Origin of the sequence: Flavobacterium crocinum (genome assembly GCF_003122385.1) — a bacterium.
In the GTDB taxonomy this organism is placed as follows: Bacteria; Bacteroidota; Bacteroidia; order Flavobacteriales; family Flavobacteriaceae; genus Flavobacterium; species Flavobacterium crocinum.
The window spans coordinates 2,364,533-2,479,875 of the sequence record NZ_CP029255.1; the positions used below are offsets into that span (position 1 = coordinate 2,364,533).

At 34.7% G+C, this 115,343-nt stretch carries 73 protein-coding genes and 1 tRNA gene (2 of these 74 running past the window's edge); 33 read left to right on the forward strand and 41 right to left on the reverse strand.

Annotated elements, in window-relative coordinates; translation table 11 throughout:
- From uxuA to HYN56_RS10870, 16 genes are all read left to right on the forward strand, one after another.
- Positions 1 to 818 carry the 3' portion of a mannonate dehydratase gene (gene uxuA / locus HYN56_RS10795; protein WP_109192166.1) on the forward strand. It extends 346 nt beyond the left edge of the window, so 818 of the gene's 1,164 nt are visible here — the last part of the coding sequence; its start codon lies off the left edge, out of view; it ends in the stop codon at positions 816 to 818.
- A 195-nt stretch (positions 819 to 1,013) separates the two neighbouring features.
- Positions 1,014 to 3,884, forward strand: coding sequence for a glycosyl hydrolase 115 family protein (locus HYN56_RS10800; protein ID WP_109192167.1), 2,871 nt, complete (start codon positions 1,014 to 1,016; stop codon positions 3,882 to 3,884).
- 229 nt (positions 3,885 to 4,113) lie between these two features.
- Complete coding sequence (locus HYN56_RS10805; RefSeq protein WP_109192168.1) at positions 4,114 to 5,223, forward strand: endo-1,4-beta-xylanase; 1,110 nt, start codon at positions 4,114 to 4,116, stop codon at positions 5,221 to 5,223.
- 262 nt (positions 5,224 to 5,485) lie between these two features.
- Positions 5,486 to 6,919, forward strand: a complete 1,434-nt coding sequence (locus HYN56_RS10810) for an MFS transporter (RefSeq protein WP_109192169.1) — start codon at positions 5,486 to 5,488, stop codon at positions 6,917 to 6,919.
- A gap of 23 nt (positions 6,920 to 6,942) precedes the next feature.
- Entirely contained in the window at positions 6,943 to 7,977 is a 1,035-nt protein-coding gene (locus tag HYN56_RS10815; protein ID WP_109192170.1) for a glycoside hydrolase family 43 protein, read from the forward strand.
- Between the two features lie 21 nt (positions 7,978 to 7,998).
- Positions 7,999 to 9,741: a glycoside hydrolase family 43 protein gene (locus tag HYN56_RS10820; protein ID WP_109192171.1), complete on the forward strand. Its 1,743-nt coding sequence runs from the start codon at positions 7,999 to 8,001 to the stop codon at positions 9,739 to 9,741.
- A gap of 461 nt (positions 9,742 to 10,202) precedes the next feature.
- The gene (locus HYN56_RS10825) at positions 10,203 to 11,210 is read left to right on the forward strand and encodes a GntR family transcriptional regulator (protein ID WP_109192172.1); all 1,008 of its coding nucleotides are present in this window, start codon (positions 10,203 to 10,205) and stop codon (positions 11,208 to 11,210) included.
- A 2-nt stretch (positions 11,211 to 11,212) separates the two neighbouring features.
- Positions 11,213 to 12,694, forward strand: coding sequence for a xylulokinase (locus HYN56_RS10830; RefSeq protein WP_109192173.1), 1,482 nt, complete (start codon positions 11,213 to 11,215; stop codon positions 12,692 to 12,694).
- Positions 12,695 to 12,703: 9 nt separating this feature from the next.
- On the forward strand, positions 12,704 to 14,029 hold the full coding sequence (gene xylA / locus HYN56_RS10835) for a xylose isomerase (RefSeq protein WP_109192174.1): 1,326 nt from the start codon (positions 12,704 to 12,706) through the stop codon (positions 14,027 to 14,029).
- A gap of 436 nt (positions 14,030 to 14,465) precedes the next feature.
- On the forward strand, positions 14,466 to 15,122 hold the full coding sequence (fsa, locus tag HYN56_RS10840; RefSeq protein ID WP_109192175.1) for a fructose-6-phosphate aldolase: 657 nt from the start codon (positions 14,466 to 14,468) through the stop codon (positions 15,120 to 15,122).
- A gap of 576 nt (positions 15,123 to 15,698) precedes the next feature.
- Positions 15,699 to 18,869, forward strand: a complete 3,171-nt coding sequence (locus HYN56_RS10845; RefSeq protein ID WP_109192176.1) for a SusC/RagA family TonB-linked outer membrane protein — start codon at positions 15,699 to 15,701, stop codon at positions 18,867 to 18,869.
- A 13-nt stretch (positions 18,870 to 18,882) separates the two neighbouring features.
- Complete coding sequence (locus HYN56_RS10850; protein ID WP_109192177.1) at positions 18,883 to 20,514, forward strand: RagB/SusD family nutrient uptake outer membrane protein; 1,632 nt, start codon at positions 18,883 to 18,885, stop codon at positions 20,512 to 20,514.
- A 31-nt stretch (positions 20,515 to 20,545) separates the two neighbouring features.
- Positions 20,546 to 21,910, forward strand: coding sequence for a glycan-binding surface protein (locus HYN56_RS10855; RefSeq protein ID WP_109192178.1), 1,365 nt, complete (start codon positions 20,546 to 20,548; stop codon positions 21,908 to 21,910).
- A 13-nt stretch (positions 21,911 to 21,923) separates the two neighbouring features.
- Positions 21,924 to 24,131 carry an endo-1,4-beta-xylanase gene (locus tag HYN56_RS10860; RefSeq protein WP_109194778.1) on the forward strand — a complete coding sequence of 736 codons (2,208 nt, stop codon included), beginning with the start codon at positions 21,924 to 21,926 and terminating at the stop codon, positions 24,129 to 24,131.
- Between the two features lie 87 nt (positions 24,132 to 24,218).
- The gene (locus HYN56_RS10865) at positions 24,219 to 25,844 is read left to right on the forward strand and encodes a GH35 family beta-galactosidase (protein WP_109192179.1); all 1,626 of its coding nucleotides are present in this window, start codon (positions 24,219 to 24,221) and stop codon (positions 25,842 to 25,844) included.
- A 174-nt stretch (positions 25,845 to 26,018) separates the two neighbouring features.
- The gene (locus HYN56_RS10870) at positions 26,019 to 27,929 is read left to right on the forward strand and encodes a sialate O-acetylesterase (protein ID WP_109192180.1); all 1,911 of its coding nucleotides are present in this window, start codon (positions 26,019 to 26,021) and stop codon (positions 27,927 to 27,929) included.
- A gap of 186 nt (positions 27,930 to 28,115) precedes the next feature.
- On the opposite strand, the gene HYN56_RS10875 is transcribed toward HYN56_RS10870, so the two are convergent.
- Positions 28,116 to 28,991, reverse strand: coding sequence for a LysR substrate-binding domain-containing protein (locus HYN56_RS10875; protein WP_109192181.1), 876 nt, complete (start codon positions 28,989 to 28,991; stop codon positions 28,116 to 28,118).
- A 102-nt stretch (positions 28,992 to 29,093) separates the two neighbouring features.
- On the opposite strand from HYN56_RS10875, the gene HYN56_RS10880 reads away from it, so the two are divergent.
- Together HYN56_RS10880 and HYN56_RS10885 are read left to right on the forward strand one after the other, a co-directional pair.
- Entirely contained in the window at positions 29,094 to 29,849 is a 756-nt protein-coding gene (locus HYN56_RS10880; protein ID WP_109192182.1) for an MBL fold metallo-hydrolase, read from the forward strand.
- Positions 29,850 to 29,856: 7 nt separating this feature from the next.
- The gene (locus HYN56_RS10885) at positions 29,857 to 30,207 is read left to right on the forward strand and encodes a gamma-glutamylcyclotransferase family protein (RefSeq protein ID WP_109192183.1); all 351 of its coding nucleotides are present in this window, start codon (positions 29,857 to 29,859) and stop codon (positions 30,205 to 30,207) included.
- A 10-nt stretch (positions 30,208 to 30,217) separates the two neighbouring features.
- Here HYN56_RS10885 and HYN56_RS10890 read toward each other — a convergent pair whose 3' ends face one another.
- Positions 30,218 to 30,829, reverse strand: coding sequence for an RNA polymerase sigma factor (locus HYN56_RS10890; protein ID WP_109192184.1), 612 nt, complete (start codon positions 30,827 to 30,829; stop codon positions 30,218 to 30,220).
- 279 nt (positions 30,830 to 31,108) lie between these two features.
- Here HYN56_RS10890 and HYN56_RS10895 point away from each other — a divergent pair, with 279 nt between their 5' ends.
- The 8 genes from HYN56_RS10895 to HYN56_RS10935 all read left to right on the forward strand — a co-directional run bounded on the left by HYN56_RS10895 (position 31,109) and on the right by HYN56_RS10935 (position 46,680).
- On the forward strand, positions 31,109 to 32,263 hold the full coding sequence (locus HYN56_RS10895; protein ID WP_109192185.1) for a FecR family protein: 1,155 nt from the start codon (positions 31,109 to 31,111) through the stop codon (positions 32,261 to 32,263).
- Positions 32,264 to 32,505: 242 nt separating this feature from the next.
- Positions 32,506 to 36,066 carry a SusC/RagA family TonB-linked outer membrane protein gene (locus tag HYN56_RS10905; RefSeq protein WP_109192186.1) on the forward strand — a complete coding sequence of 1,187 codons (3,561 nt, stop codon included), beginning with the start codon at positions 32,506 to 32,508 and terminating at the stop codon, positions 36,064 to 36,066.
- 17 nt (positions 36,067 to 36,083) lie between these two features.
- Positions 36,084 to 37,490, forward strand: a complete 1,407-nt coding sequence (locus tag HYN56_RS10910; protein WP_109192187.1) for a RagB/SusD family nutrient uptake outer membrane protein — start codon at positions 36,084 to 36,086, stop codon at positions 37,488 to 37,490.
- A gap of 64 nt (positions 37,491 to 37,554) precedes the next feature.
- Positions 37,555 to 38,757 (forward strand): TlpA disulfide reductase family protein, encoded by a 1,203-nt coding sequence (locus tag HYN56_RS10915; RefSeq protein WP_109192188.1) that lies wholly within the window; start codon positions 37,555 to 37,557, stop codon positions 38,755 to 38,757.
- Between the two features lie 94 nt (positions 38,758 to 38,851).
- On the forward strand, positions 38,852 to 39,991 hold the full coding sequence (locus HYN56_RS10920) for a TlpA disulfide reductase family protein (protein WP_109192189.1): 1,140 nt from the start codon (positions 38,852 to 38,854) through the stop codon (positions 39,989 to 39,991).
- Between the two features lie 126 nt (positions 39,992 to 40,117).
- Positions 40,118 to 42,910 (forward strand): M16 family metallopeptidase, encoded by a 2,793-nt coding sequence (locus tag HYN56_RS10925; RefSeq protein WP_109192190.1) that lies wholly within the window; start codon positions 40,118 to 40,120, stop codon positions 42,908 to 42,910.
- Between the two features lie 232 nt (positions 42,911 to 43,142).
- Positions 43,143 to 45,158, forward strand: a complete 2,016-nt coding sequence (locus HYN56_RS10930) for a protein-disulfide reductase DsbD family protein (protein WP_109192191.1) — start codon at positions 43,143 to 43,145, stop codon at positions 45,156 to 45,158.
- A gap of 13 nt (positions 45,159 to 45,171) precedes the next feature.
- A complete protein-coding gene (locus tag HYN56_RS10935) occupies positions 45,172 to 46,680 on the forward strand; it encodes an aminotransferase class V-fold PLP-dependent enzyme (RefSeq protein WP_109192192.1) in 1,509 nt (502 codons plus the stop codon).
- Positions 46,681 to 46,732: 52 nt separating this feature from the next.
- Here the strand turns inward: HYN56_RS10935 and HYN56_RS10940 are convergent, their stop codons facing one another.
- On the reverse strand, positions 46,733 to 47,650 hold the full coding sequence (locus tag HYN56_RS10940) for a bifunctional helix-turn-helix transcriptional regulator/GNAT family N-acetyltransferase (protein WP_109192193.1): 918 nt from the start codon (positions 47,648 to 47,650) through the stop codon (positions 46,733 to 46,735).
- A gap of 348 nt (positions 47,651 to 47,998) precedes the next feature.
- On the opposite strand from HYN56_RS10940, the gene ribB reads away from it, so the two are divergent.
- The 4 genes from ribB to HYN56_RS10960 all read left to right on the forward strand — a co-directional run bounded on the left by ribB (position 47,999) and on the right by HYN56_RS10960 (position 55,881).
- Complete coding sequence (gene ribB / locus HYN56_RS10945) at positions 47,999 to 49,132, forward strand: 3,4-dihydroxy-2-butanone-4-phosphate synthase (RefSeq protein WP_109192194.1); 1,134 nt, start codon at positions 47,999 to 48,001, stop codon at positions 49,130 to 49,132.
- A gap of 959 nt (positions 49,133 to 50,091) precedes the next feature.
- Entirely contained in the window at positions 50,092 to 53,247 is a 3,156-nt protein-coding gene (locus tag HYN56_RS10950; protein ID WP_109192195.1) for a SusC/RagA family TonB-linked outer membrane protein, read from the forward strand.
- 33 nt (positions 53,248 to 53,280) lie between these two features.
- Entirely contained in the window at positions 53,281 to 54,687 is a 1,407-nt protein-coding gene (locus tag HYN56_RS10955; RefSeq protein ID WP_109192196.1) for a RagB/SusD family nutrient uptake outer membrane protein, read from the forward strand.
- Positions 54,688 to 55,014: 327 nt separating this feature from the next.
- A complete protein-coding gene (locus HYN56_RS10960; RefSeq protein WP_205727653.1) occupies positions 55,015 to 55,881 on the forward strand; it encodes a hypothetical protein in 867 nt (288 codons plus the stop codon).
- Between the two features lie 78 nt (positions 55,882 to 55,959).
- Here HYN56_RS10960 and HYN56_RS10965 read toward each other — a convergent pair whose 3' ends face one another.
- The 36 genes from HYN56_RS10965 to HYN56_RS25240 all read right to left on the reverse strand — a co-directional run bounded on the left by HYN56_RS10965 (position 55,960) and on the right by HYN56_RS25240 (position 108,586).
- Complete coding sequence (locus HYN56_RS10965; RefSeq protein ID WP_109192198.1) at positions 55,960 to 57,465, reverse strand: FGGY family carbohydrate kinase; 1,506 nt, start codon at positions 57,463 to 57,465, stop codon at positions 55,960 to 55,962.
- Between the two features lie 68 nt (positions 57,466 to 57,533).
- Complete coding sequence (locus tag HYN56_RS10970) at positions 57,534 to 58,823, reverse strand: nucleoside hydrolase-like domain-containing protein (protein ID WP_109192199.1); 1,290 nt, start codon at positions 58,821 to 58,823, stop codon at positions 57,534 to 57,536.
- A gap of 27 nt (positions 58,824 to 58,850) precedes the next feature.
- Positions 58,851 to 59,726, reverse strand: a complete 876-nt coding sequence (locus tag HYN56_RS10975; protein ID WP_240622690.1) for an ABC transporter permease — start codon at positions 59,724 to 59,726, stop codon at positions 58,851 to 58,853.
- Positions 59,727 to 59,839: 113 nt separating this feature from the next.
- Positions 59,840 to 61,330: a sugar ABC transporter ATP-binding protein gene (locus HYN56_RS10980; RefSeq protein WP_109192201.1), complete on the reverse strand. Its 1,491-nt coding sequence runs from the start codon at positions 61,328 to 61,330 to the stop codon at positions 59,840 to 59,842.
- Between the two features lies 1 nt (position 61,331).
- Complete coding sequence (locus tag HYN56_RS10985; RefSeq protein WP_109192202.1) at positions 61,332 to 61,946, reverse strand: DUF2291 domain-containing protein; 615 nt, start codon at positions 61,944 to 61,946, stop codon at positions 61,332 to 61,334.
- A gap of 2 nt (positions 61,947 to 61,948) precedes the next feature.
- Complete coding sequence (locus HYN56_RS10990; RefSeq protein WP_109192203.1) at positions 61,949 to 62,869, reverse strand: D-ribose ABC transporter substrate-binding protein; 921 nt, start codon at positions 62,867 to 62,869, stop codon at positions 61,949 to 61,951.
- A complete protein-coding gene (locus HYN56_RS10995; protein ID WP_109192204.1) occupies positions 62,866 to 63,822 on the reverse strand; it encodes a transketolase family protein in 957 nt (318 codons plus the stop codon). The genes HYN56_RS10990 and HYN56_RS10995 overlap by 4 nt, the downstream gene beginning before the upstream one ends.
- 4 nt (positions 63,823 to 63,826) lie before the next feature.
- Entirely contained in the window at positions 63,827 to 64,660 is an 834-nt protein-coding gene (locus tag HYN56_RS11000) for a transketolase (RefSeq protein WP_109192205.1), read from the reverse strand.
- Between the two features lie 11 nt (positions 64,661 to 64,671).
- Positions 64,672 to 66,075 (reverse strand): L-fucose/L-arabinose isomerase family protein, encoded by a 1,404-nt coding sequence (locus HYN56_RS11005; protein WP_109192206.1) that lies wholly within the window; start codon positions 66,073 to 66,075, stop codon positions 64,672 to 64,674.
- Positions 66,076 to 66,102: 27 nt separating this feature from the next.
- Positions 66,103 to 66,864, reverse strand: coding sequence for a DeoR/GlpR family DNA-binding transcription regulator (locus HYN56_RS11010; RefSeq protein ID WP_109192207.1), 762 nt, complete (start codon positions 66,862 to 66,864; stop codon positions 66,103 to 66,105).
- Between the two features lie 471 nt (positions 66,865 to 67,335).
- Positions 67,336 to 67,677 (reverse strand): SET domain-containing protein-lysine N-methyltransferase, encoded by a 342-nt coding sequence (locus HYN56_RS11015; RefSeq protein WP_109192208.1) that lies wholly within the window; start codon positions 67,675 to 67,677, stop codon positions 67,336 to 67,338.
- Positions 67,678 to 67,680: 3 nt separating this feature from the next.
- Positions 67,681 to 68,916: a hypothetical protein gene (locus HYN56_RS11020; protein WP_109192209.1), complete on the reverse strand. Its 1,236-nt coding sequence runs from the start codon at positions 68,914 to 68,916 to the stop codon at positions 67,681 to 67,683.
- Positions 68,916 to 72,077: a tail fiber domain-containing protein gene (locus tag HYN56_RS11025; RefSeq protein ID WP_109192210.1), complete on the reverse strand. Its 3,162-nt coding sequence runs from the start codon at positions 72,075 to 72,077 to the stop codon at positions 68,916 to 68,918. The genes HYN56_RS11020 and HYN56_RS11025 overlap by 1 nt, the downstream gene beginning before the upstream one ends.
- A gap of 402 nt (positions 72,078 to 72,479) precedes the next feature.
- Positions 72,480 to 73,937, reverse strand: a complete 1,458-nt coding sequence (locus tag HYN56_RS11030; protein ID WP_109192211.1) for a hypothetical protein — start codon at positions 73,935 to 73,937, stop codon at positions 72,480 to 72,482.
- A gap of 190 nt (positions 73,938 to 74,127) precedes the next feature.
- Complete coding sequence (locus tag HYN56_RS11035; RefSeq protein ID WP_109192212.1) at positions 74,128 to 75,009, reverse strand: DUF5977 domain-containing protein; 882 nt, start codon at positions 75,007 to 75,009, stop codon at positions 74,128 to 74,130.
- Between the two features lie 11 nt (positions 75,010 to 75,020).
- Complete coding sequence (locus HYN56_RS11040) at positions 75,021 to 75,818, reverse strand: DUF5977 domain-containing protein (RefSeq protein ID WP_146194586.1); 798 nt, start codon at positions 75,816 to 75,818, stop codon at positions 75,021 to 75,023.
- 429 nt (positions 75,819 to 76,247) lie between these two features.
- A complete protein-coding gene (locus tag HYN56_RS11045; protein WP_109192214.1) occupies positions 76,248 to 76,520 on the reverse strand; it encodes a hypothetical protein in 273 nt (90 codons plus the stop codon).
- A 61-nt stretch (positions 76,521 to 76,581) separates the two neighbouring features.
- Positions 76,582 to 78,543, reverse strand: a complete 1,962-nt coding sequence (locus HYN56_RS11050; protein ID WP_109192215.1) for a BspA family leucine-rich repeat surface protein — start codon at positions 78,541 to 78,543, stop codon at positions 76,582 to 76,584.
- 2 nt (positions 78,544 to 78,545) lie between these two features.
- Positions 78,546 to 80,999 (reverse strand): hypothetical protein, encoded by a 2,454-nt coding sequence (locus HYN56_RS11055; protein WP_109192216.1) that lies wholly within the window; start codon positions 80,997 to 80,999, stop codon positions 78,546 to 78,548.
- Positions 81,000 to 81,093: 94 nt separating this feature from the next.
- On the reverse strand, positions 81,094 to 86,877 hold the full coding sequence (locus HYN56_RS11060) for a VWA domain-containing protein (RefSeq protein WP_109192217.1): 5,784 nt from the start codon (positions 86,875 to 86,877) through the stop codon (positions 81,094 to 81,096).
- Between the two features lie 13 nt (positions 86,878 to 86,890).
- Positions 86,891 to 94,195, reverse strand: coding sequence for a hypothetical protein (locus HYN56_RS11065; protein ID WP_146194587.1), 7,305 nt, complete (start codon positions 94,193 to 94,195; stop codon positions 86,891 to 86,893).
- Between the two features lie 590 nt (positions 94,196 to 94,785).
- Positions 94,786 to 95,463 (reverse strand): hypothetical protein, encoded by a 678-nt coding sequence (locus HYN56_RS11070; protein ID WP_109192219.1) that lies wholly within the window; start codon positions 95,461 to 95,463, stop codon positions 94,786 to 94,788.
- Between the two features lie 9 nt (positions 95,464 to 95,472).
- Positions 95,473 to 99,021 carry a zinc metalloprotease gene (locus HYN56_RS11075; RefSeq protein WP_109192220.1) on the reverse strand — a complete coding sequence of 1,183 codons (3,549 nt, stop codon included), beginning with the start codon at positions 99,019 to 99,021 and terminating at the stop codon, positions 95,473 to 95,475.
- A 2-nt stretch (positions 99,022 to 99,023) separates the two neighbouring features.
- A complete protein-coding gene (locus tag HYN56_RS11080; protein ID WP_109192221.1) occupies positions 99,024 to 102,032 on the reverse strand; it encodes a S8 family serine peptidase in 3,009 nt (1,002 codons plus the stop codon).
- Between the two features lie 10 nt (positions 102,033 to 102,042).
- The gene (locus tag HYN56_RS11085) at positions 102,043 to 103,260 is read right to left on the reverse strand and encodes a hypothetical protein (protein ID WP_109192222.1); all 1,218 of its coding nucleotides are present in this window, start codon (positions 103,258 to 103,260) and stop codon (positions 102,043 to 102,045) included.
- Between the two features lie 133 nt (positions 103,261 to 103,393).
- Positions 103,394 to 103,885 carry a hypothetical protein gene (locus HYN56_RS11090; RefSeq protein WP_109192223.1) on the reverse strand — a complete coding sequence of 164 codons (492 nt, stop codon included), beginning with the start codon at positions 103,883 to 103,885 and terminating at the stop codon, positions 103,394 to 103,396.
- Between the two features lie 27 nt (positions 103,886 to 103,912).
- Positions 103,913 to 104,365 (reverse strand): CHAP domain-containing protein, encoded by a 453-nt coding sequence (locus HYN56_RS11095; protein ID WP_109192224.1) that lies wholly within the window; start codon positions 104,363 to 104,365, stop codon positions 103,913 to 103,915.
- Positions 104,362 to 104,649 carry a methyl-accepting chemotaxis protein gene (locus HYN56_RS11100; protein WP_109192225.1) on the reverse strand — a complete coding sequence of 96 codons (288 nt, stop codon included), beginning with the start codon at positions 104,647 to 104,649 and terminating at the stop codon, positions 104,362 to 104,364. Before HYN56_RS11100 ends, HYN56_RS11095 begins: the two co-directional genes overlap by 4 nt.
- Before the next feature lie 309 nt (positions 104,650 to 104,958).
- On the reverse strand, positions 104,959 to 105,204 hold the full coding sequence (locus HYN56_RS11105) for a hypothetical protein (protein ID WP_109192226.1): 246 nt from the start codon (positions 105,202 to 105,204) through the stop codon (positions 104,959 to 104,961).
- A 790-nt stretch (positions 105,205 to 105,994) separates the two neighbouring features.
- Entirely contained in the window at positions 105,995 to 106,303 is a 309-nt protein-coding gene (locus HYN56_RS11110; protein ID WP_109192227.1) for a hypothetical protein, read from the reverse strand.
- Positions 106,296 to 106,436 (reverse strand): hypothetical protein, encoded by a 141-nt coding sequence (locus tag HYN56_RS25040; RefSeq protein WP_167398301.1) that lies wholly within the window; start codon positions 106,434 to 106,436, stop codon positions 106,296 to 106,298. The genes HYN56_RS11110 and HYN56_RS25040 overlap by 8 nt, the downstream gene beginning before the upstream one ends.
- Before the next feature lie 519 nt (positions 106,437 to 106,955).
- Positions 106,956 to 107,195, reverse strand: coding sequence for a hypothetical protein (locus HYN56_RS11115; RefSeq protein WP_109192228.1), 240 nt, complete (start codon positions 107,193 to 107,195; stop codon positions 106,956 to 106,958).
- Positions 107,196 to 107,273: 78 nt separating this feature from the next.
- Complete coding sequence (locus tag HYN56_RS25045; RefSeq protein WP_167398302.1) at positions 107,274 to 107,441, reverse strand: hypothetical protein; 168 nt, start codon at positions 107,439 to 107,441, stop codon at positions 107,274 to 107,276.
- Entirely contained in the window at positions 107,431 to 108,147 is a 717-nt protein-coding gene (locus HYN56_RS11120; protein ID WP_109192229.1) for a DUF3164 family protein, read from the reverse strand. The genes HYN56_RS25045 and HYN56_RS11120 overlap by 11 nt, the downstream gene beginning before the upstream one ends.
- A 29-nt stretch (positions 108,148 to 108,176) precedes the next feature.
- Positions 108,177 to 108,455, reverse strand: coding sequence for a hypothetical protein (locus HYN56_RS11125; protein WP_109192230.1), 279 nt, complete (start codon positions 108,453 to 108,455; stop codon positions 108,177 to 108,179).
- On the reverse strand, positions 108,452 to 108,586 hold the full coding sequence (locus HYN56_RS25240; RefSeq protein ID WP_262510130.1) for a hypothetical protein: 135 nt from the start codon (positions 108,584 to 108,586) through the stop codon (positions 108,452 to 108,454). The genes HYN56_RS11125 and HYN56_RS25240 overlap by 4 nt, the downstream gene beginning before the upstream one ends.
- 412 nt (positions 108,587 to 108,998) lie before the next feature.
- Between HYN56_RS25240 and HYN56_RS11130 the strand changes: the two genes are divergently transcribed.
- On the forward strand, positions 108,999 to 109,571 hold the full coding sequence (locus HYN56_RS11130) for a S24 family peptidase (RefSeq protein ID WP_240622691.1): 573 nt from the start codon (positions 108,999 to 109,001) through the stop codon (positions 109,569 to 109,571).
- Positions 109,572 to 110,197: 626 nt separating this feature from the next.
- Here the strand turns inward: HYN56_RS11130 and HYN56_RS11135 are convergent.
- Positions 110,198 to 110,282: transfer RNA gene (locus HYN56_RS11135), tRNA-Ser, on the reverse strand.
- 720 nt (positions 110,283 to 111,002) lie between these two features.
- On the opposite strand from HYN56_RS11135, the gene HYN56_RS11140 reads away from it, so the two are divergent.
- Together HYN56_RS11140 and HYN56_RS11145 are read left to right on the forward strand one after the other, a co-directional pair.
- Positions 111,003 to 113,735, forward strand: coding sequence for a hypothetical protein (locus HYN56_RS11140; RefSeq protein ID WP_146194588.1), 2,733 nt, complete (start codon positions 111,003 to 111,005; stop codon positions 113,733 to 113,735).
- Complete coding sequence (locus HYN56_RS11145) at positions 113,732 to 114,847, forward strand: trypsin-like serine peptidase (protein ID WP_109192232.1); 1,116 nt, start codon at positions 113,732 to 113,734, stop codon at positions 114,845 to 114,847. The genes HYN56_RS11140 and HYN56_RS11145 overlap by 4 nt, the downstream gene beginning before the upstream one ends.
- 472 nt (positions 114,848 to 115,319) lie before the next feature.
- Here the strand turns inward: HYN56_RS11145 and HYN56_RS11150 are convergent, their stop codons facing one another.
- Positions 115,320 to 115,343 carry the end of an NADP-dependent oxidoreductase gene (locus tag HYN56_RS11150; RefSeq protein ID WP_109192233.1) on the reverse strand. The gene runs 978 nt beyond the window's last position, so 24 of the gene's 1,002 nt are visible here — the last part of the coding sequence; its start codon lies beyond the right edge, outside the window — the gene reads right to left on this strand; its stop codon occupies positions 115,320 to 115,322.

Here is a 115,343-nt window from a genome sequence, read left to right on the forward strand (position 1 = left end):
ATTTTATAAACGAAGACGGAAGCAAAGCTTTGCTGTACAATCAGGATGCCTTTACGTTTTTTGATGTTTTTCTTCTGAAAAGGCCGAATTCAGAAAACGATTATTCTGATGCTGAAAAAGAAAAAGCGTTACAGTTTGGAAATCAATTATCAGGAGATGAAAAAGCATTATTGTTTAAAAATGTTTTGTTGGGATTACCGGGAAGTAAAATCAATTTTACGGCAGAACAGATTTTGTCTCTTTTAGAAAATTATGCTGAAATCAACAATCAAAAACTAAGAGAAAACCTGATTTATTTTTTATCAGAAGTAACTCCGATTGCGGAGAAAAACCAACAAAAATTAGCGATTCATCCCGATGATCCGCCGTTTTCGGTTTTAGGACTTCCAAGAATTGTTTCAACAGAAGCTGATCTGAGAGCGATTTTTAGCGCCGTTCCATCAACAGCAAACGGATTGTGTTATTGTACAGGTTCATTAAGCGCCGATCCAAAGAACAATCTGGAAAAAATAATAGACGATTTCGGAGACCGAATTCACTTTTTACATCTGAGAAATACCATCCGCGAAAGCGAAACTATTTTTAGGGAATCAGAGCATTTAAACGGTGATGTCAAAATGGAAGTCATTGTTGAGAAATTATTGTTATTAATGCATAAAACCAAAACAAGCCTACCAATGCGCCCAGATCATGGTTTTCTGCATAGAGTTGATGAAGAAACCGAAACATATCCTGGTTATTCGTTGAATGGAAGATTAAAAGGTTTGGCAGAGTTACGAGGTTTGGAAATGGGAATTGGGTATAAATTGAATTTGTAATAAAAGTTATTTTCAAGTATCCTAACAGGTTTCCAAAACCTGTTAGGTATCATAAGAGGTAAAGTACTATGCACCAGTTTAAACCCGACAGGTTTTTAAAACCTGTCGGGTTTACCGATGAGAACAGGAAAAATTTTAAATAATACCTAACAGGTTTTGGAAACCTGTTAGGATGCGTATCAAATCTATGATCCTATGTGTTCAAAAATTAAAACTTCATACCTAATCCTATTGCTTTTCCTAATCGGATTAAGTACAAGTTCGTATGCTATAAATCCGGAGAAATACTTGGTGAATGAGGTTGCTAATGAAAATTTCCCTTTAGTAAGTAATGGAAAAATAACTTCGATTTTGGTTAACGATAAAGATTATTCGGGAGTTTTAAAAGTAACAGGACATTTAGAAAATGATCTTTTTAACGTTTCCGATTTACATTCGAAGAGAATAAAAAAGATTTCAGAAGCAGAAGATTTTGTTGTCATTATAGGAACACTCGGAAAAAATGAAATCATCGATCAATTAGCCAAAGAAGGAAAAATTGATGCCAATCAGCTTAAGGGAAAATGGGAAAAATTTACCACGCAGATAGTTGAAAATCCGTTTAAAGGAATCAAAAAAGCCTTGGTAATTGCAGGTTCAGATAAACGCGGAACGATTTACGGAATCTACGATTTATCGAATCAAATTGGAGTTTCGCCTTGGTATTATTGGGCAGATGTTCCAGTTAAAAAACAATCAGAATTGCATGTTTTACCTGGAATTCATTCGCAGGGAGAGCCAAAAGTAAAATACAGAGGGATTTTTATAAATGATGAAGCTCCATCATTAACAGGCTGGGCATTTGAGAAATTTGGCGGTTTCAATTCACAATTCTATGATAAAGTTTTTGAATTGATTCTGCGAATGAAAGGCAACTATTTATGGCCGGCCATGTGGGGCAGAATGTTTTATGTTGAAGATCCGAAGAACGCAGTTTTGGCCGATGAATACGGAATCGTAATGGGAACTTCGCATCACGAACCGTTGACAAGAGCACACGCTGAATGGGGAAAAGAAAAAGGGAAATGGGATTTTAACACCAATTCTGAAGCTTTGATTCAATTCTGGAAAGACGGAATTAAAAGAATGGGAAACAAAGAAACCATTGTTACTGTTGGAATGCGTGGTGACGGTGACGAACCCATGACAGAAGGAACGGCAATTGAATTATTAGAAAATATTGTAAAAACGCAAAGAAATATTATTGCAGAAGTGACCCAAAAACCAGCAGAAGAAACTCCGCAAATGTGGGCACTTTATAAAGAAGTTCAGGATTATTATGACAAAGGCATGACGGTCCCTGATGATATTACGCTTTTGTTGTGTGATGACAACTGGGGAAATATCCGCAAACTTCCGGAATTAGATTCGAAACCTAGAAAAGGCGGTTACGGTATTTATTATCATTACGATTATGTGGGCGGACCAAGAAATTACAAATGGATTAACACCAATCAAATTGAAAGAGTTTGGGAACAAATGGATTTGGCTTATCAATACGGTGTCGATAAAATCTGGATTGTAAATGTGGGCGACATCAAACCAATGGAATTTCCAATAGAGTTTTTCCTGGACATGGCTTGGAATCCTGAAAAGTTCAATGCAGGAAATTTAGAACAGTATTATTCAGATTGGGCTAAAGAGAATTTTGACAACCAGTTTACAGGAGAAATTGCTCAGATTTTAAAATTATATACGAAATACAATTCCCGAAGAAAACCTGAATTATTGGATCGTAAAACCTACAGTGTCACTAATTATAATGAAGCTGACAAAGTTATAGCTGATTATCAAAAATTGGTCAAATTGGCTGCAATTATAAATGAGAAATTGAAGCCAGAATACAAAGATGCTTTTTATCAGTTGGTTTTGTTTCCTGTTTTGGCAAGCGCCAATTTAAACGAATTGTATGTGGCACAGGCTAAAAATTATTTATACTCAGAACAGTGGAGACTTTCTGCAAATGAATATAAAGAAAAAGTAAAAGAGTTATTTGAAAAAGATTCCGAACTCACGAATTATTATCATACGCAATTAGCCAATGGTAAATGGAATCATATGATGGCGCAGACGCATATTGGTTATGATAATTGGCAACAGCCGGATAAAAATGTGATTCCAGGCACGAGATATCTTTTTCATAGTACAGCAGTAAATCAGAGAATTGCTGTTGAAGGAAAAGAAGAATCTTTTGATGGAGTTCTTAAAAATAAAATAGATTTGGTGGATTTTTCATCATTAGAAAATAATACATCATACATCGATTTATTAAATTCTGGAATAAAAAAATATACATTTAAAATTTTTTGCGATCATAATTGGATTCAGTTTTCTCAATCTGAGGGTATAGTTGATACGGAACAAAGAATTTTAGTAAATATTGATTGGAAAAAAGCCCCAAAAGGAATAACTAAGAGTCAATTTATAGTTGTTGCTAATTATCAAAAATTTATTATTCAATTAAAAACTAATAATATTAAAGCTGATAAAGTTCATGGCTTTGCTGAAAACAACGGTTATATTTCGATAGAAGCTCAGAATTATTCAAAAGCAATAAATTCTGATTCAATAAAATGGACAACAATTCCAAATCTTGGAAAAACAGCATCCGGAGTAACTTTAAAACCTTCGCATATTCATCCGATAGAAATCTCACAACAATCTCCAAGATTAGAATACAACGTTCATTTTTTTAGCAAAGGAAAGATGAAAGTAAACGCTTATTTTTCGCCAACAATCAATTTTAAAAAGGGCGACGGATTAAAATACGGAATTGCCTTTGATAATGAGAAACCGCAAATCATGAACCTCAACGCAGATGCTTCAGAAAAAGCCTGGACAGAATCTGTTGCGAATAATATTAAAATCATAACATCGACACATAACATTGAAAAAGCAGGAAATCATGTTTTAAAAATTTATGGAATTGATCCAGCGCTTGTGCTTCAGAAAATTGTAATTGAAACCGAAGAAGGAAAGGTTTTGGAGTCGTATTTGGGCCCGCCGGAGAGTTTTAGGAAGGAATGATATTTTTATAATACTACGTTCTGTTTGTCATTTCGACGAAGGAGAAATCTTCACAAGTGGCTCCACAACGAAAATCGCCAATCTTTGTAGAGTTTCTTACGAAGATTTCTCCTTCGTCGAAATGACAAGATTGTGGGTAAATATTACAATTTTAGACCTGACAGGTTTTAAAAACCTGCCAGGTCTCCGTTGAGAAAGAAAAACGATTAACTATTTAAACCAAAAAGATATGAAATGCATTAAACCTTATTTATTTGCCGTCACGGCTTTGCTGACTATAAGCTGTACGTCGCAAAAAGAAACTGCTTCGTTAAAAGATGCTTACAAAGATGATTTTTACATCGGAACTGCTTTAAGCGCTGATCAAATTGAAGAAAAAGACAAAAAAGTAGATTCTTTGATTCGAAAAGAATTTAATGCGATTACGGCCGAGAATATTATGAAATCCATGTATACGCATCCGCAGAAGGACAAATATGATTTTGTTTTGTCTGATAAATTTGTAGCCTATGGTGAGAAGAATAAAATGTTTGTTCATGGGCATACTTTAATTTGGCATAGTCAGCTGGCGCCTTGGATGGAAAAAATTGCCGACAGTACAGAAATGAAAGCGTTTATGAAAGATCATATTACAACCATCGTTTCTAAATACAAAGGTAGGATCAATTCGTGGGATGTGGTCAACGAAGCTTTAAATGACGATGGAACTTTGAGAAAATCAGTTTTTTTGAATACACTTGGTGAGAAATATTTGGTCGATGCTTTCAAACTGGCAGAAAAAGCCGATCCAAAAGCGCAGTTATATTACAATGATTATAATATCGAAGAACCAGCAAAAAGAGCAGGAGCTATTGCTTTAATCAAAAAAATAAAAGCTGAAGGCGGGAAAGTGGACGGAGTTGGCATTCAGGGACACTGGCGATTACAGAGTCCGTCATTAGAGGAAATTGAAAAAAGCATTTTAGAGTATTCTGCTTTAGGAATCAAAGTGGCTTTTACAGAATTGGACATCACGGTTTTGCCGAATCCATGGGATTTAAAAGGAGCAGATGTAAATCAGAAATTTGAAGGAAACCCTAAAATGAATCCGTATCCGGAAAAATTACCTGATTCCGTTCAGACACAATTAGCAGAACGTTATGCATCGATTTTTAAATTATTTTTAAAGCATAAAGACAAAATTAGCAGAGTTACGTTTTGGGGCGTTCATGACGGTCAATCCTGGCTAAACGATTGGCCGATAAAAGGAAGAACCAATTACCCGCTTCCGTTTGACAAGGAATTAAAACATAAACCAGCTTACGACAGCATCTTAAAGTTGAAAGAAACTAAAGAATAAGCAGTCGAAATAGCTTAAGCTTGATGAATTAATCAACAATCGGTTGTGAAATGAAAAATAACTTAAATAAAGTAAACTAAATTTGCATAATATGTTTTTTTGTCTAATTTTACACAACCGATTGTTTTAGTTGTAATTCGCTTTCCTGCAAGGTTTTCAAAACCTTGTAGGTATGGATTTTAAAATTGTATGAAAAACAACTGAAACCTCAAAGGTTTTGAAAACCTTGCAGGATCGGGACTAACTAACCACAAAACCACCAATGAGTAACATTTCACAAAAATTATCCATCAAAGAAAAAATTGGATACAGCTTAGGAGATTTAGCTGCCAATTTAGTTTTTCAGACTTTGATGACCTATCTGGCGTATTTCTACACCGATATTTACGGATTATCACCAACAGATTCTTCCATCATCATGCTGATTGTAGGATTGGTTGCAGCTTTTATTTTCAATCCGATTATTGGGGTCTTGGCAGACAGAACCAGTACGAGATGGGGAAAATTCAGACCTTGGATTTTATTGACCGCAATTCCGCTTGGAGTAGTAGCCTTATTAGCCTTTTCAACTCCTGATTTCTCTTATAAAGGAAAAGTGATTTATGCTGTTGTAACGTATACTTTACTTCTTCTTTTTTATGCCGGAAACAATCTGCCGTATTCTGCCTTAAGCGGAGTAATTACGGGCGATATGAAAGAACGAAACAGTATGTCATCGTATCGGTTTGTTGCGGTAATGTTTGCACAGTTTTTCGTTCAGGTTTTTATGCTTGGCATTATCAAAAGTGCCGGAAACGGAGATAAAGCAATCGGGATTGAAAAAGTAATGACCGCTTTGGCGATTATTGGAACGATCATGCTTTTAATTACGTTTTTAACGACGAAAGAAAGAATTATTCCAAAACCAGAACAAAAATCAAGCGTAAAAGAAGATTTGAGTGATTTGATTAAAAACAGACCATGGGTAATTATGCTTTCGCTGACGACTTTGGTTTTTGTGACTTTGGCTATGAAAGGCGGTTCGTATGTATATTATTTTGAGAATTATGTAGATAAAGAAAAATTAGCCGTTTTTATTCAGCCTATTTTAGATTTTCTAACGAATATCGGATTGAATCATTTTGGGAATGATCCTGTCTCAGCAGGTTTCGGACTCTTTAATGCAGGCGGAATTATCTTTATGATTGTCGGAATTACGTTGTCTAAAAACTTGGCTGATAAATATGGAAAACGAAACATATTCGGATTGTTTTTATTCATTTCGACACTGTTTATAATCGCTTTTTATTTCTATCCGCCAACATCAATCGGATTGATATTTTTCTCTCAAATCCTGCACGGATTTTTCTACGGAATCACAATCCCAATTTTATGGGCAATGATTGCCGATGTTGCCGATTATTCGGAATGGCTTAATAATCGAAGAGCGACAGCAATTATTTTTTCAGCAATGATGGTAGGTTTGAAAAGCGGATTAAGCATTGGAGGTGCTTTAACGACATTATTCCTGGGCCATTTTCATTATGTCCCAAATACACCTCAGCAGTCGGAGACAGCTATAAATGGAATTAAATTATTAGTTAGTATTTTTCCTGCAATCCCTTTTTTGATTGGAGTCGGATTGCTGTTTTTCTATAAAATCGACAAAGCGATGGAAGTGCAAATTGAAACAGAACTTAAACAAAGAAGAACTTAATTATTTAAAACAAAGATACCACTATGCCTGAAGATAGCATTGAACACATTAATTTTGAGGAAATTAATGATTTGGCGATTTCAAAGCCATTAGTATCTCATATGTATACAGCCGATCCTTCGGCGCATGTATTCAATGGGAAGATTTATATTTATCCGTCGCATGATATAGATGCCGGAATTCCGTTTAACGATAACGGCGACCATTTCGGGATGGAAGATTATCACGTTTTTTCGATGGACACGATATCATCAGAAGTTGTGGATAACGGAGTAGCGCTTCATGTTGATGATGTGGCTTGGGCCGAAAAACAAATGTGGGCACCCGATGCAGGACATAAAAACGGAAAGTACTATTTGTATTTTCCAGCCAAACGTGCCAATGGAATTTTCCAGATTGGAGTGGCGATAGGCGACGCACCAGAAGGGCCGTTTATACCTCAACCTGACGCTATAAAAGGAAGTTACAGTATTGACCCGGCCGTTTTTGAAGATGGAGACGGAAAACATTATATCTATTTTGGAGGTATTTGGGGTGGACAGCTTCAGAAATACCGAAATAATGTATACGATTCCAATAACGAAGAACCTTTTGGAAATGAACCTGCTTTAGGGCCAATCGTAGCTATGCTTCGCGATGATATGCTGGAATTTGCCGAAGAACCAAAAGAAATCCAGATTCTGGATGAAAACGGAAAAGTGATTTTGGCAAGCGATAACGACCGTCGTTTTTTTGAAGCTTCTTGGGTTCACAAATACAACGGAAAATACTATTTCTCCTATTCGACAGGCGATACACATTTTATCTGTTACGCTATTGGTGACAATCCGTATGGACCGTTTACGTATCAGGGAAGAATTTTGAATCCCGTTGTAGGCTGGACTTCGCATCATTCTATTTGTGAAGTTGAGGGAGAATGGTATTTGTTTTACCACGATTCGAGTTTGTCAAAAGGCGTAACACATTTAAGAAGCATGAAAGTAACCAAAATCGATTATCTCGAAGACGGTTCAATCGTAACAATTGATCCATACGGAATTAGAAGATTGTTTGATTAAGATTTTAGAAATAAAAAAAACATGTTTAAAAGAAGCAGATTAGGTAGTGCATTGGTCAGCGCAGTCATTTTAATGAGTGCTTCTTCATCGTGTAAAAAAATTTCGCAAAAATCACAATCGGTTGTGTATTCCGATTATGCTGTTTTTGACTGGTTTGATTACCAAGGAAATGACAATGCGTATCAAAATTCGACGAAATCTGAAAACGAATATCTGAATCCGATTTTGGCGGGATTTTATCCAGATCCAACTATTTGTAGTGCAGAGGGAAAATTTTATTTAGTAAACTCTTCTTTTTGCTATTTTCCAGGGCTTCCTATTTTTGAAAGTACAGATTTAGTAAACTGGAAACAGATTGGAAATATTATAAACCGTCGTGAACAAGTCGATTTTGGTAATTCTCGTTTGTCAGGCGGAATGTACGCGCCAACAATTCGATACAATAAAGGCATTTTTTATGTGATTTGTACCAATGTCAGCGGAGTGGGTAATTTTATTGTTACGGCTAAAAATCCGTCTGGACCTTGGTCAAATCCGATTACGCTTCCAGAAGTTAACGGAATTGATCCGGATATTTTCTTCGATGAAGACGGAAAAGTGTATATCACACATAACGGGCCTCCGCCTAATAATGTTTCGGTTCATGATGGTCATCGTGCCATTTATATGCTGGAATACGATTTGGAAAAACAAAAAACCACAACAGCTCCCAAATTGGTTATTAACGGCGGAACCGATATGGCGATAAAACCAGTCTGGATTGAAGGTCCGCATGTGATTAAAAAAAACGGATTTTATTATCTGATTTGTGCTCAGGGCGGAACAGGTTTTAATCATTCAGAAGTGGTTTTTAGGAGTAAAAATGTTTACGGCCCTTATGAAAGTTATGCCCATAATCCGATTTTGACACAGAGACATTTAGACCCAAATCGTAAAAATTTAGTTTCGACAACAGGTCATGCTGATTTTGTTGAATTACCAAATGGTGATTGGTGGTCAGTATTTTTAGGCTGTCGTCCTTACGAAGGCGATTTGTACAATACAGGCAGAGAAACCTTTATGATGCCTGTAGAATGGAAAAACGGCTGGCCGGAAATTATTGGCGGTAATGAAGCCATTCCGATGAAAAATAAGCGTCCGAATCTGACTCTTTCAAAAGAAAAAACAGAACCTAATAATGGTAATTTTGTTTGGAAAGATGATTTTGATTCGAATGAATTGAACTTGAAATGGAATTTCATCAGAACACCTTCTGAAAATTGGTACGAACTGACTAACGGAAAACTTTTAATCCAACCAAGAAAAGAATCGATTCATACTGAAACTAATTTTTCTTTTATAGGAAGAAGACAACAGCATTTAAAATTTGAAGCTTCAGTGAAGTTTGAGTTTACGCCAAAAGATAATTTACAAGTTGCAGGTTTGACTGCTTTTCAAAATGAAAAACATTATTTTTTGGTTGGAAAGCGATTGAATTCAGATGGAAAACAAGAAGTTTTTGTAGAAAGAACTGCTAACAAAATCAATAATGGAAAGTCTGAGATTATTGCTAAAAAAGAGCTTTTGGATGTTGATAAAGCATTGTTTGCAAAGATTGAAGGAAACGGAAGAAAGTATAGTTTTTATTATAAAACGAATCAGAATGCAGATTGGGTTTTATTGATTAAAGATGTAGACGGTTCTATTTTGAGTACAAAAGAAGCGGGCGGTTTTGTGGGGACATATTTGGCGATGTATGCATCGAGCGAGCATTTTGCTAGATAAAGTTTTAAGTGAAGTGGTTTCGTTTAGTTTGTCATCCTGACGAAGGAAGGATCACACTAGAAACTCCGCACAGAATGTCGCCAATCTTTGTCGATTCCCGAGTGTGATCCTTCCTTCGTCAGGATGACAAAACTGAGAGTGAACTCTTAGCGTTCTTTGCGTAAACCTTTGCGAACTTTGCGGTTAAATCACTTTATGTAGCTACTATTGTGATTTTTCCTTTTAAATGGAAATGACAAGACTGTGTCTTTTGAAACCGTTTTGCGTGAGGGATAGTAGTGGAAAGCCCACAGCCGTGAGGAACGAACAGGCGAGGACTTGCAACGGATAGCCCGACCCGGAGGGACACGCCCAAATTATTAAAAAATAGAATTTTAAAAACTTAACATAATTAATACAAAAAACAATTTTTTATAAAAGAATTTTATCTACTTTAGCATAACAGAACGGAACAGAACGGTATGCCAAAAGAAGAAGAAAAATTTGAGTTTATAATGAATCACGAAAGTGATATTCCGAAGTATCAGCAGTTGGTTGACGGAATCACAAATTCGATTGCAGAGAATATTTTGCAAAAGGGAGATTTGCTTCCGTCTGTGAATGTGATCTGCAAGACGTATCAGCTTTCGAGAGATACGGTTTTTAAGGCGTATTCGATTTTAAAAGAGCAGAAAGTGATTGATTCTGTGCCGAATAAAGGCTATTATGTAGCGGGCGAAACCAGAAAAGTACTTTTAGTTTTAGATACGTTTAAGGCTTATAAAGAGGTTTTGTACCATTCGGTTGTGAATAATCTGCCCGATAATGTGATTATTGACGTACAGTTTCACCATTATAATATTGATGTTTTTAAAACGATTATCAATAACGGAATTGGGAAGTACTATAAATATGTGGTGATGAATTTTGATCACCGGGATATTGCTCCGGCATTGTCGGCAATTGCCAGCGACAAATTGCTTTTGATTGACTGGAATATTCAGGCAGATAAAGCCAATAATTATGTGTTTCAGGATTTTGGGAAGGCGTTTTATGAGTCTTTGACAGAAGCGGTGGATTTGTTTAAAAAGTATAAAAAGATACAACTTATATATCCTGATTTTACTAATCATCCGTGGGAAACAGTGGATTTTTTCAAGAAATTTTGTGCCGATTTTGGTTTTGAATACGAAGTGATTACAGATCCAAAGAAGTTCAATATCGAAAAAGGAATTGCCTATATAAGTGTAAGCGACAGGATTTTAGGTCACTTTTTGGAGCAGTGCAAAGAGAAAGATTACGAACCGGGAAAAGATGTTGGATTTTTATCATATAACGAAACCCCGATGAAGAAATTTATATACAAAGGAATTTCGGTTGTTTCAACTGATTTTAAAGAAATAGGAACCAAAGCGGCGGCATTTATCACACATGACGAAGAAACGAAGTGTTATGTGCCGACAAAATTAATAATAAGAGAATCATTGTAAGTATGTATTATATCGGATATGATATTGGAAGTTCTTCTGTGAAAGCAGCAATTGTTGAAGCAGAAACGGGTAAAAAAGTGATCGTTTTGAATGAACCTCAGAACGAGATGGAAATCCTTTCGATTCACCCAGACTGGGCGGAACAAGATCCCGAAATGTGGTGGCAGTACATTTGTACAGCAACGAAAAGAGCCATTAAAGAAGCGAATATTGATGCGTCTAAAATTCAGGGAATTGGTATTTCGTACCAAATGCATGGATTAGTAATTGTTGACAAAGATAACGCTCCGTTACGAAATTCTATTATTTGGTGTGACAGCCGTGCGGTTGAAATTGGGAATACCGCTTTCGCTGAAATTGGAGAACAAAAATGTATGGAGCATTTATTGAATTCTCCAGGAAATTTCACGGCTTCAAAACTGAAATGGGTAAAAGAAAATGAACCAGCAGTTTACAATAAAACTGCTAAATACATGCTTCCGGGAGATTATATCGCTTTGAAATTGACAGGCGAAGTAACGACTACCAAAAATGGCTTGTCTGAAGGAATGCTTTGGGATTATAAAGAAAATAAAGTAGCCGACTGGCTTTTGGAATATTACGGAATTGATACCGCATTGACTCCAAAAATTGTGGAAAACTTTACAAACCAAGGAGTTGTAACTGAAAAAGCTTCACAAGAATCAGGTCTTCCAGCTGGAATTCCGATTGTGTACAGAGCAGGAGATCAGCCTAATAATGCTTTGTCGTTGAATGTACTTCGTTCGGGAGAAGTTGCAGCAACGGGCGGTACATCTGGTGTTTTCTATGCTGTTACAGAAACAAACTCAGGAAAAAGTACTCGTGTAAACAACTTCGTTCATGTAAATTATACAGAATCAAATCCGAGAGTTGGAAAATTACTGAATATAAACGGTGCGGGAATTCAATACCGATGGATGCGAAACAATATCGGAAATGAGTCGTATGAAGAAATGAATGAAAAAGCATCTCAGATCAATGTAGGCTCACAAGGTTTGGTTGTCATTCCGTTTGGAAATGGCGCTGAAAGAATGTTCAATAATAAAAATATTGGATCTCATATTTTAAACCTGAATTTTAATATTCATACCAACGCGCATTTGTTTAGAGCATCTTTGGAAGCAATTGCATTTTCTTTTGTGTACGGAATGGAATGTCTGAAAGATGATCATGCAACGATTAATGTAATCAGAGCTGGAAATGATAATTTATTCCGTTCTGAAATTTTCTCTAATACAGTGGCAACATTAATAGGGCATGAAATCGAAATTTACAATACAACCGGAGCAGTAGGAGCAGCAAGAGCGGTAGGCTTGACAGATGGTGACTTTGAAAAATTTGGTTCAGGAATTACAACAAACGATCACGTAATGACCTTTTTACCTCTAAAAAATAAAGAGGAATACGAGACGGCTTATCAAAAATGGAAAAAAGAATTAGAATTAATATTAACAAATAAATAAAAAGATAAAATGATAGTTTTAGGAGATAAAGAATACTACAAAGGTATTGGCCAAATTAAGTTTGAAGGAAAAGAGTCTGACAATCCTTTGGCGTTTAAATATTACAATCCGGACCAAGTTGTAGCAGGAAAAACAATGCGTGAGCACTTTAAATTTGCTATTGCTTACTGGCATACTTTCTGCGGACAAGGAAGCGATCCATTCGGACCAGGAACACAGCAGTTTGCTTGGGATGCTTCATCAGATCCGTATCAGGCAGCAAAAGATAAGGCAGATGCTGCTTTTGAATTCATCAGCAAAATGGGATTCGATTATTTCTGTTTCCACGATTACGATTTGATCGCCGAAGGAGCAACTTTTGCAGAATCAGAAAAACGTTTGGCTTTTATTACAGATTATTTAAAACAGAAAAAAGCAGACTCTGGAATTAAATTACTTTGGGGAACTTCAAACTGTTTCTCGAACCCAAGATTCATGAACGGAGCCGCTACAAATCCTGATTTTAATGTAGTAGCAAGAGCGGGTGGACAAGTAAAATTAGCACTTGACGCAACAATCGCTTTAGGTGGAGAAAACTACGTATTCTGGGGTGGTAGAGAAGGTTATATGTCTTTACTAAACACTGATATGGGAAGAGAATTAGACCACATGGCGCAATTCTTAGCAATGTCTAGAGACTATGCAAGAGCTCAAGGTTTTAAAGGAACTTTCTTCATCGAGCCAAAACCAATGGAGCCATCAAAACACCAATACGATTTTGACTCGGCTACAGCGATCGGATTCTTGAAAAATTATGGTTTAGACAAAGATTTCAAAATCAATATTGAGGTTAACCACGCTACATTGGCACAACACACTTTCCAACACGAATTAGAAGTGGCTGCAAAAGCTGGAATGCTAGGAAGTATCGATGCTAACAGAGGAGATTACCAAAACGGATGGGATACAGACCAGTTCCCAAATAACATTCAGGAAACTACTGAAGCGATGTTGGTTTTCTTAAAAGCTGGCGGATTGCAAGGCGGAGGAGTTAACTTTGATGCTAAAATCAGAAGAAACTCAACAGACTTAGAAGATGTTTTCTTAGCACATATTGGCGGAGCTGATACTTTTGCAAGAGCTTTATTGACTGCAGATAAAATCATCACTTCTTCTCCTTATGAGAAATTAAGAAAAGAAAGATACAGCTCTTTCGATTCTGGAAAAGGAAAAGATTTTGCTGATGGAAAATTAAACTTGAAAGATCTTTATACTATCGCTCACGAAAATGGAGAATTAAATCTTCAAAGCGGTAAACAAGAATTGTTTGAAAATATCATCAACCAATATATTTAATTGGTAAAATTACATAATTAAACCTAACAGGTTTTCAAAACCTGTTAGGTTTGTTTCTACAAAATATTTAGTGAGAGAAAAAAATCTAAAAGAGATTAAAATTTTAAATATGATAGCTATAAAACGTTAATATGTTTAAAGAATAATTTTTAGATAAAAAGCTTTGAAAATGTGTATTAAGATTATGGCTTTTTGCTTTGAGATTTAAGAAAAACAGATTGAAGGTTTAGTTACTGTTTTTTGAAAATCAAAACGAATAAAAAGTCAGTTTGATAAAATAATAAGTGAGTATTTTTTATTGAAGGTTTTTTGAAGAGCAGAATCAATCGAAATGCACATTTTTCACTCGCTAGAACACACTGAGAACTTTGTCAATGTTTTAAACTTTGACAAAGTTTTTTTTACGCAAAAATACTTTTAACTTAAACCAAAACTTATGAAATTTTTTATTGACACTGCCAATCTTCAGGACATTGAAGAAGCGCAGGCTTTAGGCGTTTTAGACGGCGTAACCACCAATCCGTCTTTGATGGCAAAAGAAGGCATTACAGGAAAACAAAACATCCTAAATCATTATTTAGCTATTTGTAATATCGTTGAAGGCGATGTTTCGGCTGAGGTAATCTCGACTGACTTTGAAGGAATGGTTAGAGAAGGAGAAGAGCTGGCAGCTTTACATCCTCAAATTGTAGTGAAACTGCCCATGATTGGCGACGGTGTAAAAGCCTGTAAATATTTTTCTTCAAAAGGAATCCGTACCAATGTAACTTTAGTGTTTTCTGCGGGACAAGCTTTACTTGCTGCCAAAGCTGGAGCGACTTATGTTTCGCCATTTTTAGGAAGATTAGACGACGTTTCTACAGACGGAATGCACTTAATTTCTGAAATCAGAGAAATCTATGATAATTATGGTTATCAGACACAAATTCTTTCAGCATCAGTAAGACATACGATGCATATTATTAACTGTGCCAAAATTGGTTCAGATATTATGACTGGACCTTTATCGGCAATCAAAGGTTTGTTGAAACATCCGTTGACCGATATTGGTTTGAAACAATTTGTTGAAGATGCTAAAAAGATGAATTTATAAATTTCTTTGATTCATTTTCTACTATTTTTTGAATCCCCTCCAACTGAATTTGGAGGGGATTTTTTTTGAAATAAAAGCAACCGATTGTTTGTTTTATGCTTTTGTAAGAAATATATTGTTTAGTTGTCAATTGTTTGATTAGTAGTTGATAAGCGAATAAAAGCCTTGTTTTATAAGGGCTGGATAAGGATTTAGTCTCAAACTCATTTTTACAAGTTTACTACAACGTTTTAGTGATTTTTGGTAAAATATTAAAATTTAACTTTTTATGTTTTTTTTAAGATTTAGAACTAAATCATTTATTATCTCTAACGTTTTCGTTGTATTAATTATGGTTTTTAATAATTATTCAATGTTTTAATAGTATATGCAAAAAATATGTTTTTTTAAAGAGGTATTTTTTTTAAAATGACAAAAAAAATTAACGCAACCGATTGTGTGTTGTTGTTTTTTGCATATATTTGTTTTGACTATAAGTTGTTTTTGTTTGATCTTTTAATATAAAAAAACAAATTATAGGTCAATTAAAATTAAACTAACTAAACCATACTTATTAACTCATTAAACCAATTATTTATGACTAACTTTTTAATTACTAAAAGCAGATCTAAATACTTTAAGAATTTGGGATTCTTAATCCTGATGCTGGTATTTTCTGCCGCGGTAAATGCGCAAACTACTGTTTCGGGTACTGTATCTGATGGTAGTGGACCAATACCAGGTGTGAATATTATTGTAAAAGGAACCAAAACGACTACTGTGTCTAATTTTGATGGAACTTACTCCATAACCGGAGTTCCGGCTAATGCTACTTTATCTTTCAGTTTTATAGGTTATAAAACCAAAGAGATCGCTGTTGCTAATAAAAATAAAATTGATATTACACTGGAAGAAGATTTGAACAGCTTACAAGAAGTTGTGGTTATCGGTTATGGTACAGCAAAAAGAGGCGATTTAACAGGTGCAATTTCTTCTGTAAATAGCGTTGCAATAGCACAATCTGTACCAACTACTCTTGATCAGGTATTACAAGGTCGTGTTGCAGGGGTTAATATTCAGGCAAATAATGGAGCTCCGGGTTCCAGTTCGTCTGTTCGTATTCGTGGTATCAGTTCTATCTCGGGAGGTAATGAGCCAATTTATGTAATTGATGGAGTAGTAATTGATGGAAATACAGGTTCAAATAATACTAACCCATTAGCAGGTATTAATCCTGCAGATGTCGCATCGGTAGATATTCTGAAAGATGCCTCAGCTACAGCTATTTACGGTTCCAGAGCGGGTAGTGGTGTTATTATTATTACCACAAAGGCGGGTAGAAAAGGGGAACTTACTATGAATTTTGATAGTTATGTAGGATGGCAGGAAATACCAAAACAGCTTCAGGTACTAAATTTAAGAGAATACGGAACGTTGAAAAACACCCGTTCAGATTTAGGAATTGTACAAAGAGATCCTTATTTTATTCGTCCTGATTTATTAGGAGAAGGAACAAACTGGCAGGATGAGTTGTTTACAACTGCCATGATGCAGAGTTATAATTTATCAGGATCAGGAGGTTCTGATACAACTACATATGCATTTGGTATGGGATATCTGGATCAGGAAGGGGTAGCGATTGGATCAGGATTTAATCGTGTAAATCTTAGAGGAGTAATTGATTCGCAGGTAAAAAGCTTTTTAAAAGTTGGAGTAAATCTTGCTGTCTACAAAACCAATCAGACCAATACTTTTTCTGATGGAGCTTTAATACTAACAGCTTTAAAACAAACACCTAATGTAGCAGCACGTAATGCAGACGGAACTTTTGATGGCCCTGATACTACAGAATTTGTACAGAATAACCCATTAGGTCTTGCTTTAATGAGAGACAACTACAATAAAAATTATGGTATAAGAGGAAATGTTTATGCTGAAATCTCTTTCTCTAAGGATTTAAAGCTTAAAACAAACTATTCAATAGACTATAATTTTGGAAATAACTATACTTTTAATCCATCTTATACTTTTGGAGCACTTGTAAACGAAGTAAGAGAAGGAAGCAGAACAAAATCACTTAGTGACAACTGGATCTGGACTAATACATTAACTTATAATAAAACTTTTGGAAAACACGCTGTTACTGCTTTGGCAGCTCAGGAATATGTAGAAAAAAACAACGATAACTTGTACGGATATCGTTCTGGTTACATTACAAATGGAGCTACAGATTTAAATGCCGGGGATTCTACTACGGCCAGAAATTCAAATGGAAGTTTTACCGGAGCTCTTAGTTCGTACTTTGGAAGAGTATTTTATTCTTTTGATGATAAGTATTTGTTGACCGGGACTTTAAGATATGATGGTTCTTCTCAGTTTGCTGAGGAAAATCGTTGGGATTGGTTTCCATCAGCGGCCTTTGCCTGGAAAGTTTCAAATGAAAGCTTTTTAAAAGAAAATAAGACGATCAACAATTTGAAATTAAGATTAGGATGGGGACTTGTTGGAAATCAGAATGTTCAATACGCTTATCCTTATACCTCAATTTATGGGACATCTGCAACCAATTGGGGAAGCGGACAAATTGCAACCAATACCGCTAATCCGGATCTGAGATGGGAAAAAACAAAATCGACCAATTTGGGACTTGATTTGGGCTTGTTTGATAATAGAATTGAATTAATTGCTGATGTTTACTACAAGAAAACAGATGGATTACTACTTCCTTTATCACTCCCGGCTTATGCAGGGACAACAGGTCAGGGATCTACCACTCCGCCTATATTTAATATTGGTTCTATTGAAAACAAGGGACTTGAGTTAAGCCTGAATACCATCAATATGGAAAGACCTGATTTTGTCTGGAAGTCTAATTTTACTTTCTCTCTTAACAGAAGTAAAGTTTTAGCACTTAATTCAGAAGCAGGAGTTTATGATCAGACAGTTCAGCAGGGATCGGATGTTACTGTTGTAACCCGTACAGCTGTTGGACAACCAATAGGACAGTTTTATGGTTATAAAGTAATTGGACGTTTTGAGAAAGCTACCGATTTTTATTATAAAGATAAAGACGGCGTGGTAAAACCAACTGCTTTACCTGAAGGAATGGCAATTGGAGAAAATGGAGTATGGATAGGAGACTATATTTTTGATGATAAAAATAAAGATGGGGTTATCAACGAAAAAGATTTGAGTTTTATTGGAAACCCGGAACCAAAATTTGTTTTTGGAGTAGGTAATACTTTTTCATTCAAAGGTTTTGATGTCAATATTTTTCTAACAGGATCTTACGGGAATGAAGTGCTGAATTATCAAAGAAGATGGTTGGAAAACCCTCGTGAAAATACCAATTTATTAAAATCAGCTTTAGGATACGCACAATTAGAATTAATTGATCCGACAGGACCAAATGATTATCGTAATGTTCAGATTGTTGGAGGTGATCCTTACATGCCTAGAATTGGAGCTTCATCTGCTTCATCTGCCTCTAATTATCGCTTGAGTAACCGATTTGTTGAAGACGGATCTTACGTAAGAATAAAAAATATTTCTATTGGATATAATCTGCCTAAGAACTTGTATTCAAAATATGGTATTTCGAATGTAAAAGTATACACTAATACACAAAATGTACTGACATTCACCAAATACAAAGGATATGATCCTGAAGTAGGTGCTGCAAATCAAAATAATCTTTTAAACGGTGTTGATAATGGACGTTACCCGTCACCAATAATCACTACACTTGGATTAACCATTAATTTCTAAAATTTTCCAGACAATGAAAACAAGAAAAATATTTTATACGGCTCTAATCATTGCATTGCCATTTGTTTATACCAGTTGCAGCGATATTTTAGATGTTGAACCAAACGATAGAATTACCAAAGAAAATTTCTATAAAAGTGAATCTGATTTTCAGGCCGCAACAGGACCATTGTATAATGTGGTGTGGTTTGATTTTAATGATAAATTCTATTATGGATTAGGAGATGGACGTTCTGCGAATATGTATGCTCCTTTCTCAGATTATGTATATCCGTTTACCGATTTAACAGAAACGGGATTAACCGGACCGTTGGTTTCTGCCTGGGGATCTTTGTATAATGTAGTACAACAATCTAATAACGTAATTATTGGAATCTCCGGAAGTCCGTTAAACGATGCTATTAAAAACAGATATATGGCAGAAGCTCGTTTTATGAGAGGAACGGCATACTGGTATTTGGCTTCATTATGGGGGGATGTTATTATTTCAACAGATCCAAGCGCATTAGTAAAAAATCCAATTGTCAACAAAAATCCATTAAAAGATGTTTATGAATTTGCAATTCGTGATTTAGAATTTGCAGCTAAATATCTTCCCGAAACTGCAGGACAGTCTGGCCGTTTAACAAGATACAGCGCATTTGGAATGCTTTCCCGAGTTTATTTATCATTTTCAGGAGTTAGCGATAATCCGAACAGTGGAACACGCAGTCAGGAATATCTTGATTTAGCAAAGAAAGCTGCTGAAAAAGTAATAAGTTCAGGTCCTTACAGCCTGATGGCAAATTATGAAGATTTATTCATGATTGAGAATAATAACAATTCAGAGTCTATGTTTGCTCTTCAATGGGTTCCAAACGGAGTTTATGGAGTAAATAATACACAGCAGGCCTATTTTGCCTTAGGCTCTGATATTACCGGAGACGATGCTGCCTGGGGTTACTGGACAAGAGCATCGTATGATGTTTTAAAAGAATACGAATCAAAAGATCTTCGCCGAAGAGCTACATGGATGGCTGATGATGATTTTTATCCAGAAATTAATAAATCCAACGGTGGCTATACAGTAAATCACAGCAAAGAATTTGTGAACATAAAAAAAGGAGTTGTGGGGTCTACTAAAGACAATTCGAAAATTACCCGTATGAATTCTGCTTTGAATACCAATATGTTGCGTTTGGCCGAAGTTTATCTAAATTATGCAGAAGCTGCCTTAGGAAACAATACTTCTACTTCTGATGCGATGGCTTTAGAGGGCGTAAACAAATTACGAACACGTGCAGGTCTTACGCCAAAAACAACTTTAACTTATGCAGATATTATACACGAAAGAAGAGTAGAATTGGCTATGGAAGGTCAATACTGGTATGATTTGGTAAGAAGAGCGTATTACAAACAGCAGGAAGTGATTAATTATATAACAGGACAAGACAGAGGTACAGTTCAGCCTATTCTTTATGATGCTGCAACGAATACAGTTTCCATAGACCCAGCAAGAAGCAGCAGTCCACGTGCCATTGGTGTTATCGATGCGACAATTTTCCTTCTTCCTTATCCAGAATCTGAGTTAGTTCAGAATCCGTTGTTGAGAGAAAATCCAGTTCCGTATCAGTTTACGGAAGAGAAAATTAAAGACTTATTCTAGTTTCAGAACTAAAAAATTAAAAGATATAAATATGAAATATATTTTAAACAAAAAGTATTGGGCTTCCATCGCATTACTTGGAATGATGTTTTTCGGCATGTTGTTTACATCATGTGACAATAACGATTCTCAAGGAGGCTCGATGACAATAACGAGAGTGTTTTTAGAAGATATAAATTCAACTGTGCCGGACAGAGAAGTAAGCTTTGCTCGTTTGGGTCAGCTCTTACGTATTGAAGGTTCTGGTTTTTCAGGTTTGAGAAAGGTTTATATTAACGGATATTCAACTTATTTTAATGTAGTTTTTGTATCCGATAATTCTATGCTGGTAAGTGTATCAGCAGATACTCCAATTTCAGACGCAGATCCTTCAGTAAGAAATACAATTCGTTTTGTAAACGATTCTCATGAAGTAATATTTCCTTTTCAGATTCGTGCAGGAAAACCAGTAATTTCTAGTATTTCTAACACGATGCCAAATCCAGGTGAAACAATTAGTGTGGCTGGAGCTGGTTTAACAGAAGTAAGTAAAGTAGTTTTTCCAGGAAATGTTGAAGTGACTTCTGGAATTACTTCAGATGAAGATGGTGAATTATTTACAGTTGTTGTTCCAAGTGGTATTTCAGATTTAGGAGGTTCAATTTATGCAGAAACATCAAACGGAGGAGTTTATTCTCCAGCTTATTTTAATTTCAAAAAAGGAATATTGCTAAATTTTGACGGACAAGGTTCTCATGGATACTGGGGAACTTCAACCAGTATGATTCAGCCGGCAGATTTAGAATCAGCTGCTATTGGAACAGGAAATACTTCTCAGGGAAAATATGTACCTCATCGTCCGGCTCGTATTGCTTCTTTTGATGCTGCAAAAAATCGTTGTTCAGAAGTTTGGACAGCAGGAAATGGAGTAGACAACTGGAGAGCACAATTAACACCTTATATTCCGGCAACGACACCTTTGGATAAAGTTGCATTTCAATTTGATATTTTAGTTCCAGAAATTTGGGCTCAGTCAGGTTTCTTGAAAATCTGTATGATTAATAATTTTAACGGTGGAGAATGGGCTGGAGCTTGTTACAACTATGTTCCTTGGATTGTAGATGGAAAAGCAGTAGGCGTACAAACAACGAGATGGATTACTGTTACAATTCCATTAAATAAGTTCTACGCGTGGTCTAAAGAAGCCTTTACTTTCGAAACGGTTTTAGCTTATCGTGAAGCGGCGACCTATCAAAACTTTGGAATTTATTTCGAAAATTCTGATGTAAAACTATCCAATGTTACAGGAAATGCCAGTGAAGTAGAATTCCCATCAAAAGCAACTTCAGTAAAAGTGTACACAGATAACTGGAGAATTGTACCATTAGATACACCAGTTTACAATGATTTTAACTAACAAAAACCACAAAATGAAATCTAAATATATCATACCAATAATCGCTTCATCGCTAATGATTTTATCATCATGTGATGATAATTTGATGGAGTGGGGAAAAGACCCGGAACACGGAGCAGTAACAGGAGCTGAACTTCCATTAGCTTTAGTAGAAAAAATCAGCCGTTATGAACCATTAAAAAACTATTCCGATTTTCCTTTAGGAAACGGAATCGGAATTAGTTTATACATGAGCGATGCTGCCTATAGAAAAATTGTAAATGAAAATTTTGACGAAGTTACACCAGGTTATGAAATGAAACACGGTGCGATGGTAAACTCAAAAGGAGAGATAAATTTTACCAATGTAGATGCCTTTATAGCGGCCACAAAAAGCGCAGGATTAAGTGTTTTTGGTCATACTTTAATCTGGCATTCGAACCAAAATGCAAGTTATTTAAATGGTATTATTGCCCCAACCGTAATTCCGGGTTCAAGCGGAACAAATATTCTGGATTTAGCATCGATTAAAGATGGTTCCTTTACGGGCTGGGCAAGAAATAATCCAGGAAAAGGAATTACAACCGTTGCTAATTCAGGTTTAACTAGTACATCAGCAGCAATTCAGCTGGCATCTAGTGCTTCATCTTCTGCAGCTTACAGTTTGCAGTTGACATCACCAAATGTGCCAATTGTGACAGGACATAATTACGAGATTTCATTTTATATCAAATCTGATGTTGCAGGTAAAGGACGTATTTCATTTAATACTTCTTTAACCAATCAATATCCATATAAAGACTGGTTCGCAACTGGTGGTAGCTGGACAGAAGCTTTTGCAACAACATCTTCGTGGCAGCAGGTAAAAATTAAATTAGCTCCGGGCGATTTTAAAGCAGGAAGTACTACTTTTCAATTTAATTTAGATTTAGGATATCTTCCAAACGTAACCTATTTAATTGATGCAAATACTCTTGCAGTTGTGGATCTTGATGCCGCTACAGGACCTGTTAATTTAGTTTCTAACGGAAATTTCAATTCTGGAATCACCGGATGGACTAAAGCTAATGGAGCCGCAGATGCTTTAAGTGCAGGAACAGGAGCTTCAAATGTTTATGAGGGAAGCGGATCAATGAAAGTAGTAAACGCAACATCTGATGCTTCAAACCAATGGAAAACTCAGATCCAGACTACTTTTACTTCAGCATTGGTAGCAGGAAAAAGCTATACTATTTCTTATATGATTCGATCTGAAGCTAATGGATCTGTAAGATGTTCTACTACACCATCATCATTAGCAAGTTATCAGGGAGATCAGACAACTACTACTACATGGAAACAAATAGAATGGAAAATCACGGCGAAAGGTGGTGAAACAGGTTTTGGTTTTGATTTAGGAGGGGCTGCAGGAACTTATTATATCGACAATGTTTTAGTTACGGATGGATCCTCTTCAGGAAGTGGACCTACTGCACCAGTTACAATTGACAAAACAGATGCTGAGAAAACCAAAATTATTGGCGATGCCATGACCGATTGGATTTCTAAAATGATGACACATTACAAAACAAGTGTTTTCTCCTGGGATGTTGTAAATGAACCAATGAAAGAAGACGGAACTTTAAGAAATGGAAGTGAAGGCGATACAGCTTCAGATTATTTCTCTTGGGTGAAATATCTTGGAAAAGATTATGCTGTAAAAGCATTCAAATTGGCTCGTCAATACGGAAATGCGACTGATAAACTTTTCATTAACGATTACAATTTAGAATCCAGATTAGATAAATGTGATGGATTAATCGAATACGTAAAATATATCGAAAGCCAGGGAGCTAAGGTTGATGGAATTGGTACACAAATGCACATTGGTTTAACAACAGATAAAGATAAAATTGTTCAGATGTTCCAAAAATTGGCTGCATCAGGAAAATTGATTAAAATTTCTGAATTAGACGTAAGGTTAGGAACTGCAACACCAACTGTAGCACAACAAGCTTCGCAGGCAGAAATGTATCAATACGTAATCGATATGTATAAAAAATACATTCCTGCAGCACAGCAATACGGAATCACGATTTGGGGTGTTTCTGATAATGCTAAAGAGCACGAATACTGGCTTCCAAATGAATCTCCAAACCTTTGGGATGCCAATTACGTTCGTAAACATGCATATAAAGGAGCTGCTGATGGTCTTGCTGGAAAAGACGTAAGTAAAGATTTTTCAGGAGAATTAGTTAAGTAATTTTTAAGTTAGTTTTAATCCATAATGTGAACCGTAAAAAGTTTATATTATGGATTATTTATTTTTTAATTTTTTAAAAGAATTAGAATGTTCCAATTTTCCCAAAATACAGCTCTGATACTATTTTTTGTTCTCACACAATTTGGTTTTTCTCAAGAGAAAATACCTCATCTGCAGCAAAAAGGAAATAAAACGCAGCTCATTGTCAATAATAAACCTTTTATAATACGAGGTGGAGAATTAGGGAATTCTTCTGCCACGAGTATGGAAAGCATGGAAACCATTTGGCCCAAATTGGTTGATATGAATCTCAACACTGTTTTAACACCAATATATTGGGAACTTATAGAACCAGAAGAAGGGAAATTTGATTTTGCTTTGGTTGATGATCTGATTTTGAGAGCCAGAAAAGAAAATTTAAAATTGGTCTTCTTGTGGTTTGGATCATGGAAAAACAGTATGTCGAGTCATGCGCCAGCTTGGGTAAAATTAAACCAGAAAAAATATCCTAGAGTTAAAGATGATAAAGATAAAAGTCATGAAATTTTAACACCTTTCAGCGAAAATAATCTGCAAGCCGATTTGAATGCTTTCAAAAAATTAATGGCACACATTAAAGATTTCGACCAAAAAGAACAAACCGTAATCATGATTCAGGTTGAGAACGAAATCGGAATGTTGCCAACGGCACGTGATTATCATTCTTTAGCCAATGAAGCTTTCAAAAAAGAAGTGCCAAAAGAATTGATTCAATATTTACAGAAAAACAAAGAAAAACTGGTTCCAGAATTTTTGGAAATCTGGAAGAAAAACGGATTCAAAACTGCTGGAAATTGGGAAGACATTTTTGGAAAAGGATTGCACACAGATGAAATTTTTATGGCCTGGTATTTTTCAAAATTCACCAATACAGTTGCCAAAGCAGGAAAAGACGTTTACCAAATTCCGATGTTTGTCAATGCAGCTCTGAACGCACCTGAGAAAAAACCGGGACAATATCCAAGCGCTGGACCACTTCCACACATAATGGACGTTTGGAAAGCTGCAGGAAATGCAATTGATTTTCTAGCCCCCGATTTTTATAATCCGTCTTTCAAACAATGGAACGATTTATTTACCAGACAAGGCGATCCGTTATTTATTCCCGAGCATCGTTTTGATGAAACTGCTCCTTTTAAAGGATTATATGCAATCGGACATTATGAAGCGATTGGTTTTTCACCATTTTCTATAGAATCAGTTGCCGATGCGAAAAAAGAGCCTTTAGGAAAAATATATGATTTGGTACAACAATTAACTCCAACGATTGAAGCGTATAAAGGACAGGGAAAAATAGATGGTGTTTTATTAGACAAGGAAAATAATACGCAGATAATTAAAAAAGGAGATTATGAATTCACCTTTAAGCATGATTATACCCTAAATTGGTCTGATGGAGCAAAAGCTGAGGTTTGGCCAACGTCAAGTGCCATTATTATTGAAATTGCAAAAGACGAATTTTATATTTCGGGCTCGGGAATTGTGGTCACTTTTAAATCTTTAAAAGAAAATCTAAACGCTGGAATTCTAAAAACCGATCAGGGAAAATTTGAAAATGAAAAATGGAAAACCATCAGGCATTTTAACGGAGATCAAACGCATCAGGGCAGACACTTGAGAATTTCTGTAGGCGATTACGAAATCCAGAAAATAAAATTATATACATATGAATGATTTTTTTTAGCCACGAATTCACGAATTTATCTAATTCTTTCTTTGCGTTTTAATTATCTTCAATTACACAAATTAATTTGAGTAATTGAATTAATCTTAGGCGAAGATTTTTAATAAAAAAATTCGTGAATTCGTGGCAAAAAAAAAAAATCGCAACAAGAAAGACTAAATAGCATGAAAAAAATAATACTACTTACATTTCTAATATCTTTTGGAATCAATGCGCAGATAAAATTGCCACGATTAATAAGCGACGGAATGATTTTACAACGCGATACCAAGACCAATATTTGGGGCTGGGCGTCTGCGAATGAAAATATAGAACTGGATTTTAAAGGAAAAAAATACAAAACCATTACTGCTGAAGACGGAAAATGGACAATCCAGCTTCCATCGCAAAAAGCAGGAGGTCCGTATGAAATGACCTTAAAAGGAAATAATACTGTAGTCCTTAAAAATATTCTTTTTGGAGATGTCTGGCTATGTTCAGGACAATCTAATATGGAACTTTCGATGGACAGACTGAAAGACAAATACAAAGAAGTAATAGCTAAATCTGAGAATTCGAAAATCAGACAATTTTTAGTTCCGGACGAATATTACTTCGAAAAAGAAAGAAACGATTTTTCTTCGGGTTCGTGGGTTGAAGCAAATCCGCAGAACGTTTTACAGTTTACGGGAGTTGGTTATTTTTTTGCTTTAGAAATTTATGAAAAATACAAAGTCCCAATCGGATTAATCAATAGCGCTTTGGGCGGTTCTCCTGCAGAATCTTGGATCAATGAAGAGGGAATTAAAAAGTTTCCGGAATATTATCAGGAATTTTTAAAATTCAAAGATGGGAAACTGGAAAAAGAAATTGATGCAAACGACCGAAAAGTAAGTTCAGATTGGTACAAATTATTAAATGAAACCGATCTTGGATTAAAAAATAAATGGAGAAATTCACTTGTTATCTCCGATTGGAAAACAATGAACATTCCAGGTTATTGGGCGGATGGAGAATTAGGAAATACAAATGGTTCGGTTTGGTTTAAAAAGCAATTTACTTTAGATAAAATTAAAGAAAGTCAGGCGAAAATTATTTTAGGAAGAATTGTCGATGCCGATTCAGTTTTTGTAAACGGAAATTTTGTTGGAACCACTTCATACCAATATCCGCCTCGAATTTATTCTTTCAATGCAAATATTTTAAAAGAAGGAAAAAATGAAATTACCATTCGTGTGATCAATAATTCAGGAAGAGGAGGTTTTGTAACCGATAAACCATACGAATTAATCATTGGCGATAAAACCATTGATTTAAAAGGAAGCTGGAATTATAAATTAGGATCAAAAATGCAACCGCTTCCGGGACAAACTTTCGTGCGCTGGAAACCAGTCGGACTTTATAATGCTATGATTGCACCAATTAAGAATTATCCGCTCAAAGGAGTTTTGTGGTATCAGGGCGAAGCCAATACTAGAAAACCAATGGAATATACTGTTTTAATGGAAACTTTAATAAACACCTGGCGTACAGAATTCAAACAGGAAAAACTTCCTTTTCTGCTTGTTCAGTTACCTAATTTTATGGAATCAAAACCAGAACCTACAGAAAGCAATTGGGCAGTTTTAAGACAACAGCAAAGTGGCGTTCTGGAAGTCCCAAATACAGGGATGGCGGTGGCTATTGATTTAGGAGAATGGAATGATATTCACCCTTTAAACAAATTGGATGTAGGAAAACGATTGGCATTACAAGCTGAAAAATTAGTTTATGGAGAAAAGAAATTAATTGCATCCGGTCCTGTTTTTAAATCATTAGAGAAAAAAGAAGAACAGCTTATTTTGAGTTTCGATACTATTGGAACAGGTTTGATAAGTAAAGGAGGGGATACTTTAAATGGTTTTGCAATTGCCGGTGCCGATGGAAAGTTTGTTTGGGCAAAAGCGACGATTGAAGGTGATAAAGTTATAGTTTGGAATAATGATATTCAGAATCCCGTAAAAGTGCGTTACGCGTGGGCCGATAATCCTTCAAATGCTAATTTGTTCAATAAAGAAGATTTACCTGCTTCGCCTTTTGAAGCGGGATTGAATTAATTTTTTACATCTTTTTTGTCATTTCGACGAAGGAGAAATCACACTAGAAATTCCGCAAGTGATACACCCAATTTTGTCCTCCTGAGGGACGAAGGATCTTCGTTGGTTACTTACGAAACGAAGCTACTTGCGAAGATTCTTCCTTCGTCAAGAATGACAAATTTTATGGATATTGTATGTTAAAACCTATTTCAAATTCTCCATCAGCATTTTCAAAAACGCCTTAACTGCTTTTTTCTCATACACTTCTTTCAGAGAAATCAGCATGGCGGTTCTCGTCATATTTTCTCCTTTTATCGGAATCGCATGAAGATCTTTTTCGTTTTCGATTGTTGTTTTCGTTAAAATTGTATGCCAGTTTCCTGTTTTAATCAGTTCTAGTAAAGTCGGAATATCATTGATTTCAATCGTGACCTTAGGATTGAGATTGTCTTTTTGAAAAGCTTTATTGATAAACTGCGTCGTACTGAAACCGCTAGACGGAAGTGCAAGTGGCAAAGTACTAACCTCATCGAGAGAAATACTTTTTTTATTGGTAAATGGCGTTTCAACAGAAGTAACCAAAGCCATTGGCGATGTAAATAATGCTCTGTATTTAAAATGCGCTTCAGAAGCAATTTCTTCAAAAGTCAGAATCACATCGAGTTCAAAATGATTTAGTTTATGAATCAATTCCTGCGAAGTCCCAAAGACAATTTCGAATTGAATTTTTGGAAATTCAGAACTAAACAAAATCAAAGCTTTGGTAACCACATGACGTAAGGCGTAAGTAACACCGATAGCAATTTTCCCGGTTTCGAGATTATTCAGATCTTTTAAAAGTTCAAATCCGTCAGAAGCTTTATTGACAGACTGCTGGGCGTAAACCGAGAATAAATCTCCGGCTTCTGTAAGTGTAATTCGTTTTCCAATTCTATTAAAAAGTGGCACCTGCAATTCATCTTCCAGTTGTTTAATTTGTTGCGATAAAGTGCTTTGACTGATATGAAGTGCTGTTGCAGCTTCGGTAAAATTCAGTAATTCTTTGGCTTTCAGGAAATATTTAAGCTGTCGAAGTTCCATTTCTAAATCGGTTTTATCGATTGATTTTATCGAAAAATAAGGTTTTACAAATATAGAAATTCTTAAGAACTTTGTAATGTTTCAAAATCAAAGCACAAGAAAATGAAAATTATAGCTTTACAAGAAGGAAATTATATCGCCAATTCTAAAAAAGAATTCCAATTAATTACAGAAGACACAACTGAAAAGGGACTTAAAATGGCCATCCAGCCTTTTGTTGTGATTACAGATAATGACGTCGTATTATTAGATTTTGGTTTAGGATTTATGAATGACGGAGTTCCCTTTATTCATGAAATGCTGAGAAAGAATAATATCGAGCCGGAACAAATTACAAAAGTTTTGGTTTCGCATCTGCATAAAGATCATATTGAAGGAATTGGTTATTTTAATGAAGGTAATTTTGTTTGTAATTTTCCGAATGCTAAAATTTACATTCAGGAACGCGAAATAGATTTTGCTTTAGAACAAATCAATAATCCGTCATATGTTTTTGAAATATTAAATGAGTTGAAAAAATTGCCGAATGTTGAGTTAATGCAGGATGATATAGGCAATATAACAGATGAAATTTTCTACGAAGTTTCGGCTGGACATACTAAATATCATCAGGTTTTCTGGATCAAAGCCAATGATGAAATTGTTTTTTATGGTGCAGACGATTTGCCTCAGAAAATTTACTGGTCAATGCACGTGGCTTATAAAACAGATTTTGATGGAAAACGCGCTATGGAATCCCGCAAAAAATGGGAACAGCAGGCTAAAGACGAAAACTGGAAAGTGCTTTTTTACCACGATATGAAAATACCGGTTTTAGAAGTTTTTGAGGAGAAAATGGAAACAGAATATAGAATATAGAATATAGATGAAAGATTTACAATCTGTGCCGGCTTTAATTATTTACGGTTCATTGGCACCGGGAGAATCCAATCATTCGGTTATGAATCCTATAAAAGGCGATTGGCAAAAAGCTACTATAAAAGGAAAACTGGAAGAAGGTGGCTGGGGTTCATCACTTGGATATAACGGTTTTATTGCGATGCCGGAAAATGAAGCCGAAACGATAAACTGTTATGTTCTTTTCTCAGATGACCTTACTGCTAATTGGGATTATCTGGACGAATTTGAGGGCGACGGTTATACGCGAATCGAAACCGAATATGAACTCGAAACAGGAAAAAAGGGAATAGGGTTTATCTATGCTCTAAAACAATAAGTCAATAAATTCAGATTAATTTACTTAGTCTGAATTTTTTTTTAGCCGAAAACAAAAGAAACAAAACACTTTTCACTTTTTCTTCCAATGAAGTTCTTAAGATCGAAAAGGCTTTAGTGATTTGAGCTTCAACCGTTTTAATAGAAACATCTAAATGCTCGGCGATTTCGATATTGGTCAGACCTTCTTTTTTACTCAGAATAAAAACTTCTTTGCATTTTGGAGGCAGGTTCTGAATTTCTTTATTAACAGCATTTAAAACTCTCTGAAAAGCTTCTGAATCTTCTTCCTGGACAATTCCGTTCAATGCATCGTAATAGGATTTCTCTAATGAAAACAAAGATTGATTTTTTCGATATAAATCGATAAACTCATTATAAGTCAGTTTGTAAAGAAAACTTTTTAAAGAGTGTTCCGGTTTTAATCTCGTACGTTGTTCCCAAACCTTGATAAAAACATTTTGTACAATATCCTCGGCACTGTAAACATTCTTAACCAGACTGTTAGCGTAAACACAAAGTTTATGATGGTAGGTGTCAATTAAATAGGTGTACGCCATTTCATCTCCATTTTGTAGAGATTCAATAAGTATAGTATTATCGTTGTAATCACCCGTTTTCATAGAAACAAATATATAAATTTATAATTTTTACTGCCTAAATCAGACCTTTATTTGCTAAAAATCTTCATTTTTTGTAATTTCTATTTGAAATTTATTACAAATAAAAAACTCAAAAAAGGCAAAGATAAAAATATTTACCCTTTTACTTCTATCAAATTAGTAGAATTTGTTGAGAGAAAAAACTTGTGAAAAATAAAAAAATCAGCAAAATGAAAAAAACTTTATCAAATTGTTAGGGTTTTGTTTTTTTGCTTCGTAATAATATTAAAAACAACTAAAATGACCGTGAAAAAATCAGAACGATTAATCGTGAAATTTATCACAAATCAGGCAAGTCAGGAAGAGATTGAGCAACTAACTGAATGGCTGAAGGAAGATGAGAATCAAATTGTGTTTAAGGATTTTATAAAAACCAATTACGCAATAGATACTGCTATGAATAATTTTGATTCTACTGAAGCGAGAAAACAACTTTCAGAAAGAATCAGAAAAGAAAATAATGTTTTTTATAAAAGAAGATTTACATCGTACTATAAATATGCAGCGATTTTGATTGTGGCTTTGGGCGGATTTTATTTTTATAAAAATTCAGACACTGTAATAACGCATCCAAAACAAAATGTAGTGATTCCCAGAGAAGATGAGATTGTATTACAACTTGGGAACGAATCACAGAATCTTAGGCTAAATGAAGCGAAAAACATAACCGATAAAGACGGAAATGTAATTGGAAGACAGGAAAAAGGCAGGTTGGTTTATAATAAAACCTATTCTGATGGGGCGTTGGTGTACAATACCATCCGAATTCCATACGGGAAAAAGTTTGAAGTACAATTGTCAGATGGATCGTTGGTACATTTAAACGCAGGAACATCTTTACGTTATCCGGTACAGTTTGTTAAGAATCAAAACCGACAAGTCTATCTTTTGGGAGAAGCTTTTTTTGAAGTTGAGAAAGACAAAGAACATCCGTTTAATGTGAATACACAAAATGTAAATATTGAAGTTTTAGGAACTAAGTTCAATGTAGATACATACACCGAAAATATAAGCACAGATGTTGTTTTGGTTGAAGGAAAAGTATCTATGTACAAGGATCAGAAAACAAAAGAAAATCAAGTGTATCTGAAACCCGGAGAAAAAGGCTCAAATGAAAGAGGTAAGTCCAAAATAACAACCGAACAGGTTAATACAGAATATTATACGGCTTGGGTAACAGGTAGTCTCGTGTTTAAAAATGCTTCGTTTGATGATATTATTAAAAAACTGGAACGTCGTTATAATGTGACTTTCATTAACAGAAATAAAACATTGGGAAGAGAAATTTTCAATGCCCGTTTTGATAACGAGCCGATCGAAGTGGTGTTAAAATATTTCAGTGACAGTTATGCGATTGATTACGATATCAACAAAGACAAAATTACTATTAAATAGAGAATAGAATAAAGAAAATAGAATAAAGAAAATAGAAAATAGAGAATAGAAAATAGACTGAAGATTGAAAAATCTAAAATCTAAAATCAGAAATCTAAAATAAATTAAACGCCTATGTAACAAAAATCCAAAAATGAAAAGGATCGTTATAAAAAAACCGGAAAATGCGCCAACATTTCCCGGTAGAGTAAATGCGATCAGTTAATTAACCAACCAACATTAAAAAAAAACGATTTAAAAGTATGAAAAAACTATTGAACACAATCAGGTTCGACAAGCCTTTTTTGAAATTCGATTTGAAAATGAAATTGACCACATTATTTATTTTAACCACTTTTACGGTGATGCAGGCGGGAGTAAGCTACTCGCAAAAGGCAAAAATGTCTTTCAATGCCAATAATATGACCGTTGCAAAAGTTATCGAAAAGCTTGAATACACTACTAATTATAGATTTGTTTACAATGTAAGATCTGTTGATTTAAACAGAACTATTAATGTTAATGAGAATAATGTTTCTATCGAAACAATCTTAAATACCATTTTTGGAAATACAGGCACAGACTATAAAGTTTCCGGAAACCACATCGTTCTGATGGCAAAAAAAGCGCCGGAAGAAAAGAGTGCAGCAGAAAAAGATTTTATCGTAAAAGGTAGAGTTACCGATGAAAAAGGGATGCCTTTAGTGGGTGCTGCTGTTGCTGATAATGGTTCAGGAAGAGGAGTAAACACAGATTTTAATGGAGAATACCAGATTATTGCTGTAAGCAGCGAAACTACTTTGGCTTATTCTTATTTAGGATATGTTAGACAGGAAATAAAAGTGGAAGGCAGAAGTGTTATCAACGTTGTCTTAAAGGCAGATGTACAGGAATTGGAAGGAATTGTTTTAAAGACAGGTTATCAGGAAATTACAGCTGAAAAAGCAACAGGATCTTTCTCTAGTTTAAAAGCTAAAGATTTTCAGGAACAGCGTTTAAGCGGTTTAGATAAAATTTTAGAAGGACGTGTTGTTGGATATCAGGATGGAAGAATCCGTGGAACGACTTCTATGACAGGGCTAACAACTCCTTTATATGTTATTGACGGCTTTCCGGTAGAAAATACAAGATTAACTCCTTATAGTACAATAGAAGACAATCTTCCGAGTCTTAACTTGGAAGATATTGAAACAATTACGGTTTTAAAAGATGCGGCAGCTTCTTCTATTTATGGTGCTCGTGCTGCTAATGGCGTTATAGTAATTACTACTAAAAAAGCAAAAGCAGGAAAAACCAATATTTCGTTTTCAAGTAACTTAACCGTTACTCCTTATAGAAATTATACAGGAAACCTTACTGATTCCGGAGATATTATTGGTCTGGAAAGAGGATGGGCAGATGGAAATCCTAATTTAAAAACTGCTAATGCTGGCACTTATGCCCAGTCATTACTAAATAATGCTGTATTTACAAGTTTAGGAATGCAGACTATTTTAAATGGTTATGCAGGAAAAACTTCAATGGCAGAAATGAACACCCGTTTGGATGCGCTTGGTTCTCAGGGCTATAAATACTATGATGATATAGCTAAATATGCTAAACGCGATCAGTATTTTTTACAGCACAATCTTAGTTTAGGAAAGGCGACAGAAAACAATACTTTTAATGCCTCTTTGACATACAAAAGCAATCAGCTTGAAGACAGATATTCTGATAATGAAACAGTTGGTCTTAACTTAAAGAACTCAACTCAGATTAACAGCTGGTTGTCTCTGGATTTAGGATCTTACACCAATTTTGGAAAGGGAGATACACAAAGTTATTTTGCTTCAGGACCTGGGTTTAAATATCAGCCATACAATCAGTTAGTGAATAATGACGGAACTAATTTTGTTTCTACGGCAGCTTCTCGTTACAATAATTTCACACTTCAGTCCATGCAGACTTATGGTCTTTATAACATGGATATTACTCCAATGGACGAGTTTGGAAGAAATCTGACTGAAAATAAAACTTTCTTAAACAGAACTTTTGCAAAATTTAATGTGAAGTTTAGTAAAGCATTTACATACAATGCGATGTTCCAGTACGAATTTGGGTCAGATCGAGCAAGTCAGTTATATGGTAAAGACTCTTATTATGTAAGAAGCAAGGTAAACGGAATGGTAACAATTGCAAATAATAAGGCAGTTTACAATTTACCTTACGGTGATATTATTAAAGAAACGAATCAATATTCTAATGCATATAATTTCCGTCAGCAATTAAACTTTAATCAGACTTTTGCAGAAAAGCATGATTTCTCTGCGATTGCCGGTATGGAAATTCGTCACTCTAAACAAGAATATAACGATAACACAAGATATGGTTATGACTCACAAACTTTAGGTTTTGCGCCAATAAATCAGGCAGATTTATTAAAGGTTTATGGAACTGTTTTTAGTGGTTATATGGGGCAAAACGAATTTTCATTAGAGAAAGAATTACAGAACCGTTATGTTTCTGTTTACTCAACAGGAGGTTATACTTACGACAAAAGATATACACTTTCAGGAAGTATTCGTTGGGATCGTTCAAACCTTTGGGGAACAGATAGTAAATACCAAAATAAACCAATCTGGTCAGCAGGTGCGGGTTGGAATATTAACAACGAATCATTTTTTGATGCTGATTGGGTAGATGGTCTTAAGCTTCGTGCATCTTACGGTATTGGAGGGAATATTGCCAAAGACTCTGCTCCGTATTTAACAGCATATTACAATTCAAATTCAAATGTTGGAGGAAATCAGGGAACAGTTAATAAAAGACCAAATCCTGAATTGTCATGGGAAAAAACCACTACAACAAATATTGGTTTAGATTTTTCATTATTTAAAAGCAGATTAAGCGGAACTTTAGATTTATACAACAAAAAAGGACAGGATTTGTTAGCAAGTAGCCAGGGAATTCCAACCGAAGGATGGGGGTATTCTACTTATTATATTAACAATGGTGAAATGACTAACAAAGGTATTGAAGTTAGTTTGAACGGAACTATCGTTAAAACACCTTCATTCTCCTGGGATGCTTCTATTTTATATGCTTACAACAAAAACAGAGTAGATTATGTAAATGTAAAAGCACCAGTTTATTATTTACAATTGGATCAAGCGAAGTTTTTCCCGAGAGTAGGAACAAATTATAATTCAATTTATGGCTATAAATGGGCTGGATTAAGCAGTACAGGAATTCCTCAGGTTTATGATGCTTCAGGAACAGCAGTAAAATATAATCCGGGACAACTTGATGCAATTCAGGATTTTGGTTCAACAGTTCCTACTCATAGTGGTTCTTTCCATACTTCTGCAAAGTATAAAAACTTCTCGCTTTCGGCTCTTTTCATTTATGAGTTAGGACATAAAGTAAGAAATACATTCCTACCAATGCTAAATAATGTTTATAATGGAGCAGCAGGAGGTTATGTAACTGATATTTCAGTAGTAAACAATCATATTGCAGATCGTTGGCAGCAACCGGGTGACGAGGCATTTACAAATGTTCCAAGAGTAGTATATGAATATGATCCGGAATTTAATTCAGATTCCCGTACTATTTATTCATACGCAGATATTAATATTCTGGATGCTTCAAATGTGAGATTAAGCAACGTTTCGTTGGCGTATCAAATGCCAAGTGACATAGTTAAAAGAGTGAAGTTAGACGGTGTACGTTTTAATTTAAACGCAGAAAACGTATATACTTTTGCTAAAAGCAGAGATGCTAAGTATATGTTGGGCGGTTTCATATCTCCAAGTTTTGTTTTCGGAGTAAATGTTAATTTCTAATTTATAAAGACTAGACGATGAAAAATATATATAAAAAAGTAGCGTGCTTATTGGCTTTAGGATTGACTTTAGCATCTTGTGACGATTATTTGAACGATGTGCCAAAAGGATCAAAATCACCTACAACATTAGCAGATTACGAAGCTTTTTTACGTGATGAATATACCAACCACAGAGTTGATATTACGGGAGCTTCACAATTATTAAATGATCAATATGTAACGCTTGCCAGTTTAGCAAGTAACAGATTGTACAATGCCCTATATATGTGGGACGAAAATGCAGACCGTATTTCAATGAAGGTTTCAGATGAGACAATGTATTATTCAAGTTATGCCGGAATTTCGACTTTTAACTTAATTATCGAAAATGCATTAAACACAACCAAAGCGACAGAAGCAGAACAAAGAGTAGTCTGGGCAGAAGCAAAAGTATTGCGTGCCATGAATTACTTTAATCTGGTGAATTTTTATGCAGATACTTACGTAGCTTCTACCGCTGCTACCAAATTATCAGTTCCGTTAATTACAAGTGCAAACATCAATGCACCAAGTAAACAAGTAACGATTCAGGAATTGTATGATTTTATTTTGAATGATGTTAAAGAGGCTTTACCGTATTTACTAAAAGTTTCACAAACGCCTTTACATCCAAATTTGGGTGCAGGATATGCATTTTATTCAAGAGTTTATCTACAAATGAATAATTATACTGAAGCGTTAAAATATGCCGATTTAGCATTAGCAGAAAACAATAAATTGTATGACTGGATTGGATATTACAATACCAACAAAACGATTATTGATCTTCCAAACTCCTATACAACAACTACGTCTCCAATGGGATATACTTATGTTGAAAACTATACTTATCGACATGGTACTTATAATAGTTTAACAACAGAAAATAGTATTCCTGTAGAACGTGCACAACGTTTTGAAGCCGGAGATGCCAAATTTATCTCTCGTTGGAAACTTTATACTGTTGGTGCTGAAACGTATTACAGAAGAACTTTATCAGGAGCTTTTAATTTTGGAGGAATCACCACTGTTGAGGTTTACTTAATTAAAGCAGAATGTCTGGCTCGTGCAGGACAAATTAGTGAAGCGCTGGCTGTTTTAAATACAGTTCGTAAAACCCGTATTCTTCCTGCTTCTTATCAGGATATTTCAACTACTGATAAAACAGTTGCTTTGAATGCTATTTTCAGAACAAAAAATAATGAACTTACAAACACATTGATTCCATTTGCAGATGCACGTCGTTTAAATGCGGAAGGTGTTTACAAAGTGAGCTTTACCAAAACAGCAAACGGAAATACGTATACATTAAAATCTGATTCTCATTTATGGACAATGCCTTTTCCACAAGGAGCAGTGCAAAATCCAGGAAATGGAACCATTACACAAAACGTAGCTAAATAATAACTAAAAAGCTTCCTGATTAGGAACTCCGAAAAGGAAGCTTTTCTTAAAATATCAATCAAAAATGAATGCAATTAAATATAAAATATTAGGATTGTGTATTTTTCTGCTTACAATTTCAAACAGCAGTATTGCACAAAAGAAAAAAGCAGCAGCTCCGGCAGCTTCTTATACAATTGAAGGAAATGTTACAGGTCTTGAAGAAGGAATAGCTGTAAAATTAATCCCGGGTGCAACACATTCTTCTGAGTTACCAGTTGCGGAAACAACCATTAAAGAGGGCAAATTTACTTTTACAGGAAAATTAAATGAACCTCGTCTTTTCTTTATCGCTTTTGGGAAAGATAAAGGATATATGAATTTATTGGTTGAAAATGCTAAAATAAAAGTTACGGCAGATGCAGAGGTTTCAAAAAAAGAAGATGAAAGAATTACTTTTAAAAATCAAGTAATTACGGGTTCTAAATCAAATGACTATTATAAAAAAGAAACTGCTTTTAGAGACGAACTCGAAAAAGATTATGCTGCTTATCATACTAAAGATTCAGACGAATTAAGCAAATTAATTGGTGCGGCAAGAAAAGAGAAAAACACAAAAACGGCAGATTCTCTTCAAAACCTTCCGGTTTGGAAAAAATTTGAGGCTGATGAAAAAGCTTTTTTTACTAAAGTAGAAAAAACAACTTTGGCAGTAATTACAAAACATAAAGATTCCTGGTGGGGACCATTTTTTATGATGACGCAATACAGCTACTTCACACCGGAACAGAAACCGATTTATGAGCAATTTTCAGAGGCAGCAAAGAAAAGTTATTATGGACAAGTAGCTGATAAAGATTTGAATCCTAAATCATTAATAGGAACAAGTGTTGCTAATTTTAATTTAAAAGATAAGGACGGAAAAGCATATACTGCAAAAGAAATCGTTGCAGGAAAAAAATACATTTTAATTGATTTCTGGGCTTCGTGGTGTGCGCCTTGTCGTAAAGAAATTCCTAATCTAAAAACAGCTTATGCAGAATATGCCGGTAAAGGATTTGAAATCCTAAGCATCTCAATTGATAAAGACGAAAAAGCATGGCAAAAGGCATTAGGACAGGAAAATATGCAATGGCATAACCTTATTGATGATAATAAAGTGAGTAAATCATTTAATGTAAAAACAATTCCGGCTACTTATTTAGTAGATAGTAAAGGTGTAATTATTGGAGATAATTTAAGAGGTGCGGACTTGGAAGCGAAGTTAAAAGAGCTTTTAAAATCTTAATTCAGTTTTCGGTGATGGTTTTCAGTCATAGTCGAAAATTAAAACTGAAAACCTAAGCTGAAACTAAAAAAAATAACAAACAAAAATATCAAATATGAAAAGTACAATCTTAAAATCAGGTTTAGCCGGATTAGCATTGCTGACCGTACTGAATTCCTGTTCGAAGAAAGAAGAAGGATTCACGATTAATGGTACAATCGCCGGTTTAGAAAAAGGAACAGTTTATCTGGAAAACACAGATGAAAAAGGAAACAAAAAAATTGTGGATTCAGCAGAAATTAAGCCGGGAGGAATTTTTACTCTTACAGGAAAAGTTTCAGAGCCACTTTTGCATACTGTTAAGCTAAAAGGAGAAGAATACGGTGCGTTTTTTCTTTTGTCTAATGAAGATATAAAAGTTGAAGCGCATAAAGATTCTATTTTTAAAGCTAAAGTAAGTGGCGCAACTCAAAATGATATTTACAAATCATATTACGATAATGAGTTCAAAAAAATACAAAATATCGCAGGTCCAATTTATAAATTATCTGATTCGTTAACGCAGAACGGAAAAGTAAAATTAAGTGCAGAACAAAAAACTGCAATGGACAAAAAATGGAAAGATCTCCAAACTTTAGCGGATGATTTAACCGATAAATTTATTCGAAATAACAAAGATAAAATTGCTGGAGCTTTAGTAATTAGCGACAGAATTGTGTCTTATGGAACACCAGAACAGGTAAAAATGTATTACGCAGTTTTAACTCCGGAAATACAGAAATCAGTTTATGGAAAACAATTAAAAGCAACAATTGATCTTAATGACAAAACGGCTATTGGTGCGACAGCGTTGGATTTTTCTCAAACAGATGTAAACGGTAAAACGGTAAAACTTTCAGATTACAAAGGGAAATATGTTTTGGTTGATTTCTGGGCTTCGTGGTGTGGACCATGCCGAAAAGAAAATCCAAATGTGGTTGTAGCTTACAAAACATACCATGACAAAGGATTTGATGTTTTAGGCGTTTCTTTGGATGATAAAAAGAATCTTTGGGAAAAAGCCATCGAAAAAGACGGATTAACCTGGACACATGTTTCAGATTTAAAAGGATGGCAAAATGAAGCCGCTGTTTTATACGGTGTAAAAATGGTTCCAACCAACTACTTAATTGGCCCTGACGGAAAAATCGTTGCCAAAAATCTTAGAGAAGCTGAACTTCAGTCTAAATTGAAGGAAATTTTCAGTAAATCTTAAATTAGTTCACAGTCTTCAGTATTTAGTGTTCAGTCTCATTTCGGTCAAAGTTTTCAATTCTGGAGTGAGACTGAACACTAAATACTGAAAAACGGAACACTCTAATAAATTCTCAATCACAAAAAAATGAAAAAATACATCTTTCTGGGCTATTGCTCATTAGCTTTCTGTACCCTTATTTCAGCGCAGAATAAATCAGTTAATTTTAAGAAAATCAAAGAATTAGGTGGAATAGAGGAATATTTATACCAGCCAAACGGTATGAGCGTACTGCTTTTACAAGACAATGCTTCTCCGGTTGCAACGGTACAAATTGTATATCGCGTAGGCTCTAAACATGAAGTTTTAGGAAATACAGGATCGACTCACCTTTTGGAGCATTTAATGTTTAAAGGAACACCGACTTTCAACAAAAAAAATGGAAATACAATTACTGATGTTTTGCAAAATACAGGAGCACAATTAAACGCCACAACCTGGTACGATCGTACAAACTATTTTGAAACCCTGCCAAGTGATAAAATCGAACTGGCACTTCAGATCGAAGCAGACAGAATGCGTAATTCTCTTTTGACAAAAGAAGATAAAGAAGCCGAAATGACGGTGGTTCGCAACGAATTCGAAAGAGGAGAAAACAACCCAAACAGTTTACTGGACAAGGAAATCTGGGCTTCGGCATATATTGCGCATCCTTATCATCATTCCACAATCGGATGGAAATCGGACATTGAAAAAGCACCAATTGAAGTTTTAAAGAATTTCTACAATACCTATTACTGGCCGGATAATGCAACTTTGACGATTATTGGCGATTTTAGAAAAGAGAATGTTTTTGAGCTGATTGAAAAGTATTTCGGGAAAATTACAAAAGCACCACATGTAATGCCTCAGCCATACACAGAAGAGCCTCAACAGTACGGTCCGCGTAAAATTGTAGTTAGAAAACCTGGAGAATTAGGCGTTGTCAACAAAGCATACAAAATTCCGGGTGCTTTGCACGAAGATCTTCCTGCTTTGGGAATTTTGGCACAAATTATTGGTAATGGTCCATCAGCTATTTTGAACAAAACTTTTGTAGATACTCGTTTGGGAATTTATTCTTATGCGAGCGCAACAGAGTTTAAAGAAGTAGGATTATTTACAATTGGAGTTGGATTTCCTACTACTTCAAAACACGAAGATATTGATGCTAAAATCAGTGAAGTAGTGGCAAAAATTCAGAAAGAAGGTGTTACTCAGGACGAAGTAAATCGTGTCGTGGCAAAAATCAGTGCACAGACTGTTTTAGCAAGAGACGGTTCGGGCGTTATTGCTTCGGCTTTAAATGAAGCCATTGCAGCAGGAGACTGGACAGATTACGTTACAGGAGTTGACCGACTGAAAAAAGTGACTCCAGCAGATGTCCTTCGCGTAGCCAATAAATATTTGGTTGAAGATCAAAGTACAACAGGTTATTTTATTCCGAAACAAGCCGGAGCTCAAAATGGAGCTACTGCTAAAGCAAACAATTTTACAGAAGAAAATGGTCCGTTTTATTACAGACATCCTGAAAATGAACACGATCATTCAGAAAGTAGTGTTTCAACTTCTTCTTCAACATTAGCTACAGCTGTAGAAATTACGAAAACAGAAAATGTAGCAGAGAAATCGGCATCAGCTTATAAAAGAGAAAAAGTAGCAGGAATTGATGTGGTTTCAGTAAAAACCTCAGCCAAAGATTTTGTTACCGTTGCAGCGAGTATTTCATTAGGAAATTATGCAAGTGAAACTAAAAATGATGTCATTCCAGCTTTGACAGCTTCTATGTTATCAAAAGGAACTACATTGAATGATAAGTTTAAATTTTCAGAAAAGCTTCAGAAATTAGGAGTGACATTAAATGTAAATGCTTCAACTTTCAAAATCAATATCGGATTTAAATGTTTGAAAAAAGATTTGGATCAGGTTGTTGCTTTATTGGCTGAAGAATTAAGAAATCCTTTATTTGATGTTAAAGAGTTTGAAAACTTAAAACAGCAGTTTATCGGGAATACACAACAGGATTTAAACGATCCGGGAGAAAGAGGAAGCATTGCTTTATCTCAGTCTATTTATCCGAAAAACAATCCAAATTACAGTTTAAGTGTTGAAGAAAATATCGAAAATATTAAGAAAGCAACTTTGGATGAAGTAAAAGCTTTCCATAAAAAATATTTCGGACCGGCTTCAATGCGATTAGTAATTGTGGGAGATACAGAAGGAGCGAACTTAAATAATTCTTTAAAAAAGTCATTTAAAAACTGGAATGGAGGAGTTTCAGAAAAACTAAAATTTGAAGAAGCTTCAAAATCAAACTCAAAAACAGAAGTAGTAACGATTCCGGAAAAACCAAGTGCAGAATTATTCATTGGTCAGTTTACAGGTTTAAAAAGAGCCGATGTAGATTATATTCCGTTTTACATTGGAAATTATACTTTGGGAGCCGGATTTGCAGGACGTTTAATGCAGACTGTTCGCGACAATGATGGTTTGACTTATAACATTTCATCCGGAATTGGAGGAAATATTGAAACGGGCGGTTATTGGTTTGTAAACGCTTCTTTCAACCCGAATTTATTCCAAAAAGGTCTAGATGCGACAATGGTTCAGGTGGATAAATGGGTAAAAGACGGAATCACTGCTCAAGAATTGGAAAACAAGAAAACCAACCTAATCGGAAGTTTTAAAGTGGGAATGTCAACCACAAACGGAATGGCAAGAACAATTTTAAGTTTTATCGAAAGAGGACTGGAACCAAATTATATCGAACAATATCCAAAAGACATTGAAAAAGCGACTTTGCAACAGGTTAATGATGCGATTAAAAAGTATGTTAAACTGGATAAAATGATCATTATTAAATCGGGTTCTCTGGATAAAGATGGACAGCCTTTGAAATAAGTGTTCAGTGGTCTTTAGTGTTCAGTGTTCAGGTTTTTAGTGGTCAGTACTGTCAAACTTTGACAAAGTTCAATTTTCCAACTGACCACTAAAAACCTGAACACTGACCACTAAAAAAAAGTCTTCCAATATCTTCATTTTAAAATCTGAATTAGTAAGCCAAATTTTAAGGGAAAGACTTTCAAGAGCTGTTTAAAAGCAGCTCTTTTTTTTAAATCAAATCAAAAAAACAATGAAAAATATAGTAATAACATTGCTGTTACTTTTTTCTGCAAGTACGTTTGCCCAGATGTACAATCCGGTAAAATGGTCAACATCAGTAGAAAAAGTATCAGATAAAGAATATATCTTAAAAGCCAAAGCCGTAATACAATCCGGTTGGCATTTGTATGGACAATATATCGAAGAAGGCGGACCTTCGAGAACTGCCTTTACCTTCAAAAATACCAGTAAAAAATTCGAGCTTGTTGGAAAAACGACTGAAGAAAAAGGGCATGAAGTGGTAGATAAAATCTTCGATATGAAAATCAAATATTTTGAGGATAAAGCACTTTTTACACAGAAAATAAAACTGACTTCAGAAGGTCTTTCGAGTGTTGACGGAGAGGTAGAATTTATGGTTTGCGATGATAGCAACTGTTTACCGCCAACGACTGAAGAATTAGTGTTTAAAATTCCGGCAGAAAAGAAAACCGCTGCTGAAGAAACTGCAGAAGTAAAAAAAGATTCCGCAATTACTGAAGAAGTAACTTTGGTAAAAGCAGTTGATAAAGAAGAAAAAACGGAGCAATCAGTTCCTGCAGAAGCGCCGAAAAAAGATGGACAAAGAGGATTACTGACTATATTTATTTTAGCTTTTTTATCCGGTTTTGCAGCTTTGCTGACACCTTGTGTTTTTCCAATGATTCCGATGACAGTAAGTTATTTTACGAAACAAAGTAAGACGAAAGCAGCAGGAATCAGAAATGCCATGATTTATGGTTTTTCAATTGTAATTATTTATGTTTTATTAGGTTCTATTGTAACAGCTGTTTTTGGTGCAGATTCTCTAAATGCGCTTTCAACAAACGTGTGGTTCAATCTGATTTTCTTTATTTTATTGGTGGTTTTCGCCTGCTCGTTTTTAGGTGCTTTCGAAATTATGCTTCCTAATGCATTAGCCAATAAAGTCGATTCCCAGGCCGATAAAGGAGGACTGATTGGGATTTTCTTTATGGCATTGGCTTTAGCCATAGTATCTTTTTCTTGTACGGGACCAATTGTAGGAACCTTATTGGTTGAAGCTGCTTCAAAAGGCGGAATTGCACCAATTGTTGGCATGTTAGGATTTTCAATTGCAATTGCACTTCCGTTTTCATTATTTGCTGCTTTTCCGGGCTGGTTAAATGCATTGCCAAAATCAGGCGGATGGCTGAATACTGTAAAAGTGGTTTTAGGATTTTTAGAACTGGCTTTGGCTTTCAAATTTTTATCCAATGCCGATTTAGTTTTACAATTACACTGGTTAGAAAGAGAAACTTTCTTAGCAATCTGGATTGCCGTTTTTGGAATGCTGGCTTTTTATCTGTTTGGAAAAATCACTTTACCACATGATTCTCCATTAAATCATATTTCTGTCGGAAGATTAGGTTTCGGATTAATCGTTTTAAGTTTCACAATTTACTTGATTCCGGGACTTTGGGGAGCGCCTTTAAAATTAATCAGCGGATTCCCGCCGCCAATGCAGTACAGCGAATCCCCAAACGGATTGGGTGTTTCCGGAAATTCTGAATTAAAAATAACAGGTTCACTTCCGGAAGGAGCAGAGCATGGCCCGCAGAATATCGTCACTTTTCATGATTATGACAAAGGAATGGAATATGCTAAAAAACAGGGAAAACCGGTTTTATTGGATTTCACAGGATATGCCTGTGTAAACTGCCGAAAAATGGAAGAACTGGTTTGGTCTGATCCTAAAGTTTTAGGAGTTTTAAACAACGATGTGGTGTTGATTTCGCTTTATGTGGATGACAAAAAAGAACTGCCGGAAAGCGAGCAATATGTTTCTGAAACTACAGGAAAAAAGATTAAAACCATTGGTAATAAATGGAGCGATTTACAGATTAAAACTTACAAGGCAAATGCGCAGCCATTCTATGTAATTGTAGATCACAGCAGCAATTCGTTGACTGAAACCTCAGCTTACAATCCTGATATTACAGAATATTACAACTGGCTGCAAAGCGGGATTAAAAACTTTAAAAAATAAACCATTTTAAGAAATGATAAACAAAATGGATACTATTTTGAAAATAAAACCAAGTGAATTGGAAAATTATTTTTCTGAATTCAGAGAAAATACAATTGGCGTAAATCACAGATTTGAATCGATTTACGGACAGCAGAATTTATTGTACGCAGATTGGATTGCCAGTGGAAGATTGTATTTTCCAATTGAAGATATTATGCTCCGTAAAATTGGACCGATGATTGCCAATACGCATTCATTTTCCAGTCAGACCGGAAAAGCTTCTACCTATGCTTATCAATATGCGAGACAGTTAATTAAAAAACATGTTAATGCATCAGAATCAGATTGTTTAGTCGCAACAGGAACCGGAATGACCGCAGCTTTAAACAAGTTACAGCGTATTATGGGACTACGTTCTGAGGATAACATTTACAGCGTAAAACTAAACTTTGATGACGAAAGACCTGTGGTTTTTATTACGCATATGGAACATCACTCCAATCAGGTGCCGTGGTATGAAACTATTGCGGATGTTGTGGTTTTACCTTGTGGAGAAAATAATTTAGTTGATCCAAAAATACTATCAGAAGAACTAAAAAAATATAAAAACAGACGACTTAAAATTGGTTCATTTACAGCCTGTTCGAATGTGACAGGAATTATTACGCCATATCATGAACTGGCTAAAATAATGCATCAGAACGGAGGCTATTGTTTTGTTGATTTTGCTGCTTCTGCACCGTATGTTCAGATTGATATGCATCCCGAAGATCCGGAACAGCAATTGGATGCCATTTTCTTTTCGCCTCATAAATTTCTTGGAGGCCCTGGAACTTGTGGAATTTTAGTTTTCAATGAAAAGCTTTACCAATCCAATTTTCCTGATAATCCGGGTGGAGGAAATGTAAAATGCACCAATCCTTGGGGAGAATATCATTATAGCGATGCCATCGAAGTAAAGGAAGACGGCGGAACTCCGGGATTTTTGCAGGTAATGCGAACCGCTTTATGTCTGGAACTGAAAGACAAAATGGAAGTGGAAAAAATGAAGAGCAGAGAAACAGAACTGCTTGATCTTTGTTTTTCTGAATTACAGAAAATTAAAGGAGTAACCATTTTAGGAGATTTAGAAACCGAAAGAATTGGCTGCGTTTCGTTTACTATTGAGAATATTCACTACAATTTAATGGTAAGACTTTTAAACGACAGATTCGGAATTCAGGTGCGTGGCGGCTGGTCGTGCGCGAGTACTTATGCGCATTATTTGCTGAATATTGATGAAGTAAAATCAGCTGCAATAACAAACGGAATCCTTCAGAAAAACTTAACCGAAAAACCGGGCTGGGTTAGGGTTTCACTTCATCCGACAATGAAAAATGAAGAACTTTTATTTATTTGCAATGCTGTTGAACAAATTGTTTTAAATATTCATGAATGGCAAAAAGCATATCAATACAATTCTGTAACTAATGAATTTGATAATCTTTTTACTAAAGAAACGATTGAAGAAGAAGTGAAGGAATGGTTTTCTTTTGATTAAAAAACAAAAAATAAAACCTCCAAAGTCAGATGATTTTGGAGGTTGTTTTTTGTTACAGTTTCAAGTCGTAACGTTCTTCATTGAACGTTTTTCCCCATTCCTGTACTTCCTCAGATGATGTAAGCCTGAAACCTGCCAGTTTATACATTTCAAGCGCTTTATCCTGAAGATTGGTTGTAAGCAGGAATACATTTTTAAATTTCTGTTCTCTACAAAAAGTCACGGCGTCAGTTAAGAGTCTTTTTCCGATTCCGAGACCTCTAAAAGCAGGATCCAGTAGAAACCATCTCAATTGTGCTTCATTTTCCGGTTGATGCTGAATTGCAATACAGCCCACAATTTTATTGTTGTATTCTGCCATCCAGATTCGGTCATTTTCAGAATCGTAATTTTCTAAGAAATGGTAAAAAGTCTTGATTACATATTTTTCAAAATCAGTAGAAAAATGAGATTCATTTCCATAAATATATCCGTGAAGATAAATGATGTATCCAATATCGCCGGGATTAATGTTATGACGGTACGAAATTTCATGACGTTCTATTTTATTTTCGGTCAAAAGATTTCTAACCTTTTGCATAGAACTGACTAACATATCTTTTTCAGTAAAATTCAGTTTTTCAATTTTATTCTCTATTAGCTTTTCAGATTTAGCGTTTAAAGAACTCAACAACTCATTCCCTGACTCGCTCAATTTGATATTAAACGCTCTTTTATCTATTTCTGAAGAAACTCTGATTATGAGATTTTCTTTTAAAAATCGCTTCAGGATTCTGCTTAAATAACCTTTATCCAGATTTAAAATATCGGTTAGTTTTTGGGCTGTTATAATTTTGTTTTCACTAATCTCATATAAGATTCGAACTTCTGTCAGTGAATAATTACTATCCAGATAATGCTGATTTAAGAGGTCTAAATGCGCAGTATAAAAACGATTAAAACTTCTGATTTTTGAAGTTGGAGTATTCATAGTTTTATATTGTATTGTTGATGCAAATATAAAAAAAATAGTTGCTTTTGTCAACTAATTAAAAGTTTTTAATAGATTTAACAACAAGAAATTGCAAACAAAAAAAGGAATTGATAAAATTCTTCCCTCTGATGTGAGCGTTTCACTTGGGTAGATAGTAAGGCTTTACCAGAAAAACAATTCTTATAGATTAGAATAATAATCATTATTTTTGAGCCTTAAAAAATATAATAAATAGGATGTTTTAAATGATTTTATGCTGTAGTCCGTTTTTAATTTCTTAACGGTTTATTATAATAGTAAACTTATTTCAAAAATATTTCTATCTCAAAACCAAACTAAACTAACATGTCTACTGAAAAAATACATCTTAACACAATAGAAGAGGCAATAGAAGATATTCGCCAAGGAAAAATAATTATTGTAGTTGATGATGAAGACCGTGAAAACGAAGGTGATTTTTTAGCTGCAGCTGAAAAAGCAACGCCTGAAATGATCAACTTTATGGCTACACATGGGCGTGGTTTAATATGTGTGCCTTTGGCTGAAAGTCGTTGTAATGAACTTGGATTGCACAAGATGGTAACCAACAATACCGATCCGATGGAAACCGCTTTTACTGTTTCAGTAGATTTTAAAGGAAGCGACGTGAGTACTGGGATATCTGCTTCAGACAGAGCCAAAACGGTACTTTCATTAGTGAGTCAAGATACAAAGCCTCATGATTTAGCACGTCCGGGGCATATTTTCCCGTTAATCGCTAAACAAGGCGGTGTCTTGAGAAGAACTGGACATACTGAAGCAGCGATTGATTTTGCTCGTTTGGCTGGATTTAAATCTGCAGGAGTGATTGTCGAAGTCATGAATGATGATGGATCCATGGCACGATTACCACAATTGGCAGAAGTTGCTAAGAAATTTAATTTAAAATTAGTTTCTATTGAAGATCTTGTTCGTTATAGAATGCAGCATGACAGTCTAATTGTTAAGAAAGAAGATTTTGATATTGAAACTCGTTTTGGAACTTTTAGACTTAGGGCTTATCAGCAAACAACTAACAAACAAATCCATATCGCACTTACTAAAGGAACTTGGAATATTGGAGAACCGATTCTAACCCGAATTAATTCTACCACAGTAAATAATGATCTATTAGGCACGCTTACTAATGATGCTGACAAGAAATTGGATGAGATGTTTCAATTTATCAACAAGGATGGCAGGGGAGCTGTTTTATTTATCAATCAGGAGGCAGCGCCAACAGATTTTATAAACCGTTTATCAGAATTAAAAGTTTTGCAGGCTAATGGCGAATTGAAAGCGCCACAAATAAAAATGGATAATAAGGACTTTGGGATTGGGGCGCAGATATTGCATGATATTGACATTTCTAAAATTCGATTGTTATCAAATTCAGAGCAGTCTAAACGTGTTGGTATGATTGGATATGGATTGGAAATTACAGAGTATGTGAAGTACTGATTTTAATTAACAGCATATAAAGAATAGGACTTATAAAAGCCTTGTGAATGTATCAGAAGGTTTTTTTGTTTTAAATTGTATAATCTGTAAAAGGCAAGTAAAAGAAGAAGCTGTCTCAATATTGAGACAGCTTCTTCTTTTTGGTTAGTAATGTGTTTGATTTTTAAGGGTTTAATTTTTTTTTAAAAGTTAGGTGTAAAGTGCTTTTTTGGAAAATGGTAATAATTTGATAATTAGTCAGATATGATTTTTTTTTTTTAAGGTAGCACATAAAAAGTAATTCTAATTTCTGAATAAATAAAAAAGGAAAATATAAGAAAATAGGTTGTTTGGTAGTCGTGTTCTTTTTGTTTTGCTTTTATTATGTAACAAAATAACTTGCATTATTTTGTTATTTTTAAAATTACTGGTAATTTATAGTTTTTTGTTGATTTTTTATATTATTTTATTTGTATTATGTAATTTTTATTTAAATAATTAACATCGTTGTTGTTTTCTTTTTTTATTTTTTACTTTATTTTACTTTCGTTTATTTTCTTTTTTTTGTTTATTTATATGTTTTTTTGTAGTTATTTATTTATATTTGATTTCTTGTTTTTAAGATTTTGAATGAAGAGTATAAGTAAGTTTTATAAATAACTAAAAAAGATGGATATGAAAAAAAAATAAAAATAGAGACTTTTCTAAAAGATTTTAGGCGTTTTAAAGTGACCTGATTTTTTGCCCAGACTTTTTTTGAATATAATTTGTCATATACTACATGACCCAAAATGTGAAAGTAAAAAGGAAAAAAAGAAATCAGAATTGAAAAAGACTTATTCGATAAGATTATTTTTTAAGTAACAAATATTTGTCATCAAAAACGGAGAAATTTTTTTTAAGTAAATGATGCTGTATTGCATCTCACTAAATGTGAAAGCATAAATTTTATAACTACTAACTAGCTAACCAATAAAATAATGAAAGTAAAATATTATATATTTTTTCTAGGACTATTACTATGCATGCCAATTTATGGGCAGCAGCAAAAAGAAATTAAAGGAAAAATTACGGATGGTTTGGGATTACCTGTACCAGGAGTAAATATTGTTGAAAAAGGAACCACAAATGGAGTCCAAAGTGATTTAGACGGAAAATTTTCATTAAAGGTAAAAAGTGAAAAAGCAGTATTAATCGCTACTTATGTAGGTTTTAAAACCAAAGAAGTTTTGTTAAACGGACAAACAAATGTTTCAATTAAATTAGAGGAAGACTCTGCTAAATTAGATGAAGTGGTTGTTGTAGGTTATGGCTCTGTCAAGAAAAAAGATCTGACAGGATCGGTGGTTTCTGTTGGGGCAGATAAATTAGAGGGCAGGTCAAATGTTAATGCTCTTCAATCGCTTGGAGGACAGGCTTCTGGTGTTCAGATTATTCAATCTCAAGGTGCTCCGGGTCTTGCTCCAACCGTAAAAATACGAGGTGCATCTTCTATAAATGCCGGAACTACTCCTCTTTATGTTATTGATGGTATTCCACTGGAAGATAATACAACTAATTCGACTGATGCAGGAATTAGCGGAGGAAGCAATTTAAGTTTTAACCGAAATCCATTGAATTCCATTAACCCTAACGATATTGAGTCGATTGATATTTTGAAAGATGCATCTTCTGCCGCCATTTATGGTTCTAGGGGTGCAAATGGTGTTGTTATTATTACAACTAAGCAGGGAAAAGCAGGTAAGACTAAAATTGATGCAATTTTCGAGTCTGGTGTTTCTAAAGTTATCCGTAAAGTAGACATGATGAATGCATCAGAATTTATTGCCTACAATACTGCTGCAAGAAATAATTCATGGGCGACAACTGTTGCCGCAAATCCATCAGCTACGAGAGGGATTGGTTTAACTGTTCCTGTAGAATTCTCTGATCCGGCCTGGATTGCCCGTATTGGACAGGGGACTGACTGGCAGGATGTAGCATTGAGAACTGCCACTAACATGAACTTTCAGTTGTCGGCTTCTGGCGGAACTGAGAAAACACAATTTATGACATCATTGGGTTATATAAATTCAGAAGGTGTAGTAGACAGTAATACTTATGAAAGAATTAATGTAAGATCAAACCTCAAGCATAAATTTAATGATAAAGTTCGTATGGGGATAAATATTGGTCTTAGTCAGATAAAAGAAGCACCATACGGTACAGGAGGAAAAAGTGATGTGGTGGGCTTGGCTTTGCAAAGTGACCCATTTTTTCCAATGTATGTTGAAACGGGAAGTCTTGGTTTTAAAGATCCTGCCTCAATTTGGAATACATTTGCTAAATACGGTTTCCAGTTGTGGCATCCTTATTCTTTAACAAGAGAAGCCATTGCTAAAAAAAGAACCAATGTATCTATAATTACTTCTTTTCTTGAATGGGATGTCATGAAAGATTTGACTTTTAAGACTTCTGTGAGTTCTAATATTGAGAATACAGTGCATAATTTCTATTGGAATGCAGGCCAGAACTGGGGATACTCAGGATGGGTCCCGGCACAGGCTGATTTCAAAACGCTACAATCTAATAATTGGATTTCGGAAAGCACACTAAATTACAACAAGAAATTTAATGAAAATCACAATTTGAATGTTTTGGCTGGGTTTTCTGCCCAAGAACAGCGTACAGATTTGAGTAGTATGTCAGCTGGTAGTTTCCCAAATGATTTAGTACATACCTTGAATGCTGGTGTTGTAAATGCCGGCTACACTTCTTCAGAAGAGTGGTCATTGCTTTCTTATTTGGCTCGTGCCAATTATTCCTATAAAGGCAAATATCTGCTAACTGCAGCAATCCGAGCGGATGGTTCTTCCCGTTTTGGAGCTAACAACAAGTGGGGATATTTTCCATCAGGATCGCTTGCATGGCGTATTTCTGAAGAATCTTTCTTAAAGGAATCTACTTGGTTGAGTAATTTAAAAGTTAGGTTAAGCTATGGGGAAACCGGTAACAATTCGATTCCAAATTACGGATCAATTGGTGTGTTAGGGTATAGCCCATATGTAAGTTCCGGTACGGTAAACCAAGGTATTTATACATCAAATTTTGCTGATAAAAACTTAAAATGGGAAAAAACAGGCCAAACCAACTTTGGGGTTGATGTAAGTGTTTTTAATGGACGTGTGAAATTTACAGGTGACATTTATTATTCAAAAACAAAAGATTTACTGCTTAATGTTCCTATTCCAATTATTTCTGGTTTTGCTTCTACTTTGACAAACATCGGAGAGCTGGAAAATAGAGGATTTGAAGTAAGTCTTAGTACAATTAATATAGACAGAAAATTCAAATGGAGTACTGATTTTAACATTTTTGCCAACCGAAATAAAGTATTAAAACTTGGTGCAAATAATGCTCCAATTGATATTAATGTCTCCAGTATGACATCGCGAACTGCTGTAGGACAGCCGGTTGGAATGTATTATGGTTATGTTATTGATGGTGTAATTATGTCGCAGGCGGAGTTGGACAGCAAAGCATATCCTGTCTGGCCGGGCAGTGAAGCGGGTGATCCTAGAGTAAGGGATGTCAACAACGATGGTAAAATTAATTCTGACGACAGAACTTATTTAGGTAACTATCAGCCTGATTTTCAATGGGGCTTAACGAATAATTTTTCTTATTCAGGATTTGAGCTTTCTGTCTTGTTACGCGGTTCACAGGGAGGAGAAATTCTTAACCATAGTGCCAGATATCTAAAATCAGGTGTAGGAGGAGGAAACCGTAACATGTATTCTGTTGTAAACAATTATTGGAAATCTGACGCAGATCCAGGAAACGGAATGATTCCTAAACCTCGAATGACGCCAAACACTGTTCAGGATTTTGGCTCAAGCTACTGGGTCGAAGATGGATCATTTGTTCGTATCCAAAATATACGTCTGGGTTATAACTTGCCAAAAAGCTTAGTTGAAAAATTGAAAATAACTAACATAAAGTTATATGTAAATATGGAAAATGTACATGTGTTCTCGAAATATTTAGGCTATGATCCGGAAGGTAGTACATATCAATCTGGTTCAATGGTGGGCTTTGATTATGGAGCTTATCCAAATCCTTTTACAGCAACTATGGGACTAAATGTTAGTTTTTAAAAATTGAAGAAAATCATTTAAAACTTAAGAAAAATGAAAAAAATAATAACAATGCTTTTTTGTGGCTTATTCCTATTAGGATGTAGTTCGGATTTTTTAGATAAGGCCCCTATTTCAAATGCTAATGAAGAGAATTTTTATAAATCTCAAAAAGATATTGAAACAGCATTGTGGTCTGCTTATAATTCACTTTATCTCTTGTATGGTCCCGAAAGTCTGCCGTCGTTCTATGGTGAGTTAATGTCTGATAATGCATACAGTGATAATGCTTCCGGAAGGGTACAAGACTATGAAAGTTTCGAATTGCATACGATGAAAATCGATAATGAGTTAGTATTCAATTTCTGGAATAACTATTATAAGTCAATCTATATTGTAAATAATATTATTGCCAGTGCCGAAAAACTCGATTTTGCCAATAGGGATGCCTTAATTGGAGAAGCAAAGTTTTTACGTTCTTTATACTATTTTGACATGGTTCGTGCCTGGGGTGATGTGCCATTGGTTACAACTCCAATCAGTATTGCTCAAGCTTATGCACAAGCGCGCACACCAAAGGATCAGGTGTATGACCAAATTATCAAGGATCTTGATTTTGCAGCAGCTAAATTGCCAATAAAAACAAGTCAGCGTTTTGTAGGAGCTGCCAGTCAGGAAGCTGCCAATACTCTGCTAGGAAAGGTTTATCTCACTATAGGAAATAAAGCAAAAGCGGCTGAAACGTTGTTGAAAGTGTATGGCAAGTTTAGTCTGGTGCCTTATGCTGATTTATGGGATTTAACCAAGAAAAACGGTGCGTCGTCTATTTTTGAGATTCAATATAAAGGAGGTATATCTAATCCATATAGTTTATATTGGGCAATGTTCACACCAGTTGACAATCGTGTGGTTACCGCTTGGGGGGGAGGATTTAATCAGGTTGCCAATGATTTATGGAATGCCTATGAAGCAAATGACCCAAGGAGAGATATTTCTATTCAAAATGGATATAAAACTCCAAATGGTTCGACTGTCAATGTGAAATTTACAATTAAATGGAAAGATGCAAAAGCTCCTGTTAATGGTTTAAGAGAAGCTTCGGATAATAACTTTATCATTCTTCGTTACGCAGATGTACTTCTAATGTTGACAGAAGCAACTTCAGATCCAAAATACATGAACGAAGTCCGTGCCCGTGTTGGGTTGCCAGCTTATGGAACGGCAGGTTATCCAACTCAATACAATACGGTTGCTCTTGCTTTAGAACATGAATCTCAAGTAGAATTTGCATGCGAATTCCATCGTTGGTTTGATTTAATAAGAACTGGAAGAGCGATTCCGGTAATTAAAAACAGCAGTAAAAATATCACTCTTACCGAAGCGAACTTATTATTGCCTATTCCGTTTTTGGTAATTAATCAAAATCCGGGTGTTATTACGCAAAATGAGGCCTACAAATAAGATGATCGTTTAAAATTAATGCTCGTTTGATAAAAGTGTGGACTGCTTGCTTGTTTAGTTGGGGTAGGCCACGATTTCAAAAGTTTGCATTTGGTTTGTAATTAGTTTGATTGAAATGAGCCCTATATTGGGGCTCATTTTGTTTAGACAGAATGTTTTTTTAATTTTAAAATTTTAAAAGTAATCTGATTTTAGATAAACTGCTCAGATAAAAAAGTTCTTATAAAGGATACGAGATAATGCTAACTAATTAAAATAAAATAAATAATCATAATGAATATATCAAATTCACAATTCACAAGATACGAAGAGAATAATAATGTGTGGTTGTCTCAAAAGAGCGGCGAGGAATTTAATTTTAATGATTATGGCGTAGTTCCTACTGTTCTTGGAAGTGAAGCAGAAGTAGGTCAGGCAATGTTAAAGGAACTTTACGATACTGCAGCCTCAAAAGAGGGTGATATCAATATTGCTCTTCTTGGTGGTAGAGGAGCTCAGGAGTTGCACCGTTTGCTTGGAGACTTAGCCAAATCAACAGAGCAAGACCTTTTATTTGCAAGACTGAATGTGTTTACTCAGGATGCGCTTGCTCCATTGAGTATGAATAATGGTTTAAGTTTTGTTAGAGATTTTGAGCGTATTTTAGGTGATGCCTTTTTTAAAAAGATCAAAAGTTTTACACCAATTCAAACAGATACAGAAGATTTAGAGTCTGCACTTGTACAGTATTTGACTAAATTGGAAGAATTAGGAGGTTTGGATATATTTTTTATAGGTCATGGTCCTGAAGAAAACCATGCATCACATTTGGCTTACATTAAACCTTTTTCTGGAGCAAAAAGAGAACACATTGCAGGGATAATTCCAATATCTAATAGCATTTTGGAGCATCACATTAGTAAGTTTAAAGCAGGTGGAAGCCTTATAAATGAAAATGATGAAAAAGAATGTCGATCTGCAAAATATATTCTCACTTTAGGTCCGGCAGCCATATTACAAGCCAAGAAGGTCGTTCAGTCTGTAGTAGATGCTGATTCTGCCCCTGCTAAAGTTCAAACTTACGCAAACGTAATTAATACACAGTTGAGTTCAGATACAGATCAATTATTACAACAATTAAATGCAAATCCAGGATTATGGATAAGATTACACCCAAATACTAAATCTTTTGTGCTGCCTAATTTAGGTCTTTAATAATTGATTTAATGATAAATAAAAAAGCTTCACATATTACTGAAGCTTTTTTAGTTTATAGCAGATTTTAATTTAATTTTAAACTATTTCCTTTTTTATTTTTTCCTTCCAGCCCAAATATCCATTTGCAGGCAGTTCATTATTCGAATCAGTTAAAACCTGTTCTGTCTGGTTTTTAACAAGAGTAGAGAGCTGTTCAATATCTTTATAAACTCCGCTTTTCAGCCCGGATAAATAGGCAGCTCCTAAAGCAGAAACATCGGAATTTTGCTGCTTGTTCAACGGAATTCCTAATAAATCAGCTAAAAAATGAACCACAAATTTATTCTGAGTCATACCTCCGTTTACAGAAATAGATTTTAATGGCGCTTTTATGTCTTTTGTCATGGCTTCAATTACATCTTTTATTTGATACGGGATGCTTTCCAAAGCCGCTCTCACGATATGATTTTTAGTTGTCCCAAAAGTCATTCCTTCAATTGATGCTTTTCGGGTCATTTGCCAATGAGGTGCGCCTAATCCGCTAAAAGCGGGAATTAAATAAACGCCGGAATTATCATAAATTTCCATCGCCATAGAGGCTGTTTCATCAGGATTTGAAAATAATTGCAATTCATTCTTAAGCCATTCTATGGTGGATCCACAGGAAACAATAGCACCTTCCAGGGCATAATCTATTCGGTCTTCTGTACTCCAGCAAATGGTTGTAAGCATTCCGGAATTTGATAAAACGGCTTCATCGCCAATATTCATCATAATAGAACTTCCTGTTCCCATGGTGACTTTTGCAGTACCTTTTTCGAAACAGCCTTCTCCAAAAGAAGCCGCATGAGAATCTCCAATTAAAGAAGTAATTGGAATAGAAATATTAATATTATCGTCGAAAATCTGACTCAAATCCATTTCTCCAAAATCATGTGATGACGGGAAGACCTGAGGCAAGGTTAAGTTGCTTAATCCCCATTTTTCAAGAATTTCAGTATCCCATTTTAGAGTATGAATATTGAAAAGCAACGTCCTGGAAGCATTTGTATAATCGGTTTTGAAATGAATTCCATTGGTTAATTTATATAAAAGCCAACAATCTACTGTTCCAAAATAAACTTCACCATTTTCTATTCTTGTTTTTAGTTCAGCATCATTTTGTATTAGCCAAAGTAATTTAGTACCCGAAAAATAAGGGTCTAAAAGCAGGCCGGTTTTTTGTTTGATGATATCATTCTGACCTTTTTCAATTAAATCAGTACAGATACTAATGGAACGCTTGCAGGCCCAGACTAATGCCGGAGCCAATGCTTTTCCGTTTTTATCCCAAAGAACAAATGTTTCTCTTTGATTGCTGATACCACAAGATACAATATCTGTCAGAAGAAATCCCTGACCAGTGAAATTATTCAAGCAAAGGCGAACAGAATCAAGAACATTTTGGTAAATATCTTCTGGATTTTGTTCTACAAAACCATTGTCAAAATAATTCGTTTTTAGATCCACACTTCCTTTAGAAACAGCTAGTCCTAATTCGTCAAAAAGTATGGTTTTAGTACTGCTCGTACCCTGGTCAATAGCTAAAATATATTTTTTCATTTATCTTTTGCAGTAAAATTGATTTTTGATAATCCAAGAGTAACAAGGTTATTGAAATGAGATAAAGATCATCGAAGCCAATCCCAGCGTTTAGCCCAATCTAAAAGGACATCGCTTCTCCATTTCAAAACCGTTTTACCGCCTTGCCAAATATCATCATAAAGTTCAGGATTTGGTCGATCTGTGTACCAATTCTTGCCTAAAACATAGTCTGTTGTATTATTTTTTCCCGGCCAGAGATTATTTACCCAAAAAGTGCCAGTCTGATCTTTAAATCCAGGAATACTCGAAGTTACTTTATAGGTCAGTTTTTCAGTACGTTTAGGAGAATATCGTACAACATAATTTCCACTGCCTAGGTAAAATCCGTCCCATTTCTGTTCTCCAATTTCTGCCTGAACTGTCATCGTAATGCAGACAGAATCTTTTGGAATAGCAACAACGGGGCCTTTAAAATGAAATTCCATTATAGAAAAAACAGGTACTGTGTCCTTAATTGATGTATTTCTTTCGAATACAATTTTGGAACTGTAATTCATTTTGATGTAGCTGCCTCCCCAGCTTTCTTTCATCGGGTTATTAGGGTCTCCATCCATCATATACAATAATGAGGGAGTATCGCCCATTTTTAATCTGCCTTCATAACGATTATCTTTATAGTCTTTACCTAAAAAACCAGCTTCGTTGATATAGTTTTTGTAGTAATTTTTTCCATTTAAATTTTCAGCAACATTATCTGAGAAAAATCCGTAGTAGGATGAATTGGATTCTATAAACCAGAGATTTGGAAAATTCTCCACTATATAAGCATAACTATTTGCGCTCCATTTTTTATTAGGCCCGCCTATCCAAAATACCTTTATGTTTTTCTGAATTTCTGGTTTGTCATGTAATGCCTGCGCTAAATCTTCTAGCCCTCCCCAAACCAATATCCAAAGAGGCTGTTTACTTTTTTTAAGTGCACATTTAATAATCCAGTCAGAACCTTCGGTTGAAGTACTGAATCCGTCGTATGGTGCAGCACCTTTTTTTCCTTGTTTTGTTACAGAACGTAAATATTTTGGTAAAGCTAATCCCTGAACGTGTTTTTGTAGTTTTGGCAGATCTTTTTCGTATAGATCAATTGTTCGTAGTATTTCTTTTTTATTACCTTCGCCATAAGAAGGCGAAGAAACAAGTCCTTCAATATCAAACTTCTCGCTGTACATTAAAAGATGAATCATAGATTGGTTATCATCAGGATCTGTACCTCCAATATCAGTACTTACTAATATTCTGGGCTTAACGGGTACTGGCTGTTGTGCTAAAAGTATTTTAGAAATCGCACAAAATAGAATGGTGAAAATCAGTTTGTTCATTTTTTTAAACTAAGAAAATAATGGCTTTTATTTGTTTTTTTGATTCATTTTGTCAATGATTACTGCTAACAAAATAACAAATCCTTTCACGACCTGCTGCCAAAAAGGTGATACATCCAATAAAACCAATCCATTGTTTAAAACACCAATAATTATCGCGCCTATTACGGTTCCTGCAACGGTGCCAATACCGCCTGAAAGTGATGTTCCCCCAATGACCACAGCCGCAATTGAATCCAGTTCGTAACTTGTACCGGCATTTGGCTGGGCTGAGTTAAGCCTTGAGGTAACTAAAACACCGCCTACAGCAGCCATCATTCCGGCAATTCCGTAAACTGTCAATTTAATTTTATTGATATTTATTCCTGATAAAAATGCGGCTCTTTCGTTACCGCCAATGGCGTAAATATATCTTCCGAAAGTTGTTTTTTTAGTTAAAAATAGAACGATCAGCACCATAAATATAGAAATCCATACCGGTGCCGGAATCCCTAAAATCCATCCAGATCCAATGAATTCAAATTCAGTACCTAAATTAGAAATAGGAATCCCCTCTGTATAAAGCATTGTTAGTCCGCGGGCTATAGTTAACATTGCCAGTGTAGCTACAAAAGGAGGGATGGAGAATTTGGTAATTACCCAACCGTTGAAAAGACCTAAAGCCAAACCGATAAGAATGGATACTAAAATCGCTCCTAAAACGGAAAAGCCGACAAATAAATCCATAGACTCAAATGAGAGTCCGTTTTTTAATAAACCGGCACATACTGCTGCGGTAAAACCTAATACAGAACCTACCGAAAGATCAATTCCTGCCATCAAAACCACTAAAGTCATTCCGACAGAAATACAAACATTCACAGATATTTGTCTCAATACATTCCAAAGATTGGCGCTGGTCATGAATTTGTCCGACAATAAGCTGAAAAGCAGACATAAGAGAAAGAGTGCAATCAGGGATTGCGACTTTTTGATAAGAGGGTGGTTTAAGGAGATAGTCATAGTAATAGTAAGTGTTAGTCTGGTAAGGCCGATTTTAATAAGTTGTCTTCAGTAGCATCGGCCGCTAAATAGGAGGCTTTGATTTTGCCTTCAGCCATTACTAAAATCCGATCCGAAAGGGCAAGTATTTCGGGGATTTCAGACGAAACTAATAAAATACTCATGTGGTCAGCTGCGAGTTCTTTTATTAGGTTGTAAATTTCGCTTTTGGCATTAATATCAATTCCGCGAGTAGGCTCATCCATCATTAGAATTTGAGGATTGGTCGCGAGCCATTTTGCAAGAACTACTTTTTGTTGGTTACCGCCGCTTAAATTTTGGCATAACTGCATTTCAGATGGAGTCTTGATGCGCAACTTTTCAATATAATTTTTCGAAGAATTTTTTTCTTTTAACTGGTTTAAAAAACCGGAAACCGGCAGATTTGTCAAACTGATATTAGATGAAATATCCATTCCCAAAACCAGTCCTTCGGTTTTACGATCTTCGGTTACGAAAGCTAATCCATTTTCAATAGCTTCTTTTGGTTTTTTGTGAAAGGTTTTCTTTTGATCAATTTCTAAGTTATAGGTGCTGTTTGTTGAGTGCATGCCAAACAAAGTTTCTAAAAGTTCGGTTCTGCCGGCTCCCATTAAACCAAATATTCCTAAAATTTCTCCTTTTTTTAATTCAAAAGAAATATCATGAAGAAGTTTTCTTTTTTTATCATTAGGATGGATAAGGTTGAGGTTATCGACTTTTAAAACAATATTTTTAGATTGATTTTGAGCGCATTTTTTATCAATAAGCACATCACGGCCTACCATTTTCCGAATCAACTCGTTCTCGGTAGTATTTTTCATTTCTCCCTCATCTATACTGTTTCCATCTCTTAAAACAGTGTAATTTTCGGCGATTTTGAACAATTCATCCATTTTATGAGAAATGTAGACAATCGTTTTGTTTTCTTTTTTTAATTCATAAATAATGCGGTGGAGATTGTCTATTTCTTTGTCGCTTAGGGCAGAAGTGGGTTCATCCATTAAAATAACATCAGCATTGCAGAGCAGGGCTTTTGCAATTTCAATTAATTGTTGTTCTCCTACTTTTAAATGCTGCACCAAGGTTTTTGGGGAAACGTTCAATTGAATTTTTTCAAAAATGCGTTTGGCTTCCATTTCCATTTTTGCAGCATCTAAAATCCCTAGCGGCGTTAAAATTTCTCTTCCTAAAAACAAATTTTGTGTTACGCTGAGCTCAGGAATTAGATTTAGTTCCTGATGAATAATGGCAATACCTGCATTTTGTGCATCTTTTATATTCGAAAAAGAAACGGTTTGTCCATTCAATTTAATTTCGCCATCATATTCGGTGTAAACGCCTGTCAAAATTTTTAAGAGCGTAGACTTTCCTGCACCATTTTCTCCCAATATAGCATTGACTTTTCCAGGGTAAAATTTAAAATTAACCTGATTAAGCGCTTTTACCCCTGGAAATTCTTTCGATATGTTTATTGCTTGTAACAATTTACTGAAGTTTAATTTGTGAAGGAATAATTAAGAGGTCAGTAAACAAAGTTTGTTTTTTGCTCAATTTAACCGCCCCCGAAAATGAAATGCTGTCGCCTAATTTTACAGTTTTGATTTCTTTTGGAATAACTTCATTTCGAACAATCTCATTTAAGCTCTCGGACACTTTGTTGAATTGTGCATTGGTCTTAAAATCGGTTAGTTTTACTAAACCTGAAGCATCTCTTAAATCATTTCCGAAAATGTATTTGGTATCAATGAAAACAACACCGTTTTTTTCATCAGCAACGGTATAAATGCCATCTTTGATGTCGATGATTTTTCCGGTGCTTTTAATCATAAAATAGGCTGAATTTCCGATGCCTAATCTATTTCCATAGCTTTTAAAAGCCTCTTTTTGATCTTTTTTTACAGAAGCAATTAAACTGGTTAAAGGAATTGTCTTTTTACTTTTCAAAATACCTTTATAATAGATGGAATCTGCATACGCTTTAAAATCAAAAGATTCCTTTTGGGCTTTTTTTACATCACTCAGTTTTTTGAAATAAACAGAATTATAAGCTAAAAAAGCTATTACAAGAAAGGCTAAAATATAAATATACTTTTTTTTCATCGCTAATAGTCTTTTATATTTGATGCATTGACCAGTTCAACTTCTACAGGGACTCTTTGAGGGAATATTTTTCTTCCTTTAAAATACTCATCTGCAAATTCTACTGCTGTCTGAGCCATTACTTTAGGATATTGCATTCCTGTAGCTGCGATTTTCTTTTCTCTAATTTTTTCAATTACATCTCCGGCTCCGTCAAATCCAAAAATTTTGACTTTATATTCTTTTCCTGTTGCCTGCAATGCTTGAAAAGCTCCCATTGCCATGGCATCATTACCGCAAAAAACAGCATCAATATCAGGATTTGCCTGCATGATCGTTTCTAAAACTTCCATCGCTTTAGTACGGTCGAAATTGCCGCTTTGCTGTGCCACCATTTTTAAATTGGGGAAATTATCGACAACAGAATGAAATCCTTTTGATCTCGCCCAAGTGTTATTGTCGCCTACAAGTCCTAAGATTTCGACATACTTTCCTTTTTCTTTTAATTCTTTTACAAACTCAATTCCGATAGAAACACAGCCTGAATAGTTGTCTGAAAGAATTTGGCTTGTAGCCGCATCATCTGCGTTTACTTCTCTGTCCATGCAAAACACAGGTATGCCTGCAGTTTTAGCCTTTAAGATACTCGAAATGGAACCATCAGAGTCTGTAGGGTTTAAAAGAATGGCATCATAACCAGAAGAAATAAGATTCTCAAAATTATCCGATTCGACAGCCGGATTATTTTGTGAATCAAAGATTTTGGCTTCATACCCTAATTTTCGCGCATTTTCTGCGGCTGATTCTGCCAACATTACAAACCATGGATTATTTAACGTGGAAACTACCACTGCAATTTTAGGTTTTTCAGCTTTTTCTTTTGAAGAGCAGCCTAAGATCAAAACCATTAATACTATTACTAAGGACAGCTGTTTTATTTTCATAAGCCTAGAAGATTTAAAGCAGTATTTCTTAGACCGTCAGCAGATATTCCATAATGATTGAAAATTTCAGTTTGCGAACCGGATACCGTATGATCATCTGGCAGTCCTACGATTTTAAGTTTGTTAGAGCATCCGTTTTGAAATAATAAAGAGGTAATGGCTTCGCCTAATCCTCCATTTACAGAATGTTCTTCAACAGTAATAATAGGTTTCTTATTTTCGGCTGTAGTCAATAATAATTCTGTATCTAAAGGTTTAATGGTGTGAAGACTTATAATTTTACAGCTAATATTATATTCTTTTTCCAGAAGTTTAGCTGCTTCAACACAAGGAAGTACGGCTTCGCCGGTGGCAATCAAAGTCAAATCATTTCCTTCCTGAATGATGCGCCCTTTACCTATTTTGAAATCTGCTTTATCGGGATTTAGGTTTGCAGGCATGGCTTTTTTTCCAAAACGCAGATATATAGGGCTTTTCATTTCAGTAGCCTGTTTGATGGCTTCTGCAGTTTCATAATTGTCTGCAGGTGCTACAATGGTAATATTGTTAATAGCTCTCAACACTGCGTAATCATGTAAACTGTGGTGCGTGGTACCTAAAGCGCCATAACTTACTCCTGCACTAATGCCAATTAATTTTACAGCATTATCAGAGTAGGCAACGTCATTTTTAATTTGTTCCAATGCACGTGCCGTAAGAAAACAGGCTGGAGATACAGCAAATGCTTTTTTCCCCATACTTGCTAATCCTGCAGCAACTCCTACCAAATTTTGTTCAGCAATACCTACCTCAACAATTTGTTCCGGATATTTTTGACCAAATGGCACCAGTTTTCCTGAGCCACGAGAGTCACTTGTGACAACTATGATGTCTTTATCTGCGGTGGCTAAGAATTGAAGAGTTTCAGAAAAGACTTCGAGATTAGCAGTGTTGATTGTTTTTATTTCTACCATTATTTTAGATAGTTTCAAGTTCTTGTAATTGGATGTCTAATTCTTTTATAGCTAAATGATATTGTTCTTCTGAGGGAACACCATGATGCCATTTCAAAACATTTTCCATGTAGCTGATTCCTTTTCCCTTAGTCGTATGTGCTATGATAAAACTCGGTTTTCCGCTCTCCAGGGGTAAATTATTAAGTGTTTGTGAAAGCTCTTCTAAATTATGGCCATCAACATGAGTTACCGCCCAGCCAAAAGCTTCCAATTTTTTATCTATAGGTTCTAACCCCATGACATCGGCGTTTGAAGCCGTAATTTGAAGTTTATTGTAATCCAGAATTGCAGAAAGATTGTCTAATTTGTAATGCGAAGCAAACATCATAGCTTCCCAATTTGAACCTTCGGCCATTTCGCCATCGCCTAAAATGGTAAAGACTTTTACTTCTGAATTATCTCTTTTTGCCGCCAAAGCTGCTCCTGCACAAATCGATAAGCCATGTCCTAATCCGCCTGTGTTTTGTTCAATTCCGGGAATAGATTTAGTGGGATGTCCTATATATGGAGATTTGTATTGGCAAAGTGATAACAAATCTTCTTCAGGAAAAAAGCCTTTGTCGGCTAAAACTACATACAAAGCTTCAACACAATGTCCTTTACTCTGAATAAACCTATCTCTGTTTTTAGAATTAAAATTCTGCGGAGAAATGTTCATGACATTATTGTACAAAACATTTAGAATATCCACAATAGACAGGCTGCCTCCAGTATGACCCGCTTTGGCATTGTAGATGTATTTGAGAATTTTTTTTCTACTCTCTATTGATTTTCGTTTTAATTCTACAATATGCATCTTAATTCATTTTAGTGTTTATAAACTTCCCAGCCCATATAATTTCCTAGAGCTTCTTCCAGGATTGCGGCTGTTTTTGAGGCGTTCATTACTACATGGTGCTCAAAACCGTTTTTACAAATGTATTTCATCAGCTCCTGAAGGTTAGGTATTTGAGCTACGGCTCTATTGCCAAAAGTGTTTAATGTGTCATCAGTAAGTTCGCCTTCGCCTATATAAACTTTAATAATTCCTTTTGGATCATCAGTACTGATTCTTCCATAAGTAAGTGGCATTGCTGGTGTTCTCCCATCTAAGGCACCATATGTATTTTCAACTCCCACTGTAGTTCCTAAAATAGGAGCAGTGCTTAATTGTATGTCTGGCAGAAATGATTTTGCCCAATTTCCACAATGAAATAAAACACATTTTTCAGGATCGTCGGCGTAGTTGTTATTCCAATCTACTAGTGCACTTGGCGATCCTGAAGCCAATTGCATGGCATACATGCTTAAGGTTCCAGTAACGTCTACTTCACAAGCACTTGGCAGCATATTTTCACTCATGATACTCATACTTGTGCACACATTGCAGCCATAATTTTGCTGCAGTGAAGTCCAGCATTGAATAGCAGTAGCATCTAAAGCATGCTCTTCCATAAAATCTTTCAGGACGACATCTAATTTTGCAATCTGAAGCATGGCTTCGTTAGGCGTTTTGCCTTGTGCAACATAAGTATTTATAGATTCTAAATGTTGTTTAACAGCTGCGTCATCGGCAGTTAGTTTGTTTGCTTTTCCTAAAATTTCAGATAAATCTGCCGTAGTTACCGTAATGCCATTTCTTTGTAATATCTTCTCAGAATAGCGAACTGTGTTAAATGCTCCGGGTCTTGCTCCGATAGCACCAATGCGTACATTTCGCATTCCTTTAACCACTCTGCAGACAGCAGTAAAGTCTAATAAGTCTTTTTGGAAAACGGGATCAGACGGACTCATAACGTGCTGGCTTGTCAGAGAGTATTTTATACCGTATTGGTATAGATTGTTACAGACTGAAATTTTGCCACACCACGAATCACGTCTGTTGGCTACGTTTAGTTTGGTTAATTCATCAGGGTAAGCCTGTATCAACACCGGAACGTTTAAATTAGCCAGTTTTAAGGTGTCCGCTACACCTTTTTCATCCCCGAAATTAGGCAGTAAAACAAGCACTCCCATAATTTCATCCTGATGTTTTTTAAATAATTCAGCGCATTTTTGGGCCTCTTTATAGGTCTCGACGCCACCAAGTTTAGTATCATTGCTGTCTAATAAAATAGGTTTAATATTTAACTGATTAAAAACTTCAATAATTTCAAATCTTGCCTTTTCTACTAAACTGTCCGGAAAAAAATCTCTGTTTCCAATTATTACTCCTAATGTTGATGTCGTCATTATTTTTTATTAAAGGGGGTTTGTATTTTATGCTACTATTACTTCAATTTCGTTGTCTCTAAAGACTTGTTTGTGTTTTTCCTCAATATTGTCATCTGTGATGATGTAATCAATTAAAGACAGGGCTCCTAAACTGGCTAGTGCACTTTTACCCATTTTGGTACTATCGGCTACCAGATATGTCACTTCTGCGGCTTCAATCATTGCTTTTTTTACAACTAAATCACTAATACTAGGATAAGTAAGTCCTGCTTTTAATGATATTCCAGCCGTGGCTAAAAATAACTTTTGAACATTTAATCCCTTAAAAAAGTCAGCTGCTTTCTGTCCAGTCAGGGATAATGTGGGAGGTTTGAATTCTCCACCCGTCATAATTACCTCAATATCTGGATCCGTTCCTAATAATAATGCGATGTTTAGTGCATTGGTAATTACGGTCAGTTGCTTAAATCCTTTTAGTTTTTTTGCAATTTCTGTTGTTGTTGATCCGGAATCTAAAATTATAGTATCTCCATTATCAATAAATTCAAGACATTTTTCAGCAATTGCCGATTTTTTTTCAAGATTTTCCTGGCGTTGTAGAGAAAAACTACGTACCTGATCCTCGACATTTTTTATGCTCGCTCCTCCATGTTCTTTGAGTATTAATCCTTCGCTATCTAGTTTTTCCAGATCTTGACGTATCGTTACTTCTGTAACTTTGAATAAACGAGCTAAATTGTTCACTTTGGCAAAACCATCTTCTTTTAAAAGGTCTAGTATTTTTTCTCTTCTTTGATTGGCTAACATGTTTATCAGTATTTTGTGTTTGAATAACAAATATAAGCAAATGCAAATAAATTTAAAGTAAACACAAAACAAGTACTAATTAAATACAAGGCAAATATATTAAAAAAAAAAGTAAAAACAAAATAAAAGAAAGTAAAAGAAAGTAAAAGAAAAGTTTTTTGCTTTTTTAAAAGTTTTTATGATGTTATTCAATGGATTTTGTTTTTAAATAAATAAGAGTTTTTATTGATTGAGTTGATCAATGATTTTTTGGATTTTTATGTATTGTAATGACAAGAATAACTCTTTGAAAAAAATGATAAATCTTATATAGTTCAGTATTTAGGATTTGTTGAATATCTTAAATATGGGAATTGTTAGATATTTGTACATAATTTTATTCTTCTTAGAAATATAGCATCAAAAAAAAACCTTCAGCATATGCTGAAGGTTTTCTGTATTAAGAATTAATTTTGAATAAAAATCAAACTTTTATTTAAAATTTAAATTAGGAATGAAACCGATTAACTCTTTTAGCTTTCGATAATCAACGAGTATTTCCTCATGTTTTGTGATTTGCCTAATGGCTTTTAATTCTAATTTTTCAGCTTGGTAAGTAATATTTGTATTGGGAGAATTTGAATGATTACAATACCTGCCCAAATCATCTGTTTCCCACCACGATTTAGACATTTGTTTCTGAAACAGATATCTCGAATTTTTACTTGTTGGTTTATCAGTGACCCAAATACCAATATACTCATCAGATTCAATGTTTGAATTAGCTGTTATTTTGATATTGTTAGGGTCACTTTTATTGATTGCATACTTCATTTTTTAAACAGGATCTTGTGGTTTAATGTTATGGGTAAGGACTCCATTCGCAAAATAGGTATGAGAAGGACTTAAAGACATTGGGTAAATCTTTCTTTCTTCTAAATTGACTGAAATAGAATCTACAGCTATAATTTCATTTTTAATGCCATATAAATTATCTCCAACTATAACATCTTTCAGGGGAATGAATTTCCAAATTCCTTCTCTTTCAATTAATTGAGAGTGCTCAGGAGTTGCTTCTAATAAACCATAGTTAATGATGATTGTTTTATATGCAATTTCCGGTTTGATACTGGTTATTGGAGATGAAATTCTTTTTTCTGAAAGATTATCGGATGACCATTTGTATAATTCGTAAACGTCATTAGTATCCTGAAGGGTTTCTATTTCAGATGAAAGTAATAACTCATTTACTGTTAATGTTTCAATTGCTTTTTGAGAACCATCTGCGAGAGTAATTAGTGTTCCTTCTACAAAACAACTAATAGGACCAGTTTTGAAACCTGCTGAAGCAGAAAAAGCAGAATAATTTCCAGCTGCATCATATGCTCTAACCTGGAAATAGTATTGTGTATTATAACTTCCATCGTCATCATAAAAAGTATTAGTTCCTGTATATCGCGTAGTCCAGGTACCTGAAGTTCCTGTTTTTCTTTGTAATTCGTATCCTGAAACACCCTTATTATCAGTAGAAGCATTCCAGGCTATATATATTGACCTTTGCGGATTTGCTCCATTACCAAGATCGCAATACAGTCCAGTTGGAACACTCGGAGGTGTTGTATCTACTGCACTTACATATTGATATACATTGGAGAAGATAGAAGGTGTGTTCACATCTTCTATAAAATACCAAGTAGTTACTGTAGGAACAGGTACACTTCTTGGAGAGGTTGGTCCGGCAGTATCTGTTGTCCAGGGGCCACTTGCTGAAGTTGTACTTCTGTTTAGCCTCAAGACAGAAGGCGAATAACCGGTTCCGCTTACAGTAAAATAAATGTATCCTGAATTGTAGCTTGTAATTGTAATTGAAGGAGGTGTCGCAGAATGATTATAATTGTAAAATTCAGAAATTCTATGAGGAGCAGCGCCATCGGGTTTAGACGGAGAATAGGAAGACAAAGCTCCATATCCTCCAGTTGATGCACTTCCTAATGATATTGGTGAACCTGATGGTTTACCTAACTCCGTATTTATTTGATTCAAAGATATTGAACCACTTTCAGGTAATGCCATTATTCATTTAAGTTTAGATGTTTAATAATAAATTTTAGTTTTTTATCCTGTTCTTCGAGTTGTAGCTGCTGTTGTTTTACAGCTTCAAATAATACGGCAACAGCATTTTGATATTTAACAGCTTTCGTTCCGTCTTCTCTTGTAAGGACTAATTCAGGGAAATTTTCTTCCAATTCCTGAGCAATAAAACCAATATTGTCTTTTTGTTCGTTATCGATTCTGTCATAAACTACACCTCTTGAAGCCTGAATTCTTTCGATTACACTCTCAATTGGCCTGATGTTTTCTTTGACTCTGGCATCAGAAAAAGCGGTAACATCTCCGGTAACATTTAGGGAACTACCTGTGATTGCTCCGGAAAATGCTGAGTAAGCGGAATAATTACCGGAATGTAAAATATCATACCACCCGTTCCAGGTTGTGTCAATTCCTTTACGTAATCTAAGACCAGGCAGTCCGGAACCATTCACACCAGTTTCATTTCTAAACGCTAATTGATATGAAGAGTCTCCTGTCGAAGATGTAGTACCATCCCATGGAGAAAATGTCATTACACCTCCATAATTTCCGGAACCGCCAACAACTGCTGAATTAACAAAATCGAAATTAACAGATCTGGCAAATGTGTTGGGTAAGCGGTCGCTTAATGTTCTTGGTCCATCCGTAAATGCAATTCTCCTTGAAGATGTCGCAGTTTCTGCATTTCCTCCAATGTTTAAAGATCCGGCTGTTCCGGTTAAACCGTTACCTGAACCATAAAAAGCAGGAGCAACTACAGACATACTAAAATCAGCATTTCCGGAACTTGGTGATAATCTAAAATAAGAAGATCCATTTCTTCCTATAGAAAAAGAATCACGGCCTACATTATTAGTACCTATTCCAACATCCCAGTTTGAAGAAGCATTTGGATCTCCGGCAAATCTAAGCGTTGCGCCAGTCATTGAACCAGTGAAGCCATTTTGCCCGTTTTCAGTATAACAAATATGAGGATTTGCATACATTGTCCATCTGTCCGGATGCGAGCTGAATAATGTTGGGTAAGAACCTCCAGCCCACAAATTTAAAGCCCCAAAGTTACCTGCTATAGAAGATTGAGTTGTTGTTACAGCACCAGAAGTCCATAAACCTGTACCAATAGCTGTTTTTGTTACACCAGCCTCAAGAACTAATAATTGGTGGCTTAAACCTGGCTTAGATTCACCTCCTACATTTGAATGTGTCCATGATAATCCATAACAGTTGTTAGTACTTGTACCATCATTTGATAATTTGAAGGAATCGCCCATTGCATAAATACCTTGATATCTTGTAGGAGAATAAATACCTACAATGCCATTTCCATAATCATCATCAATATAAAAATTTCCATTTGCTCTTTGAGATCTATCCGAAATTCTTGAAGAATCTACTCTCAATCCATAAGTGTAGGTTCCATTCCATCCCATAAGTGATGGATAAGAAGGAGTCCAGGCCTGTTGTGAATTTGAATTGCTAACAGGAGAATTATCAGGAGAAAGCCCTGAAGAAGCATCAAAAATAGTATGATTATTTCCATAATTATTCCAGCTAAGTTGTCCTACAACAGTGCTAGATACTCCATTTGTAAGCCAATTATAGCGGTTGGAAGAAAGGGTAGTTGCTGTTTTGGCATTATCATTAATTCCAAGATATTTACTGGATAAAGAAACATTGTTTTCGTAAATAGTCGCTCCATAAATTGAATTGAAGTTCCAACTAGATGTTCCTAAACTTCCGGAATTTCCTGACTGGTAAGGGATCAATCCATTTACAGTAGTTCTAATCCAATCTGAGGTGTCTCCATCAGAAGCCCTCGCCATTCCATAATAACCATTTTCATTCTTTGATTTCATGAAAGAACTGGAATCTAAACCACCTAAAGTATTAGCATTTCCAGTAATATTAATCCCCCATGTCCCCGACGCCCCAGAACCTGTTGTAGAAGGCTTGGAATCTAATTGTGTCTGAATTGAACTTGTAGCATCATTATTAGCTTGTTGACTTGGAGTCTGAAATCTTCTAGATCCGGTTTCAGTAATCTGATCGGCATTGTAATCACCGGCCTGAGCTGTAACAGCACCATTTCTTCCAAAGACTTTTGTTACTTCACTGGTTGGAGTAAGCAATTCCTGCCAGTCATTTAAGGAAGCAGAGTTGGAACCTTTTAAAATGAAAGATTTACTCAAATCGGTTCTTACGGCAATATCTCCTGTTTCAGCAGTCAGCGCCAGCATCGCTGCTTCTGAAGCAATGACAAAAGTATCATTTACGGTAATAGCCGGAAGTTGAGAAGAAATTAATTTTCCGTCGGCTCCTAAACCGGCATAACCGTTAGCAATATTTTTATTAGAAGCATTTTCGGCAGTATAACCTAAAGCAGATTGTTTTGAATTCCATGAAGCTTTTTCAGCATCTGATACAAATCTGTTACCGGAATCCTGAGTAATGATACTAGCAGGATGATTTGCAGGATGTACATAATTAGATAATGTTCCCAAACGTGTAATTTCAGTATCAGAAAGTAAACTTTTACCTGAAACTTTATCCACTTTATTATTTTGTAAAATCTTTCCCATTTCGGCAGTTAAGGCTTTTGTCGTGCCGCCGGTAGTTAAGTCATTTACTAAGATTGTGCTTAAGGAATTGCGTAACATTTCGAGTGCATCACCTAATTTCTGAAGGGTATTTAAATCAGCATTATCAGAAGTGAGTAGTTCATTTGCATCATCAATTAAATCTTTTAACACTTTTCCTTGTCTAGCATCCAGCATTTTGCCTGGATGAATGTAATCAAGTGCGTTATAATTGCTTGCCTGAATATTACTGATGTCGTTAGAAACCGTATTCAAAGAAGTGCGTACGGTTTCGATGGCATCGCCTAATTTCTGAAGTGTATTTAAATCGACATTGTCTGAAGCCAGTACTTCGTTCGCATCGTCGATTAAGTCTTTTAAAACTTTCCCTTGCCTTGCGTCCAATGCCTTTCCTGCAACAATGTAATCGAGTGCGTTATAACTTTCGATTTTAATGCTGTTTATATCGCTAAATTCTAATTCACCATTACTATTCGTTGTTAGAATTTTGTTTTGTTCATTTTTTTCTAAGTCGGCGACTTTTATTCTGTTATGATTGGTACTCATTTTTTTATTTTGTTTTGATAACTAAAACGGGTTGATTTTTTTTAATAAGAAAGAATTATACATGCAAATCCAAATTCCACACTTCGTTGATGATCAATCTTTAAAAAAGATTTTTCTGTGGAATTTGGATTAAATACTTGTATAGTTTTTAAAAGAACTATTTTGTGTTTATTAGATTAAAGTTCCTTTATAGAACATATTTAATGGGATTTATAGTTATGAGTTAAAATTCCATTAGAGGAAAAAGGAGAGATATGCATTTAAAAGAATAAATGAATCTTAAGTAGACCGTTAGAAAATAGAAGAGTAATCTACGGCAAAATAATACTTGGCAATAATTATCGTATATTTTATTAAGGTTGGATTTCAAAGAAATAATAAATGCTATATGATGATTTTATTTTAATTGTAAACACGGATTTCTATGGTTGTGCCATAGATTACACCATCAGTATACGCCGATGTATCCGATTTTACGGTAGTGATTGTGCATTCGTTTTCACTTGTTCTGGCACCATTTGTTACGATGCCGCCAAATGAACCTGTTATGGAAACGGTTGTTTTATTTGCAGTAAATACTCCTGATAAAGTAGCTATATATAACCCTGTAGAATTTCTTGACCAAACTGGTAAACCGCCCAAAGTGTTTTCCAGTACAATTGCAACTGGTCCATTTGTGCCGGATTGACTTAATAAAGCAGTATACGCTTTATATGGTCTGGCAATATTTTGAACAAAAGCAGTGGTAGCAATCTGAGTAGTATTTGTCCCGATTGGTGCAGTTGGTGCAGTTGGAATCCCTGTTAGAGTTGCTCCTCCGGTAAATGTGTTTGCTATAATATCTCCTGTTTTGTTAACAGTATAAGTGTCTACTCCATTGTTTTGACCTCGGTAAAGCATAGCATAAGATCCGGTAACTCCATTTATGGTAATCCCTGCACCTGCTGTAAATAAAGATTTTAAGTTTATTAATATACCGTTAATTCCTTCTGTTTCTATTTTATATCCGGTAGCTCCTACGGAAACAGTGGTTGAAACTGCTGTACCTCCAGTTGCATTAAAGATAGCTCCGATGCTAAATGTATTCCCTCCGGAATTTGTTTGTATACCATTAATTAAGGATGGATTTGGACCATTATCAAACGAAAGAATTCCTCTTTTTGTTTGATTACCACTTAATAAAACGTAATTGTTTGAAGCTACTGAAGCTGCGTTTGTAACAAAGGCAGTTGTTGCCAATTGTGAAGTATTTGTTCCGTTAGCTGCCGTTGGAGCAGTAGGTATTCCGATAAATGTTGGTGATACCAAATCTGCTTTAGAATTCCAAGAGCTTTTCTCTGTATCAGATACAAATCTGTTACCGGTATCCTGAGTAATGATACTGGCTGGATGATTTGCCGGATGTACGTAATTGGAGAGTGTTGCTAAACGGGTAATTTCAGTATCAGAAAGTAAACTTTTGCCTGTAATTTTATCCACTTTAGTATTTTGTAAAAGCTTTCCCATTTCTGCTGTTAAAGCTTTCGTGGTACCACCCGAGCTTAAATCATTTACTAATATTGTGTTTAAAGAATTATGTACCAGTTCAATCGCATCACCTAATTTCTGAAGTGTGTTTAAATCCACATTGTCAGAAGTGAGTAATTCGTTTGCATCGTCGATTAAGTCTTTTAAAACTTTCCCTTGTCTGGCATCCAGAGCTTTTCCAGGAATTATATAATCAAGTGCATTGTAACTTTCTGTTTTGATATTGCTTATATCACTAAATTCTAATTCACCATTAGTATTGGTTGTTAGAATTTTGTTTTGTTCATTTTTTTCTAAGTCGGCGACTTTTATTCTGTTATGATTGGTACTCATTTTTTTATTTTGTTTTGATAATTACAAACGGGTTGAAATTTTTTAATAAGAAAGAATTATACACGTAAATCCAAATTCCACACTTTTTGATTATCAATCTTTAAAAGATTTTTCTGTGGAATTTGGATTAAATACGTTTTATGTTTTTAGAGAAAAGAACTATTGTTATTGAGCAGATTGATTTTCCGTTCTAGTAATCCGTGTCTATTGCTTGTTTGTAATTATGAGTTAAAATTCCATTTGCAAAAAAGGTGTGAAATGGATTTAAAGTCATTGGATAAATATTTCGTTTTTCCAAATTAACTGTTACAGCAGTAACTGGGATAATTTCCTGATTGATCGTGTATAAATTATCTCCAAGCTGAATATCTCCCAAAGGAATAAATCTCCAGAAACCATCACGCTGAACTAATTGCAAGTGAGTAGGAGTGGCCTCAAACAAACCATCATTTACGATAATTGTTTCGTAGGCAATTTTGTGAGTCAGTTTGGTTATTGGAGAAACAATTCTGTTTTCTGATAAGTCAGTGGAAGACCATTTATACAATTCTTCCGTGTTATTGGTATCCTGAAGAGTTTCAATTTCAACAGAAAGCAAAAGCTGGTCAAGAGTAAGTTCCTCAATTGGCTTTGTTGTGCCATCAGGTAATGTGATCAGAGTACCTTCAACAAGACATCCGCTTCCGCCACCTCCGCCTCCGGTAGGAGGAGTATACGTAACTTCACATTTTCCTGCGTTATTGGCATAAGTCTGTACATTTGCAGCCAGCCAGGCATCTGCCTGTGCGTTAGCATCAGCAAGACTTACGGTAGAGAAAAACTGATTTGGATAGGAAGTTAGTGTTACAGTACTTCCAGTATATCCACTTCCACAGTTGTTTCTTTTGGCACTTAATTTTTTTTCTACACTATAATATCTTGTACTGGGAGCACAAGTAACGGTATCTAAAACCGGTGCAATATAATCGGGATCTGTAACTACATTTGGTTTTGTTGGTTGTCCTGTCGGAGTTCCGTCATCCACATAATATAATTCGAGTGCTGCAAAAGATTTATATCCTGTATTTCCCATAGTTTTATTTTTTAATATTTAATTACGATTTGTCCTGTAGACGAATCTTTGATGTAGGTGATGTAGCCGAGATTAGTAACAGCTTCAATATTTTTAGCCAGATTTTTACCCTGAATTGGTACTTTTTTAGAGAAGTTCTTTTGATCAACCAGAGTTCCGCCAACGTTAATAATGTCGTAGCCTGATTTTTCCATTGTACCACCAAGATAGGTTACGATTTCAACATCGATATTTCCTGTTCCAACAGCATCATACCATGACCCTGCCATTCTTACCTGTACGGTATTAAGATTTGGATAATCGCTGGTAATTTTACTGAAATTGACGAGACAGGCTTCCACACCGTTTGCTTTTTGGTTATCACCTGCCCACATAATGTAGGAATTGGCAGCTATAGCATTTGCAGGAATCTCGTTATCAAATCCGTGTCCCCATCCCATCCATTTGTTGTCCAGAGAAGTTCCGGAGTTTATGATTCCGGTATAAGTGTCAAAATCCTGACCTGCTCCTAATGCCCATTTGTATCTAATAACCATATAGTTAAAAGGAGACAGCGTTACAGTGGGTTCAACCACACAAGAAGGATTTACGCCTCTCCAGGCTGTGATTCTGCAGGAACCTGCATTATTTGCATAAGCCTGAACATTTGCTGCCAACCATGCATCTGCTTTTGCATTTGCATCTTCGACACTAACGGTCGATACAAATTTATTGGCATTTGCAGTAAGCGTGACGGAAGTACCCATGACTCCGGCAGCGCAATCATTTTTTGCCGCAGTCATCGACCTGGCTATATTGTAATATTCCATACTTTGTTTATAATTAATTGATGATTTGTCTTAGCTTATACCGATTAATTATTTTGATCGAATTGCTAAGTTTGTTGAGGTAAAAGCCTATTTACATTTTGTAAATAATCTGCGATTTTACCCTTTTTAAGTACTTTTTTTAATATTTTCTATTTGTAAAACAGAATGTTATCAATAGAAAAACTAATCTGTTTTTGCTAAAACCAATTGAAAAGGAAGATCAAATATTTGGTTATGTTTTAGGAAAAAATTTGAAAAAAGTGAGAAGAAGTATTTATCAGAGCAAATGACAGCAGTGTTGTCATTTTAAAGTTTGCCCGAGTTACAATCGTTTTTTAAAACGCGATTAGAAGTTAATAGGAACCACGTCAGAAAGGCTGATCAATTTGTGGTTCCTAATTAACTGTTTTAAAATTATTCTTTAGGAAATTATTCCTGTTCCTGCTTTACAATTTCGCCGGTTTCAATGTTTACACGAATATCTCCATATTCTTCTTTGATCACTTTTTCCAATTCATTGAAGTTTTGCTGCTGAACAGCAATCTGACTTAAGATATCTGCTTTTTGAAATTCGTATTGAATAGACAATTCTCCCAATGATAATCTTGCCTTATCCATAAAGGCATTAAAATCCTGTAATTTCTTTAATTGTTCTGCGTTGATTGTTTTTGTTTCTTCTTTATTGATTGTTACGTTTTCCATTTTTTATTTGTTTTATTTTTTAAAAGTTTTATCTTATAGTATGATGTAGAATTCGACAAATTTATATGCCGCCATCACTGATTATCCAGTTATTAGGTGCTCCTGTTAATATTGCTTTTCCTGTATCTGATGCTGAAGTTCGTTTGTTTAAACCGAATGTTATTGTAATACCAGGTTGGACGGGTCTTGAACTCCATCCATTATAAAGGGCATCCAGATTTAGTGTAGAAAGAGAAGATCTTCTGTTAGCCATAAATCCTTGAAAATCTAATACTTTGCTAATGTTCCACATGCTAATGTCTTGATTAAAGCTGCCGTATCCAAACATATTGCTCATATTTGTAACGTTTGACGTATTCCAATTGTATAAAGATTGATTAAAACTACTTGCGTTTGAGAAAGTGTAGGACATATCCTTTACTAAAGATGTATTCCAGTTATTTAAAGGTTGATTGAAGTAAGTATTTGCATTAAAAAGAGCTCTCATGTTTGTAACTGATGATGTATTCCAATTGCCAATAGGCTGATTAAATACATATGTAGATTGAAACATGTAAGATATGTCAGTACAATTTGTTGTGTTCCAATTGTTAATGTCAGGACTTCCTCCATTATTAAAAGCTAATGCAGATCCAAACATTTCTTGAAAACTTTTAACGTTACCTACGTCCCAAGAACCTAAATTTTGGTTAAAAGTTGAAGCCCAATAGAACATGCCAGCCATATTTGTTACAGCAGATGTATTCCAATTGTTTAAAGGTTGATTGAAAGCTTTTGCTGAAGCAAACATGTATCCCATATTTGTTACAGTAGATGTATTCCAGTTATTTAAAGGCTGATTGAATGTAATAGCTGATTCAAACATGTTAGCCAAATTTACTGATCCATTTAGATTTAGAACCCATCCATTTATATTAGAACTTCCCCCATTATTAAAAGCATTAGCAGATTTAAACATCGAAAAAAAGTTTGTCACTTTACTAACATTCCAAATTCCTATATTCTGGTTAAAATTTATGCATTCAGAAAACATAGCAGACATATCCTTAACTGATGATGTATCCCAATTATTTAAGGGTTGATTAAATGCTTTATCTAAATAAAACATAGCGCTCATATTCTCAACAGCAGATGTATTCCAGTTGTTTAAAGGCTGATTAAATAAAGATGCACCTCGAAACATGTAAGTCATATTAACAGGATTGCTTGTGTTTAACACCCAATTATTTATATCAGAGCTTTCGCCATTGTTGAATACTATTGCATTTTGAAACATACCTGCAAATGAAATTACTTTGGTAACATCCCAAGCTCCTAAATTTTGATTGAATGTCAATGCGCCATAAAATGTATATGCAAAATTTGTTACATTAGAAACATTCCAAAGACTAATGTTTTGATTGAACAATGCAGCCGAAGTAAACATGTTATTCATATCCGAAACAGCTGAAGTGTTCCAAGAACCAATATTTTGATTGAATGCTGAAGCACCACTCAACATACTATTCATAAACACTACTGAAGAAGTGTTCCATTCATCCATTTTATTAACGGTAGAAAGAGATGTGCACGAAGAAAAGCAATAAGCTAATGAAGTGGTCTCTGCTAAATTTAATACGTCAGATACGTCAGATAAATCTAAATTAGTGCACCCAGCAAAATACCAACCTTCGTCAGTCCCAAGTTTTAATTCTCCCCAAGAACTTATAGATAAAATTTTTAATCGATCTCCCCAAGTTCCAAACCTCCATCCCTTACATGTTCCCGTAATTTTGATTGTGTAATTGCCTGAAGAAGTATAAGTATGTAAGGTTTGAGCTTGATTGTATGATGTAATGTAATTTGAGGTACCATCACCCCAATCTACAGTAAAAGCATAAGTACCTGTGTTAATTAAAGGTAGTTTTACTTGTAAAGCATTACTAGAACCTGAAGAAACATTATCAGTTTTCCAGGTAGAAACAAATGGAAGAGCAGGGGTAGTTTTGCTTAGCCCATATTCATAAAATAATAATGGATTCATAATTATACGTTTGAAATTCTTAAATAATCTGTAGTGCCAATACTTGAAATTGTCGCTGTACTTCCAGCAGCTCCGTTTAGTGTGGCAGTAGCATTAACTTGTACTAGTGTTCTTCCTGATGCTTGTACAAATGTTATCGCACCTGTCCCATGTTTTAAGTATGATGCATTAAAGTCTGTACCACCATTGACAATAATGTTTATTGCACTTGTTCCATTACTAATAATTACGTTTTTACCAAGTTGTTTTTTACTATTTGCATCAAGTGTATCAGTTGTAATACTTACAGCTGTGGTAATGGTAATTTGCATAGGTTCTACAGCGGCAGTAGATCCATCAGCCATAAGATACTGTAAATTTGTACCGCCAATTTTAATAAATGAATTAGCCGTTGTATCGCCTGTATCTCTTACTGAAAATTTAGTATCCGAACGATTTGTTGCTTGAAATATTCTTATAGCATAAGCATTTGGTAAAGACGAAGCTCTTGTATTAATCGTTATACCCTCGGCACCTGAATTTGAAGTCCCTAATTCAACTAAAAAACTACTACTTCCCGCCGATCCCTTGTTTTCAAAAACAACTCCAGTATTAGCAGCACTATTATTAACCGTATATAAACTCAATCCATTGGGCCCAGAGGTATTATAACTCATTGAAATCCCCGCTGCATCAACAGTAGTTGGATTTTGGAAAAGTTTCAGGCCTCGAATTTGCTCTAAGCCAGTTTTATGTACTGCTGTAGGTGTAGTGGGTAAATCTGCAGTACCGCCTAAATCCCCTGCTAATTTTATTTTTCCTTTTATTGTTGTAGTTGCATCAGGAGTTTGGTCAGCATTCGCTAATACAAAAGCAGTAGTCGCAATTTGCGTTGTATTTGTGCCAGCTGCAGCAGTAGGAGCAGTTGGTATTCCTGTTAATGGTGGAGAAGCCAGACTTGCTTTTAAATCCAAAGCCGTTTGCGTAGCCGTTGAAACAGGTTTATTCAAATCACTTGTATTATCAACATTAGTCAGTCCGACAGCTGTTTTGTCAAGTGTCTGCCATGATTTATCGCCTCTGTAATATTGCGCCTCTGTTCCTGGTACAATAGTATTTTCTTTACCAGATAAATCTACAGTACCACCAATCTTCTTCTCAACCCCATCACTACCCATTACATACAAATCTGTAGTGCCGGCTGTTTTGGCATATAATTTTGCATGACCTGCTGTTGGAGTTGTAGAAGTAGAAGCTGCTAATGTTAAAAAACCATCTGTAATATCTGCTTTTTCATTCAATGTTGTAAAAGAAGTTCCGGATAAGTTTCCATCGTGTGTGATAAATGCATTTTCATTTTCTCCTTTTTGAATACTGATAGCTTTTCTGTTAACATTTGGACTGTTTGTGTAGAAAGTAGATGTAGTAGCGTTAGAAGTAGAGTTCTGAATTAATTTTAAACAGTTAGCACTATTGTTTTTTTCAATGGTTAAAACATCTTCTACAGAATCATCGTGTGTTAATTTTAAAGCTCCATCTCTTTCTTCATTTCCTTCAATATGAATTACTTTATTGTCTTCTGCATATGTTGTAGGATCAAGAAAACCGTCTCCTTTTACAAATTCTGTACGCTGACCACGAGCAGAAACAAATTTTTCAGCACTTACAATTCCCTCTGAATCAATTTTAGCTTTTACAACATTATCTTTTGTTACTTTCAAAGGATCGCCCGTAGCTGTCGCAGTTGAGTTTAATTCTACACCCGTTCCGGCACCGGAATTGGATAATTTAATTCCTGTTCCTGTTGCTGTATTTTGAACAGAAACACCGCTTCCGGCTCCGCTTACCGTTACATCCAGTACTTTTGCACCGGCATCGGCTCCGCTGTTGGTTAAAACAATTCCGCTGGTTGGGGTTGGGGTTGTGTTGTTAAAAGTTAAAATACCATTTTTGGTTTCATTTCCTGAGGTATGTAAAAAATTTGTAAAGTCAATTTGCTGACCTCCAGATCCTCCACCCGTATTTGGACTTAAATTTTTATACCAGTAGGCTACTTCAATATTTCTTTTGTCAATATCTGACGAAAAAGTGATTACCGCATTATCGTAATTAATGATATAATCTCCTTCGTTTCCTTCGCCTTCTCTTTCAAACAATAATTGCCCGTTTTTAAATGCTTTCACACTATATCTTACCGGAGGATATTTTAATGGAAGTGAGTTGCCAATAAAATTATCAAATTGCTCTTTATAAGGCACGTAGTTATTTCCAGTAATGATACCAATATTTTTTAAACCCGTATACAAAAGGGCAGGAGTTACATAATGTTGGTTATCCGATCCTACTTCAACCATTTGAAAATCGGCCTTGTCTTCGTCCTTATGGATGAAACTGTTAAAAACCTCCTGGAAGTCCCCCTGTGACGGAATGTCGCCGTTCTCGAATTTGTAGCCAATGTTAGTTCTGTCTGTTGCCATGTTATTTGAAATTTATTTTCTTTCTGTAAATGTTATTTTTGATTAGCTTGATTTTGAATCCCAATGAAAATTATTCATTGGGATTCCTTTAAAATTAAAGTGTTAGAATTTTTTCTTCGCTACTGTACATACCTGAAGCATTTTCGGCTAGTACTTTGAAATGATGGTAGATTCTGTCGCCATCACCATTTTTAATAGTTAATTCGTCGGTGGCCAGTTTGGTTTCCAGTAAAGCCAGTGTTACGATATTTTCATTAGAAACTTTTTCCTGTATCTTATCCCAGTTTCCTTGATTGTTCATTTTATACAAATGATATTTACCGTTATGAACTGTTTTCTCCCAACTGAAAACAATTGGTTTTAAGACAGCTTCATCTTCTTCTGACTGATCGCCTGAAGCAGTTAATACTGGAGATTCCGGTGAAACATTATCGGCAATTACTGTAGCTGTAATTTTTGAGGGTTGAGATGGCGTATAATCAATGTTGATAATCGGATTTTCATCTGTCGATTCAGCATCAGCATATTCAATTTCTCTTGAAACGGTAACTCTGTAGAAAAGTCCGTCTCCAAAAGGAACACTTTCCAAATCTTCAAATTCATCATAAACAGTCCACACACTATTAAAATCAGTAGATAAGGTATCTTCAGTAATCAAAATTTCTTTGACAGGAGTCATCGTTCTGATTGATTGTGCATCAAGCATATTGTTGGCACGATAGATATTTATTTTTCTGATATTGTATTCCGGTTTGTAAGCATTTAATTCTATCTGAACAGAAGGTTTGATTCCTAAAACCTGATTTTCCAGCACCGGCATAATTCGCTTGATTTCCGGCGTTTGTGTCGGATTCGAAGGCACTAACTTAACAGGTCCCCAGAAAGTACTAAATTCACTAAAATTCAATTTAATATCCATTTCACGAACACCGTAGAAATAGATACTTTGTGAGTTTCCATCCAGGTTGAAATCGGTAAATTGTGTTTTGAAAAGGACAGGATCTGTGATTTTCATCATTGGTGCAATGTCCAGTTCAGGATTAGGATATTTTAAAATGTTTCCGTTCTTATCTTTAATTGTTTGTTTTTTATTAACAGGCACATAATCATTGTCTTTAATGTATTCGTAAATTACAGGTACTTCTGTTAGCGGTACAAAAACAGAGTGAATCGCTTGCTCGATAAAGTGAATTGCTAATAAATCTTGTTCTATTCCGGCACTTTGCGGAATAATAATCTGATTCAGTGCAGTTAAACCGCTTATCTCCGGAACGGTTTGATTTTGCGTTATATTATGCCATTTAATAAAATCATTAATCTGACTTCTTAAAAGTTTACTGTCAGGAACCGGGAAATGGTAATTTTCTTCCGAAACATTTTCGGGAGGATAAGTTGTATAATTAGCAACATTCTGAAGTCCGTCAAAGTCCAGTAAGTTCTGCCATCTGTTAGTAAAGTAAGCTTCATTATTTCCACCAAGTTTACTAAGTTCTTCACGAATTACTTTTATAGTTGCAGTTTCATATAAAACATTCAATAAAGCATCGTCACTCGCCCTGTAATGCAGCATTCCGTATGGCTTGTGCGTATATCTGGTTGTAAAGGTGTAAGTTGATCTGTTAAAAAAGTCAGGTCTTGTTGCATACAATGGTCCTTTGACATCTTCCGGTTTTACAGGTTTCTCAATTCTAACGGCGTACATCGGATTTGGAACACTAATTTTAGAATCATAATCTAAAGCATTAGAATGGCTGCTGATTCCGAAAATAGAATAATGTGTATTTTCTCCTTCCCTAGGCTGAATTTTTGCTGCTGTGATTCCGTTTGCAGGATCTGCAAAAAGATATACTTTATAACTTGGATAATAATTTACTTCCTGATCTTTTGGCTGATGTGCTTCATTTTTTTCAAGAATAATATGATCATAAGCCGGATCCATTTCCTGAGTTCCGTCTTTTTTAATTTTAAAATTAGGGTCATTAATAACCAGGACTAAATCCTCATTTGTTCCGATATTTTCGGTACGAACGACTTTAAAATCTTTTCTGGATTTTACAGGAATAGGGTTGGCCCCTTCAAAACAACTTTTAGTAAATAAACGAACAGTACCGTTCATCCATTCAACTGAATTTTGATTGTTTTCGTTGTATTGAGAATGTTGCGCTAATTTTAGTCCCTTGAAAGTAAGTTTGTATAAACCAAAATGTTTCTGATCTGTTTTCGGTAACGGAATTGGATTGTCATTATCATCCAATATATATTCGCCCTTTTCATCTACCTGAAAAGCGTCTTCCAGGACTTTTTCAATAGTAACATTTTTACTCCAGATTCCTCTTGTTTTTTCTACTTGTAAACTGTCATTACCCTGACTGTCTTTTTGCAGAACAAGTTCTCTGTGAACCGTTTTCAAAGCTTGTGGTACTTGCACTTTAAAACCAATTGGACTTGGCTGATTCCAGTTTTCCGGCGTTAACATATTCTCAACTAAAGAACATAATTCGTTTACCGGTTTTTTGATTTCCTTAATTTGTTCCGAATCAATTGTAGCATCACCATCAGAAACAAGACGGTCGCTTACTTCTTTTTTAAGTACTTCAACATTGGCAAAACTAAACGCTCCTCCGCTGGTAACCACATTAATATTCTGAATGATATAATTTTGATCTCCAACTGTTAAGATACCTCCAATAAATCGGTTTTTATTATTCTCAGTTAAGTTAATCTTAATTTCTTCATCACTACTAAGAATTTTATATTCACTAATTGTAATAATTGAAGTAAGTTCATTTGTTGGACTATCTTTAATATCAGTGATTTTAGCATGCTCAATCTGAGGAAGACTATCCCTGAAATAAAGTTTAAAATAATCTGCAAACAGTTCTTCATTATCCGGAAAAATTCTATCAGAAAGTAAAGCTTCCGCATTTGTTACTCCATCGGGAATTGTATAGCTTAATAGCTCCTGAATAGCATAATATTCAAAAAGAAGTCGGATATACGTTTTATCTGTTATGGATTCATCTTCTAATAATGTTTTCAATTTAAGCTGTTCACTCATCGAAGTAAACATCAACGGATTTTCCTCAGTAATTAATAATGAATTAATACCGGTTGGAGGTAATAAAGTATTTTTCGGTTTAATATGAGAAGTTATTTCTAATTGCCTTCCGGATGTTGCTCTGGAGAAAATATTAATTCCATATCCCTGATAAACATACGTTTGTAAACCTGTTTTTTCCTGACGAACATTTAAAAATGATTTTCCTGAGTCCGGAATAATAATCGGAGCAGGCTCAAAAGCACCAGTGGTTAAATCTTTTTTAACATTAGAATATGCCGTGTCCGATGATAATTCCGGTTTTTGCCAATTGGTTTCGCCTTTAAATTTATAATCTACTCCCGCATAAATTGGGAATGTAAAAGAACTTCCGTCATATTCTTCTGTAGAATTAAAGAATGCAGTATCTACACTATAATCTTTAATGTCACTCATAAACAAACTCACATATCTTTTCTTTCCGTCAAAACTGTAACCGTCAGGATCTGTGATTTTAGCTGTTTGGTCGTCTTCATCTGAACCAGCATTCAGACCAGGTAAAAATTTGCTTAATTGTACCGGAAGAGGTAAACGTTCTGTATTTACAGAAGTCGGAATACTCATTGAAAGATGCTGTACTTCTTTAGGATCTGTACCTCCTTCTAAATTCTTAAACGTAATATATTCTGTCAAATAAATGTACTCTCCGGAAAGAACCGTTTCATCAATATCAATACAACCTAAACCTAACATTCTGGCAATATGATAGTCATTTGCAGCAATGTTTAATAAATCAAGATTTGATATTTGTGTTGAGTTTTCTGCAAATTCTGCTGCTTCTCCGGGTTGAGGATCATTGGTTGGAATGCTGTCATTAAATTTGATCGTTTCTAAAGCAGTCGGATTTTTGCCGTCAAGACTTAAACAAATGTAACTTTGAATGACTTCCTTAATGTTTTTATCTTCTTCATCAGTCACTCGTTTCCATTTATCTTTGTAGTTGTTTACGTTAACGTACTCTTCATCATTAAATTTCAACCATTTTCCGTGAATACAATTTAGTTTTGGCTCTAATTGTTCAAATGCTTTATTGTCGTCAACAGTTAAACCATATTTTCCTTTTAGATCCCAAATCCCATTATCATTGGCATGCTGAATGAAGTCACCATAAAATTCAAAATTAACTTCGTTTAATAAACAGTTACTTGCCTTAAATCGAATGCTTCTTCCATTTTCAGCAACTACACGAATTGCATTTACCTGTGCTGCAGTGTAAGTCTTACGATTTGTTAGTCTTTTTGATGCTACAATGGTATTTTCGGCAACAGATAAGGTTTCTAATTTTACATTGCCTGAGTTGTTTGCAGAACTAAATTTAAGTTCTGCCGCAAAGAACAATTCGCTTTTATTTTCAATCTCAATAATTTCATTGCCGTAAGCCTGGATAAAACCAGACGGATTAACCATCGGATCAATAGTCGCTCTTGTTAGCAGATATTTTGCTTTGTTTTTAAAGTTAACATAGATCGATCTTAACGGATTTGTTGTTTTATAAACCCAGAAATTCTTCTGAATATCTACTGACTGAGGTTTTTTTGTTAAATCTAATTTATGGACAACTTTGGTATAAGCAGCTCTGTACACTTTGACAAAATCTTCGGGTTTGTTAAAGTTAGCCCCGGAATTAGCTCCTTTATACAAGTCTCCTTTTGGGAGATGGTTTGCTCCTAGTTCTCCTGCCAAAAGCCAGCGAAGGTGAATTCCTTTTGTACTGTCAATACCTTTTGAACCAGCCGCTGCAATTTGCAAACTGGTAGATTGTAAAGCCGTTTTACCAGACTCAAGATTGACAATGTAAACTTCTTTACCAACGTTAAAGTTGATTTGAAATCCACTTGGATTGTTAACATTTGGCAAAGCAATTTTAGCAAAGTTATTGCCTAATGTGTTTGGTGTTCCATCCATTCGAATGGCTACATCAACACTGGAAAGAGCAGGAATAACAGCAGTATTCTGAAGTTTAAAAACCAGTCCGCTTACGTTACTAACCGTATGGATTCTTGTTCCTGAAGGAAGGGAAAGCGCTACACGGCTTTTATTTCTAAGTGTTAAAAATCCGGCACTTTGGTTTACAGCAAGACCTTTTTTCAGGACAGGGTAAACTAATTTATTTTGACTAATAATTACATTTGACAAACACCCGATCTGAGCGCCTGATAAATCGCTGCTTAACTGATTTAATTCAGATCCTAAAGTACTAAAATCAGGAACTCTTATGTAGTCTGTGTCCAGCATAGAAAGACCGCTGTTTTTTACAACAGGCGCTTTTTCTAAAAAGTTGGTAATTGGTGTTACCAATTCTGAAGCATTGTTTACGGTGCTTGTGACACCGTAAACAAAAATATGTGATTTATCATTCAGATTCTGATATAAATTTTTCAGTAAATCATTGTCATTTACCTGTAAACCATCGGTTACCACTACAATCACGTCCGGAACTACAGACAGGTTGTTTACAACTTCTAAACCAGATGCCCAGTGATCAGATTGAGGATCAACAGATCGTGAACCAAAACCATTAATCCAACTAAAAAAACTGGAAGCATTACCTGAAATTCTTTTTTGAATAACATGCTCTGATCTTGAATTGCTGTCGCTATTAGACATTCCGATTAACGAAAGCGTAATTTTGCTCTGAGCCTGAGAATTGATAAATGAAGTCAGCCCTTCGCGTATTTGCTGCGCTTCATTACCATTTATCGAACCCGATTCATCGACAACGATAGCGATATATGTTTCGCAACCTGAGGATTGGCTTTCTTGAAGATTTATAGAACTCATTTTTTATTGTTTTTTAAAGATTTATATTTTCAATAGGTAAGATTACCGGTTCACCAACACGAACTGTTAATGCAGTAGTATTAGGTCCAACGATTCCGTTGTTATTCCACATTCTGTATTCAAACCTGATTTTTAAATTTTGATCAGTAATTTTTTTACTGTCAGTCATGATTAGCATCTGGGCATAATCTTTAGAATACAACACTTTATAATTTGCTTTTACTTCACCTGCATCGTCGACAACAGCAACCGTATTCTTAATTTCATCCAATGGAATTTTAGGAATATTGAATGGCTCCGGATTACGAACTAAAAGCGCTACAACTTCACCAGTATTGGTATTGATAATTCGGTTTACTTCAGTAGACTGAGCAGGATCAAGAGGAGACATTTTCAAAACGCCTTCAACAGCACGATCAAATAGATGTTGATATTTCAAGGCAAATGCATCGCTTAACGGATCTTCCTGACCAAAAATGATATTGTTTAAAGAAGTAATCTGATCTTCGCTTAAGCTTAACGGAACATCAAATAAAGCGTTACGAACCGGTTCGGTACTTAACTTATAACTGTTTACCTGTTCTGCAAAGTCTCTGTATCGTGAGGTCTGGAATCCAAATTGATGTACTAATACATTTTCATTATCAGTTGGAGCTTTATCCTGATTTTCATCAAAATAGTTTTTCACTAAAACAGTATACAGTTTCGAAGGTTTTAGATCGGTTAATTTTACCTCATATCCGTATGATTTTGGTTTTAAGGCATCTCCAATCGTAATGTCACATCTTATTTTACCGGTACTTCCTTTAATCATGTTTTGTAACATTTGGATGTTTAAAGGAATTCTGGGATCATTATCATCCACCCACTTTATGTCTTCTTCATGTGCTTTTGGATAAGTAGTTGCCGTTGTAGGTAAAGGATACGGAATAAGAACATCATTTAATGGATCTTTGATAATAAGATTCATTACCCCTTTAATTTCCGGTCTTCCTGCTCCATAATCTTTCCAGTCTGTAAACATATGGTACACGTATGGATTCTTGAAGAACATGGATATTTTGCACTCCTCATTTCCATAGAATGATGGTTTAGATAATAATAAACTTCCATCAGCATTAGGGTAAGAACGGTTGTAATCTAAATACTGTCTTAACGAAGTTAACGGTGATTTTGATAATTCAGTCAATTCATTTTTGACAGATGGTTTTTGACCAGGAGCAAGATCTTCATCAGGAACAGGATAATGACCAACAGGACCTAATGTCTTAAATCCATAATAGTATTCGAACTTCACAGGGGTACCATTATCTACTTTATCTGTCAAAATAAATTTTAAACAATAAGTTGAATTTGGTCTCCAAATTGGCTGAACCGTATTTTGAATGGCAGCTTCCATTGCCTGATTGTCTTCAGCTACAGCCGTAGAACCAGGAATAGTTAAATTATGCTCAGCGCTTTCTTTTGTCAGCCATCCGATTTCCTGAATATAAGTTGTATAATCTAATTCGTTGTCTTCATCCGGATTTCCTCCTGCAGAACACAGAACAGCATTAATCGTTAATAATTTTGAAGACTTAATTGTTCTGATGTACTCCGATTTTATAACCGTATCTAATTCAGTCAGATTAGCAGTCGAATTAATCAGAGCAGATGCAGACGATTCAACCGAAACAGTTTGTGTTGGATATAAAGAACAATTGTCAAACTGATCATTAAACAGAGAGAAATAAATTCCTTTTTCATTTTGTTTAGAAGAAAGCATTACAATTTCATTCTCTGACGGTTCATTTTGAATGTGCAGAACTGCTGCTTTATCGTTTGTACTTCCTCTTTCAATTAATCGGGTAAGTTGTAATGACGTATTAAATACAAACAAATATTTTTGATTGTAGGCAATAACAGCATTATCAGCCAGCGTTTTATTTGATAAATAAACCGGAGAATCAAAAATTACATCGTTTTTAACAACAGTACTATTTGTTCCGTCAACCTGAGCCAATCCGAATTTTCCGTTTGTCAGTTTAACAGTAAGCAGGACTTTTCCATTTGCAATTACTGCATCTGTAATTTCAGAAATTGATGATTCAGAAACTAATTTGGTATCAGCAATCGCAATGGCTTTTGTACTTTCATTAATGCTGATACGAACGATTTTTTTGTTTTTTGTGATCAGACTGAAATCAGTATTATTATGCTGAAGAACTTTAAGCGCTACTTCGTCAATTTTTACACGATGAATAATAGAACGATCTGTACCGTTAATCCAGTTAATCTGAGTTTCATTTTCTAAAGTATTAACCCAAAGCAATTCATTATTCTGAAGCGACAGTAATTTATTGAAACCTGTAGAATAAGTATTTTGATACTGCATTCCGAAAGTTCTGTTTAATTCAGAATCCAGTTCAACAATTGCAGTTGTTTTAGCCGGAGCCACACAGCCTACGATAAAAGTATCATCGATAATTGCTTCACCAATTCCTTTGCACTGAGTAGCATCTAAAGCCTGAGTAAGTAATAAATTATTATTTACGACCTGCATTGATGTCACTAAACCATTCAACAAGCGTTCTCTTAACAACTTTCCTTTTGCATCAATTTGTGCAATAACCGTTGTATTTGGACTCGGATAAAATGAAACTAAATAGGTGTCATTGTATTTGAAAATTTTGTCAAAAGCATAATTAGCAATTCCATTATATCCATAGAAACGCGTAAACGTTAATGAAGTAGCAGCTCCGGTTGGATTATCATTACCGGCATCTACTTTTAATTCTGCCAATTTTACTAACAATTCATCGTATTCTACCAAATTACTAGGTTCAGTCATAATGAATTCACCATCTTTTGAAGCGTATGATTGATTAAATAGGGCTGCAATTTTATTTCTTACATCTAAAATCGCATCAGCATTTGCCGCAACCGGACTAATTACAATTTTGTCAATTTTCTTTTTGGATGAGATATTACTCTCTTCATCCAATAGTGTTATTGGTGATCTCAGTTCAGCTTTAGTATAGGTTACCTCTTCTAAAGGCAATGATTCTGGAGATTTTCGTATTTTGACTAATTCATATTTAGGTAGTTTTTCTCCATCTTTAAAAACAGAAGTATAGGCACTAATTTTTACTGTTTTGGCATGCGTTGTCAGTTTTAAAGTCGGTTCAATCGCAGACTCAGGGAAAATAATTTCCAGTTTATTATAGTTTTTGAATGAAAGGGATCTTCTGAAACCAAAAGGATTACTTTCTGCAGAAATACTCATAAAATCTCCATCTATAAGCTCACCGTCTACAGTTTCAGGAACTTCTCCAACAAGTTTAAAATACAAGCCATTAATCTTGTCTGCTTCATATTGAGTCTGAACATAATAGCGTTTACCAATCTTTTTGTTTATGAAATTAACATACTCCGGCTCAATGCTATCGGATACACAGAATAACTTAGAAGGAGTAATTCCGAATTGTTCCGGAACATGCCAGCCAGGTTCTCCTGCACTTAAATAAGAGAATGGGTTTGTTGCCAATACACGAATACTATCATATTGATCCACTACTTTTTGCCATTGTGCCCAAGGCAAATTCTTTACATTATCCCTGTCATCTGAAGCAACAACAGCTTCAAAAGGATGATAAGGTACCCATGAATTTCCATTAGCAGAGCTCAGTTCAATCGATTCAATTGCATATTCATGTTTCACCTGACGCAATTTTCTACCTGCTTTAGAGGTTCCTTCGGGAGGCATTAAATCGGTATAATTTTTTGCATCAGCCGTATATCCTCCAATTATTTTAGAAAGATTCTTATTTGGCAATACTCCTTTAGCTAATTTGATATCAATGTAGGTGTCTAATGGAATTATTGAAGAAATATCATCCGGATCAGGCTTGTTATCAAAATAATTCAGTAAGAAAGCTTCATTGGTAAGCATGTGAACTCCTTTTACAGAATCGGCAGTTCTGCTGTCATTAACGTCTCCGTAAGTTCCTTTAGGAAGCGGACTGTAAGGCGTACGGTCAACAATTCTGTTAATATCCCACTGAAGTTCAATTAAGAATGTTTTACGGACTCTTACAAAGGCAATTTTAACACGAACACTTAATTCTAATTTGGCATAAATCAGGAATGGTTTAAATGATTCTACAGAGAAAATGGTATCTAAAACAATTTCAACATTGATGATCCAGATTTTAATCTGAATTCCTCCACCGGCAGCAATATAACCACCCATTTGAGGACGTTTGAACGAAATTTTTCCACCCATTTCCAGATAAGCCCATAATTTAACCTTAGCAGGTCCGAAGCTTTTCTCCAGTTTAAAGTCTAATCTGGCACCGGCTTCGATTCCCTGAGCCGATAACATAATAAAGGCCTTAGCAGTAAACAGGGTTAAAATTCTCGCCATGATTGGATCTTTTTTAGATCCGATATTGATGTACCATGGTTTTTGATTTTTAAAGAAAAACCCGGCTTCTAATAAAGCATGTAACTGAATGATTTCTCCACCTTGTTTCGGCATTTGGAAATCGGCTCCGGCGGCCATTTCCAGAGAGTTATCTCCAAAGGCAACCATTGCAAAGAATGGAGGAGTAGTCTGATCTTTTTCGATAGGGCCAAGTCGGTCTCCAAGAACATTTAATCCTGCTTCAATATAAAACAGAGTAGGAAGAGACAGCAATAACATGGCTCGCAATGTTAAAATGGAACCACCTGTTGTTTCAAAAGTGGCACCGGCTCCAATAGAAAATGGTGAATCATATTGTAAAGAATCCGGCGGACCGCTGAATTTCCTGATATTGATACCTGCTTTTGGATGTTTATAGAATTCGTACCAGGAATTATCGGTTGTTAATCCGGCCGCCTTTTTGGTTGCCACATATCTAAATCCTAATAAACCTCTGAAACCGGTAATCGAAATAAATCCCAGTGGAATACCTGTAGGCAATTCAATACTTGCATCGACTAAGAAAGCAGGATATTTTGGTGCAAAACGCATTCCTACACTTCCTGAAATTTTTGGTTTTGGTAACTTTAAAGAAACCTCTCCCATGAATTCCTGTGATTCTCCCGGCTGTGGAAGCGAAATCATACCATGAATAATGGCCATAGCCGATTCTTCTGTAGCAGTTCCCGGAATCATCAAATCGACTTCGATAGTCTGGATTCTGATGAAAGAGTCTTTTGGACCATCATCTGTAGCATAATAGTACTTAATACCTTCACCACGGGCATCTACCCCAAGCGGATTGACACTGATCGCTCCATCAAATCCCCAGAAATTATATTTGCGTCCGTTAATTTGAGTTGATCCAAAGTTAATGTTGCTCACCGCCATCTGAACCGGTCCAAGATTTACCGATAAATTAATCGGAATCGGGATTGAACCTCCTTCAACTTCAATGTTTCCATCGCTGTAAATACGAAGTTTTTCAACATCAAATCCCTGACCTTTTGCGAGTTTATTGATTAAGGTTCCTTCAGGAAACGAAACATAACAGGAAGTACCTACATAATAATCGTCATCCTGTTTTCCTAATTCGAAACTGTGAAAGTCAAAGTTTACCAGATCAAATAGATTGGCTTTTGGTTCGCTTGCTTTATCGAAAGAAGCAGTTAGATTAAAATCGCCGTCATCGTATAAGTGACCTTCCAGTGTTGCATGGAAAGAACTTCCATCTTCATTTTTTAGTTTATTGATAATTAATTGTCCTTTGATATTAGAACCAATAACCTTGTTTTGTTTGAAAGAAATATCAAATTTGTTGAAGCCAATTTCAAACCCGCGATTCGGATTACCAATTTTTTTCCAAAGTGTATTATCTGTTACAAGTTTTGATAAAAATGCTTGGTATTCTTTAGCATTTTTAAAACTATAAGCAGTATTTGGACTAACTTGTGAAGATACTAATGTAGATTTAGTGGTTAATTTTAAAGGATAACTGAAAGGATATGGCAGAGTGCTTGTTGCACGAAATTCTTGCAGGTAATCAAGCAATTCATCATAATCTGCAATTTGTTTGATTTCAACTACATCTGTTTCTTCGTTTCTTACCAACATTGAAAGCGGGTAGTCAAAATCGAATTTATCACCAAAATAACTGAAAATACCAGTACTTACAGGAACTGTTTCCAGGTAAATATCTCCGGAAATTCCGCCTGTTCCAATTAGTAAATCAGATGCACCAATTCTTAATGTTGTGCTTGTACTTCCTTGTCCTTCTTTTTCATAATCATGAAACCATTTTGAAGGCAAAGTAACAGATACTGCACGGGCATAAACTCCCACAAAGTCGTTTGGTCTGCCATCAGCAGTAGCTTCCGGAATGTTTGTTTTTTTGCTTAAATCGAGTTTTAAATTTTCAATTTGAACAAGCATACCCGTTTTCCCAATTTCACAATATTTAGGAGATAAAGTTCCTGCTAGCTCCAGATTGTATCCCATTCCTTCTTGTGTATCTGCATACAGAAGTGCTTTTGCAAATTGAAAACGGGCAATATGCGTTTCATCGTCATCTCTTTCGGTACCATCATTATTCCAAGGCACTAACATTTTTCTTGGAAATTCAATTGCAGCCGCTAATTCAAGAGTTACTCTCGCTTTAGGTGTAATAATTTTTTTAATGTATTCTTCAATATCATTAGGAATGAAAGAAGAGAAAAAGATCTTGATTTTAGCTTTAGTTTCAGATAAATCTGTTGATAGTAGGTAAAGAGAGAATATAGAAGGAGCAACTTTTTTATCTAAAAGATTGACTTGAACAATTAACTCTTGTAATTTGTTTTCAGAAGATTCGTCAATTGCAATTGTAGTATTGTATAGTTTGTTTATATCCTGTACAAGCTGTCCAAATTTTGAAAGTGCCGGACTGCTTTGAACCACAAAAGTGTTAATGGCTAACTGAATAATTTGTTCTTCAGAGATGTTTAAAACCGTAAGGGCAAGATCATAAAAATCTTCTACGGAAAATGAAAAGCTATTATTGTTGAAATATTTGAGATAACGCATTACTTCCCATTCCCAAAAAACAGTGACTGGAAACGAAGAGATTTTTGAATCTTCATAATCAGGATTTAAAACGAAGAAAACTCCAGTTCCAGGTAGTTCTAAAGCTAATTTTTTTCTACTGATAATATCCAAACTATAAAAAGCGCTACTTCCTGAAGTACTTTTAGAAGTTTGATAGTCTTTGTAATACATTTTATCAAAGACACTTTGTAGTCCATCTTTAATAAAACTTAAGAAATCGGGAAGATCCTCAGGCTTCATTATGTCCGATAGAGCTGGGTAGTATTTATATTCTGTTGGCGTTGTTGACATAGTTTTAATACTATTTGTGTTGTTATTTGTGTTTTTTGAGTTACCGTTTTGTAGCTTACTTGACGGATTTTTGGTAGTTGTCTATAATCTTTGTATCCCTTTTTTTATCTATACTTTGGATTTATAGAGTACGATCATGAATAACACGGATAATTATAAAGACCACGAACTTATTTTTATAAGTTTCAGGTTTTGAAAAATCTATACTTTAATGAATTGTTGCTATTTTTTCAGCTTCACAAGGCAAATATGTGGTGAAATTTTTGCTTTAGAAATTAAATGCAAGGATGCTGAACTCTTGTGTTTGCAGACTGTACAAAGTTGTACAGTCTATAAACACAGAATTATTTTGGAATTGTAAACTAGATTTTGGTTTGTTTTAACCTTGCAATATCGTGGACATTAATCTATAGTTCATCTATAATGTTCTTGTTTAGAAGAATTAGATACTTATAGAATAAGAGATAAATATTGTAAAAGATGAGTTTTATCAATATGCTTGTTATGATAATTTAGGTTTTTAAATAAAAGTGGGGCTAGTAAGTAAGAGTTTTATAACGGTAATTTTAATATTATAAATAAATTCAGATTTATTCACCAATATAAAATGGCTTTTCTGATCTTTTTAATATATTACCATCTAAAGCATCAATTTGAATTGTGATATCCATTTGTTTTTCATAATCGGGGTAATCAATAATCCAATAGTTTTTAGTATCAGATTTAAATTTTCGAATTTTGGTTTTATAGGGATAAAAAGTCTTAAAGTATCCTCCTTTTTCTAAAGGAATGTTGTTTTTTTTACAATATAGGAAAACCTTATCTGCATTGAAGTTATAACCATCATCAAAATCTTCTACAGATAATAAATTACCTTCTTGAGAGAAGGTGTACCATTTACCCATTTTAAACCCGAACCAGCAGTAAATTCCCTTGGTTTCTATATTTTTATTTGAATAGAACTCTCGGAATATTCCAATTAATGGATCTTTAGAATAATCATATCCAAAATATCCAAACTTATCTCCAAGAAATTTATGATACTCGATTAGACGGTTTCCATCTTTATCAATGATGGTAAAGCTGTCAGGTCTATAATACATATAAATAGTATCAGAGCTGTTTCTTTTTATTTCACTATAAATTTTATCTCCATCAAATTTTTCGAATGAATTATTAATTTTAATTTTTCCTGTTTTAATGTTTTTTTGGACATAACAACCTTGAAAAAGTATTAAGATTGTGGCTATTCTAATGAGATTTTTCATTACATTTTTTTAAGGTTCTATTTCTGCATTCATTCGGGCTAATTTCCCCTGCCAATTCCATAATGAAAATCTAGGAGATGCATAATCCATTAGGTTATCAGTGGCAAGTGGACGATACGTGAATTTAGCTGATTTTGCAGCTTCATAAGCTGTAAAACTATGTGGAATACCTGCAACGTGTAATAACTCATGTGCCGGAGTATAAGCGCCTTCAGAATTCACGACGATAACTTTTCTGCTAGATTCGGAAAAACCATTTCTTTCGGTATATACACCATTGTTAATACTTCCTCCATCTTCATCAAAAACAAACATGATATAATGATCTTTATAATAATCCTTTATTTTATTTTCTGGACCATTTTGAGAAAGAAGGAAGTCTGTTAGTCGAGTAAATCCAGGTTCAGTAATTCCATTTACTCTTTTATCACTAATAATTACATTGTTTCCTGATATATTTTGGACATATTGGGACTTAAAAGAAGGATCGGTTTCCTTTTGATTATTTGTGAGTTTTAATTCAAATGTACTAATAACAGGTGTTATTAAAATTTGTCTTAAATATTTTTTGATAGTTAATGCTTTTGATGCTAAATCAGGAGTTTTTATTCCATTTATATTAGTTACAACACTTATTAAAGCTATCTTTTTGGACATTCTTGATGTTGCCCCATTTGCATTAACTCTTAAAAAGCCAATTATTTTTCCATCAGTAGAGTTACTGTAAAATGCTAGTACTTTTATAAGTTTTTCTGTTTCAATTTCTTTTAAGCACTTTATTGTGATGTCTAATATGTGTTTACCTTTTGTTTTAGGTATGTTTGAGATAGATTTACTTGATGTAATGTCAAAAAGACTTGTGTCATATTTTAGTTCAATTTTTATTGGTTCATCAGTAATGTTTAATTGTAAATTCATTTTAGCAACTCTATTCACATCATCGTTGTAATCGTTGTAAGGCGGACTAAAAATTGATTGCCTATCTAAATCTGCTTTATTGGCAGGAGGAACGTACGGGGGATAAATTGTAAGTAAAGGGGTGTAATATTGATCTGTTTTTTCTTGTTGCCATTGAAAGGGGAAAACTTTATATTCTAATTCAAGCTTTTTATACATTTTTGAGCTCGCAGAAAAAACACCAACTCTGCCATTTATATCACTGACAACAGTTGTTTTAGTTTCATCAGTATATAATTTACCAACATTGTCTTTATAAATAATATCTCCCGGAACATCATCACCTGGATAATCACCATATCCAGTATCAGGCATATAAGTATCTTTTACTCGCATCCAGTCAAATCCATATTCACCACGATATGGTTGTCTTGTTCTAAAGTCGGCTTTAGCCTTTGGATATTCTTCAAAAAATTCTTGAAATTCTGAATAATCTTTTGAGAAAAAATAGTGTCCATCTAATGTATATACAAATAAATCATTTGATGGAAATAATTTTTCTATTTTCCCCTCATTATTTTCATAACGTATGCCAACTTTAAATTTTTGAATATTTTGGTCAGATAGATTTGGCGTATTCTCTATTTCGTTAAGGTGAAAAAAAACATTGTCGGCGTCAAGAGGCAAATATTGAGTAGATGTTTCTTCAATTTGATCGTAAACTAATCTATTATATTCTTCATTAGTAATACCTAAATGAAAAAAACTTTTTTTTGCATCTAAACTATTTTTATTAAATAAAGCAAGTGATTTGATTGTAGTTTCACCATCTTTAAATGTGCCTTTATAGATTAAAAAATCTAAATTTCGATATAAATTCTGGATGTATTTTTCTTTTTCGGTAATATTATTTAAAGAAGCTGACTCAAATTTATCGAAGTTAAGATTATTAGATTCTAAATTTTTATCAGAATTACGTTTTAAAGCAGCCAAATATAATCTTCTTGATTTTCTTACGATTAGATCTGAAATTTTTGTTTTTCCATTATCGAAAAAGATTTTGTTTTGTATTGATGCACCAATATTTAGAACATCATCAAGATTGATCATTCGGCTTTTATCATAAATAGCCCATGAATTATTATTTTCAGTGTCAATAGCTGAGGATGGATGATGAGTATCAATATTTAATGGAAATAGATCATTATAATAAGATTTTAATGGAAATTCTTGATTTAAGTTTACATAGAGGAATAGGAAGCTTGCACAAGATTTAGTATTGTTGATTTGAAAATTAATAGGAATGGAAGACGTTTTGTTTGCTAAAAATTCAGGAATAGGTGAGGGTAAAGCTGGGTTAAGTGGTCTTTCCACCATTGGATATGAAGATGTGTTATTTTTATTAGCAGCTATAACATCCACAAGAATATGTCTTTCAGGTTCAGGAATTTTAGAGTCTATTTTATATTTTAAATTAAAAATAATTTTTTTAGTTTTATCTGTAGCAGTGCTAGATGTTAATTCTTTTATAATAATTGGCCACCCAGATGTATTATTTAATTCTCCGTCGGCAGAAGGTGATAGTCCATAAACCGTTCTTGTGGAATCATAATAATTATAGCTTCTGTTATTTTCTCCTTGTATGTAAACATATATCTTATTTTTAGTTTGATATTTGCTAAGAATTTTGCTAAAAATATCGTTATTTGTTTTTGAACCTGTTTGATTACCAATTGTTTTAATAGTTCCACATTCGATATGTGATCCCCAAAAAGCAGCAGCATCCATAAACTGATGAATGTATTCTTTGTACCTTTTAAGTTTTGTATCATTAATGGAGGGAGGAACATTTGTTGTATCGAAAATGTGTTCTTTTTTTCTGGCAAATTTCAAGTCTAATTTGAATAACTCTTCTTGGTTCTGTAATTGATAGTCGCCATAATCTAAAACAATATCAAGTCCTATTTCTCCCGTAAAATTTCCCAAGTATTCGCCAGCTTCACATTGTGGTATCTGATAAGAAGTTGAAATGTTTTTTTTTGTGAAATAATTTTCAATAAGTGTATTATCTAATTGAGTATCATCATAACCAATCAAAGAAGATGGAAACTCAGTTGGAACCGGAAGGTTAACTCCTGTAATTGGATTTTTTATGGATGTATTATAAGCAGTAAATTGAGCCCATAGTTTCTTTAAAAAATTTGGTTGATTTATATCATCACTGACAGGTTTTAATTTATCATTATCGATTAAATCAGACTTATTTACTCCTCTGTAAATAAAATATTTAATTTTAAGTGGTGCATAAGTATCAGATGGTTTTAAAATTAAATTTACTTTTGTTTCATCGCCTGTTTGAGGTTGAATTATTACTTGACCATTAGCAATGGCAAAAACTTTGACGGGTGTCGTAGTTGATGCTCGAACTTTTGATGTCGTTCTGAATTTTGTAGTCACATTATTTGTTTCTGTGCCACAAGGACCAAATGCATCAGAGGCATAATTTGTTGCAAGGATATTTGACAACAAGTTTTCATCTACAAAAAAGTGGGAAGTTGGCCCATACTCTGTTTTAGCAGTTGTTGTTGTACTATTGTAAAAAATCTCATTTTGAGTTTCTCCTGTATTTAATGTATATGTAAAATCGTATATTGTTGACATGCTTAAACAGTTGTGTTTATGATTTCTAATTTGATTTCGTCTTCGTCTTCGTTTATTGTTAACTTATGTGGAAAAATTATATTTTTATAACCGTCATCTAGAGATGCTGTTTCTTTTGGCGTTTGAAAAGTGATCCAATCGTAGTTAGGGTTATCAACAATCCAATTAGTTTCCAATTTTTGAAGTGTTATTTCTTCAGTGGCCTGATCAGTTCTGTTTTTCCTAGTTGCTTTGATTTTTAAAGTTTCTAAATCTGAAGCTAAGACATTCTCCATGCTTAAATCAAAGGTTTTTTCAGTGATATCGGAGCCAACTGTAATATTTAGAGATTTGCTTGGTATGTACGCCGAACCATCTGTCATTCCATTATGAATTACTAAAAGTTTTTTACAAGATAATTGTTTGTTATTTCTAATGTTATCTGTCATTACTTCATTGTCTAATCCATCAAATGGAGCAATGTGAGCTAATATGTAAGCATTTTTTCTTGAGCCATTTAATTTAGGATTAAAAGTTTCCCAAAAAGGGGTGATTTTATTCCATTCAAATTCTATTGTTGCTTCGCCGCCTGCTGGAATTACTGGAATTTCTTTGACTGATAAAAGCTTTACAGAATTTTGGTCATACCAATTATCTGGAAAAGAAAAAGTAGGATCAGGAACATCCGTAAAAGCGACCAAAATTCTTAAATCACATTCTTTAAAACTGTCTAAATTGCCTGTGTTTTTTACTTTTACGCAAATTTTATAATCTTTTGATGTGTCTATTTGATGAAGAGGTTTAGCTAATGTTGGTTGGCTTGTAGTATCAGTTGACAATTTTACCCAAATGCCTAAATTTGTTAATTTATCTCCGATTTCCAATTTTGGTTTTAAGATATGAGCGGGTTGGGGGGATTTATGCCAATCTAAGGCTAATCGAACCGCCGCTTCAGTATTAACTCTACCTGTGCCAAAATAATCATTTGCATTGTAGTTAAAATTATATTTTTTAATGTCTGAAATTGTTTTGTAATTAGAGGGACCTGTAATTTTATCAGCAGTAATTTTTAAAATATGTTTTATTTCTGCAGCATTTAAATTTGGATTCACTGAGAGTAATAATGCAGATACACCTGAAACTATAGGCGCGGCCGCAGAAGTACCCCCAAAAGAATTGGTTAAATTTCCGTAAGCTAATGAATTCATTGTGTATTCATTTAAAGTAAGATCATCTTCGGTTTGACCTGCAGCACTGAATTGACTGAATTTTAAATGTGCCATCGCACCAGTGCCTTCAACAAACTCTAAATGCCTTTTGAACTTATTGCTATCGATATTAATTCTTACTTGTTGTCCTCCAAAAAAACCTCCAAAACTAGAGCCTGTAACGGGATAAAATTGCTGACTCATTTTCTTGATTTTTGCAAATATTTGGCCTGGGATTAAGGATAAGTCTGTCGTAGATGGTAAAGTTATTGGATTGACTAATGAAATTGTATTATTTTTATAGTCTGCACTATAGATATTAATAACTATGCCATTAGTAATATCTGAACCAGAATAAATGTAAGCCTTTTGTTTTGGAGATTGGAATTCTCCAATGCCTTTCATATCATCAAGCCTTAATTGAGTTTGATGAATAAATGTTGCGTTTTTTTTGAAAACACAAATTTTCACAGGAGCATTAACAATTGTAAAATTAGTTGTCGAAGTCTTTAATTCATCCGTATATAAGATTGGGGAATCTAAAGTTACCAGAGTACGGAGATTTTGATTGACATTCGAGCTATCTAATGGTATTTGAACCGTAGAAACATTAGTAATAAATCTGGTTTCATGGAAAAAAGTTTTTGGATCCCCAATTTCAATTGACTGGCCGGGAAAAATTCCGTTAAAATTATCTTTTAAAACTAACTCTGTGGATGATTTTTTCTGTAGTACAGAACTTGTAAAAGCTTGATCTTCTTGTGCTATTTCTCCCGAATTCATCATTGTTGAAGAATAAATTTCGAGATCTTCTTTAGCTGATTTTCCTACAGGACAACTTGGGGCGCAGATGTCGATTCGATCACCTCTATTTGAATAAGTGGGATGATCTTCATCATATGGAAGTGGATTGGTTGTTGCTAAGTATTGATCTAGTTTATTTTGAGCTAAAGTTACTTTAGAAGCTGCAACGATTAATGTTTTGTTGCTTAGCATAAAGGGACGATCAGGATTGCTTTCTTTTTCATTTCCGGCCGCAAATACTGTTAACACACCTCTTCCGTTTCTTCCATACGCAAATAATTCTTTCAATAGAAAATCTGTGATTCCTGGCGACATATAAGTGATTTTTGTGCCATTCATAGGATTACTCGGCCAAGAAAAACTACAGCTTATGATAGAACTTTTTTTAGAACTGTAGGCATTATTTGGATCTCTTGGACTATTTGGTATTTTTTTTTCAGGAAGGTCAAAATAACCCGAGCCACTAATTAATTTGCCTTTTGCATCTCTTATTACTTCATTTTGATAATATAAGGATTTAATATTTAGTCCTGTATATTCATTGATTCCAGATAAAATCAAAGAATTCTCAAACTTACCTAAGGCATTAATAATTTTAATATCGGGACAAATTCCAGATACATTGTCATTGTATATTTCATTTCCTGCAATAACGCCTGCAACACTAGTTGTATGGGTTAATGGTATTTTGCTATTTTCATCAGTTGTTAAATTTTCGTCATAATAGGAAGAATCAATTCTTTTTCTAAAAATTATTTTCTTGTCTCCAAATTCATTACGAAGATGATTATTTGGGCAGGTGTAGTTATTATTTTCTTCAATCGGAGATGAACTTTCAATGGGCGTATATTCAATAGATCCTTCCATTACTCCAACATAAAGATCGGGATCGCCAAGTTCATAAATTTCATAATTTGCGGATTCGCTAGTATTTGGGCTTTCTAAGTTTTCTATTTTTTTTTGAATAATAACATCCCTGGCTTTGTCAAGTTTGATTATTCTCGTATGCCAATTTCTCATAATTTTTTCATTAATTTATTTCATAGTTATTTACCATATCAGACATCGAGAATTTCTGTTTTATAGCTTCACTGATTTTTTCATATTGATCGAGAATACCTAATCCTAAACCTTTATCGAAATCAAGTATTTGTTGTTGATTCTTTGAATTTTTAGTTTGATCAGTTTTTATGTTTTCTTCATATTTATTGAAAATATTTGGCCAAGGAAATACTAAAAATTGATTAGGATAGGCGTAGTGTTTTCGAATTGACATTCCAAATTGATCTCGATTTGGTTGTTTCATTATTTCAACATTTTGAAAATTATAATAGAAGAAAACTTTTGAAGAATCGATGTTTGTAAAATAATTCTGTAGGTCTAAATGTTTAGTATATCGATTTCTGTATACTTTGTTTTTATCGTTAAAGGAATATTTATAGTATATTACAGAGGCAACATTTATTCCTTTAATCGTTTTAAGTTCTTTTATAATTGGATCATTAAATCTTTTAAATTTTTGTGAGTTTGTTTTTCTAATATAAAATGCTATTTGCTTTGCTGTAATTTTATAATCTCTATCATCGGCATCATAGAATTCAGATGTACTGTATCCTTTGATTAATGGAAGAATGAATTCTGTAGCTCGCAGTATATTGAAATTTTTAATAAAAGGATAAGCTTCTTTTTGAGATGAAGCCTCATTTCTAAATATGAATGGAATATTCTTATTTTTTTCTAATTCAAAGTATGGATTAACAATTTCTATTTTTAGATTTAACTTACTAAGTTCGTTAGTGATAAAATCTTTAAAAACATTATAATCGATTTGATCAGTTGAGAATATTGCTATTTTGTATGGATCTTCAACATAGATATCCTGAATAGAATTTTTATAAGTATCAGATTCAAAACTATAAGAAACATTCAAAGGATCATAAAGCCTCAACTTCAACTCTTCAGGTAATCCCTCTAAGTTTTGAAATCCCTTCTCATTATATTTCTTGTGATAAGACATAATAGTATTATATCCAGAAGGTATTTGATCAAAATAATAATACTTGCCTTTTTTGTCGTATTGACTAGTAATCGGAGGAATTTCAAAACCTTCAAGAGTTACTTTTGCATCATCAATGTTTTTTCCTGTTTCAGCATCTTCGAGATAAATTTTTATCTCATGATTGTTTTTCTGTTGGGCAGAGATACATAAAGAGAATAGTGAAAAGAAAAGACAGAATAAATTTTTCATGATAAGTGTGGTATTATTAAGTTGGTCAGGATGATTTGGGTTACTAAACTCCGTAATTAATTACAAAAGCTAATCAAAGCTAATTTAAAAACAATAATCAAAAATCCGACCAATTTATATAGAGATACACTTGTTAAAATAAATGATAAAATCTTCTGATAAATCTTAAACCATAATAAACCAACACCAAAAGAAAAATCCTCCCCAGCCAAATCTGTACCTTTTGCCAAAAAGTCAAATAGTTTACAAATTTTGTGGTGTTGATTGTTTTTACTTCGGTTTCCTTAACCTGTTGCGATTTCCAGCGGGCGTAGAGTTCCTGCTCTTTGAGTTCGCAGTCTACATTAAGTTTGTTGTTCTCAAGACGAACCTTTGGGCTTTTTAATGTACGCCCTGGTTCGGCCTGAGTAACATTCTTAACAACTACTTTTCCGTTTTGACATTCCAGCAACGCTTTATAAGAGCTGCTGTCTTTCTGAATTTTGAAAACAGTATCATGTACCGTTTCTTTGATAGTGATCGTTTTTTCTTTATCTTCACTTAGAACCGGTTTCGGGCTTTTGCACGAAACCAGGACTAAGGCTAAAAAAAACAAAAAAACAAGACGTTTTAAATTATTCATCATAGGTTATAAATTGATTGTTGTTGATTTTTAGAGTCTTAAAAAGCCTTTAATGCTTTTAATTTCTCTTTTTCTTCGGGCTACTTTATAGCCTTCACGACCTCCCATATCGTTTGTGTTTCCTTCAATGGTGTAGATAAGAGATCCGGCGACTTTATCGACAATTCCGGCATGACCTGTCCCGTTTTTAAAATCGATGATAAAAACATCACCTGGTTGAGGTTCTTTTTTGACTAAAGTTCTGCTTGAGTTGTACTGGTCCAATACGCCACCGGTTTTCTTTAAAGGATTTTTGACGCCTAGTTGTAATGCCGCTTTTTGAGTACACCAGTAAACAAAAGCCATACACCACGGATATCCCTTTGCGAGTCCGACACTTCTTAAATAAATCTCGACTTCAGGACCGGCATTACTGTTTCGTGGCATTTCTTCAACGCCAACCTGAGCAATAGCAGTTTCTAAGGTTTTTTGGGCTAATGTCATTGTTGTTTTCCGTTTAGTTGTTTAAATTTTTGTAGCTCATCTACTAATTGTTGGTTCACGAGCATGAGCTCTCTATGTTGTATTTCCATTTTTTTTATGGTGTCGGTTGCTGTGGTTAGTCGGGCAGTGAGGTCATCGAGTAAGTCACGGTAATATTTTACGGCGCTAACAGCGTTGTCAAGTTCGGCGGCTCTGTCCTGAGCCAGTGATTTTCTCATCGAGAAAAACCAAGTGATAAATGCAGCAAAAAATGCTGTAAGAGTGGGGTATAGAAACTGTTCCATTTAATGTTAAAAAATATATGTTAGGATTGAATTTTGTTTTTGGGAGAAACAGCTTTTGAAGAGTGTTATTTGGAAGAAATATGGCCTTAAATTTCTGTTGTAGTCGTTACAGTTGTTTCCTTTCGTGGGTACAAAGATTGGCCTAAAAAAGCAGTTAAAAAAACGAATGAAAGGTGTTTAAACACTTGTATTCTGGAACTTTACAGAGTTGTTCAGTTAACGAACAACGACCGTTTTTACTCCAGAAAAAGGCACATCTTTGCAGAGCGATTCAGATAAAATATCATTTGTCAAAACAGATTTTACTGCTTACGAATTTTTAGTCTGATTGAGCAATAGTTCTTCAATTTTTTTGAGTTCGGAAGTAATCGGAGTACAAAGAATCTCGTACAATGTAGTTCGTGAAATCGGATAGACCGGATAAATATATTTGCGCCAGACTATCGTGGTAGGAATGTCTTCGGTTTTGTGTTTTTGATACAATTCTTTGATAAGCTTGTAACGTAAAAGTTTATTTTTTTGAATTCCGAGACTTCTGTTGTTTGAAATTGCCATAATGAGAGAGGTGAAAATGATTAAAGAATTGTTTTTTGAGATTAGAGTAGTTGTGCTGTTTGAGGCATAAATAATTATAAATGGTATCACGAATAACCAAAACCATTTGATCCTAATATATCAATGGCCGCTCTTCCTCTAATGCCGAAATGTTCCGGAGCTTCGTCCTGAAGTCATTCTGTCAAAAGGACTTAATTTAAGTCTGCAGAGTCCGCGTAACAATCCTGTTCCGGAGTTATAAACACTGGAACATTCCGGGAAAAAGAATGGTTTTGAGTTATTTGATTAGGGCAGTAAGCGCCCGCTTTTTCGGTTCCTGTTTTCTTAATTTATTTGAGAAAAACAGGGACCTTTTTTATTTTATTAAGACAAAAAAAAATATGTTTTGGAAACAGATTTAGACTTAATACTAATCTGGCGTTATAATGCTTTAACTTCAAAAACAAGTATTTTAGTCAATACCTTTTTTAATCTTTAAAATACTTGTTTTCGAAGAAAGCTAAAATGATTTTATGAAAATCAATTTCATTCTTTATTTATAAAGAAATAATATTTTTAACCTGATATCAAGATTGTTGATCAGGTTTGTTTTTATGCTCGTTTTGCTGCTGCTTAAAGGTCGAATTGATCTTAAAATTAATCCATTCACGAAAAGTTAGTATAGGTTTTATATTCGTAGCAATTAGAATTGCTCCCAAAAGTAAAGAAACATAAATGTCATGGTTTATCTGTATTGATTTATAGGTTTTTGGGTTGTTTTTTTGGTAGTGTTAATGGAGTATTGAGGATTTTAATTCATTGGTTCACTCTTTTCTGGAATTGTATCCGATTCATTTTCTTCTTCAATAAAAGGATCTTCATAATAAGAAGTAAAATTGTATTTGGTAACCAGTCTGGTTACATCTTTTACTTTATTTTCAATAGCCGCAGAAACGGGACGTGGTTCAGCTTCAGGATTATTCAGAATATGCAGCCATTGAAAACGTTCCTGATTGATACAGATACGCTCTCCGGCAGTAAATGTTCTGATTTTTTCAGAGCAAAACTGAAGTGCTACATAAAGTTGTGCAATGCGTTCTTTAATTTGTTTTCTATTCATTTTTTCGTAATTGTAAAATTGTTCGTAATTTTTTTAGATCATATTCTATAAGGCTTCTTTCGGCACTGTTCGGATTTTTTATAAGCCAGGATTCCAGTTCCTGTATTTTTTCGATTATTTGTGATATAGTCATTTTGCTTTAGTTTTAAGATTATTGATTGTCTTTTTAGAGATGCATTCTGAGTAGTTATTGTTTTAAAAAAACGGGATCTAAATTTTTGATAAATACCAAGGCTATTTCGAATGGTAAAACAAAAACAGAAACATATTTTAGTCTTGTTTTTTTATGGTAGTTTTTTCTGTATTAAAAAAAACAGAACAATAAGCCTATTCGAGTTAGCTTAAGATGCAAAGTGCATTTGGAAGAAAAAGCCTGTAAATAGATTACAGGCTTTTTATTTTTATGAGAATTTCAGAAAAACGTTTAAATCTTATAAAAGTTTTTTGGAAAAATGTTTTGTTGATTTAAGAACGCTGAATCTTTTAAAGATGATACGAGTAATTGGAATAGAATTTTACCAGGTTATTTAAGACGGTAAAGATGTAAAGATAAAATGCTTAAAAAAAGTGCATGCAAGGTCTTTAAACATTAATGTTCGGAGTTTTTACAATCTTGTAAAGCAAAGTTTGTTTACAGATTGGGGAAAATAATTTACGAAGCAATTTTTTGACTTAGTTCTTCGATTTTTTTAAGTTCGATAGTTATTGGAGTACAAAGAATTTCGTACAACGTTGTTCTTGAAATAGGATAGACCGGATAAATGTATTTTCTCCAGACTACTGTAGTGGGGATATCTTCAGTTTTATGTTTCTGATATAATTCTTTTATAAGTTTATATCTAAGTAACTTGTTTTTCTGAATTCCCAGACTTCTTTGATTAGATACAGGCATAGTAAAATGATTAAAAGATGAAATGAATGAATTAAATTGATTGTTTTATTTATGAATTAGCTGCTTGCTTTGTGGTATTTAAGAGCGGATATTATTTTTCTTTTTACGTTCGTTTTGATACTGTTTGAAAGTTGTATTTATTTTAAAGTTAAACCATTCTCTGAACATCAGAATTGGTTTTAAATTGGTTGCAATGAGTAATAACGCTAATAGAACCGATGCGTAAATGTCATTATTAGGCTGCATGATTTTGTTCGTTTTGTTGGTTAAAAAAATTAAAAGCATATCCTTGTAAAAAATCTACAGAAGACATCGATAATGGAATGTGAGTCTTTACTCCGTTGTCATCAATTCTGTTTGCTTCAATAAACCAGCTTGAACGAACAGGCTTAAAAGAGGAAGCTATAATTTCGACACCATCTGTAAATTCTTCATTGTTAAACTCTTTTGTTAATTTTTGAAGTTCCAGAACTCGGGAACCTTTTAGATTTCCTTTAGCATCTTTTTTTAGAAGATTAAAAACAATTTTAACCAATGCTGCCGTTTCTTTACTGGTAGAAAGTGACGAAATGTAGTTTTGTACTTTTTCAATGCCAATGGTTACAGTATCGTCCCAACCTTCATTAATGCGGTATCCAATCGTAATTTCTTCCTTGTCATTGGAGAAAGTATGAGACATTTGTTTTTCTTTAAAACCATAAACTTGATTTTTTAGATCCAGAATGGTTTCAAATAATTGAAATGTCTCTGTTTTAGCATTTCTCATCATTTCTGATGTTTCGTGTAATCTGGAAAGTGCTTTTGGGATGGTTTCGGCAACTAGTTTTTTGTAAGCATCCCTTTCTTCCGTTTTTTTATTTTCAATTCGGTTTAATGCTTCTTTCAGTTCTTGTACAGAGAATTGAGATAAATCTACAGATGGACTGATTGTGTTTGTTAAAGACGCGTTCATAATTTTTTTCTTTTTAGTTTTATAATAGTTTAGTTATATAATACAATTTCGTCTTTAAAAGGATCTCCGTAATAAGGTTTGAAATTATGCTGTAAAGCAAGTCTGCAAACGTCTTTTAATTTGTGTTCAATGTTTTGAGGAACAGGACGGGGAGTGGCAGTTTCATCGTCCAGAATATGCATCCATTGAAAACGTTCCTGATTAATACAGATTCTTTCTCCGACTGTAAAAGTTTTATTGCGTTCTGAGCAGTATTGAAGAGCCAGATACAATTGAGCAATACGTGTTTCTATTTGAGTTTTATTCATGATTTTTTGTTTAATAAGTTTTGTAATTTTTTAATATCAGATTCTATTAAGTTTCTTTCGGCACTGTCCGGGTTTCCAATTAGCCAATTTTCCAGTTCCTGAATTTTTTCTACAATTTGATTGGTTTCCATTTTACATTTTTTAATATAAATAATAGTAGGTATTTGTTTTTAATGATTAATATTACGTCTTTTTCGTAGTTTTATTCCTGTTTGATGTAGTGGGCTATTTTTGTTTTTTTTATTGATTTTTTTATTTAATTATTTGTTTTTTAATGTTTTATATTGCATTTTTGAATTTCTTACAATTTGCTGGTTACATAAAAATGTTAAAGTTTCTGTTGTTTTTGAAATTATTTTTTCTTTACTTTGCAAATATAATGTAAAATAATACATTGAAACAAATTTTTAACGTAAAAAAATACGCTTTTTTATGGGGTCAACTGAGAGGATGAGAGAATATCTTGATTATAAAGGGATTAGCAAGTATAAGTTTTGCAATGATCTGGGGTTTTCTAATAAATTTTTAGATAATAGTAGCAACATGGGAACCGATAAGGCGTGTAAAATTTTACATTATTATCCGGAAATTAATTCGGAGTGGCTTTTAACGGGAAACGGGCCTATGATAAAAGAAGAAGAAACGAGTGTTGTAATTATGAATAGAGACAGAAGAACGGTAGATTCTATTCATATGAATCAGGAAATACCACTTTATGATTTAGAAGCTGTTGCCGGATTAAGGGAATTGTTTAATAGTGGTGAACCACAAAGGGTTTTGGATACTATAAAAATTCCAAATCTGCCTAAGTGTGACGGAGCAATTTCAGTGACAGGAGATAGTATGTATCCGTTATTGAAATCCGGTGATATCGTTTTGTATAAAGAAACAGAATTTGAAAATATCTTTTTTGGAGAAATGTATCTTCTAAGTGTGAAGCTGAATGATTGGGAAGAATATATTACTGTAAAATACGTCCAGAAATCTGATCAAGGAGGGGATTATGTGAAATTGGTAAGTCAGAATTCGCATCATCAGCCAAAAGATATTCATATTTCGAAGATATCCGCTCTCGCGCTTATAAAAGCAAGTATTCGTATTAATACTATGATGTAAATTATTTTTTTTTAAACAAAGAGCTCTTATAGTCTAGTTTTTGTATATCTCTTGTTTAAAGTGGAGGAAAAGGTTAAATAAAAAAAAACTTCAACAAAGGTTGAAGGTTTCAAATTTCAACGGAGAAAAACGTGAACAGATAAAAAGTTTTACCAAATCGACAAAACAGCGGTCTCAATCTTATTTGAACCATAATTCTCATTTGTTGGCATTAAATGGTATGGTTGGTAATTTTTCAGCTGTGCCACGATTCTGCCACAAAATATATAAAGTGCAATTTGTGGCGCACTACACTCTATTCCCGATGCGCTACGAATGTGCCACAAAACTGCATATTATTAATCGGCAAAGAGTATAAAAGATAAAACCCTGCAGATCTAAAGATTTTTAGGGTTTTCCGTGAATTTTAGTTTTTTTGTAAACTTTGAGAAGTCTCTTTTTTAGCTTTCAGCGGAGGAAGAGGCCGCGCAGTCTTTATCACAATCCCGCTAAATACGGGCATTATCCATCATTTTTTAGAACAGGTACACCGATAGGTACAGTTTGTTGTAAAAGCAGAAAAACCTTTAAATCGTGAGATCTAAAGGTTTTTGTTTTTTGAAGATTTCTTTCGAAATCTCATCAAGCGGAGGAAGAGGGATTCGAACCCCCGGACCTGTTACAGTCAACAGTTTTCAAGACTGCCGCATTCGACCGCTCTGCCATTCCTCCAGTAAGACACAATCATTTTCTCATTGCGGGTGCAAAGATATAATGTTTTTTCAATTCAAGAAATTTTTTTGATAGTTTTATAAATGAAAAAATTTAGAATCCAATCGATGACTTTAGTCAGGATTTTAACTTGCTGTTTAATAGCTTGTTATTTTTGTGAGTTGGCCGTCCAAAAAGACCAAATGTAATAATGCATTTTTATATTAATAAAATCAATGGAATAAAAATATCACAATTTGTTTTTATTGCGCGTCTTTTTATTTGACTTTTAAATTGTGTCTGCACTGTGGACATAATTTAAACGATTTGTAAATCAATGAATTAACTTGTATTCGCACTACCATCTCACCCGTAAACTTTTTATGGAACAAAAGTTTTCAAATAGCTTTCAGGTTCATATATTTTTATTTACCCGATAAAAATTACTAGAGATATTACTGAATATTGAAATTATTGATAACCATTTTTGAGATGAGATATAATATGTCTAATTTTAGTTGACAGTCTTTATTGAATATTGATTGTTAAAATATTGTTTTACTTATATTTAGATAAAATAAAACAGGTGTTTATACCTGTTTTTTATTTATATATTGATATTATATTTAACGAAAATTCCCAATAAATATAAATTTCGATTTTTCACTTTGACAGCTAAAATAATTATTATTGGTAAAATAGATCTTGTTAAAAAAGTCAAATAAACTCAAACCAATGTTTATGAAAAAAATTTTACTTTGCCTGCTTATGTTTAGCACATACGCATCAGGTCAGAAATCTGCACCTGTTTCGGGTGATGCAGCAGGCTTAATCGACCTTCTGTTTAAAGATTACTCCAACGTAAGCACAGAAAATATGTTAGAGGAGATAGCCAAGGACCGTGCAAAGGTCATTGCTGTATTCAAGACCTACACAGATGGGGTTGCTGCAAAGGCCACATATTCTCAATTTGAGACCGAAAGGTCAGACTACCTTAAAAGCAAGGATGATTATGACCTGCAGGTCAAAAAAAACGATTTAACTGTAGCAGGAGTCCAAGCCCTGATAAGCCTTAAAAGCAGTTTTACTTCAAAGAAATCGACCTATTTCGGTAATCTTTATACTTTTAATGATAAAGAACTTGAAAATCTGAAGGATTATTTTGCTGCCAACAACAATGCTTTTCTGGCGGAAGTAATTGAAAAGTTTAGAACAAAATATAAAAATATTAAAGAGAGTAATTCCGATAATCTGGCAGTAAATAACAGCCAGCTGTCTGTTCAGAAAGGATTCCCATTTGCAGGTGGCGATATATTGGTTAAGGGTATTGATGGACTCAGCCGGTTTTTAGCCAACAGAATTAAGCAGGAGCTCACCTTAAATGCCATTCAAAATATTCAGGAGTATCTTCAGAATAAAGAAAAATATCAGTATCTATATGAATTGGAAGTATTGCTTCCTACCACATTTGATTACCTTAAAAATTTTGATGCAGACGAAATTTTAAAATTCACTGATGATTTAAAGCAGTATATTGAACAGGATCTAAAGAACCTGGTATCAAACGCAAAGAATTTAAGGGAGGTACCGCGAATAGCTGCGCAGCTGCAGAAGCATCCCGATCTTGATTTTGCATTTGAGGGACTGGATATTCTGCAAGAGGTTTCTAAAATCAAAAGTCCTGTCGATTATTTCGAAATAGTGTCCGCCAGCAGAAATATCAACAGGTGGCGCGGGGAGTCTGGTATGAAAAAAGATATTGCCGAAGGATTGAATGTGGCTTGTATGATTGCCTACAGCCTCACGGTTGTGGAGAACGGTGAAGTAAAATTTATTACGACGGATTTTGCATCGGCCTATGGCAGCCAGAAAGATTTCTGCTATCTATACTTTGGGTTTCTTCATCAGCAGAACCTGAAATATTATCAGGTAAAAAATGGCGGTAATCTGGTGACGGGTTTTGTCTCGGATGCAGATAAACTGGGAAGTTATCATGATTTTTTAAAGTATGAGGTAATAGATATTATCAGCGGGGCGGAAAGACTCCAGAGCCAGTTTTTAGCCATAAGAAAGAAAAATAAAAACGGGGAAAAGGTGGAGTATAGGGAAATGCATACCCTGATTAAAGATGTGATCAGATTTGCTCAGGAGATCACCTATTCAGGTGACTGGATTTTGGAAAAACTCAATACGGGAAATTACTTTTCCGCAAAACTAAAACCTTATTTCGAATCAGCTTATCTGGCAAATGATATCACACTGGATCTTCATGAAAAAAGATACACCAATGCCATCACCAAGGCGGTGGAAATTCCTCTGATGTTAGGAATGGAAAAAGGAATTGAAAACAATCTGGGAGGACAGCTGAAATTCAGCCCTAGGACCATACAGGAGCTGGCTCCCATTTCCGGGCTTTTTAAAGTCAAAGACGAATCAGCGGTGAAACAGAAAGAAGCCTGGAAGCAGTATAAAACACAGACTGAAATACTGCAGTTTAAGATGATGGGAGACACTAAATTGAGCCCAATTGCAAAAGATCTGGAAAAGCTCAATGGACTTTCAGTGGACAGCTGGGATGAAAATTTGTTTAAAGTATCGTTGAGCAGTTTGCAAACGGATATCAATAACAACAAAGACGCCATGATGGCTTTTCTGGGATATGACAGGAAATCTGAGAAGGAAGTTATAGAGAAAAAACTTGAAAACTATAAACTGCAGCCTGAAACCAAAAAATTTATCCTAAAAAAATATGACGCTTATTATGATCAGGTATTTGATAAAGTGGTCTTTAATGAAAAGTTTAGTTTGGATGCGGAAGAGGAGCTGAAACAGGTATACAGCGCTTTTCTGCCCGAACTGGCCGCGCAGAAATCAATTAAGTCAAACACCCAGCTGGTAAAATTCATTCATTTTGTGAATGATGTTGCGGTAGCCGACAGTCCGGAGGACTATGAAAAAGCAATCGAGGCCTTTGCGCTTCCGGTTGGAAGCTCCTCTTTAAAAGAGAAGGCCGTATATTATTTTTCGATTAATTCTTTTCCCGGAATCCTATTGGGCGGTGAAAAAACACAGGACAAAGAATTGGCAGGTTTCATAGGCTTTACAGCGCCGGTAGGATTATATCTTCAGCCGTGGGGAGCATTTAAGAATAGAGGTTCCCTGGGTATTTTCCTTCCGATTATCGACATCGCGGCACCGGTAAGACTGCGGCTTGATGGTTCGAAGGACACCCAGACACTGCCTGATTTTGAACTTCAGGATATTATTTCACCAGGTTTCTACCTCGTATATGGGTTCCCTAATTCCCCTTTTGCAGTCAATGCCGGTATTCAGTACGGTCCAAAGCTAAGGGATATACCGGAGAGCACCGACGGAGGTTTTACTTCTGCTGATTCATACCGTTTCGGTGCAGGAGTCACTATTGATATACCACTGCTGACAATAGGTTCGAAATATAAAAATTTAGAACCTTGAGAAGATATTATCTGCTTGTGATTCTGATAGGGACTTGCTCTCTAAATGGACAGGTCAAAGACACAGTTGTTGCAAAGCAAGAAATAATAGCCAGAACTTTAGAAGTTTTTAAACGGTTTAAGGATCTAAAAGCAAATCAGAAGGAGTATGAGGGAGCTATCATTGAAGAGATTCAGTTAAGTATTCCGCTACAGCAGCCTGCTGCTTCAGGAGATGCCTTTTATTTAAAACAGCTTGCACAGAAAAGCTTGACGGGAGATCTGGGAAAAGAAGGACCCGCTACTTTAATGCCTGAGGTAGATGGTAAAAACGCAGCGAGATTAACAGGGCCTTCACAATATGACAGTAGAATTGAGCCTTTAGTCTTGAACAGTGAAATACCTTGGCAGAAACAGATTCTGATCAATTCTGAATCGGTCGGCATTATAGTGGAGCGGGAAAAATTAAATGCAGTTTCAAAAGAGATATACCAGTTGGACATTTATCTTAAATTAGGAGAAAGATATAATCTTTGTTCTGGAGAAGCTTTTGCCTATCAACCTGTTACCGGTGTCGGGACTGCATTTATCAGCGGTGATTCCACTATGATAACGGCCCTGCACGTTTTTGAAAGACCTCTCAAACACTATGCGGTGGTTTTCGGTTATAAAATCATTTCCAGAACCGGAGTGGTGGATGTTTTTGTTGATAAAAAAGATGTTTACTTTCTTAAAGAAGTGATTAGAAAGAATAGTGAACAGGACGTAGCCGAATTCACAGTCGATCAGAGTTTTAATCGTCCGGCTTTGGCATTCGAAAACTCAGAGGCTGTGACAAAAGAAAAAAATGAGGTCTATATGATAGGATATCCGAGCGGAATGCCTCTGAAGGTATCTTTAAATGCTTCAGTTACACAAAACGATAATCCATTTTATTTTTACACTACCCTTGATAGTTTTCAGGGGAATTCAGGTTCTCCTGTTTTTAATTTTTATACCCATAAAGTTATAGGAATACTAGTATCAGGAGAAATTGACTATAAGTTTAATGGACATTGCAATACAGCCCCTGTATGTTTTTATCCTTTTTGTAAGGGTGAGAAAGTGGTTAGGATAGAGAATGTTTTCAACTAGTAAAGTGTAGAAAGCCCTATCATAATTTTTTAAATTAAAGAGTATAATCTTCTAATGGGCTTTAAAAGATAATTTAGTTTAAATATGAAATCTAATAAAATAAATGACAAGTTAAAATTGCAAAATTTAGCTGGCCCCAGAGTTTAAGAATGGAAGAACAATGGTAGATTAACTTTAGAGGAATTGAGAAAATTCAAAGGATTTGAAGATGTTTCAGATGCTAAAGGGGAGGAAATTATAGAAAGTTTATACAAGCTTTCTCTGAGTGCTTTGATTACAGAGCAAAGGAATAGGTTGAAAAAATATCTTAGGTTATGATCGCTCTGCCATTCGAACCTTTATTTAGCAACACAATATATTGCTGAGGTACAGCTTCTCTAAATTATAATGGGCCATGATTCTGCCATAAAACTTGAAGGGCGAATTGTTTCTAACCGTCTTATATTTGCGGTAAAAAAGGTCTCAAATTCGATTATTTTACTTTTACCACAACTTT

Coding starts and splice junctions, on each gene's coding strand:
- HYN56_RS10800 (WP_109192167.1), top strand. CDS start 1,014: ATGTGTTCAAAAATTAAAACTTCATACCTAATCCTATTGCTTTTCCTA.
- HYN56_RS10805 (WP_109192168.1), top strand. CDS start 4,114: ATGAAATGCATTAAACCTTATTTATTTGCCGTCACGGCTTTGCTGACT.
- HYN56_RS10810 (WP_109192169.1), top strand. CDS start 5,486: ATGAGTAACATTTCACAAAAATTATCCATCAAAGAAAAAATTGGATAC.
- HYN56_RS10815 (WP_109192170.1), top strand. CDS start 6,943: ATGCCTGAAGATAGCATTGAACACATTAATTTTGAGGAAATTAATGAT.
- HYN56_RS10820 (WP_109192171.1), top strand. CDS start 7,999: ATGTTTAAAAGAAGCAGATTAGGTAGTGCATTGGTCAGCGCAGTCATT.
- HYN56_RS10825 (WP_109192172.1), top strand. CDS start 10,203: ATGCCAAAAGAAGAAGAAAAATTTGAGTTTATAATGAATCACGAAAGT.
- HYN56_RS10830 (WP_109192173.1), top strand. CDS start 11,213: ATGTATTATATCGGATATGATATTGGAAGTTCTTCTGTGAAAGCAGCA.
- xylA (WP_109192174.1), top strand. CDS start 12,704: ATGATAGTTTTAGGAGATAAAGAATACTACAAAGGTATTGGCCAAATT.
- fsa (WP_109192175.1), top strand. CDS start 14,466: ATGAAATTTTTTATTGACACTGCCAATCTTCAGGACATTGAAGAAGCG.
- HYN56_RS10845 (WP_109192176.1), top strand. CDS start 15,699: ATGACTAACTTTTTAATTACTAAAAGCAGATCTAAATACTTTAAGAAT.
- HYN56_RS10850 (WP_109192177.1), top strand. CDS start 18,883: ATGAAAACAAGAAAAATATTTTATACGGCTCTAATCATTGCATTGCCA.
- HYN56_RS10855 (WP_109192178.1), top strand. CDS start 20,546: ATGAAATATATTTTAAACAAAAAGTATTGGGCTTCCATCGCATTACTT.
- HYN56_RS10860 (WP_109194778.1), top strand. CDS start 21,924: ATGAAATCTAAATATATCATACCAATAATCGCTTCATCGCTAATGATT.
- HYN56_RS10865 (WP_109192179.1), top strand. CDS start 24,219: ATGTTCCAATTTTCCCAAAATACAGCTCTGATACTATTTTTTGTTCTC.
- HYN56_RS10870 (WP_109192180.1), top strand. CDS start 26,019: ATGAAAAAAATAATACTACTTACATTTCTAATATCTTTTGGAATCAAT.
- HYN56_RS10875 (WP_109192181.1), bottom strand. CDS start 28,991: ATGGAACTTCGACAGCTTAAATATTTCCTGAAAGCCAAAGAATTACTG.
- HYN56_RS10880 (WP_109192182.1), top strand. CDS start 29,094: ATGAAAATTATAGCTTTACAAGAAGGAAATTATATCGCCAATTCTAAA.
- HYN56_RS10885 (WP_109192183.1), top strand. CDS start 29,857: ATGAAAGATTTACAATCTGTGCCGGCTTTAATTATTTACGGTTCATTG.
- HYN56_RS10890 (WP_109192184.1), bottom strand. CDS start 30,829: ATGAAAACGGGTGATTACAACGATAATACTATACTTATTGAATCTCTA.
- HYN56_RS10895 (WP_109192185.1), top strand. CDS start 31,109: ATGACCGTGAAAAAATCAGAACGATTAATCGTGAAATTTATCACAAAT.
- HYN56_RS10905 (WP_109192186.1), top strand. CDS start 32,506: ATGAAAAAACTATTGAACACAATCAGGTTCGACAAGCCTTTTTTGAAA.
- HYN56_RS10910 (WP_109192187.1), top strand. CDS start 36,084: ATGAAAAATATATATAAAAAAGTAGCGTGCTTATTGGCTTTAGGATTG.
- HYN56_RS10915 (WP_109192188.1), top strand. CDS start 37,555: ATGAATGCAATTAAATATAAAATATTAGGATTGTGTATTTTTCTGCTT.
- HYN56_RS10920 (WP_109192189.1), top strand. CDS start 38,852: ATGAAAAGTACAATCTTAAAATCAGGTTTAGCCGGATTAGCATTGCTG.
- HYN56_RS10925 (WP_109192190.1), top strand. CDS start 40,118: ATGAAAAAATACATCTTTCTGGGCTATTGCTCATTAGCTTTCTGTACC.
- HYN56_RS10930 (WP_109192191.1), top strand. CDS start 43,143: ATGAAAAATATAGTAATAACATTGCTGTTACTTTTTTCTGCAAGTACG.
- HYN56_RS10935 (WP_109192192.1), top strand. CDS start 45,172: ATGATAAACAAAATGGATACTATTTTGAAAATAAAACCAAGTGAATTG.
- HYN56_RS10940 (WP_109192193.1), bottom strand. CDS start 47,650: ATGAATACTCCAACTTCAAAAATCAGAAGTTTTAATCGTTTTTATACT.
- ribB (WP_109192194.1), top strand. CDS start 47,999: ATGTCTACTGAAAAAATACATCTTAACACAATAGAAGAGGCAATAGAA.
- HYN56_RS10950 (WP_109192195.1), top strand. CDS start 50,092: ATGAAAGTAAAATATTATATATTTTTTCTAGGACTATTACTATGCATG.
- HYN56_RS10955 (WP_109192196.1), top strand. CDS start 53,281: ATGAAAAAAATAATAACAATGCTTTTTTGTGGCTTATTCCTATTAGGA.
- HYN56_RS10965 (WP_109192198.1), bottom strand. CDS start 57,465: ATGAAAAAATATATTTTAGCTATTGACCAGGGTACGAGCAGTACTAAA.
- HYN56_RS10970 (WP_109192199.1), bottom strand. CDS start 58,823: ATGAACAAACTGATTTTCACCATTCTATTTTGTGCGATTTCTAAAATA.
- HYN56_RS10975 (WP_240622690.1), bottom strand. CDS start 59,726: ATGACCAGCGCCAATCTTTGGAATGTATTGAGACAAATATCTGTGAAT.
- HYN56_RS10985 (WP_109192202.1), bottom strand. CDS start 61,946: ATGAAAAAAAAGTATATTTATATTTTAGCCTTTCTTGTAATAGCTTTT.
- HYN56_RS10990 (WP_109192203.1), bottom strand. CDS start 62,869: ATGAAAATAAAACAGCTGTCCTTAGTAATAGTATTAATGGTTTTGATC.
- HYN56_RS10995 (WP_109192204.1), bottom strand. CDS start 63,822: ATGGTAGAAATAAAAACAATCAACACTGCTAATCTCGAAGTCTTTTCT.
- HYN56_RS11000 (WP_109192205.1), bottom strand. CDS start 64,660: ATGCATATTGTAGAATTAAAACGAAAATCAATAGAGAGTAGAAAAAAA.
- HYN56_RS11005 (WP_109192206.1), bottom strand. CDS start 66,075: ATGACGACATCAACATTAGGAGTAATAATTGGAAACAGAGATTTTTTT.
- HYN56_RS11010 (WP_109192207.1), bottom strand. CDS start 66,864: ATGTTAGCCAATCAAAGAAGAGAAAAAATACTAGACCTTTTAAAAGAA.
- HYN56_RS11015 (WP_109192208.1), bottom strand. CDS start 67,677: ATGAAGTATGCAATCAATAAAAGTGACCCTAACAATATCAAAATAACA.
- HYN56_RS11020 (WP_109192209.1), bottom strand. CDS start 68,916: ATGGCATTACCTGAAAGTGGTTCAATATCTTTGAATCAAATAAATACG.
- HYN56_RS11025 (WP_109192210.1), bottom strand. CDS start 72,077: ATGAGTACCAATCATAACAGAATAAAAGTCGCCGACTTAGAAAAAAAT.
- HYN56_RS11030 (WP_109192211.1), bottom strand. CDS start 73,937: ATGAGTACCAATCATAACAGAATAAAAGTCGCCGACTTAGAAAAAAAT.
- HYN56_RS11035 (WP_109192212.1), bottom strand. CDS start 75,009: ATGGGAAATACAGGATATAAATCTTTTGCAGCACTCGAATTATATTAT.
- HYN56_RS11040 (WP_146194586.1), bottom strand. CDS start 75,818: ATGGAATATTACAATATAGCCAGGTCGATGACTGCGGCAAAAAATGAT.
- HYN56_RS11045 (WP_109192214.1), bottom strand. CDS start 76,520: ATGGAAAACGTAACAATCAATAAAGAAGAAACAAAAACAATCAACGCA.
- HYN56_RS11050 (WP_109192215.1), bottom strand. CDS start 78,543: ATGAATCCATTATTATTTTATGAATATGGGCTAAGCAAAACTACCCCT.
- HYN56_RS11055 (WP_109192216.1), bottom strand. CDS start 80,999: ATGGCAACAGACAGAACTAACATTGGCTACAAATTCGAGAACGGCGAC.
- HYN56_RS11060 (WP_109192217.1), bottom strand. CDS start 86,877: ATGAGTTCTATAAATCTTCAAGAAAGCCAATCCTCAGGTTGCGAAACA.
- HYN56_RS11065 (WP_146194587.1), bottom strand. CDS start 94,195: ATGTCAACAACGCCAACAGAATATAAATACTACCCAGCTCTATCGGAC.
- HYN56_RS11070 (WP_109192219.1), bottom strand. CDS start 95,463: ATGAAAAATCTCATTAGAATAGCCACAATCTTAATACTTTTTCAAGGT.
- HYN56_RS11075 (WP_109192220.1), bottom strand. CDS start 99,021: ATGTCAACAATATACGATTTTACATATACATTAAATACAGGAGAAACT.
- HYN56_RS11080 (WP_109192221.1), bottom strand. CDS start 102,032: ATGAGAAATTGGCATACGAGAATAATCAAACTTGACAAAGCCAGGGAT.
- HYN56_RS11085 (WP_109192222.1), bottom strand. CDS start 103,260: ATGAAAAATTTATTCTGTCTTTTCTTTTCACTATTCTCTTTATGTATC.
- HYN56_RS11090 (WP_109192223.1), bottom strand. CDS start 103,885: ATGATGAATAATTTAAAACGTCTTGTTTTTTTGTTTTTTTTAGCCTTA.
- HYN56_RS11095 (WP_109192224.1), bottom strand. CDS start 104,365: ATGACATTAGCCCAAAAAACCTTAGAAACTGCTATTGCTCAGGTTGGC.
- HYN56_RS11100 (WP_109192225.1), bottom strand. CDS start 104,649: ATGGAACAGTTTCTATACCCCACTCTTACAGCATTTTTTGCTGCATTT.
- HYN56_RS11105 (WP_109192226.1), bottom strand. CDS start 105,204: ATGGCAATTTCAAACAACAGAAGTCTCGGAATTCAAAAAAATAAACTT.
- HYN56_RS11110 (WP_109192227.1), bottom strand. CDS start 106,303: ATGAATAGAAAACAAATTAAAGAACGCATTGCACAACTTTATGTAGCA.
- HYN56_RS25040 (WP_167398301.1), bottom strand. CDS start 106,436: ATGACTATATCACAAATAATCGAAAAAATACAGGAACTGGAATCCTGG.
- HYN56_RS11115 (WP_109192228.1), bottom strand. CDS start 107,195: ATGCCTGTATCTAATCAAAGAAGTCTGGGAATTCAGAAAAACAAGTTA.
- HYN56_RS25045 (WP_167398302.1), bottom strand. CDS start 107,441: ATGCAGCCTAATAATGACATTTACGCATCGGTTCTATTAGCGTTATTA.
- HYN56_RS11120 (WP_109192229.1), bottom strand. CDS start 108,147: ATGAACGCGTCTTTAACAAACACAATCAGTCCATCTGTAGATTTATCT.
- HYN56_RS11125 (WP_109192230.1), bottom strand. CDS start 108,455: ATGAATAAAACTCAAATAGAAACACGTATTGCTCAATTGTATCTGGCT.
- HYN56_RS25240 (WP_262510130.1), bottom strand. CDS start 108,586: ATGGAAACCAATCAAATTGTAGAAAAAATTCAGGAACTGGAAAATTGG.
- HYN56_RS11130 (WP_240622691.1), top strand. CDS start 108,999: ATGGGAACCGATAAGGCGTGTAAAATTTTACATTATTATCCGGAAATT.
- HYN56_RS11140 (WP_146194588.1), top strand. CDS start 111,003: ATGAAAAAAATTTTACTTTGCCTGCTTATGTTTAGCACATACGCATCA.